Raw genomic sequence first — 115343 nt, forward strand, 5'->3', positions numbered from 1 at the left:
TCATCGACATGACAGAACAGGGATTCTAGACTAAGCATGGGGCGGTTAGATGAGTTAAAAATTAGGTACTTTCAACTCTATCTATTTCGCCCCTCCTTATCCCGAACTCACGTTACTGTAAGCATTGCTCCCTTTGCATTCCACCATCCCAATTCACAATCCTAAATAATAATTTTCTGTCTTACCCGTCTAAGTGAAGCTTGTCAGAGGGCTATAAATGTACTGTGAACTGTAGGTTCTCTCAGACCTTATCCTTAGACCATCCTATGTTAACCCTGTATCAACTCTGCTTTTTGATTGGTGGCAGCTTTACACTTCTTTCTGCACTGGCGGGGTTTGATGGTGCAGACATTGATTCAGACTGGGAACTCGATCGGGAGTATGAGGTTGACCCCCATGCCGGAAATCTTTCGCAACAACGGGAACGAGGTGAACTAGAAACCCTTATTAGTCCTCGTCACAGACGAATGGGTTTACCCATCTTCAAACTACGGTTTTGGACATTTGGAAGCTGTTTTTTTGGACTAACCGGACTGTTGTTGTCGAGAATACAGCCTGCCCTGCCGCAGTTACTGGTGTTGGCTTTGGCGATCGCCATCGGCATCATTTGCGGTACGGCGATTGTTTGGGCGCTGCACTCATTACGCCAGCGAGAAGCCGACAGCCTGGTGAGATCCGGAGATTTGGCTGGGCTTTCAGGAATTGTCGAAATTCCCTTTGATTCCTCTAATAGAGGGAAAGTGCGGGTTAATGCAAAAGGAATGATGATTGATTTCACAGCCTCGACTCAAGAAGCGGTTACCTTTGCCAAAGGTGAACGGGTGGTGATTGTGGGAGTAGAAGGAAGTCGAATTTGGGTAGTCTCCGAAAAAGCCTTTAAAGCTGCAACCTGACTGCACTATACCCATTACAAGGAATTTAAACCCATGAGCAATGATCGTGCTGAGTTTCAGTCAGTGTCTACCCCCATCACGACGGCACAAATAGCCCAAATTGATCCTGTTTTTCCTGCAGATGCTTCAAATAATGGCATCAGAAATGAACTCGTAGGAAGCTTGCCGCTAGCAATTTCAGTATTGGTGGCGATCGCCATCTTTATCTGGATCTACAAACTCGTTTTATGTATCTGTAACCCTAACGAGATCCTGATTCTATCAGGCTTGAAACGGCGTACCACAGAAGGTGAAACGGTGGGTTATCGAGTAATTTTTGGCGGACGCACCGTTCGTATTCCTATCCTGGAAACTATCAAACGGATGGATTTGACTACGATGCCCGTTCCGGTAGAGGTGAAGAATGCTTACTCCAAAGGGGGAATTCCTCTGCGGATTCAGGCGATCGCCAATATCAAAATTTCTAGCGATCCAGCTGTTGTCGGTAATGCAATTGAACGCTTCCTCGATCGTGACTCTTCCGAAATTTCCCGTGTGGCGAGAGAGACGTTAGAAGGGAATTTGCGTGGTGTAGTTGCCACTCTCACCCCAGAAGAATTAAACGAAGATCGACTGGTGTTTGCCGAGCGCATCACCGACGATGTCAGCCGCGATTTATCCAAAATGGGTCTACACATTGATACATTAAAAATTCAAAGTGTCGCTGATGATATTGATTACCTCAACTCGATTGGTCGCAGCCAGATTGCTATTGTGTTGCGTGATGCGGAAATTGCCGAATCCAATGCTTTAACCGAAGCAGAACAGATCGAGGCAGACTGCAAGCGTCAGTCAGAGGTGGCAAAAACTCAGGCGCGTTCGATCATTCAGCAAAAAGAAAACGAGTTACGTAAAATCAAGGCAGAATTAGAGCAACAAGCAAAATCTGAAGAAGAACGTACTACTGCCGCAGCCCAGGAAGCCAGAGCTAGAGCTGAACAGGAGCTTCAAACAATCCGGGCTGAGTTGGAACGATTGCGTCTGGAAGCCGATCAGGTTTTGCCAGCCGAAGCCGAACGTCAGGCAAAGGAACTGCAAGCCCGAGGTGAAGCCTCTGTTCTCTCTGAAAACGCTCAGGCGGCGGCACAAGTGAACGACCTGTTTGCCGAAGTTTGGCAGGAAGCGGGAACCAATGCCTCAGAAGTATTCTTAACCCAGCAGATTGAGATGGTGCTGCAGGAGGCAGCAAAGATTCCAGGTCGGGTTCATCTCAAAAATGTGAATGTGATTGACAACGGAGATGGCAAGGCGATCGCCAGCCTGGTCAACGCTTATCCCGAAACTGTGCGTCAGTTCCTCGAGCGGGTTGATCAAACCCTGGGAATTGATGTAGTCGGCACACTCAGCCAGCAAAACGGGCACTATTCGCAAAACGGTCGGAATGGTCAGAACGGTCAGAAACAGGTACAGCTAGAGGGAGAAAACTAATCATGGAAGCCATTCTTGCACTACTGATTGCCCTTGGTGCTGGAACCGGGGCCGGAACGCTGATACTCCGCAACCTTTATTACATCTGTCAGCCTAGCGAAATCCTCATCTTTGCCGGAAGCCGTCGCACTCTTTCTAATGGGCGTAAGGTTGGCTATCGTCTGGTTAAAGGCGGCAGCAGCGTCCGGGTGCCCTTGCTAGAACGCGCCTTTCGGATGGATTTAACCAACCTGATTATTGACTTGCGGGTGATCAGTGCTTACTCCAAAGGTGGCATTCCCCTTACAGTAGAAGGCGTAGCAAACATCAAGATTGCCGGAGAAGAACCCACTATTCACAATGCGATCGAGCGTCTCTTGGGCAAGAGCCAAAAAGAGATTATGCAAATGGCAAAGGAAACGCTGGAAGGTAATCTGCGTGGCGTGCTAGCCAGTCTTACTCCAGAGCAGATTAATGAAGATAAGTCTGCCTTTGCTAGAAGTTTGCTCGAAGAGGCGGAAGATGATTTGGAGAAACTAGGACTGGTGTTAGATAACCTCCAGATTCAAAACATCTCCGACGATGTGCAATATCTCAACTCAATTGGACGTAAACAGCGAGCAGACTTGTTGCGTGATGCCCGAATTGCCGAGGCTCAGGCACAAGCTGAGTCTGCCATTCGCACGGCTGCAAACCAGCAAACTACGTCGTTAAAGCAAATTGAAACGAAGATTGAAATCGCCAAAGCAGAAGCCGACCAGCGGATTCAGGATGCCCTCACGAAACGTACAGCCGTTATCGCTGAGGCTGAAGGTGAAATTGCTGCAATCGTTGCCCGCACCCAGGCAAACGTAGCCGTGCAAACGGAACGTATCAAGCAGGTCGAGCAACAGCTTCAAGCAGATGTAGTAGCTCCGGCTGAGGCAGAGTGTAAGCGGGCGATCGCCCAGGCAAAAGGTAACGCCTCTCGCATCATTGAAGATGGTAAAGCTCAAGCACTGGGCACCAAGCGCCTGACTGAATCCTGGAAAGCTGCTGGACCCAATGCCCGTGAAATCTTCCTGTTCCAAAAACTAGAAGTATTGCTAAAAACCCTCACCTCTACGGTGCCTGATATAGACGTGCAAAATGTCAGCGTCATCGACACCACAAACGGTGGCACCGCTACTCAGGTCGCCTCATTTCTAGAACAACTGCGCCAGTCCTCAGGCATTGATGTAGCGGGCATGACTCGTCGTTTTGCCAATGATGTCTCTCCTAGCACTGCTGCAATCAGTTCCTCCCCCACTGTCACCGTTCCATCGGATAAAGTGGCTGCGGTCGTACCGCTCAATTCACTCACCGAAGATGCCTCACTCACTGCCCTGCGTAGTGATATCCAAAAACTGCTCGAAAAACTGGCGCAGTCTAACCCTACTCCTCAACAAGCCGAACAATCGGTAGAGCAAGCAATTCAACAATATCCAACGCTGAAACGACGACTACAAAAAGCAATGGATGTGGGAGGACGTGAAGCACTTAAGGCAGTCTTCGCTCATCCTTTTATCCAGATTCCCGCGAGTATGCTCGAAGCTTGGGTAGAGGAAAAGTAGAAGTTGAATATAGGTTGAAATGAGTGGGCGATCGCCTCCAAAGAAGCGATCGCTTTTTTGTGATTTGAACTATCAGTTCCCGAGGTCAACATAGCTGTAGCCATACAGATTAGGAAAAAGAAGGGAGGCAGGGTTGAACCCTGCCTCCCTTCTTTTTCCTAACTAATGTGACTATAAAGGCATTGAAATCTACGCAACTATAGCGATGTCAGCAGCAGTAATGGCAGTTTTATTGGATAGCGTTGCAATCCGAACTTGGCTTGCACCACCTACACCATCCATATCGAAGAAGAGACCACCCGTTCTCTGGTCATACAAGAAGCGATCGCCCTGATCCTGCGCGCTACTGCCTAGAACGAATTGAGAAGCAGACAAACTCCCGACTTGGAGATTCTGGCTAAATCCCCTTCTAGAAACCAGGATCGTATCGTCAACACTCCTGAAGTCAGCAATCACATCGATGCTGCCAGTTCTAACATTGTCAAAGATAAAGCTGTCTCTGCCTGCTCCACCTATGAGCCTGTCTTTACCTGCTCCACTCGTGAGGCGATCGCTGCCAAGTCCACCATTTAGGGTGTCGTTTCCACCCCCACCTAGCAGAATATCATTACCCGCATCGCTGGATAGGATGTCGTTTCCATTGTCTCCAAAGAGGCGATCTCTCCCAGCACCACCGGAGAGCCGATCTCTCCCAACTCCACCTCGCAGCAAATCGTCACCACCGTTGCCAAGCAGGCGATCGTTACCACCGTTGCCAACCAACGTATTTCTGACATTGTTGCCAGTAATAACATTGTTCAAGCTATTTCCGGTTCCGGCCGTTGCCCTTCCGCTCAGTGTGAGGCTCTCTAACCCTGACTGCAAAATCCGGTTGATGGACGCAGTAACGGTGTCGATGCCAGCACTATCAATAATTCTGTCACCTGCACCATTCACAAAATAGCGATCGTTGCCAGCTCCACCATTCAATACATCATTGCCAGTGCCGCCATCCAACACATCGTTGCCACCATTGCCAGTCAAGATGTCATTCCCCGCGCCACCTGTAATAGAGTCATTGCCAGATCCACCGATTAATGTATTTGCCAGATCATTACCCGTTAGAGTGACACGCCCTACAAACCCTCTGAGAGCAAAGTTCTGGAAGTTCTTGATTACAGTGCCTGCAAGTCCTGTTCCTATGACTAGGTTATTAACATCACTAGCAGTTGCAGATCTGAGCGTAATTGAGTCGGTTGCAGTGCCGCCGGTCAGCACAAAAGTGTTAGAACCAGAGCCACCATCAATGCTGTCCTGTTGTTTGAGGGTATCAAATACAGCAAGGACAGTATCGTCTCCCCCAGCCATGTCAAATTCATCCTTGACAGGTGTTGCAGTAGCAGTGTCACTACCATTAGTTCCGGTAAAGACATTAGTGTTGTTGTTGACCGGGTTCACGGTGACAGCGACGGTTCCAACAGATGTTCCGCCTTTTCCATCGTTTGCTGTGTAGGTAAAAGAATCTGCGCCCGAGAAACCAGCAGCAGGGGTGTAGGTAAAGGTGCCGTTGTTGTTGTTGACAACCGTACCGTTCGTTGCCTGAGTAAAGCTCGAAACAGTTAGGACATCTCCGTTCAGATCCGTGTCGTTGGTTAAGACATTAACCGTTGTCACCGCACTACCTGAAGTTGTCGTTGCGGCATCTGGAACAGCGACTGGAGGAGTATTAACCGGAGGAGTGACAACTGGAGTCACGGTAACAGCCACGGTTCCAACAGAGGTGCCGCCTTTCCCATCGTTTGCTGTGTAGGTAAAAGAATCTGCACCTGAGAAACCAGCAGCAGGGGTGTAGGTAAAGGTGCCATTGTTGTTATTGACAACCGTACCGTTCGTTGCCTGAGTAAAGCTCGAAACAGTTAGGACATCTCCGTTCAGATCCGTGTCGTTGGTTAAGACATTAACCGTTGTCACCGCACTACCTGAAGTTGTCGTTGCGGCATCTGGAACAGCGACTGGAGGAGTATTAACCGGAGGAGTGACAACTGGAGTCACGGTAACAGCCACGGTTCCAACAGAGGTGCCGCCTTTTCCATCGTTTGCTGTGTAGGTGAAAGAATCTGCACCTGAGAAGCCAGCAGCAGGGGTGTAGGTAAAGGTGCCGTTGTTGTTGTTGACAACGGTGCCGTTCGTTGCCTGAGTAAAGCTCGAAACAGTTAGAGCATCTCCGTTCAGATCCGTGTCGTTGGTTAAGACATTAACCGTTGTAACCGCATTGCCTGAAGTTGTCGTTGCAGCATCTGGAACAGCGACTGGAGGAGTATTAACCGGAGGAGTGACAACTGGAGTCACGGTAACAGCCACAGTTCCAACAGATGTTCCCCCCTTCCCATCGTTTGCTGTGTAGGTGAAAGAATCTGCACCTGAGAAGCCAGCAGCAGGGGTGTAGGTAAAGGTGCCGTTGTTGTTGTTGACAACAGTACCATTCGCGGCTTGAGTAAAGCTCGAAACAGTTAGGGCATCTCCGTTCAGGTCCGTGTCATTAGTTAGAACGTTTCCGGTCGTAACTGCACTACCTGAAGTTGTCGTTGCAGCATCTGGAACAGCGACTGGAGGAGTATTAACCGGAGGAGTGACAACTGGAGTCACGGTAACAGCCACAGTTCCAACAGATGTTCCCCCCTTCCCATCGTTTGCTGTGTAGGTGAAAGAATCTGCACCTGAGAAGCCAGCAGCAGGGGTGTAGGTAAAGGTGCCGTTGTTGTTGTTGACAACAGTACCATTCGCGGCTTGAGTAAAGCTCGAAACAGTTAGGGCATCTCCGTTCAAGTCAGTATCATTGGTTAAGACATTAACCGTTGTAACCGCATTACCTGCTGTCGTGGTTGCGGCATCTGGAACAGCAACTGGAGGAGTATTAACAGGAAGAGGAGAAGGGTTATTGGTGACATTAAGAGTGACTGATGCTGTAGCTTCAGGTAGAACAGATAAAGCAGTCTCATAGCCTGCAACTGTAAAGCTACGTGCATTAATAGGAGTTACAAAGGGAACCAGAGGCTGAGTGTTGTACTGTAAAGACTCCAAAGTTTGCTTAAAAGCACTAACAGAAGCAGTCCCAGCGAGTCCTGTAGCAGTTAGAGTCAGTGTCCCTGACACCGAGTTATAGCTAGCAGAAATTCCAGAAGCCGCCGTAACATTCAGGTTTTCACTAAATAGAAGAGGACCCAGTAGGCTATTAATATTGACTGTAACTCTGTTCAGTCGGTCGCTGGTGGAGGTGATGTTAACAGTGTTAGGCGGAAAGACGTTAACAGGAGTCCCGATTGCAACACTGCCCTGAGCGTTAACACCTGATGCATTTCCATTCAGATCGATTGAAACTGTCATAAATTTGTTTCCTTAGAGATGGTCGGACAATAGGATTGGGTGAGAGTTGTCAAATCAAAAGGTTTGGGGCAAAGAACTAAAATTTTTGATTTGGACGATTGGGGCTTTTGTAGGCAAGCAAAAGTAGCCTGATTAAACGGGATGTTGTTTGAACACCACCGCATCAAGGCGATCGCTTCTTAATTGAGTAGCCCAACAGTTGAAGTGCTACTTATGGGTAGAAAATTTGAGTGCGATTAAACTGACGTTGATAAGCAAGAGCTTCGAGACAAGGTCAAGGAAAATGTGATACTTACGGGCACTCGTTGAATATATTTGGACGTTGATACATACAGACTGGTCTATTAAAGGGGCATTCACTTAAGAAACACATGTTTTGAGGGCTTTTAGACACAAATTTGTTTTGCAAACTAAGAACTTCATGTGCCTTTCATGTAACCGCGACTATTGTTCCCAGGGAACATATAACACTAACGGCATTTATAAAATAAAAACCTAAAATGCAGAAGCTCAAATGGTGAAAGTACCACCACCCATATCCTTCAGCCAAAACCCAACGAAATCTGTAGAAGCTGTTAATTTAGAAGCGGATCTTTCAACTTCACTAATGCTCATAGAAACAAGGTCCCAGTCTTTGCAACCAGGACCATATCTATTAGCTCTTAAGCTCATCGTTGCGCTAGTGAAGCTATCAGCTTGCTTCAGGTAACTAGGACAGTCAACCTATTTCAATCGGCTTTCTTCAATCGGCTTTCACCCACATTTTTTTCATACCAATTCATCATTGGGGTGGCGCTAACTCCATGTAGCACGACAGAAATAATTATAGTTATGTAAGTAATCCAGCCAATGATTTCACCAGCTTGGTTTTCCAAACCTTCTCCGTAAGCATAGGAGAGGTAATAGAGCGAACCGACTCCTCGAATACCAAACCAACCAAAGAGTAAACGGGTTGTGGGATGAAAGCGATTACCTACTGTACACACCCATGCTCCCAAAGGACGAATCACAAAAATTAGCAGCCCCGCAACCAACAGTGCTGGACCAGCAAAGCGGAGAACTGGCTCAACTCGTATCAACGTTCCTAACAGCAGAATTGTGCCAATCTCCATCAGTCTCTCGACTCGCTCGGTAAATTCTAATTGAGAGACTTTTTTTTCTTTGTCAGGGTAGTCTCGTCGCACCATTATCCCTGCTACAAATACCGCCAAAAAGCCATATCCGTTAACCACTTCAGTGAGCGAGTAAGTTAACAGAATCGTACCAAGCGCAATAAAATCTTCCATTGACTCATCGATCGCCCCTCGCTTCTGAGACCGTTTGCTTAGCCACACAACTGCTTTGGTGACGATGACGCCCATGATGATGCCAGCGGCGATCGCCCAAATCAAATCAACCGCCACCCACTGCTTAAACCAGTTGTCTAAATTTTCATCCTTAATCCAGTGCAATCCAAAGTAGACAAACGGAAACGCCAGCGCATCATTTAATCCTCCTTCTGAAGTCAAGCCAAAACGGAGTTCATCCTGATCTTCCGTGTGGGCAAGCTGCACCTCCGAAGCTAATACCGGATCGGTCGGAGCCAAAATTGCACCCATCAGCACCGCTGCTCCCCAACCCAGCCCCAGTAGCCAGTGCCCTATTGCTGCCACCGCAAAAATTGATAGCGGCATCAGCAACCCAATCAGCCGCACTGTAGAATTCCAGGAAAACGCGTTTAGCGGGCGATTCATCTTCAGCCCACAGCTAAACAGCGAAACGATCACTACAAATTCTGCTAGCCGCTCTAAAAATTCTGCCTCTGGGCGCAAGTCGATCAAGCTAAATCCATAGGGCCCCAGCAAGATCCCCACAACCAAATAAATTAACGCAAAGGAAAGCGGTAATCGGGAAATCCAGCCCGACCCTAAAGTCACTGCTAAGAGCAAAAGACCAATTACCAATAAATCCAGAATATAAGTACTCACACCAATGCTTTCCATTGCTTTCAATTCAGAACCCTGTTTGAGCTTAATTGGCAAAACGACGAGTTCAATCGGCTGAAAGAAGGAAAGGAGGGCGCATGAGGGATGAGAATCAAGGGTGGGGCTCAAGGGAGGTAGGGGTAAGAGGTATTTCCTACCCCCGTCCCCTCTGTTCCATCCAAAATTCCATAATGGGAACTGCTGCGATAAAGTTGTAATCAGGTTAAGAGTTTGAGTAGATTGAAGCCATTATGTTTGATGCCCTTTCCGAGCGTTTGGAAGTAGCCTGGAAAAAACTCCGGGGACAGGACAAGATCTCTGAATCGAATATTCAAGACGCGCTCCGGGAAGTTCGTCGGGCTTTACTGGAGGCAGACGTCAACCTTCAGGTCATTAAAGATTTTATTGCTGAAGTTCAAGAAAAGGCGCAGGGCGCAGAAGTCGTCGCGGGAGTACGCCCTGACCAGCAGTTCATCAAAATTGTCTACGACGAACTGCTGGTGCTAATGGGCGAAACCAACGTGCCCTTGGCTGAGGCAGATACAGCACCCACGATTGTGCTGATGGCGGGTCTCCAGGGAACGGGTAAAACCACTGCTTCGGCAAAGCTGGCATTGCACCTGCGGAAACAAAATCGCAGCACAATGCTCGTCGCAACGGACGTATATCGTCCTGCTGCGATCGATCAGCTCATCACGCTAGGCAAGCAAATCGATGTGCCTGTGTTTGAACTGGGCAGCGATGCCAACCCGGTTGAGATTGCCCGCCAGGGAGTCGAGAAGGCTAAAGCAGACGGCATTGACACCGTGATCATTGACACGGCAGGTCGCTTGCAGATTGACCAGTCGATGATGGCTGAGCTAGCCCAAATCAAAGACACCGTGAAGCCTAACGAGGTTTTGCTGGTAGTAGATGCGATGACGGGTCAAGAAGCGGCTAACCTGACCCGCACATTTCACGACCAGATTGGCATTACTGGAGCAATTCTGACGAAGCTGGATGGTGACACCAGAGGTGGTGCAGCTCTCTCTGTGAGACAGATTTCAGGACAGCCAATCAAGTTTGTCGGCGTGGGTGAAAAGGTAGAAGCGCTACAGCCTTTCTACCCCGATCGCATGGCTTCCCGAATTTTGGGAATGGGCGATGTCCTGACGCTAGTGGAAAAGGCGCAGGAAGAGGTTGACCTGGTAGAAGCCGAGAAAATGCAGGAGAAAATCCTCTCGGCTAAGTTTGACTTCACTGACTTTTTAAAGCAGACCCGCCTGCTGAAGAATATGGGTTCCCTTGGCGGGATCATGAAGATGCTGCCCGGTATGGGCAAGCTGTCGAGCGAACAGCTTGAGCAGGGCGAGGTGCAGCTCAAACGGGCAGAAGCGATGATCAACTCCATGACGCTGGAGGAACGCCGCAACCCAGATTTGCTCTCTAGTTCTCCCAGCCGCCGCCGCCGCATTGCTAAAGGATCGGGCTATGGGCTAGATGATGTGAGTAAGCTGGTGAGCGATTTCCAGAAGATGCGATCGCTGATGCAGCAAATGGGTAGAGGACAGTTTCCTGGCATGGGAATGCCCGGAATGGGCGGCGGCATGTTTGGCGAACCTGCAATGGGTGGCGGTGGACCCAAGCCTGGCTGGCGCGGCTATCCTGGTGGCGGCGCACCCCCCAAGAAAAAGAAGAAGGAGAAAAAGAAGAAGGGATTTGGAAGCTTGTAGGCAGTTATGATTCTAAGTAACAGTGCTAGAATTGTAGGCTGTTGCCCTGCACTTGCGGGGGATTTGGCAGCAGTTAAGATATTAGACTTGCAATTGGAGTAACATTTTCAGGCATGATCAAGTTGCGATTGAAGCGATACGGCAAAAAGCGCGAGGTGAGCTACCGGATTGTAGCAATGCACAGCAGCACCCGTCGGGATGGTCGCCCTCTGGAAGAACTAGGGTTTTACAACCCTAGAACCGATGAGATTCGGCTGGAAGTTCCAGCGATTGTCAAGCGCCTGCAAGAAGGAGCGCAGCCAACTGAGACCGTGCGCCGTATTTTAGAAAAAGCAAACGTATTTGAACAGGTCAAAGCCTGATTAGCCTGTGACTGATCCAGTCGTTGCTAACTCTGCTCAGAAAACCGCTAGCCCTGACTTTGCTGGGCTAGTTAAGTTTTTAGTGGAACCTTTCCTGGAATCTCCTCAATCTCTCAGTGTAGATTGTGAGGTTTCTCCACGCATAGGACGTGTTCTAGTTCGGCTGGCATTTGAGGGAGAAGATAAGGGGCGGGTGTTTGGTCGAGGCGGACGAAATATTCAGGCAATTCGAACCGTTTTACAGGCGGTGGCTCAGACGGTCGGCTATTCGGCTCATCTAGATGTTTACGGCAGCCATTCTAATAGCCGTGAAGGAGATACAGACGACAAGCCGTCACCGCCCAAATCTCAGCCTCGCCGCCCTCCCAGACCCCGTTCGTAACGCTCAATTTTGAATGGGAAAATCACTTGTTATTGAACTGCCTAGCTCTGAAAGCGCGATCGCCTTGGCTGGGGCTCACGAAGAGAATCTCAAGCAATTAGCCCGACAAACAGGGGCTACGGTTGTTTTGAGAGGTCAAGAGCTGCTGATTTCGGGCACTGATACTCAGGTTGAGTTGGGTGAGCGGTTAGTGCGATCGCTTGAACCCTATTGGAGCATCGGCAAAACGATCACTGGGGTAGACATTCTCACCGCCCGTCATGCTTTAGATACTCAACGGCAAGAAGACCTGCAAGATCTTCAGCGCGACGTGCTGGCTCGCACTCGACGCGGCGAAGAAATTCGGGCAAAAACCTTTCGGCAGCGGCAGTATGTTCAGGCAATTCGCAAGCACGACCTGACTTTTTGCATTGGTCCCGCTGGTACGGGAAAAACTTTTCTAGCTGCGATTATTGCAGTTCAAGCACTTCTATCGAACGAATATGAGCGGCTGATTTTGACTCGCCCTGCGGTTGAAGCCGGGGAAAAATTGGGCTTTTTGCCGGGAGACTTGCAGCAAAAGGTGAATCCTTACCTGCGGCCGCTTTACGATGCGCTGCATGAGATGCTTGATCCCGAAAAAATTCCTAATTTGATGGAGCGAGGTGTCATTGAGGTTGCTCCTCTGGCTTACATGCGTGGACGAACGCTGAACAACGCGTTTGTGATTTTGGATGAGGCGCAAAATACTACGCCTGCCCAGATGAAGATGGTGTTGACCCGCTTAGGGTTTCGCTCGCGCATGGTCGTGACAGGCGACGTTACGCAAACTGACCTGCCAAGCAATCAGCAGTCTGGACTAGCGATCGCCCAAAAGATTTTACAAAATGTCGACGGCATTGCTTTCTGCCAACTGTCAAAAGCAGATGTGGTACGCAACCCTCTGGTGCAGCGCATTGTTGCAGCCTACGAGCAGTACGAGACTTAAAATATTCTTATAGCACCCGATGGTGATGAGAAAGCAGCCATGAGAAGACAGCCATGAAAAAAGCTTCTGTACGGTGGCGAATGGTCTGGTTTGTCGGGTTATTTCTGCTGTGGCTACTGTGCAGCGGTTCTGTTTTGGCTGGCACATTATCTGATCGTCTGGCTCAATTTCCAGACTGGCAAACTAAGCCGTCGGTGCAGGCTGCGACGGGCGATCTGGTTTACCCAGACTGGTTAGCAGGTGAGTGGACGGTGACAACGACGCTGCTAGATATGACAGCCCCGCTCGCGCCAGAAATTACCACGCCTGGATTTGAGAGCAACGAGCAATATCTTAACCAGCCCTTTACCTTTCGGGTGCGATTTGTGGAGCAGCAGCCTCGACTGAATGGCATCTTTTCTTCGCTAAAACAGCTGGTAAGGGGACAAAAGCAGGTTGTGGCAGATCGAGCGTTCAACGGACAAAATTTAGCGGAGGCGTATCTGGGCGATCGCACCGTTCTCTCTGTCAGAGTCGATCCGAACAATCCTAATCGGCAGATTACCTTGTTGCAGGGCGATCGCCAACTGGTTTCTACCGTTACCGGACGCGCTACAGAGAATCCCGATCCCGACCAGTTCATCACCACAGAAATCTTTCAGCAGATGTTTCGGGGAGCACCCCAGCTTTACTTCAACGAAGTTGAGACTACCACTGCTTATCAGCGCCATGACACAGAACCCGCCATTTCTGCTGATCAGGTGACGGCTATCTACCTTTCGCCTCAAGACCCAGACTATTTTAAGGTTGGGGATATCCCCGTTGCGCTCTACCGCTATCGGCTTGAATTTTCCCCAGTTGTCTCGGCAGATTTAAACGCAGGGGAATTGAACAATGGAAACGCGCTTTTTCCAATTTGAAGCAGACTTTGTGAATTCGCTGCGCTGCATTCCGATGCAGGTTAGGCTTAAACTCGACACCTGTGGCATTAAGTTGAAGCTTCCCCAGTGGCATCGGTTTAGCGCTGAAGAACGACAGACCCTAGTTGATTTGCCCTGTGAAACTGAGACTGAAGTGCGAGCTTATCAGCAACTGCTGCAACGCTTGATCTCCGAAAGAACTGGTGAAAGAGCGACTGAATTGGCGATCGATCCCCACCCTGCCTGGAGGAATGCTGAAACTGTAGCTGATAGCGTTCAGGACAAAGCCACAGAAATTGGCGTAACCATTACTCCTGCTCAATGGGCAAACCTCTCCCCAGAACAGCGTTTTGCCCTGATTAAGCTGAGCCGTTCTAATCACGAAAACGCCAACTTTTTACCTGCACTTCACGAATTTCAGATCATCTAGGTTAAAGATCAGGTTCTAGAGGATCAGGGATGTATCCCTGATCCTCCAGTGGGAAAGGAGTAGGTTGAAAAATAGAGAAAAGCTGGAAAACTGCTAGTTTTGGGTTAAGTTTAACGAGGTTCCGTCCCTAAGATCTGTGTAGCTCCGTAAGTTTCGGCTATATCTCCTGCTAGAGATAGCTATTGGGGCGGCCGTTAGGAGACGATACTGAAGACTCGCGATTGGAAAAGACCGCACTAGCTTACTCATGAATATACACACCGTATCAACCCAACCTTTTACCGACCAAAAGCCCGGCACCTCTGGGCTACGCAAGCGCGTTCCAGTCTTTCAACAGCTTCATTACCTGGAAAATTTTGTCCAGTCAATTTTTGACAGTTTAGAAGGCTATCAGGGGCAAACCCTAGTTCTAGGGGGCGACGGTCGTTATTACAATCGTCAGTCAATTCAGATCATTTTGAAGATGGCAGCCGCGAATGGGTTTGGGCGCGTATTGGTAGGGCAAGGCGGGATTCTTTCAACTCCGGCCGCCTCCTGTGTGATTCGTAAGAATAAAGCCTTTGGCGGAATTATTCTCTCGGCTAGCCACAACCCTGGCGGTCCAGAAGGCGACTTTGGCATCAAATACAACACTGGCAACGGTGGACCGGCTCCTGAAAAAGTCACCGAAGCGATCTATGAGCGCAGCAAAACAATCGAGGGCTACAAAATCCTAGAAGCCCCTGACGTTGACCTGGATCAAATTGGGATATCGCAACTTGGAGAAATGACGGTCGAGGTAATCGATTCGGTATCTGACTACGCCGAACTGATGGAGTCGCTGTTTGACTTCGATCGCATTCGTCAATTGTTTGCTTCAGGACAGTTTCGCCTGTGTGTAGACTCAATGCACGCCGTCACAGGACCTTATGCTCACGCGATTTTGGAGCAGCGGTTGGGGGCACCCGCCGGAACGGTAATCAACGGCAAACCGCTAGAAGACTTTGGCAATGGACATCCTGACCCCAATCTGGTTTATGCCCACGAGTTGGTTGACATCATGTTTGGTGAGGATGCACCGGACTTTGGCGCGGCTTCGGATGGAGATGGCGATCGCAACATGATCTTAGGTTGCCAGTTTTTTGTCACGCCCAGCGACAGCCTTGCAATATTGGCAGCAAATGCAAAACTAGTTCCGGGCTACAGCAGCGGCTTAGCAGGCATAGCTCGTTCCATGCCTACCAGTCAGGCTGCTGACCGAGTTGCGGCTCAGCTTGGCATCGACTGCTATGAAACGCCGACGGGCTGGAAGTTTTTTGGCAATTTGCTAGATGCAGGTAAGGCGACGCTCTGCGGTGAGGAAAGCTTTGGCACTGGCTCTAACCACGTCCGTGAGAAGGATGGACTTTGGGCAGTGCTGTTTTGGCTGAATATCCTGGCAGTTCGGCAGCAGTCGGTTGAAGAGATTGTGCAGGAACACTGGCGCACTTACGGACGCAACTACTATTCTCGCCATGACTATGAGGGAGTAGACAGCGATCGCGCCACGACCTTGATGGGCAACCTCCGCACTGCTACCGCCACACTCAAAGGCAAGCAGTTCGGTGCTTACACCGTTGAGTATGCAGATGACTTCAGCTACACCGACCCCATAGACGGCAGTGTAAGCCAAAAACAGGGATTGCGAGTCGGCTTCACCGACGGATCGCGGATCGTCTTCCGACTCTCCGGCACGGGTACTCAAGGCGCAACGCTAAGAGTCTACCTGGAAAGCTACCAACCTGATCCGGGTAAGCAAGATCTGGATGCTCAAGATGCACTGGCAGAATTGATTGCGATTGCCGAAGAACTAGCCCAAATCCGCACCCACACGGGAATGGACAAGCCAACGGTAATTACCTAAGAACCAGAGAACAAAAAAGGGAGGTGGGCTTAGCCCACCTCCCTTTTTTGTTCTAAAGCTGTAGGATGGCGATCGCTTTCAGCCCTGCATTCTCTAAACTGGCGATCGCACTAACGGAAGGTTTCAATTGTGATGAAACGATGAAGTCAGTCAATCGAAAACTGAGTCGTTTAACTTGTAGAAATACTTAATTAAGAGCCACGTTTGCAGTAGCATTGGCTATTCTCGCTTACAGTGGTCATCTTTAATTCAGTCCAGACACTTTTCAATCTACAACACTGTTGGCTGACGCTAATGAGCAAGCGAGTTGATCCGGCTTTACTTCTGACCCTCTTGATTACAACTGGTTTGATTGTAGGTGGCATCAGTCTTCTAAGCAGGCTTTCACCGGGACTAATACCCGGTTCGGCAGGACAATCCAATTCAGCGGGTGATAGCCGTTGGGAATCGACCCGCGGTTCAACGCAACTGACTATTCTAGGGGACACCTTCAGCGGATACAGCACCTTTCGTCACAGCACTTTTCAAGATGCCTTGAAAGAAACCGGTTTAACGCTCAATTATGAGGATGAATTTGACCAGGCAGCACGGGCTGAGCGGTTAAATCAGGGTGAGGCAGATCTAATCGTGACCACCCTGGATCAATTTCTTCAGCAACAGCCTCAGGGTCAAATCGTAGGACTAATCGATCGCACCGTCGGCGCAGATGCAGTTGTCTTAAATACGAAACAATATCCCAACTTAAAGTCACTGCTAGATTTAAACCAGCTCGTGCAGCAAGCGCGATCGCAAGGTAAACGCTTAGGAATTGCCTTTGCAGGGGATACCCCAAGTGAATATTTGTCACTGGTACTAGATACCAAGTTTGAAGCGTTTAACCTGTCAGACTTTGAAGTGATCCGCGTTGCTGATGCCTCAGAAGCGTGGGAACTGATGCAAGCTCCAGCGGGTTCATCTGAGGTTGATGTGGCGATCGCTGTGATCTGGGAGCCTTACGTGACCCAGGCACGGCAGCAAGGCTACACTGTTGTTTTATCGAGTCAAGATGCACCAGGGGCGATCGTCGATGTTTTAGTTGCGTCGGATCGGTTGATTCAATCTCAACCAGGACTGCTCTCAGAATTGCTGGAAGCATACTACCGCCGTATTGATGCAAACGTGCGCGACTCAGCGCAACTTCAGGCTCAAATTGCTGAAGATGGCGGGTTATCGTCTACTGATGCGGTTTCTGTACTTCAGGGCATTGAATTCTTCACTGCTACCGAGTCCCAAGCCTGGTTCAACGATGGCACCTTGGAGCGTCGCATTGGTTCTACAGCAGCAGTGCTGGCATTGGCGGGGCGGTTGGACCAGGTGCCCGAAAACTCCACTGCCCTGTTCAGTTCAGAATTTATCACTAGAGCAGCTACCAATACCCAAACTTTGATTGAATTGGTGCGGGCAGATAATCCAGAACTGGCAGAGCGACTGGCAGGTCGAGAGAGCGCTGTGAGGGTGGCTACTGCTCTGGAAAACAGCCAGATTCAAACTGCTCCCGATATTGGCAATCTAGAAGTTAAGGGAGACGTTGGCTTTGGTGTTGGCTCGGCTCAGTTGACCGCCACAGGGCAGCAAACCCTAAACCAATTGGCGCAAGAAATTCAAGAGTTTAATACCCAAACGGTGGCAGTGCGGGTGATTGGACACACCTCCCAAACAGGAGCCGCCAGCCTTAATCAAACCCTGAGTCAGCGACGGGCGCAGGTGGTGGTCGATTATCTGCGGAATCGGGGCGTGCAGAACAACATTGTGGCAGAAGGCAAAGGGTTCAGCCAACCACTACCTGGTGTTGCTCCAACAGATGCACGTAACCAACGGACTGAGATTCGTCTCGTTCGCGTCAATTGAATTAAGGGACATTCCCATTCACCTATGCTTGCTCATCCCATAGCTGTATTCATACAGGGTAGAACTTGCTGCGCTACGATTCGCTGAGCTGATAGTGAGTACAGCGATCGCACGGACCACTCGGATTGACTGCACAGCGCAGCAGTTCCGATCGCGCATTGTAGGTACAGGTTGGATCACCGATCACCCAGTGGCCATCGACTAGACTTTTCTCGACGGGCGAATGTGTCTTTTGAACACAGAGGGTGATTTTGTGCAGCCGATAGCGGCCCGATTTCAGCAAATAGCGGTGTTTGCGCTCTAAAACCAGATAGGTTTGCCCTTCCACCTCCAGGTAGGCACCAGGTTGAGGGTTCCAGTCTAGATAGAGATGCCCCAGAGTAGAGCGGGTATCGCTCAGAATGACCTCTGTCGGCAGCAGCGAATTTGACTCCATAGCAATCGAGCGCAATCAACGAGTGACGAAACATCTTATCAAATTAAACAAAAGGGAAAGGAAAAGGGCATCTTTCTTGCCTTTTCCCTTCCCTTGAAGTCGTCCCAATTTTAGTTGGTTCTTGTTCAAATATTCTTTAAGAAGTCGTGCGGAATAAAGCTTCTCAAAGAATATTTAGAGCGTGATGAGGGGCGATCGCCCCTCATCACCTACTACGCCAGTGCAGCCTGACGCTCTTTAGCTTCCTTGATTACCTCTTCTGCCACATTGCTGGGGCAAGGCGCATAGTGGGAGAACTCCATTGAGAACTGTCCACGTCCAGAGGTCATCGTCCGCAGGTCGCCGATGTAGCCAAACATTTCGCTCAGCGGCACGTCTGCCTTAATCCGCGCTCCCATTGGGTTGGTGTCTTGGGACTTGATCATGCCTCGGCGGCGGTTGAGGTCACCAATCACGTCACCCATGTGGCTATCTGGTGTGAATACGTCCACCTTCATGATCGGCTCAAGCAGTTGAGGACCAGCTTTGGGCAAAGACTGACGATAAGCAGCCCGTGCCGCAATCTCAAACGCCATTGCCGACGAGTCAACGGGGTGATAGGCACCATCTGTCAGCGTGATCTTCAAGTCGACGCAGGGGAATCCAGCCAACGGACCCCGATCAATACTGGTTTCAAAGCCCTTTTGAATAGCGGGCAAGTATTCTCTGGGTACGTTTCCACCCGTCACCTTCGACTCAAACACAAAGCCAGTACCCGCCTCACCGGGCTCGATCACATAATCGATCTTGCCATACTGACCCGAACCGCCTGACTGCTTCTTGTGGGTGTAGCTGTCTTCTAGGCGCTTCGTAATGGATTCGCGATAAGCCACTTGAGGCTTACCGACTTCCACTTCTACACCGTGCGTCCGCTTGAGAATGTCAACCTTGATGTCGAGATGCAGTTCACCCATGCCTTTGAGGATGGTTTCGCCGCTCTCTTCATCGGTTTCGACGTGGAAAGAGGGGTCTTCTTGCACCATTTTGCTCAGTGCCATGCCCATCTTCTCGTCGCCTCCCTTCTTCTTCGGCTTCACCGCAACGGAGATTACCGGTTCGGGGAAAACCATCGGTTCCAGGGTGGCAGGTTTCTTAGGATCACAGAGCGTGTGTCCGGTCTGGACGTTCTTCATGCCCACGATCGCCACAATGTCACCCGCTTGAGCCGAGTCAATCTCCTCACGGGAGTTGGCGTGCATTTCTACCAGACGACCAATCCGCTCGGTTTTGCCTGTAGCGGTATTGAGTACCGTGTCGCCTTTAGACAAGGTACCGGAATAGAGGCGGGTGAAGGTCAGGGCACCAAAGCGATCGTCCATGATCTTGAAGGCTAACGCCCGTAGCGGACGGTTAGGATCAACGATCGCAAATTCGCCCGTTTCATGTCCTTCCAGGTCAACCTCTGGCTGAGGCTTAACTTCGGTGGGATCAGGCAGGTAGTCCACAACTGCATCTAAAACCAACTGCACCCCTTTGTTTTTGAAGGAGGAGCCGCAGTAGGTGGGGAAGAAGGCGAGGTCGCGGGTGCCCTTGCGGATACAGCGCTTGATCGTGTCAATATCCGGCTCGTTTCCTTCCAGATATTGCTCCATCACGTCATCGTCATGCTCAACCGCTAGCTCAATCAGCGCTTCACGGTAAGACTCAACCTGGTCAACCATGTCAGCGGGAACTTCTTTGATCTGGTAGTTAAGCGGATCGCTGGAGTCATCCCAGATCCAGGCTTTACGGGTGAGCAGATCAACCATGCCTGTGAATTGGTCTTCAACACCAATCGGCAGCACCATTACCAGCGGCTTGGCTGCAAGCACGCTTTCGACTTGCTTCACCACTCGGTAAAAGTCAGCGCCCGTACGGTCAAGCTTATTGATGTAGATGATTCGAGCGACTTTGGAATCGTTGGCATAGCGCCAGTTTGTTTCAGACTGGGGTTCAACGCCGCCAGAGCCGCAGAACACACCAACGCCACCGTCAAGAACCTTGAGCGAACGATAGACCTCAATGGTGAAATCGACGTGACCAGGGGTGTCGATAATGTTGAGCTGGTGGTCTTTCCAAAAGCAGCTTGTGGCAGCGGACTGAATCGTGATTCCGCGCTCTTGCTCTTGCTCCATGAAGTCCGTGGTCGCCGCACCTTCATGAACTTCACCAATTTTGTGAATTTTCCCAGTTAATTTGAGAATTCTTTCGGTGGTGGTCGTCTTGCCCGCATCTACGTGAGCGAAGATGCCAATATTGCGATAACGAGACAGGTCTTTCATAATTGCTCTACAGATAGGTTCTACAAACCAGTGACAATCACTCGCAAGTGGCACTCAAGGGGAACAGCGTTGCCTTCATAGCAGCACAGACAGATCCCACCACCTGGAGGTTGAGAATCTAGCGATTCTCGTGGCGACTATACTAATTGTTAATAATTTTAAAATACTTTTGCGACGTATAGGAAATTTGGTCGGTCGTAAGTGCCACACTCTCAAGGTGCGGTCGCTATGAGACGAGCGCTTCGCCAGCTTTGCCAAGCATTTCGCGCCCGTGTGGTTCAGAGAGGTTGGTCAGGTCAGGACCAGAAGGAATAATTCCACCTGGATTTAACGGAAACAAATTGCCATAATAGTCTCGCTTGATGCTTTTCTGGTCACAGGTGCTAGCTACGACAGGAAGTTGATAGAGATCGCGCAGGTACGCACCCAGATTCTTGTAGTCTTGAATCCTACGGCGGTTGCACTTGAACAATCCGTAGTATGCCACATCAAAGCGAAATAGGGTGGTAAACAGGCGAACGTCAGCCAGCGTAGGGCGATCGCCACACAAATAGCGATTCTTTTCCAGGATAGCGTCGATTTCGTCAAGTGTGGTGAAAAGCTGTTGGCAGGCAGCGTCATAGGCTTCCTGGGTTTGGGCGAAACCGCAGCGGTAAACACCATTGTTAACCGAGTGGTAGATTTTCTCGTTCCACTCGTCGATTTTTTCCTTTAAGTCTTCGGGGTAGAGGTCGAGGGTGGGGTGATGGGCGATCGCATTAAATTCTGAGTTCAGCATCACGATGATGTCAGCGCTCTCGTTGTTCACGATCGTTTGCGTCTGCGTGTCCCAGAGAACCGGAACGGTACTGCGACCGCTATAGCCTGGTTCCCCTAGCTGGTACAGATCAGCTAGGGTGCGAATTTCTGCTTCGGGTTGATCGAGTGCCCAGCCGCTATCGAGTGGCGAGACGATGGAAACGGCGATCGCATCCTCAAGCCCCTTCAAGGCACGAACGACCAGAGTCCGATGCGCCCAGGGACAGCTCATGCCTACATAGAGGCGATAGCGACCTGCCTCAGGCTGATACGGGTTATTTTCCTCAGTGCTGATGAAGTTGCGGAACTGGCTGCTGGGACGGATGTACTCCCCTGATTTGCTGCGCGGAGCGAGGTTTGACATCATTACCCGCCACATGGTCGTCCAGACAAATTTGCCCAGCCGAATGATTAGTGTTGGCGGCAAGGACTTACCTTTTCGCTTTGCTTTGGGTTTTTCAGGATTAGAGGGTGTTTGAGTCACATCTGTAGCCTTGTGTAGAGCAGTTGCGCTTTACTCGTTCCCAGGTTTCACCTGGAAATGCTTTTGGAGTGGCTCTGCCACTTAATTGCAGAAGGCAGAGCCTCTAACTCTGCATTTCAGGGCAGAGCGTCGAAACGAGTTTTGACATGCTAGGTTTTGGAATTGAAATATCTTTCCTTGATCTTAGCGATTATGCGCTGTGTGCGTAATTTTGTTAGTCGTAACGGAGTCAACGCTTGAATGTTAGATGAATATTGATCTTTGTAATCAAAGAAATAATTGATGTCACTCAGAATGCGCTGAAGTCGTTGAACGATATTTTCGGTGCGATATTCTGCAAAAAATTGTTCGGACAGATTAACGGGTGCTGAATTGTGAACCACTTTTAGAATGCGCTGAATATCAAATTCTTTAGAATATCCGGCGATTTTGTAACAGTTGAATCCCGGATCGAGGTAGTCTGATAAGCCGCTGTTAACACTGGAGAAGACTTGGCAGCCGCAGGCGATCGCCTCCATTGGCTGTAGCCCAAATCCTTCACTCACACCCTGCGTTGCCCAATATTCCGCCGAGTCATACAGGTAAACTTTGGCGCGATTGAATAAGCCTGCCAGATCTTCAACGTAAGAATTGACAACACAGACATTACACTGCTGCTGCAAAGCAGGGACTAATTCTTTGAGCAAATATTCTGACGATTTTCGCGCCTGGACTAATACGTCAATATCTCGCTCTAAACTCAGATTTTGGAACTCATCAGAGATTTGGTTGGGTAGGTAATAGATTAAAGCGTGGGGCGATCGCTGTCCCCAATAGCCCATCGTATTACGACTAACCGTAATAATGGGGACGCTGGACGGTAGCTTGAACCCATACTCAGCACTGTGAGCGTGATAGACCACGTTGTAGGGCTTTAATCTAGCGGCAAGTTTAGGAACATCAAACCCCCAGCTAATCACAAAAATTACATCTTCTCCCCGTTTTTGAAGGACATCATCCAGAAACAGTGTCTCTTTTTCTCGTTGACGGTACGTGACGACCTCAGCCGGACAAACCTGCTGTGCCAAACGCAACGTTTTTAACTCTGCCCACAGCCCGCCACAGGCAAACTTACCAGCCGTTCCAGGAACCAAGAAATAAAGTTTTCTCACAACACTACCAGCTTCACCATCCCTATTTTGCCTCTAAGGAGATGGCTGAGGAAGAAATTGCGTTGATGAAATTCAAGTAGGATGTGTTGGAGCCGCGTTACGCGTTGTGGGCTGTGGGTTGATGCGTTACCTCTACCGCTTAACGCATCCTACCTGGCTGACTGACAAATCTTTTGATGTAGGTTGGGTGAAACAACGTGCAACCCAACACTCACCCAGATTCCGTTGGGTTACGCATTCGCTTCACCCAACCTACGATATGTCCATAGTTATCGCCTAGTCCATCAAGCGAGAAGCGGTCAGGGAAATATCTGCATACCCCCAAGCCTGCTCAAGCCGTTCCTGGGTGATTTGGGCTTCTGCGGTTTTGCCTTGAGCCTGTAAGCTCTGAGCCAAGCCGTAAAGCGACCAGCCATTCTCAGGATAAATTGCTAGATCTTCTCGGTAGGTTTGTTCTGCCTCGGCTGAGCGATCTGCTTGCAGCAGTACAGCCCCTAGCGTTTGCCGAACTGGGGAATACCAGGGTGACGGTTCGTCATAGCTAAGTTGGTCTTCCAGGGTGATACCCGTTTGCAGGTGGGCGATCGCCTCCTCAAAATTTCCCTGTTTTGCTGCCAGTTCACCCGCTAACACCTCACTAGCAATTTGCAGCAGGTGAGAAGTGCTGTTGATATCCCAAATGGTAACTCCTTCCAAAGCGGGACTGGTGGCGATCGCTCTTACTGCTTCCAATTCCTCCGTTGCAGCTTTTAACTCACCTTTTGCGGTGTACGCCATGCCTCGCGCAAAATGCCACACCCCTGTCGGATACACCAGATCTTCTGCTGGAGAAGGCTGCGCTAAGATCTCATCCCACATGCCGAACTTAACGTAGGTGTAAAGCGGAATGGTGGAGTAATGCTGCAAGGTGCCAAAGCCTGCTTCCCGAATCAGTGATTGGTTAACCAGTGCAGCCGTTTGGTGAGCGGCTTGGAGTGCGTTCTGTTGTTGTCCTGACATGGTTGCCGCATACCAGCCAAAGTGTTCGTTGTGCGGCATGTAAGCAATTGGATAAGTCCCTTCAGGGTTATGCTGACGGGCGTATTCAGCATCGGCGGCTGCGGCTTGGCGGTTTGCTATCACTGCATCGTTATAGCGCCCTACCCTTAGATAAATGTGTCCAGGCATGTGAATTAAATGTCCAGTGTTGATGCGAAGCAAGCGCAGGCGATCGGCTGCATCTGCTGCTAAATCAGGACGTTTAGCCTCAACTGCATGAATATAAAGGTGAATCGCACCTACATGATAAGGATTGCGGCTTAAGACCGATTCTAAAGTCGTGATAATTTCAGCCCCCTCAGGTCTGGGTTCTCCGTTTTCTTGCCAATAGTCCCAAGGAACAGTGTCCATCAAGGCTTCGGCAAACAGGGTGGCAGCATCCAGATCATCGGGGTATTGTTGAGCAACTTGTCGCATCGCATTTGCATACGCAAGATCTAGTTCACTCCGATCTGCGACTGGTTCAGGGGCGTAGCGTGTTGCCAGTGCTGAAATGTATGCTCCTTCTTGATCAGTTGCGTGTTCGCTGAGGGCGATCGCCCTCTGAATTGCTTCCCAAGCTGTAGGAACTGCGCCATCTTCCATTGCGGCATTGATGTTCGGTCCTAAAACATACGCCATTCCCCAGTGACATATTGCACAAGTTGGATCAAGTTCAGCAGCCTGTTGAAAAGCTCGAAGAGCCTCAGCGTGGTTGAATCCGTAGGCCAAAATCAATCCTTGGTCAAAGTAGCGCTGCACCTGTGGGTTAGATGTAGAAATGGGATGACTATAGTTACCCAAATCGTCAAATAAAGGAACCGTTGCTTCTGTGGAAGTTGCAACCTGTTCAGTTGATTCTGCTTGATGCTGGTCAGGAGTGTGAGCCAATGCCAGTTTAGAATGACCAGCTAATTCCACCGCTGCCAATAAGGTTAGTGCAAGCAGGGTTGGATAAGGGTTAAAGCTGTAGCTCATTTGCATGTCCTCCAATTGAGTAAGAAGTTAGAACAAAGACCTTTAGTTAAGGGAAAAGCGGTTGAAACGATGCCGCGTTGCGTTGCTCTGCACGGTAGCGCAAGTATTGCGGCTCCGCCTCGTGAGAGGAGGTAGAGCCTCCAGAACGCATTCCGGAGCTTCGCTTTGGAACGAGAGTGTTGGAGTTATTTTGACTCGCTGCTTTTGAGTTTGGTAAAGAGAAATGTCCAGCGTGTTGTCTTTGAATTGGTATAACGTTTTGCCTTGCTGTTGAGGGACAGATTGAAGGCGATCGCTTGGATTATAGACAAACACATCGGTAAACTCATTTTCAGGTATCTTTAGCTCATCTAGTGTTGCATTGGTCAACAGGTCAAGGTCAATTAGCCGAAAGGAGATACCACATGTCAGCACAACGGTCAGCAGAATCTTTAGGCTCTGCATTAATGGGCGATCGTTTCTCACCATGAGAGTTACCTCAAAAAATTGCTAGAGTTCAAGCCGTGTAATTAGCCTGGCTTGCCGTCCAAAACTCACTTCATTAAGAACTGATTGCTAGTAGCGCTTTTCTATCCAAATTAAAGCGTCCTGCTCAGAGTCAAAGTAATGATGCTTAGTAGTTGTTGGATCGTAGATTTCAAGTACTGTAGGTTGGGTGAAGCAAAGCGTAACCCAACAGAACCCATGCGATTGCGCTTCTGGGTAATAAATTCAACCTCTCAAACGTTCTCATAGATACAATCTAGAGCAACATTGCAATTTGATTGGCATGAAAAAGTCAGAAAAGGTTAGAAAATGCAATCGTTGATACAGATTTTTTTGAAGGTAGGGCGATCGCACTTTATCTTCCGATCCGCTTATACCTCTGCACTGCAATACAATGCTTCTGTAGCGACAACATTAGCAATGTGATGGCTAACAATGCTTCTGCATCGACGACATTAGCAATGTAATAACTAACAATGCTTCTGTAGCGCATCACAATGCTTTTGTAATGACTAACAATGCTTCTGTAGCGACAACATTAACAATGTAACGGCTAACAATGCTTCTGCATCTCGATACAGTCCCGCTGTATCAGCTTTCAGTGACATGAGATTTGACTTGTTGTTCAGATTGTTTTTGAGTTTGCTGTGTGTGAGATTGCTGAGTTAAAGGATTGGCTGTAGCAGCTACGGCAAATTGACTGAGATCAAAGATGAGTGAATCCTGACGAGGACGGGAATACCGTGCTGCGATCGCACATAGTTTGCACATAAAAGTAGTCCTCCAAACTTATATCTGAACAGGAGCGGTCATTAACAAGATGTCGCCCGTGTGATGAATCAGGGGATGGGGAACAACTTTGGTGCGATCATCTCCTGAAAATAGTTTTCTCTGGTGTCACGCTAGTTTTCATATCATGCCTCACTTTCGAATAATGTAATAGTCATTCTGGAAATCGTGTGCTAGTCGTTTAATTTCGACCTGCTTAAACCCAGCATTGGCAAGCAGTTCTAGTGCTTTTTCTTGTCCCCACATTGCCCCTAACCCCATGCCACCATAGGCAAGGGAAACACTCATGCAGTGCATACAGGAAATGGTATAGAGCAGTGGTGCAACAGGATGCTCCAGGTTGCCGCCTACATCGGTTGTGGCATGAATGTCTTGCATCAGGTAAACACCATCAGAACGCAACGCACTGTGGATGTTCTTTAATACAACATCGGGTTTAGCCTGATCGTGAACGGCATCAAATGTAGTGATGAAATCGTAGCGATCGCTTTCTGCCAAAGTCGCTGCATCTTTTACCTTGAACTGGATGTTGTGAAGTTTCCGTAGTTGGGCTTCATGGTTGGCATTGGCGATCGCTTCTGCTGAGAAGTCATAACCTGTAAATCGGCTATTTGGAAAAGCTTCTGCTAACTTGGTGAGTGCCCGCCCGCTGCCGCAACCCACATCTAATACATCAATACCCTGTTGCAAAGCTTTTATGAGTCCAGGAATCAGGGGTAACACATGGTCAAACAGTGCAGATACAGTCGTTTGCCCGCTATCTTCTGCCATTACTGCATGGAAGCGCTTGAATTCTGAGTAGGGAACACCACCACCTTTGTAGAAACAATCAACAATCTGATCTTCTACCGTTCCTAAGAGTGAAATGTATTGAGCAAAGGGAGCAATGTTATCGGAAGCGGCTGCTCGGGTTAGAAAAGCGGCGTGTTCTGCGGGCAAAGTGTAGGTTTTGGCAATCGGGTCGTAGTCTACTAAACGACCTGTAACCATTGTGCCGAGCCATTCTCGCACGTAGCGTTCGTGAAGTCCGGCAGTATCAGCAATTTGTTGACTGGTGGAGGGCGGCAGTTCTGCCATTGTGTCGAATAGTTCGGTGCGGTGTCCGATTGAAGTCATCAGGGCAATCGCGCCGCTGTTGAGAATGCCTAACAGGCGATCGGCAAAAGCTTCAGCTTTGGTTGTGTCAAAGGTTTGAGTCGAAAAAGTTTGAGTCGTCATGGTCGATTCCTCGGCTAACAATTCTTGATGCGGCTTTGCATCTGAATTTAAGTTAGCGATCGCAGCGTTCCCAAACCGTTCTCAAAGCATTCCAGTTTAAGGTTGTAAGACTTCAGCTAACCAGATGCGATCGCCAGAAATTCCTAATTTGTCGGCTACTGCCTGGATTGAATCGATGTCAGATGCATTGAGTTCATAAATTACTCTGGTGCGATCGCGTGACAGATAAGATTGCAGCCATTCAATCCCATATTCTGCACAAAGATAAATTTGCTGGCGATCGCTAGAATAAGCCCCTCTTGCACCATTCATTCCCTCATCGTCCAACACTTGAATTTGAGGCAAGTCAAACTGACCTAATGATCCTCCAGCAATCAAGGTTTGTGCTGCTTCAGGATGGGTAATGTCAAACACATTCTGTAGCCGTTCAAAAGCAGTAGGTGAAGCAAAAAACTGCTGCAACTGATGTTGAACATCTTTTAGAGCAAAGGAAAGCAAATCTGAGGTCTCTAACCCATCTAAAGAAAATCCAGAAGCTAAGTTACGAGAAGAAAGGCTTAAGCTAGAGGCGATCGGAGTGTGCATCAGGGAAATCTCTCAGGTGAAGCAAATTGATTAGAAGGGAGGTTGTTTGGGCATTGCTGATCTGACATATGAATTTCGTAGGGGCATGGCTATGCCATGCCCCTACAGAGGGAATTGAGATCCGTGAATCATACCCGCATTCAACAACGCCTTTATTTGAAGCAAATGTCTGTAGCTGGATGTCTTAAAGAACGTTTGTTTTCAAGGTGTCTTGTTAAGCAGAATTGAAGACCCTATCTGCTAAAGCCATCACGTAGGGACACTCCAAAGCATTTCCAGGTGAAACCTGGAAACAGGTACAGAACTATTGAGGTTGAATAACACTTCTTACCTCAGTGCAGTGGAGGAAAAGGCTTGACGGGAGTGAGGAGTACTCGATGTAGAGATTCTACAGGTCAATACTCGATCGCTAAGAATTGCTCAGATTGCCTGCCTGACCAGGCTTCTGTTGAAAGCTCTTAAGTTAGAACAGATTGACTTTTAGGATAAGTAGCAGTTCGAAGATTGCTTGTATCCCTGCTAGCCGTAAGCATTTGTCACTCCTCAGTAGAATTTGCACTCCAGGTACCTCAATAAATGAGAGGTTCGCGAACTAGCGTTCAGCGTTATGCTTCAACCTTGAATCTTTGTTCTACTCCCTATTTCAGGTCTTATGTAAAAAATCACATCAAACAGCATCCCGAACTAGCCGAAACTCTTTGACATAAACAGTTCAGAGCCTCTAGTCAGGGATTAGGAATTATGTGATCGAGCAGAAAACAGCCAGTAGTTTGCTGTCGCAAGCTCACCTAGTATGTTTTTTCCGCTAGCGCTTAGTGTAGGAGATTAAGCGACTTTTGTCAGTATATTTATTTAGAATTTTCTGGAAGATATTCTTTTTGTTACGCAGGAAAGTTCGTGAGCGCTGCTTTAAGTTTCCATTTTCTCCAATTTGGGAGGGGCGATCGCCCTCCTCATAACTGTTTCAACTGGGTATTTCCCAAATTCAAAAAGCTACTTGAACTGATTCTCCTAAGAGGCTACATCACCGGGCTAGGTATCTCGTTCTCTAGCGATGTCGTCTCAAGCATTGTCGCCTCAACCTATCCCGCAACACAGTTGTGGATGAATGTGGGTAAAACTCTTATCTTTAGAATCCTGGTTCGGTGCTTTGGTGGTACTGAGATAAGAAACAATCCTGAAAATAGCTCAAGGACGTAGCAAGTTCAAAAAAGCCAAGGTGAACCAAGGCTTCAATTGCTACGTCCCTATTGAGGTCAGTTTCTGGTCTCTAGCCAGCTTCTAGTATCTACAACGCTTGCGTTAGTTGAAATTCTGCGTTGAATCTAGGCTTTACTGTGTGTAGCGGGGTCGGCAACGTATTTGAAGTTTTCATCAGAATTCCAGGGTCCACGCTCATCCTTCCCACCATTGGATGACAAATTGAAGTAAAGATCGACGGTTTCGTCGGGTTGGATATTGCCAAAGAATGGATCATCCAATTTACCCAACGAGTCTAGTGCTTTCATGAACATCTTTGTGTGAGAAATTTCCCGCGTCAGCAGATGGACTAGTGTTTGTTTGGTTCCCTCATCCGTTGCTAGTTTGATTAGTTCTTCGTAAGTCTGACGGGCTCCGGCTTCTGCAGCGATGTTTGCTCTCAGATCACGAACAACGTCGCCGCCTTCGTTCAAATAGCTTGCCGTCCACGCACTCCCCTGGCTGTCTAGAAAGTGAGGACCCACACCCCGCACAGCAAACAGCGTACTTTTAAAAGCATCTGTTTGGTCCACATTTTTGGTATGTCCTTCGATCAGTTTGCCCACCATTTCAAGGTGACTAAATTCTTCGATCGCAATATCTTGCAGCATGTCACGTATACCTGCATTCTCAACATGGAATGACTGCACCCAATATTGTAATGCTGCAGATAGTTCTCCCGTGGCACCCCCAAACTGCTCTAATAGAAGCTGAGCATATCGAGGATTTGCTTCCTTGATGTCAACGTTATGGATAAGTTCTTTTTTATGAAAAAACATGATTCTCCTCTGTGTACAAATTGAGAACTAAACTATCTTTAACGTGTTACAAAACGATTTTTACTCGCTTCCTCACGATAGAGGGATGTATTTGACAAATCATGCTCCTACAGGTTGAGATAGGGCATCTAAAGTAGGACGAATGAGTTTATCTCAAGCGATTGTGCAGAAAACCTTCTCAAGTTCTGCAATAGTCAACTCTCTTTTGGGCTATAGAGCAGCCCAAAAGCTTAATATTCTTTGCACGAATGACTCAATACAGCACAGCAGCTTTTCTGAAGCCGCAGGACTAATGCTTGCAAGGACTGCTGTAATGATTTCAGGCTTGATCATCGGGTAGATTGCCACCTTGCTTGGCGATGAGGCTGTTGAGTTCTTGTTGCATCTGGTGCTGAACCTGCTTATAACAGGCATCAACGTAGCTGCGATCGCGGGCAGCATCTTTCCCATATCGTTCAAAGTAGATCGGTGCGCCAACCCGGGTTGCGATGGGTCGAGGATAGGGAACGTTGGGCAGGGGACCGATAGCAAGTCCCCAAGGTAGACCCAGGTAGATAGGGAAGACCTCAGGATCAATACCCAATAGCCAGGGCATACCCCGTGCGTGAAGTTTCTGCATGAAGGGATAGATATCAGCTAATACCAGCAGAGTATCGTGGGCACCCCAGGAGACAGCAGGAATGATCGGCAGGTGGCGCTGAAGTGCAATTTTAATAAAGCCTTTGCGATTCGCAAGATGAATTTGATTTCGTTGGCTAAACGGGCGAAAGACATCTTGAGCACCACCGGGATAAACCAGAATACTGGCGTTGCGGTCAAGGGCAGCTAGCGCCATTTTAGGATGAGCAGCGATCGCCCCACCCCGTTCTGCCAGAAAAGCCAAGGGAGGATAGACTACCCACACTTTAGGATGCATCAGACCATAGACCAACCGATCGGTGCCGAAGCGCTTAAACCAGTCGTAGAGCATCATGAACATGTCAGGCGCAGCCATTCCGCCATTGTGGGAGCCAACAAACATCACCTGACCAGCGGGAACCTGTTCCCAACCTTCGGTCTGAACATGAAAGTAATGTTCGTAGAACCAACCCCATAGAGGCTGAAAGGCTTGGATAAATTGAGGATTGCGATGATCTAACGACCAGCCCGGACGATGTGCTGTTGTGTGACCGTAACACTTCATTTAATGGGTATTCTCAACCATACTTTAGACGAATGCATTGTATTACTAAAAGCTGCGTATAGCCTGTCACATCCGGAAAATTTTGTAATTTACTATACAAAAACCGTTGACTTCAACTATACCTTTGAGAAATACGAGATATAGAATAGTTCTAAGTGAGTTGAGTTTTAAAGTTGCTGTAACTTAAGTTTAAGTAGCAATTCATGAAACTTGTGATTGGTGATTATGGTTACTCCAAGTCAATCTTCAGAGACGCTTAAAGCAATTCGCGGTTCTTTTCTAGACTTCATTGATGACCCGTTCTATGTCCCTGAATCAGAAAGTGTCCGCTACATTGCTGATGGACTGCTCGTTCTAGAAAACGGCAGAGTCAAAGAATTTGGTGCGTATGATACCCTCAAACACAAGTATGCCAACCTAGATATCACATCCTACACCGGGCGACTGATCATGCCTGGGTTTATTGATACTCACATTCATTTTCCGCAAACGGAAATGATTGCTGCCTATGGGGAACAACTGCTGGAGTGGTTGCAACAATACACCTTCCCAACAGAGGGAAAGTTTAAAGATAGAGACTATGCTCAAAAGGTCGCGGCTTTTTTTCTAGATGAGCTGTTGAAGAATGGGACTACGACCGCACTGGTCTTCGCGGCAGTGTTTCCCCAGTCTGCGGATGCTTTTTTTGAAGAAGCGAGTCGGCACAACCTGCGAATGATTGCAGGCAAAGTGATGATGGATCGGAATGCTCCAGATTTTCTCATGGATACTGCTTCCTCTTCTTATCAAGATAGCAAAGCATTAATTCAAAAATGGCACAAAAAAGGGCGACTTCTTTATGCGGTCACCCCCCGATTCGCCGTCACTTCCACCGATGCACAGTTACAAATGGCGGGTAAACTGCTGCAAGAGTTTCCAGATGTTTATTTGCATACTCACTTATCAGAAAATGTAGATGAGGTAGAGCTTGTTGCTAAGCTGTTTCCTAATAGTAAAGGCTATCTGGATGTATATGATCAGGCAGGATTAGTGAGTGAACGGTCAATCTTTGCTCATGGGGTGCAATTAACGGATGCGGAATTTGAGCGTCTCTCAGAAACGGGAGCAGCGATCGCCTTTTGCCCCACTTCAAACCTATTTTTAGGCAGCGGGTTATTTAAGCTATCCAAAGCAAAATCAGATCAACATCCCGTACATCTCGGTTTAGGAACAGACATCGGAGCCGGAACCAGTTTTTCTCTATTGGTGACTGCTCATGTTGCTTATAAAGTGGCACAACTTCAGCGACAGCGGTTGTCTCCCTTCAGGGCGATGTTTTTAGCTACATTGGGAGGGGCAAGAGCCTTGCATTTAGATGATAAAATTGGCAACTTTGATTCAGGCAAAGAAGCAGACTTTGTGGTTTTGGATATGCAAGCAACTCCACTCATGGCGTTTCGCAATTCAGGCTCTATAGCAACATCACTCAAAGAGCTGACTGACCAGCTATTTAGCCTGATCATGCTGGGAGACGATCGCGCCATTCAAGCTACTTATGTGATGGGTGAATTGGCTTATGAAAGGGAGAGCGATCGCCCCCACTAACTCTCCTCATGCAGGAAGTCTAATGTTTCCACCGGGCCCGATAGCCACGCGCATCGATGTGACTCAGCTCCGGAAACTGTTGATAACGCCCCAACCCACCGGGCCACCAGGGATCTAGCGCCCAATAAAGCTGATTGCCACTCAGCCCATCACAGTAAAAGTCGATCGCATCTCCCACAATGTGCCTACTTTCTGAAGCCCCACCGACTCTACGATTCACTTCAGGTGAACGATACCAACTGGTGATGCGGAAAGGACGACCAATGCGATCGCGAGCCTGCTGTGCCAGTTGGGCAATTCTCACCATTGCATCAACCGTTGCCTGATTAGGCGGCATCCGCGTACCACCATGAGTCGCTTCTGCCCAGGTAAAGTTACCGTTGGGAATAATTGAGGTATACATGTGTCCGCGAATGTTGCTAGGAGTCCAGCGGCTAGGGCGAGATGGAGGAGGTGGCGGTTCAGGAATAGGCGGGGCATCTTGAGAATCGCGGCGAGCTTGCTCCATCCGCCGCAAATCTTCAAACAAAGATTGAATCGTTTTTTCCCGTGCATCCAGTCCGCGCCAAAGCTGCACTAGCCGTATTAGCGCCTCTCGCTGTTCCTCCGTTTCCTGGTACGAGGTGGGAACGAGTTTAACGAATTCCAACAGCTCTCGGTCAAGCTGACTGGCTGCATTAACCAATGTAGTGCGATCGGGGGTGCTAGAGGTTAGTACTTGTGGATTTAATCCTAGTGTAGTTAATACAGAAGCCCGTGAATCAAGTCTGCGCCACAGGCGAAACATTTCAGTCAGGGCGTTTCGCTGTTCGCCTTTACCCTGGTAAAACTTAGGAATTCGTTGTGCAAAGGCAATTAATGCCGGATCAACAATGTCTAGGTTTGTCTCACCAGTGGGATGGTTTTGAATGGTGGCGATCGCCTCTTCTCGCGAGTCTAACTGTCGCCAAAGCTGTGCCAGTCGCAGCAATGCCTCTCGCTGATGCGGATAGCCAGAATAATTGGGTGAAACCTGCTGGATAAATTGCAGCAGAGCACGATCGAGGTTTGCTTCACTAGAATTAGATAGGTTAAAAGAGGCGATCGCGGCCTCTCGATTGTCCAGCTTGCGCCATAGCCGCACTGCTTCGAGCAATGCCTCACGCTGATAGGGCAAACTGGTGTAATAGCGAGTTAGCCTCTCAGTAAAGGTGAGTAAATTCGGATCAAGATCAGCTAAATTGTGCGGCAGTTGGTCTGCTCTATAGTCTACGGTCAGGTCTTCAATGTAGGCTTTGAGCAGCTTTTTGCTATCGCTCGACTCCAGTCGGGTAGCGGCAGTATCGTTAGCAGGCGGGGCATAGCCTTTGGCGATCGTCTCAACAAAGCGATCGGTGTAGCGTCCCTCATCCCGATCCCAGATTTCATCTCCTCTCCAAGCTTGAGCTGTAAGCCGATTCGTGATGCTGCGAACGGTGTTAGCAGCATACTGCACCTGTTCAGGAAAGGTATTGACCTGGTCGAGCGGAATCCGGTTTGCTGGCGAGATTCCTAATCCGGTTTCACCATCCGTCAGTCTAGGGCTGTCATGAACCTCATAAAGTGCCGCCAAAATCGGTTTGTGAATGCCAGTGCGGGCTGCTTCTAGCAAGTAGTAGTAATTGCGCTGGTCGGCGGTCAAGTCTGCCATAAATAACCCTACCCCTGTGCAAAATCGGTCTTCTCAAATTTTGCACTGTTTTAGCCATTGATGCGATGTGTGATCTGCATCATGCAACCGCTTCCACAGCATTGAGGAACACCTTGTCGTTGGCTATTAGCTGCACAAAATCAGAGCCAAACTTCAGAGATTTTATTAACACGAGATTCTGGCACAGATGATTGGCGCAGAGCGACCCTCTGTTAGCTTAGCGACTGGAACTTTGCAATCAGCAGGATTAATTCGTGCCGACCGAGGCCGCATCACAATCCTTAATCGAGGAGGAATGGAAGATTCCGCCTGTGAGTGCTACCAAATCGGAAAGGAAACCTTGGATCGGTATCTTGCAAAGGAAATTAAGCCTTAATCTGAGGGAGAACGATTGAGCCGCCTGCCGAGAAGTTACATTTAGATATAGCACCTATAAAACATAAGACTTATTCGTCTCCTTCAAAACCTTTAGAAGATGACAAACCTATTAAAGAAACTGCGGGGCGGAGCGATTATGGGCATCGGATATATGCTGTCTCCGCTTTCCTGGTGGAATGATTTATTTTTCAATTTGCCGATCGCTTTAGTCTTTGGCTATGCAATCAGCTGGATTAAGCCAGACTGGTTTCTACCCGGCACCATTGTTGGCTACTGGATTTCAAATGTTCTGGGAATCGTGATGATGCAGTTTGGCGCAATAGATATGTTTGTGGATGGAGAGAAACAAGATCCTAAACGGGGTCTGCTGATTGGGTTAGGAGGTTCTACCCTCTATACATTGATCGTCTCGGTTCTGGTTTACTTTCACATTCTGCAAGTGCCTGATTTTTTGATGGACTTACATCCATAGTCAGCTGTAGTCCAAGACTACCAACTCGCAATCACCCTCAATCACCCCCGGTCAATTGATGACTGCTACATAGCTGCTATATATAAGAATTGCGACAGTTCAGCAAATCTAGACTTAGACGAAGCAATCATCCCGGTGAAACAATTCGTTGCACAATCAGTCCTAAATCGCCGCTGTCCCTTAGCCTAGAAATTAGAATCAGAGCCGAAAGGAGAAAGTTTTGGTTACCTCCACCAGTTTGAAAACCACCAAATCAGAAGAAATTTTTGCCGCTGCACAAAAGCTCATGCCCGGAGGGGTCAACTCTCCGGTGCGGGCATTTAAGTCTGTTGGCGGTCAGCCCATTGTGTTCGATCGCGTCAAAGGCGCGTATGCCTGGGATGTAGACGGCAACCAGTACATTGACTATATCGGTACGTGGGGCCCTGCAATTTGCGGTCATGCCCATCCCGAAGTTTTGCAAGCCCTCCACGAAGTGCTGGAAAAAGGCACTAGCTTCGGCGCACCCTGCTATCTGGAAAATGTCTTAGCCGAAATGGTGATCGATGCTGTTCCCAGTATTGAAATGGTACGGTTTGTTAACTCTGGCACCGAGGCTTGCATGGCTGTCCTGCGTCTGATGCGGGCTTACACCGGACGCGACAAGGTGATCAAGTTTGAAGGCTGCTACCACGGCCATGCCGACATGTTTTTGGTCAAAGCTGGGTCGGGTGTGGCAACGCTAGGATTGCCCGATTCCCCTGGTGTGCCTAAGTCCACCACAGCTAATACGCTAACGGCTCCGTTTAACGATTTGGAAGCCGTCAAAGCTCTATTTGCCGAAAATCCTGGTGAAATCTCAGGCGTGATTTTGGAACCCGTTGTCGGCAATGCAGGTTTTATTCCCCCGGATGCCGGATTTTTGGAAGGATTGCGAGAACTCACTCACGAAAATGGTGCACTGCTCGTATTTGACGAGGTGATGACTGGCTTCCGAATTGCCTACGGCGGTGCCCAACAGCGATTTGGCGTAACCCCAGACTTGACCACCTTGGGCAAAATCATTGGGGGTGGGCTACCTGTGGGTGCCTATGGCGGCAAGCAAGAAATTATGTCAATGGTGGCTCCGGCTGGCCCGATGTATCAGGCAGGGACACTGTCTGGCAATCCACTAGCAATGACGGCAGGAATCAAGACGCTGCAATTGTTACAGCAACCAGGTAACTACGAGCGGCTTGACCAAATCACCAAGCGGCTAACCGATGGAATGCTGCAAGTTGCCCAAGAAACAGGGCATGTTGCCTGTGGTGGACAAATCAGCGGTATGTTCGGTTTCTTCTTTGCCGAAGGACCAGTGCATAACTATGAGGATGCCAAGAAGTCTGATTTGAACAAATTTGCCCGTTTCCATCGCGGCATGTTAGAGCATGGTGTATATCTGGCTCCATCCCAATTTGAGGCAGGGTTTATGTCTCTGGCTCACACGGAGGCAGACATCGATCGCACTCTAGATGCTGCCCGTGCAGTGATGTCTAACCTCTAGATGTACTGTTAGTCACTAAGCTAGGAAAAGTTAGTCACTAAGTTAACGTGAGTTCGGGTTAAGCTAAACGCTGCAAGGTTTGGTATAAAAGGCTTTAGGCAAAGGGTATTGCTGTAGGCTCTTCTCAATAAGGTTGTTTATTGAGAAAAATTGCATCTGTGGACCTTGCTGACAATAGCTTGATTCACTGCAACGAAATGAGGTACGAAAAATCAGGGGTTCTGACGATTTCTTATCCCGAACTCACGTTAAGTTAGGAAAAAAGGGAGCAGAGCTAAACTCTACTCCCTTTTTAGGTATGGGAACCATACTCTATTGATGAAGTGTGCTTCTCATCATCCTTAGACAACGAAATCAGAAAAAGAGAGACTAGTAGTCGTTATGTTTTGCAGGGTGGCAAGATACCTGAATTGCCCGCCTGCACCAGTACTGTTATCCAGTTTGATCCTCAAAATCGTGTCAGAGCCACTTTGAGACAACGCTACATAGCTACGGTAGGCTGCTTCTCCCTCCAGGCTATAGCCTGGCTCTCGAAACACCCGACTCAGGTCAATCTTGTCGTCACCAATTGTGAAGTCAAGAATCGTATCGCCTCTGTCGTCGTAAGACGTGTAGAGGAATGAGTCTCTGCCTTCTTGTCCCAACAGTTCGTCAGCACCCGTGCCGCCAAATAGCACATCCCTACCTTCTGCGCCAATCAGCACATCGCGGCCGTCTCCACCGAGTATGACATCGTTACCTTCTGCACCTCTAAGGCGATCGTTACGGACTCCACCGTCAACACGGTCGTTGCCAGCGCCGCCGCTGATTCGGTCGTTTCCGGAGCGCCCCCTGATTACGTCATTACCTTCGCTTCCCCTCAAGCCATCATTGCCGTTACCCCCGTCAACGATGTCATCACCTGTACCGCCGCTAATTCGGTCGCTCCCCTCTGCGCCTCTGATCGAGTCATTCGCGCTGCCGCCTCTAATTACGTCGTTGCCATCGTTTCCCTCAATATTGTCATTGTCTCCGCCGCCATAGATGAGGTCGTTGCCGCTCTCGCCGCGCAGCACATCAACTCCAAGCGTGCCCCGCAAGAAGTCTTCTCCACTGCCACCAAAAAGCAGGTCGTTGCCGTCTCCGCCAACAAGCAGGTCGTTGCCGTTGTCACCTCGCAGGCGATCGCTTCCATCACCTCCATTAATCTGGTCGTCGCAGCCCAACCCCCGGAGCCTATCGTTGCCCCCTAAACCAGAAATCGTGTCGCTATCGTCACCGCCCTGCAATACATTGTTACCAATGTCTCCGGTAAGCGTGACTCCAGGTCCACAGCCAGGAGAGCCAGGAGGTATCCTATCGGTTGAGTTGAGCGTAACAGTAGCTGGGGTAATGCTACGCGCTCCGTCATCGTCGAGCGCAACATAGATGAAACTAGCACCTGTAAAGTCTTCGTTTGCCTGGAAGTAGAGTTGCCCCACCTGGTCAGGTCGAATTCCCTGCCCCGCCTCAATCGCTCTGCCACCCGCAGCCGGGTTGCCCAGGAACAGAACGCCTTGGTCTGCCTCCGGTAATCTTGAGATGCGGTAGAAGGTAATTTCGCCGTCATCGGTGCCAGCCAAACCCCTGACCAACCGTAGTGTACTTTCAGGCTCCACCTCAAACGTGCGGTTGGCAACAACGGGAGGACGGTTGGGACCCTCGCCGGGAGGTACAACTAAGCTGACGGTTCCAGGAGATTCACTTACTGCACCGTCATTATCGGTTGCGTCGTATGTAAAAGTAGCTCCTGAGAACTGATTGGTGGCTCGGAAGAAGAGTCGGCTAATTTGACGGGGAGCGATCCGTTGCCCAACCGTGACGGCTCGACCTCCAGCGCTTGGGTCGCCCAAAAACAAAGTGCCCTGAGCGCGCGGAGGAATTGTCCTAACGGTGTAGGAGGCAATCGTGCCGTCACGATCTCTCGCGATAACGCTGGTGATGGGAGTTACATCGCCAACTCCAACCTCAATCCTTCGATTGGCTGCAACGGGAGACAGATTATCACCCGTAACGGTTTCAATTAGGAATGTGCGAATTTCGTGAATGTTGGTAGAGTCACCCGTTGAGCTAGCAAAACCAAACTTGAAGTTTGCAGGCAAGGGAGAACCATTCGCCTCCACCACATTAAACGAATCAATGACCAGTTCACCTGCGTCACTGAAATCGTTGTCTCCATTGAAATCCATCCGAACATCGATTAATCCGCCCGGATCTAGCTCAATGTTGACCCTGCGTCGTGCATCATCCCGATTGGTTGCGTTAGGGGTATCAATTCGCCCAGGTAGATTAGAGTTGCCAGTGAGGTACTCATAGTCATTAGCTTCGCTACCCCGAATCGCGACTGTATTTCTGCGACGACCGGGTCCGCCAACGCGCCCTTCGGTACCCGACGAAAAATTACCAAATTCGTCAAATCCAATTCCGACATAGCCTCCCTCTAGCCCCGGTACATTGATGGGAGTGTTTCTTTGGGCATATCCGAGAGATCCGCCAAAACCACCCGCAACGGTCGGAGATTTTTGTCCGTCGATTAAGAAGAAGCTAATACCATCTGCACCTGTCCCTCCGTAAGAGAACAGATCAAAGGTGATAGAAAGCCCCGCATTCGAGGGAATTGCCTCATTGTAGATGGCAAAGGTTGCCTGATCGGTTCGAGCACCTGTCAACCGCAAAGCACCTTGACCTGGCGCATCAATGGGATTTGCAGTACCCGGAAGCCCACCCGTCGATGGGGCTACAGTGCCTCTGGCAGTCAGGAAAGGGTCAGCAGAGGTGGTCACTCCTCTTCCAAATAGCCATGGACGATTACTGACGTCGGTACCTGTAAAGTCTTCACGAAACAGAAGGGCCAGGGTTGAATCGTAGCTTTCTAAAATTGCCTGATCGAGCTTCAGGGAGGTTTCAATTTGACCGACGGCTGCTTCTAGATCCCAATCGCCACCCAAAGCCATGTTGCCAGTCAGGTCAGTAGAGGCAGCAATATCAGCATCGGTGAGCGTCGCAAATTGCTGAATAAACGAATTGCCTGTGTCGCTTCCTGCAACGTTACAACCGTAGAGTAAAACGTCAGCCGTTTCGGTTAGCGAGCTTGACCAGCTTTGAATTTGAGCGGTGTACTGATTCAGAGTTTCTAAACTGAGCTGAGTAGAACCGAGCTGCAACTGCCCAGAACTGCCATGCGAGAGAATTTGCACGCTTTCTACGCCGCTACGACCAGCCAAGGCTGAAGTGATTTGACTGATACCATCCTGAGTGGCATCAAGAACAACAACTTCAGTACCCGGAGAAGCGCTGCTGACTAAGCTCTGGTAATCATCAACGGTTGAATCAACGAAAACTACGGTGGATGCGGTTGGAGATGTCATGGTAAAAACCTTTGCAAAAAATCGAACCGGAACGAAAAGCAAGGGGCAGCAGACAGATGAATTCCGCTGGTGTCCTCCTGCAATGGAACGTTAAAAAATCCAGCCTGCAATACGACACGCCGAGCCCAGTGATTTTGGTATTATTTTATACGCGCAAATCGAGGTGAGGGGTCGCTTAAAGAAAACTTCATGACTTTCTTACAGTAGTTTCCGAGGGTAGGGGCACGGAACATGCTGAAGTTACCTTCTGTAATCTAAGTGAAATTACTTGAGCTTGAGTTTTCTTTAATCATAAAACGGGTATGGGAGCAGACCCACTGGCAACTTTCCTGTGTTGAAAGCCTGAGGTAGATTAAATCGAGAAGTTGCCCCTCATCAAAAAATTACTGGACTTTAGCGATCGCCCGACTGCAGACGAATCAGTTCGAGATGCACCCTAAAACTTGGATTTCAACAGTTTAGAACTCGATTCACAAACTCCTTTGTAAAGGATGCTATTCCAAGATTTGGAGGTTTTTAGGAAAACGAGTAACCACTATACTACGCGTGGACTTTAATCTGTAGAGCCGACAGTTATATTTTTTTGACGCTGATTCAGTAACCTCTAAGAATTGAAGCAACCTTGAGGCAAAGTTGCGATCGCTCTAACTTAACCTAGATTCAGCGTTTTCTTGAGTTTTTAGAATGAGGCAATGACAGAATTCTTGTTTAACACGAACCTCTACGGAAGTTGCCTTGGAAAAACTAATACAACCTCGCACTTTAAACGTTGCTTGAAAGTGATCAGGAACACAGTAAGGCGGTAATCCTAACAGAATCCGTAAAAATCAGGAGAATCCGCAAATACCCGGAAACTTGCTGGCGATCGCCCTTCATTTGCTGCGAGCGCTACAAAGCATATCTCGCTGCTGCTGCTAGGATTAGTGCTAGCCAAACCCTAGAACTGTAAATTCAGCCAGCGACTAGCCCGACGGACGCCCGATCGAGGCGTAAATCTAAGCAGTCGGCGGTTGAACTCCAGGTCAAATAAGGCTAGATTTGTTTTGACAGTTAGTTAATTTTTATAACCAAATTCTCATAACTGAGACATACTAGTTCTTATACCGTTTCCAAGGGGACCTGCTTTCTTTAGAGCGTGCCTCGCGCACTCTAACAGATGCTGCCTTGAGGGGAATGGGTATTAGAACTCAGATTATTAAAATTCAAATATGACAGGGACGAGGGGTTGAACTCCGCATCTACCTCTGAGTGCCCAATGTCTTTGCGGGTGTCTGTTAGCTGGGTCAAAGCGAGCTGCTAACAGACAGAGTCGCTAAGTTAGTGCTGGTTGTAGCGAGTTGTGGCTAATTCCGATGGCTGCACTGCTGCATTAGAGTCGATTGCTTGAGTTACGCCTATTTCCTGGTTCCTCCCCTATCAATGACTACTCTTATTCCTAAACCCAAACTACTTTTACCAGAACCTCCTAAATTTATTTCTTTGAGCGATCGCCTGACCCGCTTCTTGAACCGTCTTCAGCCTTCCCCAGAAGCTCTAGTGCTCATTTCTGCCGTCTTCATTGGCGGTGGCGCAGGGCTGGCGATCGTCCTTTTCCACTGCTTGATTGAATGGTCTGAAACGCTAACGTTTGAGTGGTTGTTTGGCACCCTCTCAAGCTGGGGCAACTGGACACTAGCCTGCATTCCAGTCCTGGGTGGATTGGTTGTGGGGCTGATGACCTGGCGATTTCGAGACTATCTGGGTCAAGGTTTTTCAGCGCTGCTTAACAGCACCGGAGCGCAAAAGATTTCGCCCCTGCGGCCTTTCATCAAAATGTTTGCCGCTGCCGTTTCCTTAGGTACGGGCGCTTCCCTTGGACCAGAAGGCCCCAGCGTTGAAATTGGGGCCAACATTGGGTTTTTGTTTGGTCAACTGTTTCAGGTGTCAAGAGAGCGATATCGCCTGTTGCTGGGGGCAGGCGCAGCAGCCGGATTGGCCGCTGGGTTTAACGCACCCATTGCGGGGGTCTTCTTTGCCCTAGAGGTTGTCCTGGGCGCAACGTTTACCACCCCTGCCGTTAGTCTGATTTTGCTCTCATCCATCGTGCCTGCCCTGATTGCCCGAATTGCCTTTGGGGTGCATCCTGCTTTTGATCTGCCTGCATACGAAGTTTTGAGCCATTGGGAGTGGATGCTCTACCTGGGGCTGGGATTGCTGGCAAGTCTAGTTTCGATCGCCTTTTCTCAGGCTATTAAGCTAGTACAAGCCTGTTTTCAGGGAGAAATGGCTGGCTTAACCTGGCTGAAATTGCCAAAACCCGTTCGACCCGTTCTGGGTGGACTTTGTTTGGGATTGATCGCGCTCCAGTTGCCCCAAATCCTTGGAATTGGGTATGGGACGCTTCAAGTGATCCTGGAAGGAAAAGAATTTCCTCTACAATTTCTATGCTTATTGCTATTCGTTAAACTCGGGGCGACCGCCATTAGTTTGGGCAGCGGCTTCGTCGGTGGAATTTTTGCCCCAGCCATGTTTTTAGGGGCTTGTTTAGGCTCAGTTTATGGGAATGTGCTGGCGATCGTTCTTCCCTCAAGTTGGTTAGAAATTGCGCCGCCACCTGCCTATGCAATGGTGGGCATGGCCGCAGTTTTGGCAGGCACCGTAAGAGCACCCTTAACGGCAATTTTGCTGCTGTTTGAGTTAACCCAAAACTATTTGATCATTGTGCCACTGATGGCGGCAGTGGGTGTTAGCGTTTGGGTCGTTGATCGGTTTAAGTCAATTCCCTCGATCCAGGGACTTAACCTTCAACAAATGGGAATGAATCTGGAAAAGCAGGATGAGTTTGAAGTGTTGCAGCAAGTGTCGATCGCTTCAATTCTCGAACGTTCCTATCTGGCGCTTCCCGATTCTCTAGGCTGGCTAGAAGCAGGACAGAGAATGGTTGAAGCAAAATCCAACACCGCTCTAGTATTAGACTCTAAGCAAGAATTAGTAGGTATTGTTTCACTCGTTGATATTAAGCAGCACATTGATCAAGTAACTCAACAAGCCAAAGATTCAGACAAGTTTCAACAGACGCTTAGAGAGATTCGTACAGCAGATGTTGTTTCTGCCTATGAAGATGAATCCGTTACTGAAGCGCTTTGTCGGATGGAGGCAAGAGGGTTGTTTTTGCTGCCCGTTGTGGCGCGTGAAAATCCGCGTCAGGTGCTAGGCGTACTAGAGCGCAGTCGAATTGGATTAGCCGCTAATTTGGCAATAACCCAAGCTGCTCTTTTGCCCTACTCTGACAAAGCATTGTTGCCAGAAATTACTGCCTTGAACTCAATTTCCCAAGAGTTTTCTCAAGAGTTTATAGACATATCTGAACAGGCAGCACTAGTCAATCCTTGCTTATCCTCTGAGTCTTTATCCTCGGAAAACGGAGCGCTTTCACTTCAGCAGCATTTGGCAGAAGAGCTAGTAGAAGATCTGGTGGAAGACACCGAACCCTCTTCTGAAGAGATGGTTTGTAAGGTAGGCTAGCGATCGCCCGCTCCAAAGGTTGCTCAGTTTAATCGTGTTATGGCTCAATTTCCTCTGGGTGTCGCAGTCGTTGGCACTGGCTTTGGTCAAAAAATTCACATTCCTGGATTTCAAGAACATCCCCGTACTCAGGTGATGGCGGTTTATCATCGCGACGCAGAGACGGCAAGGGCGATCGCCACCGCCCACAACATCCCCTATGCCTGCCAGCGACTAGAAGAAATTCTTGCCCTACCGGAAGTTAAAGCCGTTAGCATCACCACGCCACCCTTCTTGCATTACGAAATGGCAAAAGCCGTTCTGCAAGCTGAAAAGCATCTCCTGTTGGAAAAACCGACAACCTTGACAGCAAGGGAAGCTGCGGAACTTTACCAGTTGGCAACGCAGCAGGGCGTTGCAGCGCTAATGGATTTTGAGTTCCGCTATGTTCCTGCCTGGCAGCGCTTCGCTGAACTGCTGGCAGAAGGCTTTGTTGGGCAAAAGCGTCTGATCAAAGTGGACTGGCTAGTCTCGGGTCGGGCTGATCCAAGCCGTCCGTGGAACTGGTATTCCCGCAAAGATCAGGGTGGTGGCGCACTGGGAGCGTTGGGATCACATACCTTTGACTACATTTCCTGGCTGTTTGGTCCCGTTCAGCGGCTATGCGGCTATTTGAGTACTGGAATTGCAACTCGTCCTGCTCCGGAGGGTGGCACGAAGCCGGTTGACAGTGATGATACGTGCAGCCTGATGCTGGAGTTAGCAGACGGTACGCCGTGTCAAGTGGTGCTAAGTGCCGCGACCTATCAAGGCAGAGGGCATTGGGTGGAGGTGTATGGCGATCGCGGCACCCTCGTTCTCGGCAGCGACCACCAGAAGGATTATGTGCATGGCTTTCGACTCTGGGCGAGTCAAGCAGGAGAGCCATTAACTGAGGTGGAAATTCCTCAGCGTCTGGAGTTTCCCAAGACTTACGCCGATGGTCGTCTGGCTCCATTCATTCGGATTGTCGATCGCTTGGTCGAGGCGATCGAGCAAGGCGAATCGCTCACCCCTTCATTGCGTGAAGGACTCTATTCTCAGCTTTTGATGGATCTAACGCACCAATCTAACGAGACTGGCACCTGGGTCAACGTGCCCAGTCTAGAAACTTTTTTGCGGCAGGCGTAGATCGTCATTACCCACAAATTGGTATTAGCCTTGAGATGGTAGAGATCCGGGGCAGTTAGATTTGATTCGTCAAAAGTTTGTGCAAACGAGTCAGCCACCGCAATGGCAGCAGGGGCAACTGTTGGAGATGGCGATCGCCGACCTGAGCAACAGCGGCGATGGTGTAGGGCGATGGGAAGGGCGTGTGGTGTTTGTGCCGAATGCGGTACCAGGCGATCGCGCTCTGGTTCGGCTGGTACGCGTCAAACCCCAGTATGCTCACGGCAAACTTCACCAGCTTTTGGAAGCATCTCCTCATCGAGTGCAGCCCGATTGTAGCGTCTCCGATAAATGCGGTGGCTACGAATGGCAGTTCATTGACTACAACTACCAGCTTCAGGTCAAACGAGAGCAGATTGTTGACGCGCTAGAGCGAATTGGCAGCATTGAGAACCCGCCTGTAGATGATGTGCTTGCCTCAGTTCCCTGGGGCTATCGCAACAAGGCAACCTTTCCGCTAGGTGTGTCGGCTTCTGGGCAGGTGCAGGCAGGCTACTACCAAAAAGGTAGTCATCGTCTGGTGAATTTAGACCAGTGTCCAATTCAAGATGTGCGGCTAAATCCACTGTTGGCGGAAGTGAAGCAAGACCTTCAGCGGCGTGGCTGGCTGATCTACAACGAAACGACGCATCAGGGAAAACTACGCCATCTTGCCTTGAGAATTGGTCGCCGCACGGGAGAAATTTTGCTGACCCTGGTGACGACAGACTGGCAGCTACCGGGAATTTCAGAGCAGGCGGAGGAATGGCTCAGTCGCTATCCTCAACTGGTTGGTGTGGCATTAAATCGGAATGGCGATCGCACCAACGTCATTTTTGGTTCAGAAACTCGTTGTATAGCGGGTCGTCCCTACACCCGAGAAATCTTTGCCGAATTAGAATTTCAGATTCGCCCTACCACCTTCTTCCAAGTCAACACCGAACAAGCCGAAGCGCTGCTTCAGGTAATCATGCAGCAGTTAAATTTACAGGGAAATGAGGTGCTGCTAGATGCTTACTGCGGCATTGGCACTCTCACCCTGCCGCTAGCTAAACAAGTTCAGCAGGCGATCGGGCTAGAAGTGCAGTCAGAATCCGTTGAGCAAGCCAGCTTAAATGCGGCCCTCAACGGCATTGAGAATGTCAGCTTTAAAGCAGGCGCAGTAGAAGATCTTTTGCCGAAGATGGTGACTACCGCAGAGCGCAATGAAGGAACTGCCCCCGCTATCGTGTTGCTCGATCCACCCCGCAAAGGCTGCGACCCTGCTGTAATCAACGCCTTGTTGCAGAGCAAGCCCAACCGCATCGTCTATGTAAGCTGCAATCCTTCCACTCTGGCGCGTGACCTGAAGCTACTGTGTCAGGCGGGAAATTATCGTTTGACCCGCGTCCAACCTGCGGACTTCTTTCCCCAAACGCCCCATGTAGAATGCGCTGCGTTTTTGTCCGCTGCAAGCTCTAACTGAGGTGTAAGTTCTCTTAGCGCTCGAATTGCAACTCCCGCAGTTGCGGTGGCAATCGCCCAGAACGAGGGCGCGATCGCTTCCTCAAATCTTTTCTATCTTTTCTAGCAGAATCAAACCAGGCTGAAGGGAGGGCTTCGTTGGTACGATTGTTTACGCTGCCCGCCTTAAATTAGCGCCATGAAATTTAGCCAAATAGCCCAAAACATCACTGTTGCCGATCGCACCAGTTTGACCACTCGTCCTGACTGCGACCCAGAGGTTGTCGGAGTTGCAGCGATTGAGGAAGCTGTAACTGGCAGCATCAGCTATGTGGAGGGTGCCAAGTTTGCGGCGGAGGTGGGCAAAACTGGTGCCAGTGCCCTGATTTTGCCATTGGATGAAGCGTTACAGGCTCAGGCAACAAAACGTCAGATTGCCTGGATTGCCACTTCGCAGCCACGTTTGGCTTTTGCTCAGGCGATCGCTCTCTTCTATCAACCCTTTCGCCCTGCGCCTGAAATTCACCCGACGGCTGTAATCCACCCCTCTGCTCAGGTCGGGAAAGAGGTGGCGATCGGTGCCCATGTCGTGATTCAGGCAGGGGTAAAAATTGGTGATCAGGTTTGCATTCACCCTAACGTGGTGATTTATCCAGAGGCTCAAATTGGCGATCGCACCACCCTGCACGCCAACTGTGTCATTCACGAACGTGCCCAAATTGGTGCAGGTTGCGTGATTCACAGTGGTGCGGCGATCGGCTCTGAAGGCTTTGGCTTTGTGCCTACGCGAGAAGGCTGGTTCAAGATGGAGCAGTCGGGCTACACGGTTTTAGAAGATGGGGTTGAAGTAGGCTGCAATTCAGCGATCGATCGCCCTGCTGTAGGAGAAACCCGCGTTGCCCGCAACACCAAAATCGACAACATGGTTCACATTGCTCACGGCTGTCAAGTCGGAGAAGCCTGTGCAATGGCAGCACAGGTAGGCATGGCAGGCGGAGTCACCATCGGCAATCGAGTCATCTTGGCGGGACAAGTCGGCATCGCCAACAGCGCCAAAATGGGGGACGGTTCTGTTGCCTCTGCCAAAACCGGAATTCACACCAACGTGCCGCCTGGCGAAATCGTTTCGGGCACTCCAGCCGTTCCCCACAAGCTCTATCTCAAAGCCTCGGCGGTTTATAATCGTCTGCCCGAGATGTACCAAACGCTGAAACAACTCCAGCGCCAGTTGGGGAACAAGCCGTAAAGGTTAGGGCAAGAGGTGTGAGCGAAGCTCACACCTCTTGCCCTAGTTGGGATGACCAGTGCTATGAAACAGCCTTAGTCTTTGGTTGTCAAAACGCCATTCAGGAAAATATCTGCCAGACCTTCTGCCATTTCCTGCATTGCCTGAGGGGAAGATCCTTCTACCATCACTGTGTCCTGGCTAAACCCAGCAATGGTAAACATTCCTAGAAATACCTGAGCCACAATTCTAGGATTCATTGGGCGGTAGATGCCCCGATCCATCGCAGTTTGAAAGAAGGCTTCAGCTACATCAGTCATCTTGGCGATTACGTCAGATTGAATGCGATCGCGCAGATCCGGGTGAAATTGCGCTTCCATGAAGCAAACCCGGAGCATGTCAGCATTTTGATGTAGGTTGAGCATTCGTCGCCGCATTACTTGGGCGATCGCCTTGTAGCTGCCCATTTCGCTCAACTCGGTCAACAGATCGGTCAGAATTTCTATCCAGCCCTGCGTCGCGACCTCAATCAAAATCGCTTTTTTGTTCTCAAAATGGCGAAACAAAGTACCCTCTGCAACTCCGGCTGCCTGTGCCAAATCGCGGGTGGTCGTGCCATCGTAGCCCCGACGGGCAAATAACCGTTGCGCTGCCTGTAGAATTCGCGTTTGCGTTTCTACCTCAGTAGTGGGGGGACGATGGAAAATTTGCATAGCCGAGCACTCAACGCCAACAAATATATGTAGGAATATTGTCTACTACTTCATTAGTTAATCCGCAAATCGTTTACACAACATTACGTTGGAAACTTACACCATTTCTATGTCAAGGAATACGGAATAAGGGGCTTAAGCCAATCAAATGATTCTGAGTACGCTCAAATCAAACAGTGTGCATTACGGTTAATAGAATTTTTTAGGCGTGAGAACCGAACCAAGGCTTTTGAAGGTGTGGAAATTGCGATTTTGCTTGGGCATAGAAACCGAACTCATTCTATTGATTGCTTTAGATAAAGTAATAACAGATGAAGCCAAGAGATAAAAACTCTTGAACTTCTACAAGAAATTGAGATTGGAGACAACAACTATGGCACTGGTTCATTGGGCACCATTCAGAGAAATTGAAGGCTTGCAGCGGGAAATGAATCACTTGTTTGACACCCTTGCTCCTGCCGCAAATGGAGAGACTGGAAGAGTTTCATTCATTCCTGCCGCAGAAATTCAGGAAACACCTGAGGCAGTTCACCTAAAAGTTGAAATTCCAGGTCTAGAAGCAAAAGATTTGAATGTTCAAGTGACTGCCGAAGCAGTTTCTATTAGCGGCGAACGCAGATCTGAAACTCGCATTGAAGAGAAAGGTGTGACTCGTTCTGAGTTCCGTTACGGCAAGTTCCGTCGCGTTGTTCCCTTGCCTGCTAGAGTGCAAAACGACAAAGTAGAAGCCGAATACAAAGACGGTATTCTGACGTTGAATTTGCCTAAAGTTGAGGCGGAAAAGAACAAAGTTGTGAAGGTGAATGTTGCTTAAGCATCTCTGAGTTGACTCTAAATTATCGAAGCTAAGAAAAAGCGGGATCAATTGATCCCGCTTTTTTGCATATGGCTACAGCGATATGTAGGGGAAGTGAATCTATAAAACCCGGAGAACTTGAGTGGAGACACAACTTTGCGATGCTTTCACTCAGGAAATCCGGGTTTATTGAATTCACAATCTTGAAGAAATTAAGTCAGCCAGCAAAAGATGAGTTCTTTTGCCGCGACTGTCTTTTGCTATGACTGTGCTGAAGCTTGAACACTGAACCGTTACACTTTTCGCGATCGCCCTTAGAGAATTTTGGTCAGCGTTTCACAGAAGCTTGTGTAGGGTAGACCAACCTCATCAGGAACAATTGCGCCTAAGCAAACTAGCGACTAGCAGCAGCTAACGGTAGCATTTCAGCTTCGTCATCTTCTGGCACCCTTAAGCTAGGGAACAGAAAATGATTTTCTTCAACATACTGAGCGCCAAACAGCCCTTTCTCTGCCCAAAAGTACCGATCTGTGGTGTGTTCGTTTCGCTTCACGAGCAGCAAAGCTGGGGGCAAAATGCCTTCAGCTTGAATAAACTTTCGAGCTGCCGTGACGGGTTTCTCTTCGCCGCTTTCGATACTGTACTGAGGCACCAGCTCTAGGATTCTGCGCCCCTCTTGACGACGACGACTCTTACGCTTGCGTCTCCTTGCCAACCTCCTTACCTCCTCTCTTAACTGACAGGTGTAATCGTAGTTACAAAATACGAAAACCGTCGAAAGTATATCGGCTTGAGTTTAAGATTTCAACTCCCCTTAAATTTTCGATACAAAGTCTTAAGATGTCCACAAAAGTTTCTCGCGTTATGCTTATAGCCTTGTACTGTAATGATCCCCGCTGTTGATCTGAGCTAAGATTGGCGGGATCGGGTGGGAATTGAGAAGGGGAATTTATAATTTTTGTATTGAGTGATAAGAGCGATTACCCCCAGGGGGAACTGCTTCGCATCGCCCCTGTTTCCACTGTACGCTGTCAAGGTGCTGGGTTATCCGGGTGCTGCGTGGCTTTTCTGTATGGCTGTTGTGTGATTGCTCTATGATTGCCCTGTGACTACCTGTGTGACTGCATGTTGATGCCTGCCAGCTCTGAATTTGTTGCTTTGTGCCGCGCCCAGATTGCGCTGCTGACACAGGGATTAGGCGCATCATTCAGTGCAGTTTATCTGACAGAAGAGTTAACCGATGGTAATGCAAACGCTCAGCTGATTCCTATTGTGACCTACCCAGAGGCAGAAACTTGGCGAGAAGAGCAAATGTCTGCGTTCTGGTCAGCCCGGATTGGAACCAGTCCAAGCTTGCGGCTGCTATTGCCCGAAGCTTCAGCTACTCTAAAGCAAATTAACTCGTCCGATACGGGCAGATTTGAGCAAGATGCTCATTCTCATCGTCACACTTCTGGGGGGAGTCCATCCGAAAAACTGTCTTACCCGCAGCAGATTGTTTTGCCGCTGATCCATGAAGGGGTCGTGATGGGTTTGCTGGTGACTGCCCGACCTGAGGCAGATTGGACAGTGAGTGAGCAAGCTCAAATTGAAAAGGTCGCTCGAACTTTGGCGATCGCCTGTGTACTCGACCAGCGATCGCAGTGGCTCGACCAGGACTTGCGCCAGCAGCGCCTCTTGCAAGCCCAGCAGCATGATGTGTTTGATGATTTGCTGCACCAGTTCCGTAATCCGTTGACAGCGCTCCGAACCTTCGGCAAACTGCTGCTGCGTCGATTAGCCTCAAATGATGCAAACCGCAGTGTGGCAACTAGCATTGTGCGCGAGAGCGATCGCCTCCAGGAGTTGTTGCAGCAATTTGATTCTGCCATTGATATGGGTGAGGCAAACCTGCTGCCGCCTGTAGACTCTGCACCACCGGCAAGCTGGCAAGCTCAAATCGATGATTCTCAAGCAGCGGATGATATCGTGACTGACCCTAAGCTCGTTCCTTTGCTGCCCGGAACAAATTTCTTGACTGGAACTACGCTAACTCTAGAGCCGCATTTGCTGAGTGAGGTTTTGGAACCGCTGTTGGATGCGGCAGAGGCGATCGCCCAAGACCGCCAGCTAGAGTTACGTTCTGTCATTCCGCCCAACCTACCCCCCGTGCAAACTGACCCAAAAGCCCTGCGGGAGGTGTTGAATAACCTGATCGACAATGCGCTGAAATATACCCCTTCAGGGGGCAAGGTTTACGTTTGGGCCACCTCGCGTCAGGGCAGGCAATCTGTGATTGTCGCCGACACGGGGAGCGGCATTCCCCTCGCAGACCAGGCGCATATCTTTGAGCGACACTATCGCGGGGTGCAGGCAGAGACTGACATTCCTGGCAGTGGTTTGGGGCTGGCGATCGCCCGTGATTTAGTCAAGCGAATGCAGGGTGAAATTCAGGTTTTTAGTCCGGTAGAACGGCTGTTTGGGCAAGCAGGAGGAGACAATTACCCCAAAGGGGAAACGGCTTCGCATCGCCCTACTTCATCTCCCAGCCAGGGAGGAACAGCTTTTGTGGTCTGGCTACCCGAAGCCAGGGTCTAGAAGCGGATAATTAATCAATTCTGAAAGCGAATCATTTCTCCGGAACTTCTTTCGATCAAGACGTAAGGATCATTGGGCTGGTTATCGACGACCAATTCCTGATAACGTCGAATTTCTTATGCTAAAACCAATCGAATCGTTCCTGAAAAACTTCAAATTAGGCAAGAAGTTTACGGTCTTATTACTCTTAATATTTTTTGGAGGAATTGTCGCCAGCGGAGCTGCATTATCCAGCATTTTGAACTACAATGCTCAGCGTGAGGTGACTTCTAAAACACTCATGTTGATGGAGACTATGAACTCCGTCCGCAACTATACTAACACCCAGGTTAATCCAGAATTAGCCGATCGCCTGGACACTGAATTCTTACCTGAAAGTGTGCCTTCCTACTCAGCTCGCGAAGTATTTGAAAAGTTTCGAGCCAATCCTTTTTATAATGAATTCTTTTATAAAGAAGCGACACTCAATCCAACCAATTTAAGAGATAAAGCAGATAGTTTTGAAACAGAAATTGTAGAGCGTTTTCAACATTCCAGTAACCTTAAAGAAGTGAGCGGATTCCGTTCTACTCCGAGTGGCGATCTTTTCTACACGGCTCGACCGATAGTTGTTACGGATGCCACTTGTTTGCGCTGCCACAGCACGGTTGAAGCTGCGCCTAAGAGCATGATTGAACGCTACGGCACAACCAATGGATTTAACTGGGAACTGGACGTGCCCATCGGCGCACAGGTGATGTCTGTTCCCGCCAGTCAAGTATTCAAAAGTGCCCGACAGTCGTTTGTGCTGATTATGGGAACGGTTGCGGGTGTGTTTGCGATCGCCATTCTCATGGTCAACCTTTGGCTCAAACAATATGTCGTCCGCCCCTTACGGCAAATCTCAACAGCCGCTGAGGCCATCAGCATGGGTGACATGGATGCAGACTTTGAGTACCAGTCGAATGACGAAGTGGGCAGCCTTGCAGAAGCCTTTCGCCGGATGAAAATGAGCTTGGCGATCGCCATGAAACGACTCGACAAATATCGTCTGGGTCGCCGCAACCCAGAGTCGCAGTGATGGGTTAGCGAGTAGCATTCACATTGTAGGGGTGGGTTTGGCAGACAAACCTGAATAGAGTCGAGATTCAACGGCCAAACCCACCCCTACGAAGGTTGCTTTGCTAATGCCAAAATCTTTTGGGCGATCGCTTCCTCAACTGGCATGACCGATAAACGATTTCCCTGACGCACGACCCAAAGTTCGTCTGGGTCAAAGGTTTGCCGCAGCTTGTCAAGCGGAATCAAGGTGTTGAACGCTTCCACAAATTCTACAGTGACGGTTTGCCAGCGAGGGGCTTCCGGTTTGGATTTAGCATCGTAGTATTTGCTTTTGGGATCAAACTGCGTCGGGTCGTCAATTCCTGTGACCACTTTCATCAGCCCAGCAATTCCCAGTGGGTTGGTGTTGGAATGGTAGAAAAAAACTAGATCTTCGGGCTGCATTTCGCGCAAAAAGTTTCGCGCCTGATAGTTGCGAACGCCATCCCAAATTGTTTGGCGATCGCGCTCTAGGTCAGCAATACCGTAAGCATCCGGTTCGGATTTCATTAGCCAGTAACGCATGGGGAATGAATCAGAAGTAGAAGGTAAGTGAACGAATAAAATTAGCGTTGCTTGACGGGTCAGAACTATTTATCAGAACTGACTTCTGTATTGGAGTTAGATGAGTCGTAGCTGCCATTTTGGGAGGGGCGATCCGAAGCAGTTTCCCCTTTAGGGTAATCGCTCTCAGCAATAGTCTCTTCCCAATAATCAGTAATAACTTCATCGGTAGCCGAGGTGCCGCTGGCTGTGGCCCTATCCAAACGTTGAATTCGAATTTGGTGTAGCCGCGGACCCTCCGCCAGGGTTGCCGTCAGCTCATAGGTTCCATACCGAAGCTGATCACCAACCGCCGGAATTTTTTGCAGTTCATAAATCATGAATCCACCGACTGTTTGATAATCCTCAATTACTGGCAAATCTAGATTGAGCATCTCATTCACTTCCTGAATGTCTAGCTGTGCCTGCACCAAAAAAGTTTGCTCATTCAAAATTTGAATTGTCGGTTCTTCCTCATCTTCCGGTTCGTAGGTAGTACCAATAATTTCAGCTACCAAATCTTGAATCGTGATTAACCCTGCCGTGCCGCCAAACTCATCGACCACCATCACCATTTCCTGGGCTGACCGCTGCATCTGGTGCAACAACTCATTCAGCGGCACATATTCTGGCACAAACCGTGCTGGACGAGTCCAGGGCTGAATGGAACTATCGAGGGTCAAAATTCCTTGTGCTAACGGCTCTGCCAGTTCTTTAAAGTAAACAATGCCGCTAATGTCATCTAAAGAATCTCCCATCACGGGATAACGGGAATGCCCCGACTCAGCCACCTCATGCAGCAGCATTTGAAAGGTTGCATCTCCAGGAATGGCCACAATGCTGGTACGCGGCACCATAACTTCGCCCGCTGAGACTTCGGCAAATTCAAACACGTTGGTCAGCAGTTCTCGTTCTTCGGCTTCTAAACCGGGAGATTCGGTAGACGTGCTGATGATCAGCTGAAGTTCTTCGGGTGTAACGCGGTTATACCAGCCTTGCCCGGTATATTGAATGCCCACCAACCGCAGCAGCCAGCGGGTTGATTGATTCAAAATCCAGATGAAGGGGTTAAAGAAACGGGCGATCGCCAGACTGGGGGGGGCTAAAAATCGGGCTAGCTGCTCAGGATAAAGCAATGCCAGAGACTTGGGACAAAGCTCTCCCAATACAATTTGCAGGTAGGCAACCAGAAAAAAAGCGATCGGGATCGCGAGAGAATGGGATAGAAACTGGTTCGTTTCTGGCGACAGCGGCAACTGAGAAAGCAAAATGGCCAGGGGCAACGCCATTGTATTCTCGCTAATCCAGCCCAGTGCCAGACTGGACAAGGTAATGCCGAGCTGAGTAGTAGAGAGCAGGCGATCGATGCCACGCTGAAGATCTTGAACAGTCTTGGCCTGAATGTCTCCGGCCGAGGCGAGTTGGTTAATCCGCGATCGTCGGACTGAAACAATCGAAAACTCTGCGGTTACAAAAAAAGCATTGATGGCAATTAGCAAAAAAACTGACAGCAGCCTGAAAAACACCTCAGATTGTGCAAGGGTATTGGGTTCGGCTACCAAAAAAACTGAAGAAATTGAAACAAGGGGGATCATTCTTAAAAGCAGGAAAAAGCTACAGCAAAGCAGCAAAACTCGAATTAGTTAGAGGCAGTAAAATCTACTGTTCATGTTCACGTTGCCTTATTCAGCTGCTGCATCACCATTCATACGAGCTTCTACGTCTGTCAAAATGTCTGCTTCCTTCAACAGGACTAACTCATCGCGGTGAGGAGGATTGCCATCTGTCTCTCCTACACTGCTAGCAGGGCGGACATCGGGCTGGGTAATTCCCTGAAGCGCTTCGCGCCCCAGCGCATACCCCCAGGCGGCACTGACAACGCCTGCTGCAACCATCAAAGAAAGCAAAATCAGGGTGAGTGCTACGGTCGAGTTAAGTCTCATTGTTGGAATGGGGATTAGGGGTTAGGGGTTAGGAATTAGGAGTTGGGGTGGGGGCTAGGGTTAAGCCTTAAGAGATTTTTAGTAAGAAGTCGTTGACGTTAGTAAAGTTGTTTCCTAAAGAGATTCCTGGAGTTTTGTGAATCAGTTTCAGTACAAATCAGCAAGAATATGTTCAATGAAAGGGTAGCTGCGAATCAAGGACTCAGGATACAATGTGTCTCTAGTAGAATCTCTAACAGGTATCGCCAGGGTTGGCCGAGCGGTTTAGGCAGCGAACTCATAATTCGCCTCAGGCAGGTTCAACTCCTGCACCCTGGATTCTAAGAATTTAGCGCTTTCTGGCAATCGCACGTTCATCCTAGAAACGTTAAACTAATGCTGCCTCTAACCTGAGGTGAAATTTGGGAGTAGGGTATCTCCATGAAGAAACTTTGCTTTGCCTAATTTTACTCGAAACCTCCCACTCCATTGAGCCTGTCACCGATACGATTCATTTATGGTAAATCAGCCTTCCAATTCGGTTCAGTCCATTTCGCGGGTCAGCCAAGGCGACCTGGAAACTGTCAAGCAATATCTCCTCGACTTGTTTTGCGAAGCCGCTTACCGGGAAGGCGATTTTACGCTTTCTTCAGGGCAGCGTAGCAGCTATTACATCAATGGCAAGCAAGTGACGCTGCATCCTCAGGGTGGATTGGCGATGGGACGGGTGCTGCTTGATCTAGTTCCAGCCGAGGCGCAGGCAGTCGCAGGGCTGACGCTGGGGGCTGACCCAATGGTGACAGCAGTGAGCGTGGTCGCAGCCTATGAAGGGCGATCGCTGACTGCCCTGATCGTTCGTAAAGAAGCAAAAGGACATGGTACTCAGGCTTACATTGAAGGACCAACGCTCCCGCCGGATAGCCCTGTCGTCGTCTTAGAAGACGTAGTTACCACCGGACAATCTGCCCTCAAAGCCGTTGATCGACTCCGGCAAGCAGGCTACACCGTCAACCAAATCATCGCTCTGGTAGACCGACAACAGGGTGGAGCAGAGCTATATCAGCAGCAAGGTTTACAGTTTCAGTCTGTCTTCTCGATTCAGGACATTCAAACCCGCTACGCACAGTTACAAGGTTAGAACTTTCAAGTTAGAAAACTAAGTACTTTTAGTTGTGAATTGAGTGGAGTAGGGCGATCGCTTCTTTGTGAAGAGTGGAGTGGCGATCGCTTTTCCTTATTTTTTAGAGAAGCAGTAGATTTATAGTGTCGCTTAATGGAGTAATTCAGTTTTACTCAAAGTTAAATATTTGAGGTCTCCGCTTTCTTCCAAGAAGTTTCGAGAGTTATTAATCACTCCCTATCATCAAGTTGCCGGTAAGCAAAGCTTATCCTCAAAATCCAATACTTTTTTCTAGGTTGAGCTATATTGATCAAAAATAGTTGTCGTTGCTCAAAATCGCGATAAACTCTTACTACTTACTGGAAAAACTAGAGAAATTTAGAAATTTAATAGATGCTAAAGGTTCTGTATTTGCAATTATCAAAGAAATTGCGGATCAAAGTAATTTAGTTGCTGAACTGATTGACACGCTTCAAATAGTCACGTTGCCAGCCAATAATTATCTGGACGGGAAGTATGATGATATAGACTGGACTGAAATACAAGATAAAACACTGTTATTGCGAGATAAGTCCATCTCGGTGTGTCGGGTGATAGAAGCAGTTCCAACAAGGAAATTTTTTGCTGGCATTGCAAACCTCGAAGAAGCAATTAATGAACTTATTCACGAATTAGGTGGAGATCACAACCTCTTTGCTGGTCTTCTTAATCATTTAGAGAACTTTAGTGAGAGTTATGAGCGTTTCCTTCGGAAGGACTCCTACAGATATGTTATTGATATTGTTTACTCTGCCAAGAATTCAATCGAGAGTTTTGAAACCATAGTTGGCTTTATTGACTCTTTAAGAAGAAATTTGCTGGAGCAGGTTGAATATGGAGAATCTTTTCAGGAGATGACCATTTTTTTGACCTCTAGCTATTTATGTAAAGAGTTTATTGAAAAATTAAACGCGATTCAAGAAATATACTCGGAATTATGTTTACTCATAAACGTTTTTGAGCTTGAGTTTCCTCTTAAAATCATCAAAATAGAATCAGGTAGTTTGTTTGCAAAAAACTTTGGGGAAGCCAAAGTCATAAACATACTTGGAGAACTTGTTAAAGATACAATTTCATTCTTTTACAGGAAATATACTAATGAAGGTAAGATTCAGGCGATTTCCAGGCAAACTGAAGTTATAGAAAGTGTTCTTGAGCTAAACAAAAAACTTGAGCAGGCAGGAATTGACACTAGTGAATCGAAAGAGGGGATTCGTAAATCGGCTGTGATTATAGCTGACAAGCTAAATCACCTTTTGCTAGGTGAACCAGAAATCGAGTTGAATAGAGAATTTATATCACTTGATAGTAAGTTTAAGCAAAAATATATGGAAGGTAGTCGAGTATTTCTGCTTAAAGGTAGTGATCCTGAATTAGAAGATAAAGGTTAGTTAGTTGATGACTAACATAGATTAAGTAAGCATGGTTGTAGACGATTCAATTAAAATTAAAGTGTCAGCTTCTGTTGGAGCATTGTTGTATGTCTTTGCAAGAGCTTAAGGAAAAAGCATTTTAGCTTTCTGTAGATGATCGCTTCCCCTTCATAGAAAGGCGATCGCCTTCATTGAGTAATATTTGCTGCGGCTAGTTCTGACCGTTGAGTTTCTGTCTCTAATGTAGAGTTAAGTCATACACATAACTCAGCGAGAAATGTGAGGAAATGATATGACAGAGCAACTACCAAACTGTGTTACTGCTCCTCCTTTATGGCAACTAATCACTTGGATTGCCGATCCGCTCGGTTCTCAAGATCGATACAGCCAGAAGTATGGAGATATTTTTACTGTACGGCTGAATAGCACTAGACCTTATGTGGTGATTGGCAATCCGCAAGTCATTCAAGAGATTTTTAATCAAGATTCTAAGTTTGATATCGGTTGCGGAAATGCTCTTGCAGAACCGTTGGTAGGGCGAAACTCCCTGATGTTGTTGGATGGCGATCGCCATCGACGAGAACGCAAATTGTTAATGCCACCCTTTCATGGGGAAAGGCTACAAACTTACGCTAAACAAATTTGCCTGATTACTGAACAAGTTGCTAGCCAGTGGCAGGTTGGTCAGCCTTTTGTGGCGCGAACTGCCATGCAACAAATTAGCCTGGAAGTAATTTTGCAAGTTGTCTTTGGATTGAGTGAAGGAGAGCGTTATCAGCAGCTTAAACCCCTCCTGACGGATTGGATAAACATGACTGATTCTCCCCTTCGATCCAGCATGTTATTTTTCGAGTTTCTACAACAAGATTGGGGCACATGGACTCCTTGGGGGCGAATGAGACAGCGTCAGCGTCAGGTTCACAGCTTACTCCAGGCAGAGATTGAAGAGAGAAGAGTGAGTGAAACCGAGGGACGTACTGATGTGCTGAGCTTGATGCTATCGGCACGAGATGAAAATGGGCAAGCGATGACTGATGATGAATTAAGAGATGAGTTGTTGACAATTTTGTTTGCAGGACATGAAACTACAGCAACGACTCTTGCCTGGGCTTTTTATCAAATTCATCAACAGTCAAATGTTCGTGAGAAGCTGCTTAAGGAATTAGACAGTATAGGGGAAGCATCCCCTATGAAAATTGCTCAACTTTCCTATCTGACGGCAGTTTGTCAAGAAACGCTGCGAATGTATCCAGTCCTTCCTATCATTTTTCCGCGCATTGCTAAGTCACCTGTGAAGATCGGAGGATATTTGTTTGAGGCTGGGACAACTTTAATGCCGACGATTTATCTAGTGCATTACCGCGAGGACTTGTATCCCAATGCTCAACAGTTTAAGCCAGAACGTTTTTTGGAGCGGCAGTACTCTCCTTCTGAATACTTCCCTTTTGGAGGTGGAAGTCGGCGGTGTTTGGGATACGCCTTGGCTCAGTTAGAGATGAAACTGGTTCTCGCGACAATCCTATCCAAGTATGAACTTGCTTTGGCGGAGGATAAACCCGTTAAGATGCAACGTCGTGGGTTTACGCTTGCTCCGACAGGTGGGGTTCAGATGGTGATAACTGGGAAGCGGTAAAAGTGGTGTTGGGTTACGCTTTGCTTCACCCAACCTACGGGTCAGCATTCATATAAAATCAGGGCGATCGCTAAACCTTCATCAGCAAATGTGGCTAAACATTGCTCAGAGTAAACTTTGGTTTCACAGGCTTGATTCCTAGAGTGGCGGATCTATAGTGATAGATGAAGCTACAAAGCTTCCCTGGCAGATTTAACAGCCAAGTTCGAGAAACGTTCACACTACCACAGAGGTAAAAAGCGCTGTTTAATTCAAATCTGTCTCGTCCAACCCAACAGCACCCGCGCAGAACGTTGATATTTCCTACTTCTGGTTGACAAGGGAGCGCTGCAACTAATTGATTTGACCGATAGCTTGACCGTTTGACCGAAAGCTCAATTAGTGCAACTCTAGATAAAATCACGAAAGAGAGGAAGTCACTCAGCTAGTAACGGTTTGGGTGCTGTTGTTGTTTTAAACAAGGGGCAGGTAGAAGCGCGTTATGGCGATTATTGCCGTTAAAGCCTGGTATCTTCCAGAGTATGAACCGATTCAGGAATTAGAGAAGCGTTCCTACGATCTGCGCCTCAGCAAAAAGAGCTTGCTTAAGTCAGCATTGCGGGCTGACTTTTTAGATGAAATTGACGAAGTTAAGCAGTCTGATTGGTTTCGGCGCTACCTAGAAGGTGACTCGGTTGAGTTCTACATCGAGGGCAGCGGTACGTATGCGATCGCCAATATCGATTTAACCAGCCATGAAGTTTACTTCACCAAGCTAGATGTGATGGCGAATCTCGATCCGACGATTTTCCTTTGCTATCAGACAGAGTATTCTCAGTCGAGCGATTTGCTACGGGAGGAACTACAAGATTTGATTGAGCGGTTTAATAAGCGATCGCGCCTGCCGCTCAAGTTAGAAGAATCCCATCGGCTGAGTGAAGGCCCGGTCAGGTTGAGCAGTACTTTAATGCGAAAAATTCGACGGACGTTACTGTTTATTGCAGACAGTACGCCGATTTTGCAGGTCGATGGAGATCCGCCGCAGTTGATCCCCAGCCCCAAGGTTTGTGTCGAGGTTGGTTATGCGCTACAGGCAAAACGAGCAGAACAGATTTTGCTAACGCAAATGGAGCGATCGGATGTAGCGGGGCAGTTTCCGTTTGATGTGCCCAGTCGTAATCATCTCTTGTTTCGAAATAAAACAGAATTGAGGAAAACCTTGCCTCAAGCGATCGAATCTCATCTGCAACAGTTCAATCTGCTGCAATCGTAGTGCGATGTGCAACGAATCGCGTCTCCACAATTATTTTGGTTTAATTGTAGGGTTGTAGGAACAAGATTAAAGTTTATGGTAGATAATCCAGGTTCAGAAGATGCGGTGATGGGAGGGCGTGAAAAGTCCAAAAGCCGTTACGCCAGAACGCCAACAGAGTATGCAGTTCACCTGATGATTGAGGGCGGACATCGCGAGGAAGTGCGCTTTGCCACGATTCAAGAATTTCAGAAATGGTACAGCGGCGAACTCGTGCCCAAGTCGAGTTCTGATGACTTTATCAGCGTCCCAATTAAAAACATTCAGGGCGAGTACATGGTGATCCGTCCCTCCCGCGTGATTGCCATTCGAGTAGAACCGATATTTAGCTCTAGCGTTGATCGGTTTTAGCGAAAGGATGGGAGCCAGTCCTCGTTCCCAGGTTTTACCTGGGAATGCCCCTCAAGTAGCTCTGCCACTACTTAGCTTTAGGAGGCACTTCCAATTGTGGATTCCAAGGCAGAGCCTTGGAACGAGTTTTTTCACTTACTGCCTACCGCCCTGTAATGAAAGCGATCGCCCTTTTCTGTCTGAGCCTGAGTCTAGTACTGGGTGTAGCTCTGGTAGCTGTTGGGTCTGAGGACACTCCTTTAAGGCGAGTTGATCCGATGTCACTAGAGCAGCAAAGTTCTGAGTCAGGGCTGTTGCCTGATGAGTCTTTGGCAAGCTTGAGTCAGCGTCAAACCCTATTAGCGGCGATCGCCCATAGCCTTCACTATTTGCAGACCCCGGCAGCAGCAGAGGACTACAGGCAGCATCCCGTGCCGGGAATTACACGCGATCGCGTCCAGCGCAGTTTAGAGCGGTTTCGGCAGCTTGTGCTGGCACATCCTGCTCCGGCTCAGCTACAGATTGCGGTGCTGCGAGAGTTTGACTTTTATCAGGCGATCGGCACTGACGGCGCAGGCACGGTTGAGTTTACCGGTTACTTTGAGCCGACCTATCATGCCAGTCGGGTTCGCACTGCTGAGTACCCATATCCGCTCTATCGTGTGCCGCCTAACCTGGCGCAATGGGCACAGCCCCATCCAACACGGCTGCAGCTTGAAGGTACAGACGGGTTGCAGGGTTCAGCGGGGTTGTTGAGAGGGCTGGAGATGGTGTGGCTGAGCGATCGCCTTGAAGCTTTCTTGGTGCAGGTGCAGGGATCAGCCCGTCTCCAGCTTACAGACGGCAGCACGATGACCGTTGGCTACGCTGGACGTACCGAATATCCCTACGCCAGCCTGGGACGAGAACTGGTGAATGACGGCAAATTTACTTTAGAAGAGTTGTCGCTTCCCGTTCTAATTCAATATTTTGAGCAAAATCCGGCTGATTTAGACCTGTACATTCCGCGCAACAACCGCTTTGTATTTTTCCAGGAAACCAGAGGATCAGCGGCGATCGGTAGCCTTGGCGTACCCGTCACCGCAGAGCGGTCGATTGCTACTGACAAATCCCTCATGCCACCGGGAGCTTTAGCACTGATTCAAACTCAGATTCCCTACACGAATTTTGCTGGAGAATTAGAACCCCGATCCGTCAGCCGTTTTGTGTTGGATCAGGATACAGGTGGGGCAATTCGAGGAGCAGGACGAGTCGATATTTTTATGGGAACGGGAGAGCAGGCGGGCGATCGCGCCGGACTAATCAACGGTACCGGACAACTCTATTACCTGTTGCTCAAAGATTAGCCATACTATAAATCAACAAAGACTATTTAAAAATAGACTGATTGATGAGTAATTCACCCACTCAGCCAAAGCCAGATACGTGGATCTCGTCAACCTGGAATGAGTACATTCAGGCGATTGAAAATCCTGCTTATGCGTCAGCTAAAAGTTATTACTGGAATGGCAAATTAAGGCTGGAAATGACACCTTTGGGGCACGATCACGCCAGTGACAACACAATTATTACTTTTGCGGTTAATCTTTTTTGCAGCATCAAAGAAATCCTAGTCAACGGGTTAACAAACTGCACCTATCGCAAGACTGGAGTGCAAGAAGCTCAACCGGATGTGTCCTACTACGTTGGGGAGAATGCGGATGCTATGCCTTGGGGAACCTCAGTTATTAATCTAGGAACCTATCCTGCACCTGATTTAGTGATTGAAGTTGCTAATAGTTCTCTGGCAGATGATAAGGATGAGAAGCGATTGCTTTATGAAGATATTGGTGTTTCTGAATACTGGATTGTAGACGTACAGAATGTGCAAATTATTGCCTTTGCGATCGCCGATCGTGGCAGCAGGCGAATTGAGCAATCTAATATTTCACCAAGTTTAGAGATTTCTCTTTTAGAAGAAGCTTTGCACCGTACTCGTCAGGTTAATCAATCTCAAGTTTGTGCCTGGTTGCTTCAGCAATTTCAGGCAAATTTGTAAGTTCAAAATAAATCCCAAATTATGATCAAAGAGATTAAACAACTCTGATCTGAATCTATTCCATCGCTTATGCACCATCTAAAGCTATGCTTGACAGGTTGCTATCGTAGGTTGAATCCAAGCAAGAGCAAACAGACCCAGCCGTCAAAACTGGGTTAACCTGCCCCAGCGAAATCTATGGATACTCCGTTTGAGATTACGCTACAGATGGTAATGACCGTCATAGCCGGGATTAGCGCTCAGGTTGTGGCAGATTACCTGAAAGTACCTAGCATCGTATTCCTGCTGCTGTTTGGAATTTTGCTGGGTTCTGATGGCATCGGCATACTTCACCCCAACGTTCTGGGAACGGGGCTGGAGGTGATTGTTGCTCTCTCGGTGGCACTGATTCTATTTGAAGGCGGCTTAAACCTGGAACTGCGGGAAATTGGCAGAGTTTCGGGAAGCTTACGCAATCTTGTTACCTTCGGCACTCTGATTACTTTGCTGGGCGGCGGCATGGCAGCCCACTGGCTGGGTGAGTTTCCCTGGGCGATCGCCTTTCTCTACGCAGCACTAGTCGTTGTCACTGGCCCAACTGTCATCAGTCCGCTGCTGAAGCAGGTAAAAGTCGATCGCCAGGTTTCTGCTTTGTTAGAGGGCGAAGGGGTTCTAATTGACCCTGTTGGCGCAATTTTGGCGGTCGTTGTCCTGGACATTATTCTCAACGGAGATACCGATCCCCTCTACGTCGTCAGCGGTCTAGTGATTCGCTTGGGGATCGGTGCAGGCATTGGGGCAGCCGGTGGCTGGCTGTTGGGGTTAATCCTCAAACGCGCAGACTTTCTCTCTGATGAGTTGAAGAATTTGGTCGTCCTGGCAGGCTTGTGGGGACTGTTTGGTCTAGCTCAAACGATTCGCAGTGAAGCTGGACTGATGACCACCGTCGTTGCTGGAATCGTGCTGCGTGCCTCCTCCGTTCCTGAAGAACGGCTGCTGAGACGATTTAAGGGACAGTTAACCATCCTGGCAGTTTCAGTATTGTTTATTCTGCTAGCTGCTGATTTGTCTTTGGCTAGCGTCTTCGCCCTGGGTCGCGGCGCAATCTTAACGGTAGCAGTGCTGATGTTTGTGATCCGCCCAATCACGGTTTGGCTTTGCACCTGGAATAGCGGACTGAATTGGCGGCAAAAGCTATTTGTCTGCTGGGTTGCCCCCAAAGGAATTGTTTCTGCCTCGGTTGCCTCTTTGTTTGCAATTCTGCTCACGGAGCGGGGGATCAACGGGGGTGACTCGATCAAGGCGCTGGTCTTCCTCACGATCCTTTCGACTGTATTTTTGCAAGGGCTGACCGCAGGATGGGTTGCCCGTTTGCTTCGGATTACCTCAACTCAGGCAACCGGAGCTGTGATTGTGGGCTGTAATCCGGTGAGCCGCTTAATTGCACGGATATTTAAAGATCGGGGAGAATTAGCCGTTTTAATCGATACCGACCAGGAAGCCTGTCGAGAAGCTGAGCTAGAAAATATCACCGTATTTGCCAGCAGCGCTTTAGATACTGAGGTGCTAGAAAAGGCAGGTCTAGCAACGGCAGGAACGTTTTTGGCGATGACCAACAACGGCGAAGTGAATTTGGTGTTGGCACAACGAGCCGCCGAGGAATTTAGCCCACCTAGAGTTTTGGCAGTGCTACCGCCAAGCGAGTCGCAGAACGCAAACCCAGCCGCTAAAACCAAAGCTCAACCCGCTTTTATGGCGCAAATGCCGCTCAAAACCTGGAATCGCTATCTCAGCGACGGGTCCGTGAAACTGGGTGAAACGACATTGCGGGAGTCGGGTCTATTGTTTCAGCAGGCGCATCTCAGAGCCCTGATTCGGGCAGAGGAACTGGTGCCGCTGCTGGTTGAGCGAGAAGGTCGGTTGCTGGTGGTGACTGCGGCAGAAGACTGGCAGGTAGGCGATCGCATCATTTACTTGCTCCACGACCCACGCCCCAAACTGCTCAAACGTTTGTCAGGTGGGATACCTCAAACCCGTCTTGCGATTGAGAAGCTGTCTGAGGTAGAAGAAATTCCGATTCCTGCTTCGCCTCTATCAGAATCGTTGTCCCAAGAATTGTTAAAAGAACCGACAGAGGCAGAAGCGGCTCAATCGTCAACTTCGAGCTAAGGACTTGTCAAAATCTCCATAACCGACTACTGGTTAGACTTGAGGAAGTAGCGATCGCAAAATTTGACCGATCGATTGTGACCCCTGAACCCTGACCGACTGACAAGGAAAACCCTGATGAAGCGCAAGAATCATAAAGTCGTTGCATTGGTAGCCCAGAGCGGTATCGCCCTTTCCTTTTTGCTAGGGTCGATTGGGTTTGTGGCTCTGCCTGCGCGATCGGCAGAATCGCTGACAGAGTTAGATTCTTCTAAGTTGATCCTGGCGCAACGGCTGACAGCAGAAGAGCGCGAAGAACTGGAGCGACTGCGCGAAGCACAGCAAACCCAGGAACAGGTACAGGCTGAAGCCAATCAAGTTTTTAGCCGCACAACGACATTGTTTAACGTTTTGCTGGCAGTACTGGCGCTGTTGCTGGTGGGGGCGATCGCAGGCCTCTGGCTATTGAGAAGAGCTGTAATTCGAGAAGTAACGGCGATCGCCAAAAACCACGTTAAGGAGTTGGGCGACCTGGAAGGCGAAATCGTCAAAACTAAGGCGGAAGTCGATTCGATTCTGCAAGAAGCTGAAGATATCGCTGACGAGCTAAGCCAGTATGCCGACAAGTTTCAGGCTGAAGTGGGCAGCAAGCGTGATGTTTTGTCGAAACTGATCGCTGAAATCACTCAGCTTAAAGACAAGACTGCTGCTGAGTTTGAGACACATCTGAAAGCAATTCAACAAAAGCTGGATGATTCAGAATCCACCTTGGCGGCTCAGTTGTCTGAGGTTCAGGTGAATGTGGTGAACCGGAAAGACCAGACGCTACAACACCTGGTGACTTCAGAGCAAGATTTTACTAGCCAGCTAGACGAATTGCGATCGCACACGATTTCCCAGAAAGATCAGGTCTTGCAAAACCTGAGTGAAGCAGAACAAAACTTTGGGGTACAGTTGAACGAATTGGGAGCAGGGGCGATCGCCCGCAAAGACCAATCTCTGCAACACCTGGAGCAATCCGAACAAGAATTTGTCGCTCGTCTAGCTGCCCTGCAATCCGAAGTTACGACGCAAAAAGATCATGTGTTTGAACGCCTGGGTGGACTGGAAGCAGAACTAGCTCCCAAGTTTAACGAGCTTCAGCAGAGCGCAGCGTCTCAAATTCAGCAGCAGCGCGACTCTATTTTGCTGTACCTGAAGACGCTAGAGTCGGAAGTTGCGTCACAGATGAATGCGCTTCAATCAGACGCACAAGGACATAAAGACGGCACGCTACAAAACCTGAAAAAACTGGAGTCTGATCTGGCAGCTCAGTCTGCATCCCTGCGGGCTAGCGCTCAAAATCGTCAGGCAGAAACCCTGCAAAACTTGGAAAAACTAGAATCTGACGCAGAAACGCGGCTTGCTGAAGTGCAGCAAGGCGTTCAAGGGCTCAGAGATGAGACGTTGCAAAACCTGGAGCGCTTGCAGGCACAGGCAGAAACCCAACTGGCTGAGCTACTTCAGGGCATTCAGGGACGCAGAGAAGAAGTGCTGCAGAATCTGGATGGCTTGCAGTCAGGATTTTCTGACCAGCTCTCTCAGCTTCAGCAGGGCGCACAGGGAATGAGAGATGTGGCGCTGGAAAATCTAGACAGGCTCCGGTCTGAAATTGAGGCGCAGCTTACCGAACTGCAAACTGCCTCTGATGAGCGCAAGCAGCGCATCTTTGAGAACCTGGAGAAGATGGAGGCTGAGCTAGCGAACCAATTGTCTGAGGTGAAATCAGATGCGCGATCGCAAAAAGACATTATTCGCCAAAATGTAGAGAAACTGGAAACCCGATTTGCAGCAAAGGTATCTGAGCTAGAGTCTACTTTGCAAACTGACGTGCAAAAGGAAAAAGACGGGATTCTGCAAAACTTGCAAAAGCTGGAAGCAGAAATTGCTAACCAGCTATCCGCCGTTCAATCCGATGCTCAGAGCCGTAAAGAGCAAATCCTCCAGCAGCTTGCCGAAGTGTCGCCGCAGTTCATTGCCGAATCGTTTGAGTCTGACCTTCAGCAACGCCTTCAGGAGATTGCCCAACAGCTAGAAACGCTGCGGTCAAACCGTCCTCAGCTATTCATGACGGCAGACGACTACATTACTCAGGGCAACACGCTATTTGAGGAAGGGCGCTACGAAGGGGCAATCGCTCAATACGATCAGGCGCTTGAGGTGCAGCCCAACAATCCTCAAGTTTGGTATCAGCGGGGTCGAAGCCTCCAGGAAATGCAGCAGCACGAGTCGGCGATCGCCAACTTTGACAAAGCTCTGGACTTTAACGCTGACATTCCTGCCATCTGGTATCACCGGGGCGTCAGCCTGAGAGAACTGAAGCGCTACGAAGATGCCTTTGCTGACTTAGACAAAGCCGTTCAAGTACAGCCACAGGACGCGAAAGCATGGCTCAACCGAGGATTAACCCTGAGTCGCTTGAAGCGCCAGGAAGATGCGATCGCCTCCTTCGATAAAGCCATTGACCTTAAATCCGACTACCACGAAGCCTGGGTCAATCGCGGCGTAGCACTAGGCACTCTGCAACGCCACGAAGAAGCCTTCAAAGCCTTTGACCGGGCTACCCAATGCCAACCCGATGACTCCGTCGCATGGCTCAATCGCGGCTTAGCGCTAGAAGAACTGGGTCGATTTGAAGATGCGCTTGCCTCTTTTGATCGCGTTCTCCGACTCAAGCCCGATTCTTTCAAAGCGCTAGACAAAAAAGGCTATGCCCTGGTGAAACTGGGACGCGACCGGGAAGCGATCGCCCAATTTGACAAAGCCCTCGACCTCAAACCCGACTACGCCAACGCCTACTACAACAAAGCTGTCTGCTATGTGCTGCAAGGAGAAGTCGATCCGGGGCTAGAGAATCTTCAACGGGCGATCGGACTCAACCGCAGATATCGCGACGATGCTAAAGCCGATCCCAGCTTTGATTCACTTTGGGAAGATGAGTGGTTCCGGCAGTTAGTGGAGGATTAGGGGCTAGGAAGTAGGGGCTAGGGGTTGAAAACTCCCTTATCCAGGAGGGTTTGGAACCTGAAACAGTCTTACAGCACACCCTAGCCCCTAGCCCCTAAAACAACGGTTCGTTAGCGATCGCCCCTAACCCTACAGAACCCAACAGCTCATCCAGGTTAGCGTTCACGGTCGGATCGTTAGGGTTGGCGCGGCTCAATTCGACTAGCGTCGAGAGCGCTTCATGCCAGATGCCTGCCTCAGCGTAGATGATTGGAATTTCCTGAGGCTGAGCAGTTTGAACCTGGTTGAGCAAGCTAGAGTCAGGTGCAACTCGCTGCACCCCACCCTGCACGCTCATATCGGCAGACCGCTCGTCGGCATTGCAGATAATCGTGAAATACCAGTAATAGCTTTCGCCCACTTCAAGGGGTCTTTGCCCCGCCTGTTCAGGCAGTTGAATGCTAGCGATTCCAGGATTTCCAGTGATTTCAAATGAGGTGCTGTAGACTAACTCGTCAGTGCCTTCGTGATAGAGGACAAACTCCGCTGTGGTCGCAGTGGTCGGGGGCAGATAGGCAAAGAAGGTTGGATAGGCTTGGGTGGTTAAGCCTAAGTTGGTTTCAGGCAGCAAGGCAACCAGTCCGCGATCGCTGGCTGCACAGGGCGCACTCCGCGACGCGCCAGCTTCACGGTTTCCGGGCGCTCCAATCGAAGGAGAATTAAATCGAATACTCGCCTGGGCACTGGTCACATTAGAAAAACTGGCGATCGCCGCCAAACTCAGCAGCAAGGTGACGGTTGATTTCACGAAACGGGGGGATAGCCTGACCATGACGATTATTCCTAGATTCTGTTCTGTGCTTCAGGTACTTTGAGCTAAATTACGGTTGCTGCAATGTGAAAATCTGGCAAAGTAATTCGCTCAAGGGGGCTTAGTGACGTTGATTGTGGTGTTGTTGCCAGTCTCACTTCTAGCAGCCGTTTAAACAACCGCAGTTTAGGATCTTAAGTCCGAACTTAAGCGCATCACAGAATTTCATTCACAAGGGGTCAGTCGCGACAGTTGCAGCACGACCTGATCGATCGCCTGTAGCATCGTGTCACCTGACACATTGGGCTGATTCGCCAGAATACTGAAGACAATCTCCCCATATTGTGGGTTATCCAAATAGCCAGATAAAGCTCTGACTCCGTTCAAGGTGCCGGTTTTGGCATGAACTCTACCTTGGGCAGACGTGTTGCGAAAACGGTTTCTTAGCGTTCCGCTAACTCCCCCCGTGGGCAGCGAAGAGTAGAAGAAATTGCCCCCGTCGGCGGACTCCATCGCTCTCAAAATTGCGACAAATGTAGCCGGACTGGCAACATTAGAACGAGACAATCCTGAACCATCGACTTGTCGGTAGCCGCTTGGGTCAACCCCTAACGGAGTTAACAGATTCCTGACCATTTGAGGTCCACCCAGCCGTTGCAAAAGATTGTCCGCATAGCCATTGTCACTGTTTAAGTTTGTGACTCGAATGATTTCTCGCATTGAAGCTGAATCATTCAAATTTTGCGGATCAAAAGTTTGCAAAGCAGCAGCAGTCGTTAACAGCTTCACATTAGAAGCAGGAATCAGAAGTTGATTAGAATTGCGGCTATAAAGTACATTTGATGAGTCTAGAGACTCAACTAAAACGCCCCATCTTCCACCTGCAAAACTAGGGCTATCAATGATGTTATTGATCACAGGTTCTAGGACATCTGGACAGATGCCATTGTTTCTTTGTTCTGGAGGTGGAACATAGATATCAACAGCATTCGATTGAACCAAAACTGCTGGATTTTCAACGGTTGCACCAGCTTTAGAATGAATAGGACTGCCAGCAACCAGCAGCACAGCAGTCAACGAGAGAGACTTCAGCCAATGGCTAATTCGATTCATGGAATTCGTAATCTTAGCGTGTGAGGAGGAAGGGTAGAGAATGCAGATCAATACCCTGCGGGCAAATTTACCATACAACGCTAAGTGAAGGATATCAGGATGGCGATCGCCCCCTCATCTCTTATCCTTCCCCTTCATACCCCTCGCCTCCTGTCACCTTTCCACGAAACACAACGTACTGGTAAAGGTTGTAAAACAGCATTACTGGAATCAAAAATCCGATAAAAATGATCATGATCACCAGTGAACTGGCATCGGCAGCTGCTTCATAGATCGTGATCTCAGTTGGAATGATGTAAGGAAAAACAACGAGCGCCAGTCCGATAAACGTCAGCACAAACAGCAAAATTGTCCAGATAAAGGGAGCGCGTTCTGCTTTGCGGTTGAGGCTTAACAGCAGTTGAGAAATCAGCAGAATTCCAATAACTGGAATCACGGCAAAAATATAAATCAATGGCTCTTGAAACAATCGGGCTCGGGCACTTTCATAAAAGATTGGAGTTGAAACCGTGATAAAAACTGCGCCAATGAGTGTCGTCCAGGCGGCAATTTTAGCCGTTCTGTAGTGGGTTTCCTGTAACTCTCCCTCAGTCTTCCATACGAGATAGGTTGAGCCGATTAGCACGTAGCCCTGGATTAGTGTGAGAGCCACCAGCACCGTTTGCCAGCTTAGCCAGTCCCAGGTGCCGCCGATGAAATGCCCGGCATCGTCGACCGCAATTCCCTTAAGCACCGCCCCCAGCGCAAACCCCTGCCCCAGTGCCGCCGTAAAGCTGCCGCCGCCGAAAGCGATGTTCCAGAAAAACTTGCGAGTGGCTTGTTCGCGAAATTCAAAGGCGACGGCACGGAAGATGAACCCAAAAACCATCAGAAAAATTGGGATGTAGAGCGCACTCAAAATCGTGCTGTAAGCCAGCGGAAATGCACCAAACAATCCCCCGCCCATCAACACCAGCCAGGTTTCGTTGGCATCCCAAATATTGCTGAGGCTGGTCATTAAAAGACCGCGTCGCTCGTCATCGTCGGAGGTAAGGGAAAGAATGCCTACGCCTAAGTCAAATCCGTCTAGCATCACGTAGAGGAAGAGAAATAGGGCCAAAATTCCAAACCAAACCTGTGGCAGGAAATACTCTAACGTTTCCATAAAACCTCTTTATTGCTGTGTTTCAACAGTCCGCTATTAGGGCGGCAAGGTTGGCTAACGTTAGCGTAACGTAGACGTTTATTCAACCGAGATAGTAAACACCCAATCTTTGTAATCTGGATCGCGGTTTTCAGTAATGGCAGAGAGCTTTTCGCGCAGCTTGTCGGTAACGGGGCGATGGGTGGGCAGTTTGAAGTTTTCGATGCGGCTAACAGGGGTGATTTTGGCCGCAGTGCCGCTGAGGAAGACTTCGTCAGCGATGAACAGTTCTGACTTATCGATGGGGCGCTCGGTGGCTTTGATACCCAGATCTCTGGCGATCGTTAAGACGCTGTCCCGCGTAATGCCTTCCAGAATGTCTTGCTCATATCCGGGGGTGAAGATCTCGCCATTTCTGACGATGAAGATGTTCATCCCGGAGGCTTCGCTGACCTTGCCCTGGGAATTCATCAGGATTGATTCGTCGAAGCCAGATTCAACGGCTTCCGTTTTGGCGAGGGAGGAGGTGATGTAGGCTCCGCTGATTTTGCCGCGCAGGGGTAAGCTGCGATCTTCTTGCCGATACCAGGAGCTAATGCGGCAGCTTACGCCTTCAGGTGAGAGGTAGTCGCCCAGCTCTAAACCGTAGATGAAAAAGTCTTTTTTTACATTGTGCAAGCGGGGAGCAATGCCCAAGTCTGAGGTGTAGACAAAGGGGCGAATGTAGAACGAGGTGGCGGGTTTGTTCTTTTGAACAAAGTCTGTGATGATCTGCTGAATTTTGTCGGCGGGTAGGTCGTAGTGCAGCAGTCGGGCGCTGTTGCTCAGCCGTTGACAGTGGCGATCGAGCCGAAACAGCAAAATTTGCTTAGGGTTTTGCGGATCAGGAATACCGCGCAGTCCACCAAAGGCTCCAGTCCCATAGTGCAGAGCGTGGGTTGCAATAGAAATTTTTGCCTGGTTAAACGGAACGAACTGATTTTCAAAGTAAGCGACGGGCAAAAAGTCATGCATAGTAAAGGTAAACCTCTGGAAGTTGGATGGACTACCCCAGTACATCAAATTAGCATTACTTACTATAAGTGATCTGTATGACTGGGGTGTCAGGATGTGAGACAGAAATTTACTGGGGCAGAATCCTATTCACGCAGGAAGAACGTTGCATGGCGAAGTTGATTTTGGTGCGACACGGGCAAAGTACCTGGAATGCGGCAAACCGCTTTACCGGATGGGTCGATGTGCCGCTGAACCATGTGGGAAGACGGGAGGCGATCGCCGCTGCCCAAAAAATCAGCCCCTACCAAATCAACGTCGCCTTTACCAGTCTGCTGATGCGGGCAATGGAAACGGCTGCAATTTGTCTAACAGAATGTGTCGGCGTTTGCGGTGGCAAAAGTCCTGTGTTTAAGCATGAGGCAGACGACCCCGACTGGCACGGCTGGGACAGATATAGCGGCGACCACAGCCATGAAGTTCCTATTTTCATGTCTTCGTCACTGGATGAGCGCTACTATGGCGACCTTCAAGGATTTAACAAGGCGGAAATGGCGCAGCAGTTTGGGGAAGAGGTGGTTCACCAATGGCGGCGATCTTTTTCGATTCGTCCACCTGGGGGAGAAAGCCTGGAAGACACAGTGGCTCGAACGGTACCCTTTTTTCTCGATCGCATTCTCAAGCATCTGACGACGGGCGATAACGTCCTAGTTGCTGCTCACGGAAATTCTTTGCGTGCCCTGATTATGCAGCTTGACCAGCTAGAACCCGATGAAGTGCCTGCTCTGGAACTGGCAACCGGAATTCCAATTGTCTATGAGATCACATCAAAGGGCGAAATAACACACAAGACTGTGTTGGTATAAACAGGTTTACCAAGTTCTAGATTTCAGCACTATTTGTAGCGTGGTTGCTCATGAGCAAGGTATTGGATACATCACTTGTCAGCCGACGATAAACACCTTGCGACAGCCAGCGAGGATAGAACAATTAAGCTGTGACAGATACAGGCAGTTGCCAAGCCAAATTAACCAGTGTATCCAAACCTATCAGCAGGTTTAGCTGCTTGATTGAACTGGACTGCTTAAAGTCCCCTTTCACAGCACATTTCTACTTCCATGAACCACAAACTCCTGTAGGAGCAGTTCGCGAACTGCCCCTACGTCATTGCTTATGTATCTGAACATGGCTGTAAGCGTGGATGCCGGAATGATAGAAGTTACCGGAATGATAGAAGTTAAAGGTGTTGTTACTACTAGGCAGCGAGAAGATTAAGCAGGAGTTATATCACATAAATGATATTTATATTTTTCCTGTATTTGAATTTGCCTGAGTTATAACTAAACTACAAATATATCGAACTAAATACCTTCCGATGACTCATTTGAGGGGTATTTCTCCCCAGTAACACACTTAACACCATTTTGAGACTAGCTATGTTGAACCAAACCAAACCTACTCATTCATCAACTTGTGTTTTCATGGACTCTCAACTGTTTTCATTTGATGCACTGTATCCCATTCGCCAATGGTTAAACGGATTGGATATTCGCAATACCACAATGGCTCATTTCATCTGTCGCACCGTTCCCGTGCAGTGTCCGTTTGAGCGCGACATCTGTTTGTTTGGTCGCAAAATTGCCCATATTCCGCCACTGTGCAAACTGAATCCACTGTATGAGGAAGTGGTTGGTTTACGGTTTCGAGCGCTTTGTTATTTAGCTGATGAGTGTGGTGAGGATGTGCGGTGCTATTGCTGATTTGCAGCTTTGCATAATTACCCGACTGCGAAAGTGGTGATTATATAGTTGCTTGATGCGATCGCACTCTTCCAGGGTCAGCAGCGAATCCGGTTTGACAAAGCCGCAAGTATTCAACGTTGCTAAACTTTGGTTTTAAGCTGCCAGGCTCTTTCCCCAATGAGAGTGAGACTTGAACGATATTTTTCCTGGAATTGGTTTAAATAATCATTCGGAAGGTCAAGAAAAAAGATGTTGCTGAACTGTTCGGGAATGTCAGGCGGGGTAGGTGACCTGCTAATTTCTGGAAGCAACAGTAATCTGACATTTTCATTCAATAGGTAACTCAGAGAAACGACATTGCCAGGATTAGTAGCGAAGGCATCACTTACAACAATCGGATTCTCTGAAGCGTTAATGATTTTAGCAATCTTGGGGTTGTCGTAGCTGACAACTTTGTTCCACCAGGTTTCAGCTTGGCTACTCATAGCGCAAGAAAGAATGCCAGAGACGATTAGCAGACTGGCGATCGCCAGCCCCATTTGTCGCCAAAAAGCATGAATGGAACTGAGCCAAGCTGCAATCAGATAAGCAGTTGACAATTGCAGTCCTAAAAAGCAGGGAATTAGGTAACGAGTTACTGTAAAACGCTGACCGCCAATAATTAGATCAGGTATTCCTAAAATTAGTGCGGTGGAGCCAATTAGCGTTAGTACAAAGAGCCAGACCCTCAGAGGAGTGTGGCTACAAAGGAAATAAAGCGAATAGAGCTGAAGCAATAGAAAGGGAACGATTAGCCAATAAACGCCAGGGCTATCAATTCTGTGACCAAAATCAACAAAGCTGCGGCTGAAATTTAAGGCAGAAAGCTGCAAAGAAATTAACGGAGGTAAAGAAATGCTTGACCAAGCAGAAGTTGCCCTGACAATTTCGATGTAAGTGAAGATGAAGTAAAACCAGGGAAGTAAAACAATGAGCGCAATGGTTGAGGTAATGACATAGGAAATAATCGATTTGTTAACTCGAAAATCTGTAAGAGACAGACTATAAGATGGGTTGATTGCTAATACATAAAGGCTGTGCCCGATCGCCACTAACCCTGTAAACAAGAAGGTGTAGAGGGAAACAATCAGCGACACCCCATAGACCGTCCAAGCAAATTTTGTCTGCCGTCGAATTGCATAAAGTAATGCTGCGCTACAGAGCAAAATGGTTGTAGCCCAGAGGCTATATTCTCGTGCCTCCTGAGCAAACAAAACTTGAAAGGGAGAGACTGCCATCAGGGCGAGCGCCACCCCTGCGACCAGACGTGACTCAAACAGTTCTAGGCAAAGCCAGTAGAGGCAGGGAAATATAAGCAAGCTGGAAATTGCCGAAAGGCTACGAATAGTTGAAATAGAAGTGCCAAATACCTGCGCCCACCAGTAGGCGATCGCATAATAAAGCGGCGGATGCTGAGCGTCCTCAATGCCTGAGAGGTACATTGCTAGCCAAAAGCCGCGATTGGGATCAATCTGCTGATACTCCTGTAGATCGGCTGGTGTGATGATGTTTCCATTGAACGCTCGCTCGACCAACTCACTACGAGTGTGAGCCGTAATTCGCAAAGAGGTATAAACTTCATCGTGCCAGTAAACTTTTTTATCAAGATTGATAAATCGAAAGATGATGCCAACGATTAACAGTCCAACGAGTGCGTACTTAAACCAGGCAGGCTGTAGCCTCCGAATCCCAGTTGATCGTCTCATGGCTTAATCCTTCGATTTTTGATTCAACGCGGTTTAAGGAAGTTCAACGGACTGGCAAAGGTATAAGGTATCACTCGGCGACCTTTTCTTACGAAAAGAATCAAATGCAAGAGGTAGACGAAGCAGACTATGTAGAATGATTCCATATTCTACATTCCAGAATATTCTCCATTGCAGACCGCCACACCCGACCCTAATCGGAAACCGACCATGCAAGAACTGACCCATCCCAGTGCGATCGCCACAACCAATCTCGAAGCTTTCTGGATGCCTTTCACTGCCAATCGACAGTTCAAGTCGAAGCCGCGTATCATGGTGTCCGCCAAAGATATGCACTTTACCACAGAAGACGGTCGGCAAGTCCTGGATGGAACGGCAGGGCTGTGGTGCGTCAACGCAGGGCACTGTCGTCCCAAAATTATTGAAGCAATCCACAAGCAAGTCTCAACCCTAGACTATGCGCCTGCCTTTCAAATGGGTCATCCAGGTGCATTTCAGCTAGCAGAACGGCTGGTGACGATGCTACCAGGGGATTTAGACCATGTGTTTTTTGCTAACTCTGGTTCTGAGGCGGTTGATTCAGCTTTAAAGATTGCGATCGCCTACCATCGCGCCAAAGGACAGGGCACCCGTCAGCGACTCATCGGGCGAGAACGCGGCTATCACGGCGTTGGCTTTGGCGGCATTTCCGTCGGCGGCATTGGCCCCAACCGGAAGTTCTTCGGCAGCCTGCTCAACGGGGTCGATCATCTGCCTCACACCCATAGCCTCGAACACAACGCCTTCAGCCGAAAACAGCCTGCCTGGGGCGCACACCTGGCAGACGAGTTAGAGCGAATCGTTGCTCTGCATGATGCCTCTAACATCGCAGCGGTGATTGTGGAACCTGTGGCTGGCTCAACGGGTGTTTTAATTCCCCCCCAGGGCTATTTAGAGCGGCTGCGAGCGATTTGCGACAAACATGGCATTCTGCTGATTTTCGACGAGGTCATTACCGGATTTGGGCGATTGGGCAGTTCCTTTGCCGCCGAGCATTTCGGCGTAGTTCCTGACATGATCACCGTCGCCAAAGGCATCACCAACGGCACCGTTCCAATGGGAGCGGTCTTCGTTCGCAAAGAGATTTATGACACGTTCATGCATGGACCGGAGCAGGCGATCGAGCTAGCGCATGGCTACACCTACTCCGGACATCCACTTGCCTGTGCCGCAGCTCTGGCAACCCTGGATGTTTACGAAGAAGAAGGACTATTTCAACACGCTCGTGATCTGTCTGATTATTGGGAAGATGCGGTTCACTCCCTGCGCGATTTGCCCCATGTGATTGACGTTCGCAATATGGGACTCGTGGCTGGTATTGAACTAGAATCTATTTCCGGAAAACCTACTGCACGAGCGTTTGACTGTTTCCTAAGAGCTTACGAGAAAGGGTTGCTAATCCGCACTACAGGCGACATCATCGCACTCTCGCCCCCCCTGATCATCCAAAAACATCACATCGATCAAATTGTAGAAATGCTTTCAGACATTCTGCGCGAAACTGCTTAACGCCACTTCAACAAAATTGTTTTACAGGGAGAGGGATGCAGGCTAGACCTGTATCCCTCTCCCTGTTTTGGAAGAAGCACTGGTGCGATCGCCCAGCAACTCTCATTCCTCGTCTTTCATCCCTTCTCATATAGAATCTGTTTTGTGAAGAAGCACTATTGGGTGTACGGGCGAAGCATTCGGCAAAAGAATTGTGCCTCAGTTACAAGGATTGTAACCGAATGCTTCGCCCCTACCGCTACCGCTACTCTACAGACGGATTTGGTATCACGCTCCCATCCCTGAATACTGTCTCAATCCCTTATGCCACAGCCAGCGATTCAACCCAAAGAAAATTAGACTCCAGCCCAGCATCATTAGCAAACCTCGCACCACATCTGTAGGTAACCCAACCAAAATCGTTGCGGGAAAGTAAATCATGTAAGGGAAAGGAGTCCATTCAACGACCGCCCTCACCACAGGGGGAAAAATCTCCAGGGGCGCAATCATGCCTGACAAAAACAGGTAAAACAGAAACCAAAACTGCTCAATTGCACTGGCGCGTTCTGTCCAAAAGGCAAGCATGGAGAAAGTGTATTGCATCAGGAAACGCAAGCAAAACGCCATGAACGTGACCAGTAGAAACAGCAGAAGGTTGGACAAACTGGGTATCCAAATCGCCTGTGGATAAAGGGTAAAAAACAGAACAACCAGGATCACAGCAAAGGGCAACCGAGCAAACCGTTCTGCAAAGTGAGAGGCAAAATGGTGCCAACCGGGGTCAAGCGGCAGCAAGAGCCGAAAGGAAAGCTTGCCTTCAACAATCTCTCGTTCAAACTCCCAAACCACCCAAACAACAGTGAATTGTCTAATCAGAAAAACTGCTAGAAAGTAACGAATAAAATCCAGCGGTGCCAGTCCAAACTGCCCTTCTCGCGATGCCTCAACCCAAACGCCCATAAGAATGAGTGGCAGCGTCCCAGATAGCATCCACAACAACAGTTCTGCCCGATATTCCACCATGTAGGCGTAGTAGACGGATAGTAGAGTACTGGCTTTACGAAAAAAACTTTGCATGGGAAACAAGGTAGAAAATTCAGATACTGTCAACTTAACCAAAAATTTAAGAATTTTTCTCTTCAGTGTCTTTGCAGTTAGCTAAATCAGGTTTCGGTTATGGTTCGGTGCGTGCCCTTCCTTCTCGATCGCGCTCATATCGGCGTGCGACGTTGAACGGGGCAGCCAATTCTCCCGACGACAAACCCAGAGCTCATAGGTGGAGGTCACCTGGTTCGGCATATCAAAGGTACCGGCAGGGATTTCGATTTCGTCAGCCGAGCGACTGAAGAGCGAGGAGCCGCAAACTGGGCAGAAATAGCGTCCGCGATAGTCGCTCGTCGTGTCGGCGATCGCTTTTCCCATACTCACCCAATTAATTGAACCATCGATCGCAACCACCACATCTGTAAAGAAGTACTCATTGCCAAACGTCTCCCGATAAAAGGCATCGCGCCCCAAATTAATCAGGTTCTGCATGTAGCTTGAACCTCAATTTCCCTGTTTGGTATTGATACAAACTCTGATGCATTAGGCTTTAAACAGCTCAGCAAACACTTGAATATTGAATTCACAACTGTTTAGCGTAAGCTGTATCTTACGCTAGGATCTTAAATCTTAAGAGCGATCGCTACTGAATCAGTAAATCTGGCACTGCGCTTGTGCATCCAGATATAAAGCTTTCCATTGATGAATATGGGCGATCGCTCTTTGCCCATCCTATGCTTCTGCCAAAGTTTGAGGGTTGTTTAGCCGTAGGCGGAGACTGTCAATCTGTTGCTCTGAGCAAGAAACTGGTTGTTGACAATGTCTTGATAGGTGTCTACGTCGTCTTCCCAATTCTCGATGATTTGAGATAATGTTTGTACTCTTTCCGCTTCAAGAATTTTAGACAGATCGCGATGAAAATTAGCGGCAAACAGAAGTACCGGAATGTGTTCGGTTTTCGAAAGCTCTAACTCTGTGTTTCGCACGGTTAGAGTGAATACTCCTTCATCGAGTTTGTAGATGAAATTTGAGATCATCTGCACAAGGTTTTGGTCAGATGTGTGAGGGCGATCGCCATTAAGAAGCGTTCCTTGAAGATAACTTCTTGCTGTGTCCTGGTCATCAAATAAAGTGTGTCCTTCCAGGTTAAGCCCTACTGCCTGATAATTTTCTTGCGGCAATCTCTCAACATACCTGTAAACTACATCAGGAACTTCTAACTCATCGAGGTTCTTTTCTCTAACGTCCTCAAAGAAGGCGATCGCGTTGCCTCGGTGAGCAATATATACTCCATTTTGGAAGATCGTTAAAGCAACACCTTCGTCATAGGTTGGTGGCTGAGTCAACTCCCAATGAAAAGGAATGATTCCTTTGGTTTTTAGGAATTCAGGATTCAGCAATATCGGATTGTGTTTCTCTACCACTAGAACAAGCTCAAGTTGGCGCATATCAATGGTTCTGTTCATGAGTTTTCTACCTATTACTCAATGTTCAAGTTTAAAAGCTGCTCATCGCCTATGAGGCGGTTTTGAGTATCTCCCTATAAAAGCTCACCTAGAGATTCACCTAGCAAACCCCCACCAATTCCTCCAATAATGCCTCCAACAACCGTGCCAACAACCGGAACTGGAATGAGCACAGTACCAAGTGCGGCTCCGGCAGCAGCACCACCCCAGCCTCCTGCAATTCCACCTACGGTTGCCTTAGTGTTTTCTCCAAACGTGCCACCGTCTTCCGCGATCGCATCACCAAGATAATGGAGATCCACGGCGGCACCCAGCGGACCTAAAGCCCTACTTCCTCCTCGAAGAACACTTCGAAGAACACTTTTTCCGGACTGGGGTTCCATGTGAACATGCGTTGGTCTTTCTCCAGCCCCTGGCAGAGCAGTGTTGCCTCCTGGTTCTAAAAGGGGAAGCCCATTCGTATAAACAACATTATCAACGTGACTAAGAAATCCCTCACTTTTCTTACCAATTGGTAGGCTATGTTCCATGGCATATTTATCCTTTGCTCGCTGAGCCTCTGCTCCTGGAGATGTAGCTGTAAAGGACGATTTTTTAAGTTCTATTACATCAACCGTACCATTTGGGTGAACATACACGGCATCGACGCGACGCGACTTACCACCTGGAAACAGAAAATTTCTTCCTGTAACAGGATCTTTCCAGTAAGGTTCAGTAACAACTCTACCGCCTTCACGTCTTGCTCTATGTTCAAGGTGTTCTCTCCAAGCTGTCTCATTTATCCTGCCAGGCGCAAAACTGGCTCTAGAAGATGACCTTCCACCACGCAGTCTCTCTTCCAAAGGTGGTAAAGGAGGTAAAGGAGGTAAAGGAGGGGGTTTAAATAGACCACCTATTTGTTCTCTTGCCATATAAATTCCTTTGAGAGCGCCAGTGGTTGCAAGTGCCTCCTCTCTAGCTTCTCGGAGTCCATCTCTCGCTGCATCAATACGAGCCATCAAATCATCTGCACTCATGATTTCAGTCTCCTTAAGGCTGTGTCGCAAAAATGATAGGGTAGAAAGTTGATTTTCTCTGACTTCAACTTAAAGGGCTTCTTTATCTCTGTTCACATGGCTCAAGGCAAAGCATACTCAATCTCCACTGGTGATCACGGTGGACAAAAATGTTGCTTACCCGGTGGCAATTGAGGCAATGAGAGCGGATGACCTGATCTCAGTGGAGACCGAATTACGGCAGAGCAAATACTTGAATAACGGGATCGAGCAGGACTATACAGATATCAAGCCAAGTTATCGAAGCAATCTTTGGAATTATCGCTCTTTTTGAAACTAGGGAACGGTGTTGCTGTTGGGGGTTTAAATCGCTTCCAAAGCATCCCTGGATTCCGTTAGCACTTCTACCGCCTTTTGGCAGCTCTGATTGCTGAGGTCGATGCCCTCTACCAGAGCTTCTGTGGCATCTACAACACTGGTTTTTGCTGTTTCAACTGCCCCTTCCAACTGGGTCATCATCTCGTCAAGTTTGGTAGCAGTGCCTTCAAGCTCAGTAAACAACTCGCCTTGTGAGGTGTTAACCTCTTCCATTAACCCTTGAATAGACTCTTCCATACTGTCTGAAACGGTTTGAATAGAAGTGCTGAAGTGTTCGACCACAATGTCAAAGTGTTCGGAGAGGGATTGTGCTCCGCCTTCGATGGTAGGTATAGCCTGATCGGTAATAGTGGATTCCAGTCCATCTACCTGAGCTTCTAATCCCGATTCAAAGGCAGCGAGTTCACCACTGAAACCATTGAGTTCTTCGATCGCCAGTCCGATCGCCTCTCCAACTTCAGCGCCGATTTCCTTCTCACCAAGGCTGTTTAAGGCTGTTTCAGCTTCAGTGATATCACTTTCCAGATCTAGTTCAGCTAGCTTGTCGTCGATTGCAGCGATCGCTCCCTTAGTCGCCTCTAATTCCTGGGTTAACTCACTTTGAGTGGTATCAATGGTTTGCTTTAATTGAGTAATTACCTGGGTGACAGTCTCTACTTCGGCAGCAAGTTCTGTCTTACCTTCATTTACCTGTTCGATGAGAGATTGGGCGCGATCGCTCAGAGTTTCCCAAGCCTCATCAACCGCCTGACGAATTCGAGTGAGTTCAGTTTTAACATCGGTGAGTTTGGTCTGGGTCGTTTCTGTCGCATCGGATAGGGTCGAGAGTTTGCTAACGGTTTCACCAGCAAGGGTTTGTAAGTCACTCATGAGTTTTCTCCTTGGTTAGATTAATTGACGCAGTGCTATTGGTTTAAGCAATAAATTGTGTAGAGACAGTTTGTATGTCCTTTATCCCCAGGGGATGCCCAGCTTATCTGCCGCATCTTGAGCGCTGGTGACACCTTGGCGCAGGGGTTCAATCAACTCTCGTAGCTGATCGACTAAACCGCTCAGCTCTTCTCGTTCGGTGGAGATATTGCCTTCAGTGCCAGATAATTCTGAACCCGTTTCTTGAACGGCGCTGACTACTTTCTCCAGGGCATCTTCAATGTTGGTTCCTAAAGTATCGACCGATTCTTTGGCTGTCTCCAGCAGGGAATCAATTTCGGTTTGGACGGTGCTATCTTGCAGGGTGGTCAACTCGGTGCTTAACTCATCCAAATTGGAGAACTCATCTACTACTTCCTGCACTTCGGTATCAATTTCACCGTTGGCTTCCTCTAGTGCATCGGTGGCTTGAGAGATATCTTCAGCGATCGCAGTGGTTGCTGTCTCAACTGCCTGCTGAGCCGTGTCTACACTTTCCTCAACGGCATCTACTACCTGATCAAGCTGTTGCTGTCCACTCTGAATGATGCCCTGACCCTCATTTAAGGTGTTGAGAGCAGTTTCACCCACAGTTGAGAGGGATGATAATCCTTCCTCCAGACTAGTATTCAGTTCGGTGAGTTTGGTCTGGGCTTCTTGCAGTTCAGTTTCGAGTTCAGTGCGATCGCTTGTCACTTCACTTTGCAAATTCTCAAACTCACTGCCTAAATCAGAGATACTTTCTGTTAGTTCTGTCTGATGCTCTGCTACTTCTGTTTGCAGTTCATCCAAACTGGTTTCGATCTGATCAATCAGTCCGCTAAGCTCCTCCTGCATCCCACTCAAACTTTCCTCAAATGTATTGATTTCTTCCTGAACCGCACTTGCCTCCTCCGTGAGAAGCCGCAGTTTTTCAGGCAAATCTGTCGCCAATTGTTCTAAAGAACTGGTTGCTCCACTCATGATGATTACCTCTAATAAATTGTGAGAAATGCTGGACTTGAAATTCTAAAGGTTCAAGCTTGAAACCTGAACATTGCTACTTTGAACTCGATGGTTGATGTTTTGGGGAGAAAACTTTGAAGATGGGTAGGATGGGCAAAGCATTGCGTGCCCATCAATAAGATGCAGTTTTTCGGTGATGGGCACAGGTTAACACCCTTTGCCCATCCTACAAATCTGAACTAAATCATGCGATAGCCCAAACTTCATCAAGCGTTGGATGCATTCTCATCCTTGATAGATAACCCAAATCCATTTGCGACAGATTCAGTGAGATTTCCCTCCGGCAAGAGTGCATCACTTAAACCTCCATTAGTGATTCCCATAACTGTCCGCAACGGGTCTTCTGTCTTAACGTCTAGCGAAAGAAAGGGAACATCTGTACCCAAGCCAACTTCTCTGAATCCATCGTTGTCGGCATCATCCCAATGCATACGGGCTCCTCTCCCTACGCCGAGACTTGTGCCTACTCGTATTGTTTCGTCCGTATCTATTTCTGCACTCCTAGTCCCCTCAGTAATCGCCACTTCTGCAAGGTTTGCCGTGCCTACAAGCGAGAGGCCATCATTCCCAATATTTTCTTCTAGAGTAACGACCCCGATGCCCATCTCAAGGTCTAAAACATTTTCTTCTGGCAGATCAAATTGGTTAGCCAAGTCCCATTTAGTTCTAATAACGCGGACATTCCCTGAAAATCCTTCACGAGTATTGCCGTTGGCATCTTCCCAGATCCCATCTTTAACGTCGAAGGTGAGAGCGTCAGTCTCTGGAAATAAGCTTCCGCCTCGGAGAGAAGCTATGCCAAACGAAAACCTGAAGCCTCTTTCATCTATCTCTAAAGGATTGAAATAATAAGCTTTGGCATCTACTCTTAAGCCTGAGAGAGAATTTTGGCTCTCCTGGATACGGGCTTTTGAATCTTCAATTCGGGCAACTAAGCTGTCAATTGATTCAACCATTTCACAATTCCGCTAGTAATTTTTATTGGGATTTCTAAGCCAGCATTTCTTCGACCATTGTGTTTGCAGCCACCATTACATTTCCAGCGGTGACAACTTCTTGAGTTAGTGGGTCAAGTTCACTCATTACGGATAGGGCATCTTCCATCTCGCCTTTGGTTTCTTCTGTTTCACCTTCGATTTCTTCGACGGCTCCACCTGTCACTTCTTCAACTGCTTCACCAACTGCTGCTTTGTGAGTATTTTCGCACTCATCTGTAAGTCCTGAAATTGTCTCAGTGACATCTTGCTCATACTGCTCAACCATCTCACTCACATCGGTACTGAAGGTTTGAAACATCTCTTGGAGGCTAGTTTCGCAATCGTTGCTAGCGGTGGTAATTGCTTCAGAGTGAGTACTTCGCAGCTCTTCGCTGAGTTCGTCAAAGTTAGTTTCAATTGCTTCCCGGTGAGTGTTTTGCAGTTCTCCAACTAACTCATCAATGTCAGTTTCAATCTCTGAGAATTTATCTACCTGGCTTCCTGCCTCGGTGATGGTTTGCCTCAAGGTTTCAAAGGCTTCTTGAGTGGTTTGAATTGCCTCTGTCAATCCATCTTCAAGCTGGGTCACTGCCCCTTCAAAGGTGCCTAGTGCCTGTTGAGCTTCGGTCATTTCTGTCTCAAATTCGGTGATAGCAGTGGTGAGTTGTTCAAACTCTCCTTGCATTTCGGTGATGGTGCCGTTTGCCTCTTCGAGTTCGGTGGAGATGTCGGCGATCGCCCCTTCCAGCTCATCTATAGCAGTCGTGATTTCTGTCTCTGCTGTTTCCAGTTGTGTATTTGCATCGGATAGGCTTTGCTCCAACGCTTCTAGCTGTGTGTCTAGTTCATCCCCCTGGCGCAGTTCTTCTGTTTCAGTTTCCAGTTCTGTGGCAAGCTCTCGAAAGTCTCCGCAGGCTTGCTCTAGGGTTGTGAGCAGTCGTTCCAGTGCATCTGAAGTTTCTTCAACATTAGTATTGAGTTCAGCCGCTTCAGCCATGATGAGTTCTCCTGATTAACAACGAGTGGACAAATTTTTGCAGAAATCTTAGCCGAGTGTCTCTTGCACATTTTCGAGGGTAGGCATCATCTCCTGGATGATTGCCACTACATCACCACATTTGTCGATGATGTCGCCAAAGCGATCGTTCATTTCCTCGCAGTTGGTTACGGCTTCTTCCCCAACGGCTGCAACTGCTTCGACGAGTTCTTGGGCTGATGTAGTGATTCCTTCACCGATTTCATTGAACTTCTCTTGAATAGTTGTGAAAGCATCACTGGCAGCCGTTTCTAACGCCACATCTAATTCGCCCAGTTCGGTGTTACTGGTTTCAATCAGATGCTCAAAATCTGCTTGCAGTGCTTCCAGTTTTTCTCCAATTAATTCCATCAGGGATGTGAACTCGTCGTTGAGTTGAGTTTGACTCTGGGTAAACTCACTGCGAGCCGATACAACAGATTCTTTCATGCCGTCAATCTCTCCTACGGCTTCATCTTCCAGCGTGTCCACTTCAGAGCTAAATTCCTCTGCTTGACTGGTTAGGGTATCCAGATTCTGCTGAATTTCGGTCGCTTTGGTTTCGATTTCTCCCATCATCTCCTCGGCGCTGCTTTGCAGATCGCCAAGCTGTCCACGAATCATTTCGGCAAATTCGGTGAGTTGGGTTTCAATTCCCTGAGCAGTCTCCTGAATCGGACTGAGGCTATCCTTTGCCGTTTGAATCTCGGTGCCCAACTGTTGTTCTAGCGTTTCCAGGCGTTGGCTGAGGGTTTCAAAGCTAGAGAGTGTTTCCTGTTCTTTGGACGCTAAATTTTCGCTCAAAGTATTGATTAACTCTTCCAGTTCGTTCACTTCCTCAAGGGCGCGATCGCCTTCTCCAGAAAGTTCTCGCATCTTCTCAATATTCTGATCAATTAAATCGGTGATATCTGACATCGTTGCCTCCTTTTGTGTTTCTGCAAATGGTTACTGTGTTCAATTGAGCTGTTGCAGGAACAGCCACATTCCCATCACGACTCCCACGGGACCGATTGTGGTGTAACAAAGCGCATCAACAAATCGCGGTTTATTCCAATGATTGGTTTGAACTTGAGCAATTTCTTGAGAACGCAGCCAAATGTCTACCTCTGTGCGGGCAAAGTCGGGGTTGGATATCATCTGCCAGCTATACCAGAGTCCCCAAACTCCTGCCAGCAACGGAGCTAGCCAAAAGAATTGGAAGAATAGTACTGTTACGACGGTCAAAACCAGAGAAGACTTCATCACTCATCTCCTACAAAACCTTCAACTCGGTAGCTTGACTTCTCCTGGAGCAGTTCTTTGCAAGGCGATCGCTTAACCTTCTATTTGTTTCTCTGTTGCCGAGATGCCAGGATTCTGCAACTTGTTACAAAAGTACATATTTGATTTATGACTCAGTGAGCAAGCTTTAAATTTCTGTTCTTGACTGAAAATATTGGATGGTTTGCATAAAACGCAATTTTTCCAAACGAGAACTAAATAGAGAACTGCGTCTGGAATATGTTTTATGCCTACCCATGTTGACATTTCCGAAAACCTGTCTATTTCAATCCAACCTGTTGTCCTGGATCAACTGTTAGATGGACGATATCAAGTGATTGGTAAACTTGGCAGAGGCGGCTTTGGAGAAACTTACATTGCTCAAGACACTCGCCGTCCTGGACATCCCAAATGTGTGGTCAAACATCTCAAACCGCTGTCAACAGCCGAACTTGATAGCTTAGATGATATCAGGCGCTTATTTAGCAAAGAGGCAGAAACTCTTGAAAAGCTGGGACATCATGACCAGATTCCTCGCCTGTTGGCACATTTTGAGAAAGACCGAGAGTTTTACCTGGTACAAGAGTTCATTAAAGGACACCCGCTTAGTCAGGAACTGTTGATTGAACATGGATCTAGCCCTGAAGCAGCTACACCACTGCACAAGGAACCTCAGGAAAGGGGCGATCGCTGGTCTGAGTCTCAAGTTATTCAGCTTTTAGAAGAAGTCTTAAATATTCTGGCATTCGTTCACGAGCATGGCATCATTCACCGAGACATTAAGCCAGAGAATATTATTCGTCGCCAACAGGACCAACGGCTAGTTCTAATTGACTTTGGTGCCGTCAAACACCTACAGAATACATCTGCGAAATCTTCTGAAAATATAGCTCGACAAAGTGATGTAACTGTTGCAATCAACAGTGCAGGGTACACTCCAATAGAGCAAATTCGAGGCAGACCTTGCCTGAACAGCGACATTTACGCTCTTGGCATGATTTGCATTCAAGCGTTGACAGGGCTTCATCCCCGCAGTTTTGAGGAAAGTCTGCATGTTGCAGAGGTGCTTTGGACACAGCAAGCTCAAGTGGATCCTGAACTGGTGGCTATATTAACTACCATGACCCGGTACAACTGGAAAGATCGCTATCAAACCGCAACGGAAGTCTTACAAGATCTGCAACAACTCGCTCCTTCTGTACCAGAAGTTGCTCCCACTGCTCCAGCATTGCCACCAGCAGCAAATCCCATCTACACACCTACTAAAGTAAGACCTGCTCCAACTCAACCTGAGGCTTCCTCTCAACCTCTACCAGATCTGTTTCCTGCTAGTGAGTCGCTGAGAACAAATCGACGGACGCGGGAGACGGAGCGATCGCTCACACCAACTCAGAACTCGGAATCTGGGCAGGCTGAGCAAACTAGCCTTAATCAAAGATTGCGTCAGCTCAAAGTTTTGCTCAAGCCTAAAATGATATCCCGGTTGACGGGTATAGGACTAATGCTGATCGGGGCAACCATTTTTGGGGGCTATCTGTCTGGAGCAGGCTCCTCTCGAAATATACAGACAGCCGAGTTGATTGAGCGACAGGATGAGCAGTTAATCACGACGCTTACAGGGCACTCCTCAATGGTCACGGCAATCGCTTTCAACGCAGATGGAAACATCGCAAGCGCCAGTACAGATAAAACTATCAAGGTTTGGGATATCACATTGGGACATGCGATTCAAACTCTAACAGAGGGCTCAGGGGAAAGTCCGGCGATCGCCACTAGTACGGATGGGAAACTCCTGGCTAGCAGCAGCATGGGCAACACCATCAAAGTGTGGAATCTGGATAGTGGAGAACTGTTGCATACCTTGAGAGGACACACTTGGACGATTTCAGCGATCGCCATGAGTCCAGATGGTCAAACATTGGTGAGTAGCAGCGAAGACAACACCATCAAAATTTGGGACTTGGAGACGGGTGAACTCGTGAAAGATCTCAAAGGGCATACCGCCCCTACTACCTCAATGGATATCAGTGCAGATGGCTGGTTACTGGTTGGAGGTAGCGCAGACAATACTGTGAAGGTGTGGAGCTTACCTACAGGAGAACTTCTGAATCAGTTTAGGGGGCACTCAGCAGAAGTTCATGCCGTTGCTATCAGCCCCAATGGCGCAACGTTGGTTAGCGGCAGTGCAGATAACACAATTAAAGTTTGGAATTTACACAGTGGAGCGTTAATTAACACTCTATCTGGACACTTAGATGAAGTCTACACGGTTGCGGTTAGTCCCGATAGCCAAACGCTGGTCAGCGGCGGGGCAGACAATAGGGTGAAGCTTTGGAATTTATACACAGGTGAACCGCTCTACACCTTTAGAGGGCACACCAGTGAAGTTCACTCGGTGTCGATTAGCCCAGACGGGCAAACGATCGCCAGTGGAAGCTGGGATAGAACCATTAAACTTTGGCGGATGCCTCAGACCCACTCACTTCCGTAGCGAATTTAGTAATCGATGGAATAGAAGTTATGTCAGTTAAATCTGAGAAACTAGTTAAGAGCATTCAGGAAATCCAGCAGTTTGTCGCTGCCAGAAGCCAACAGCCTGGAATCCAGCAGCACAGTAACTTTGAAGCGATCGCTCAAACATTAGAGAAGAGTGTTGCTTCCCTCAGAGAGGGAAAATTAACCCTGCAAATTGTGAGCCACAATCCAAACTCAGCAAAAGCACTATATGACCTCTTGAGGGCCCGTGAACTATCAGCAGCTTATCAGTTTAAGGTTACACCGCTAACCGATGACTTGCAGCTGACTCAATCCGAACCCACAGCGGCTCTGATTCTACAAACGGATACCTCGCCACAGCGCTATCAACTTTCTGCAACAGACAAATTGGCAATTGGACGACATCCTGAATGCCAGATTCTAATTCCTGACCCCTACGTGTCGGTTTCTGGATACCACGCTAACATCCAGCCCTGTGTAGAGGTTAACTCTAATTCAGCTTACGTCAGTTGGCAAATCTGTGACTTGAGCAGAAACGGCACCTACATTAACGAACAGCAGGTGCAGGGCTATCAGATTTTGATAGAGGGCGATCGCATCACCTTAGGCGCTCCAACCTCTACCGAAACTAGTCCAGAGTTGCTCTTTGAATATCAATCCATCACGGATTCTAGCAGCCAGCAATTCGATACTTTAGTTACAGAGTGCGATGTGTTGTGTTGGGTGATAAATCCCCAGTCACCTCTAACTGCTATTGAGCAACAATTGCTTGAAAAGATTCGCGCCGCTCGATTTACTAATCTTTTGGTCATAGCGGAATTATCAGATTCGCTTAATCAGCCCGAAGCTGCTAAATTACACCAGTCCAGAATGAATGCTTGGCTCCAAACATCTCCTCTAGATGTCTTTTGCTTTCCACTGTGCAATTCTTACATTGGAGCATCAGCGGCTCAACTCAGTGTTAATTCTCAACATGAATCAGACAAATTCTTCAAACTATTGGAGTCACTGGTCAAACGTAAGCCCGAAGATATTTTGACCAAACGTCTAACTGCTCAAGTATTGGCTCAATTGCATCTGGTTGAACAGTTGATTGACCTGGACGAAAGGAAACTGGCAAGGGAAACCCAGCAAGATGAAGCAAAATTAAAAGAACCAGGACAAAACCAAATCAAAGAAAAAGTTGACACAATTCTAAAGCAAATTCAGGATGACAAAGCAATATTCTTTAAACAGACAAAGGATAAGCTGAAACAGTCAAAGGTTGATTTGCTGGATGATTATCTCGAAAACAGCATCTCCTGCAAAATCCGCCGATTTCTCGATCAGCTAAAACCAAATGTTGTAAAGTATCGAGGTCGCAAATACATTCAGCTGCGGTTTTCTACGATTGAAGTGGTTGAATCTAAGAGAGCTAAACGTAAACCATTAAAACCAGAAACCGTCGAAGAAAAAACAATTGATGCAAATACGGCTCTTATGAATTTTTGTCGCTCTGAACTGAGCTGGTGGGCCGATGAACAGTGGGAAATACTTTGTTTATGTCCTCAAAGTAGTTTGAGGGAACTTCTGCAGAGAGCTTATGAAATGCTCCACTCAATTCCTTCCGTCAACTTAAACCGCTCTCTCTTTCAACCGGAGCAGAGCATTGACAACCGAGCTGTTTTCGAGGAAGCATTCGCAATGCCTTTAAGCGAGAGCCGCTATCAGGAAGCCTCTCCAATAGTTTATATGCTCAAAAAAATTAGAGGACAATGGATGCAGTTCATATTCATGTTTAGCTTCTTTAGTGTGCTGGGCATTGCAGGCAGAAGGCAGATTATGCAACATATCTCAGCGCCCATCGTCAATGCATTCAAAGCTTCTCCTTACATCTCAACTCTTGTGTTACTTGTGATTCTCTATTTTCTGTTCAGGTCTCTCATTCGTCTCTATCGAGAAGACCGAGACTTAGAGCGAGAAAAGGAGGCTGAAAAGATTAGAAATAATCTGCGTAGCTATTATCAAGCACTTGCAAAAAATCGTCTAGTCGAAAGACTCGTGCAAAATCTAACTACAGCGCTGGAAGTTGAAGAACAGCGCGTAGAAAAAATTCTTCAAGCTGCCAAGCACCAAACTACTCGGATCACGACAGAAACAGAGAGCAATCAAGCTCCAATTAGAAAACGCATCTTAAAGCACGAGGTTTTGCAGAAGGAGCTAAGAAGCGATCGCGATAAGTTACAAAAGCTGAGGAGGGTTCTAGAGGTAAAATCTTAGCGAACAGGAATTAAATTAAACTGATTTTTAGTGTCCGGACTGACCCTCAACCGAGTGAGCCAACTGTAAAACGCGCCAAACTATTTGATGTAGAGTTTCAATTGGGGAGACAACCCGCAGTCTTACTAATGGCGATTACACCAGAAACTGAGCAGAAAGTAGGCGTTTTAGTCCAATTGCACCCTGCGAACGGAGAAACTTACCTGCCAACTAACTTTCAACTATCTTTGCTTACAGAAACAGGAGAGATTTTACAAACGGTGCAATCCCGCAGTCAAGATAACTACATTCAACTAAAGCGATTTCGCGGTTTGGTTGGAGAACGGTTTAATCTTCAATTAAGGTTAGGGAGCACCAGCATCAAAGAGTCTTTTACAATTTGACTAAAAGCAGTCAAGATCGTAATGAGTCAGCTAGTAGTTTTAAGTTTAGGAACAGGCGATCTACACAGCGGCTTTCCGGTTGTGACGGCTCACCTTTGGGAGTGCCCCGAACTCCCTCCAGTAAAGTTTATTGGTCGCCTACCTGCCGCACCGCAAATTTCAGTAACTTATCGCTCCTGGCAGTTGCTGTATCATGCGCTCTGCCATCGCTTAGACTTGTCTGCTCGCATCGAAGTTGAAGCATCTGATATCACCAATGTATCTGCGGTTGAGTTTAGTGAACTGTGTGAGCAGTTGGTTGACCAAATCAATGTTTGGCTAAACTCGGAGCCATTTCGTAACATCGATCAGCAACTACGGACGAACTTGAATGCCTCAGACGAAATTCGAGTGTTGATCGAAACCAATGACCCTCTACTACGAAGACTTCCATGGCATGTTTGGAGTTTTTTTGAACACTACCCTAAGGCAGAGATTGCTCTCAGCGCTTCAGAATATCAGCGATCGCAGAGTTCATCCCTTAGAAATAACCAGGATAAAGTTAGGATCCTAGCAATCTTGGGCAACAGCCAGGGCATCAATCTAAACCAGGATCGAGCATTTCTAGAACAGTTGTCAGACCAAGCAGAAATTGAGTTTTTAGTAGAGCCGCAGCGAAAACAATTAAATGAGCGATTGTGGCAGGGGTGGGATGTATTATTTTTTGCAGGACATAGTTCTAGTCAGGAAAAAGGACTAATTCAGATCAATCCGACTGATAGTCTGACGCTTGACCAGTTAAAGTATGCCCTCAAGCAAGCGATCGCTCAAGGATTGAAGCTGGCAGTTTTTAACTCCTGTGATGGCTTGGGTTTGGTGCAGCAATTAGCAGACTTGCACATTCCTCAAATGATTGCAATGCGAGAGCCTGTCCCAGATCTGGTTGCTCAGGAATTTCTCAAGCACTTTCTGAAAGCTTTTGTGCAGGGTGAACCGCTTTACCTAGCAGTGCGCCAAGCGCGAGAACAGCTACAGGGTTTAGAAGATCACTTTCCCTGCGCAACCTGGTTGCCTGTGATTTACCAAAATCCAGCCGAGCAACCTTTGAGATGGAAAAACCTGAGTCATCAAAACCACAAGGTTGCTCAAGATAAATTAACTCACTTCCAGCGTCAAGCTCCCTGGCTATTGGTTGGTTCAGGAGTGGCGATTGTGTTAGCGCTAATGAGTGGAATAAATGGATTCAGTTCCTTGTTTCCAACGGTCTCCTCTATAGAGCAACAAGCAGCGCGATCGCCCAAACTGCCCGAGCTGTCAATAGCACACACCTTCCCTGGACACAAAGAAGCTGTTTGGTCAGTTGCAATCAGTCCAGGTGGACAAACGTTTGCCAGTGGAAGTGAAGACTCAACCATCAAACTATGGCACTTAAAAACAGGTGAATTGATTCGGACTCTGGCAGGGGATTCAGGTGCAGTTCGCTCAGTTGCAATTAGTCCAGATGGACAAACCTTAGTGAGTGGACAGAGTGACAACACCGTTCATATTTGGAATATCAAAACCGGTAAACTCAAGCAAACTTTGAGAGGACACCTAGCACCTGTTTGGGCTGTGGCTATTAGCTCAGATGGACAAACTCTAGCAACAGGTAGCTATGACGGCACGATTAAACTGTGGAATCTAAATACAGGTGAACTTAATCAAACTCTAGCAGGACATAGCGGCCCAGTGTGGTCGATCTCGATGAGTCCGGATGGCAACAGTTTTGCCAGTGCCAGCAGTGACAAAACTGTCAAAATCTGGAACTTACAGACGGGTGAACTGCTTCGTCCACCGCTTATCGGTCACTCCGATGCAGTCAGGACGGTTGTGATTGGTTCTGACAATCAAACGCTCGTGAGCGGCAGTTGGGACAGGACAATCAAAATTTGGAATCTGCATACAGGAGAACTGGGTCGAACTTTGTCTGGGCATGAAAACCGGATAACAGCTCTTGCTCTCAGCCCCAACAACCAAACTATTGCCAGTGGTAGCGTTGATCAAACCATCATGCTTTGGAACTTAGGCACTGGAGAATCTCTAACCACGCTCTCTCCTCATTCAGATTGGATTCTCTCCCTCGCGATTAGCCCTGATGGTCAAGCTCTACTCAGTGGTAGTAGAGACAGAAACATTTTTCGGTTTGATGGACTACAGTCCCAAAATTGGTCTGCGTTCCTGACTCGCCATAATCGTTTTTAGCCCTACTTGAGGTTTAAGTAATGCAACGTAAATCTCTAGATATAAAACCTTTGTGGCTGATCGCAATGGGCTTTAGTGTAAGTCTAGTGTTGTTTGGATTGTTGTATGGATTGAGGCGATCGCAAGCCCTGCAATTACGACAAGAGCTTAAGCAATTAGCAGCACAGAGAAACTATGAGGAATGTATTTCTACTGCACAAACTGCTTTTGATCATGCAAACCGCGCAAATTTTGATGCAGAACTTGAAAGCCTCTTGCAGCAGTGTGAGGCGGGTGCAAACTGGCAAAATGTTCAAATTCGAACGCTTTTAGGACGGGCTGGCTGGCTATGGTCTGTTGCCATCAGTCCAGATCAGCAAACTCTAGTAAACGGCAGCGAAAACGGATTAATTCAACTCTGGAACTTAGCTTCTGGCGAGTTGAATCAAACTATTTCGGGTCACTCAGGTCGAGTTTTGGCAGTTGCAATAAGTCCTGATGGACAAACGATCGCTAGCGGTAGTAGCGATCAAACCATTAAACTTTGGAGTCTAGATGGAAAACAGTTAAATAAGTTGACTGGGCACACAGAAGCTGTGAGAACCCTTGCTATCAGTACTGATGGGCAAACGCTCGTGAGTGGCAGTTGGGATAATACTGTGAAAGTTTGGAATCTGACTACGGGACAGCTTATTCACACACTTTCTGGACATGAAAAGGGGGTTTATTCCGTTGCCATAAGCCCTGATGGACAAACGATCGCCAGTAGCAGTCACGATACAACTATTAAACTGTGGAACCTCAATACTGGAGAGCTGCTTCATACTCTCACTGGCAATCTGCGGCAGGTAAGAGCACTGACGATCAGCCCCGATGGGCAAACGCTTGCTAGTGGTGGAGGTGATATTAAGCTGTGGAATATCAAAACAGGAGAGCTAATTCGCACTTTCTCTGGACATACAAATCTAGTGTTGGCGCTCGCCTTTAGCCCCGATGGGCAGATGCTTGCCAGCAGTAGTAGAGACATTAAGCTTTGGAATCTGCAAACTGGAAAGCTGATCAATACTTTCTCTGAACATTCAGGAGACGTAAGCTCGATCGCATTTAGCCCGGATGGAAGAACTTTAGTGAGTGGTAGTAAGGATGAGACCATTCACATCTTGCAGCGATGACTCAACCCAACTTTGGAGAATTTTGGAGCTAAGAAGCGATCGCGACAAGCCCCAAAAACTTAAAAGCGCCTTGATCCAAGATCTGTCTTAAGTCGCAATTTACAGGATGAAAAGATTAAGAACATTTGTTCATCTCAGGTAGGATGAGCGGTAGGAGGAAGCAGTACCAAAATCTCTTCAACAACCCGGCAAAATTTGCATAAAACTGGGAGTTATTATGCCGAGAGATAAGTAGAGGTTTACATCGGTTCTTGCAACAGTTCTTGCAACAGTTCTTGCAACTGTAGGGTTCCCCATGAATCAAACGGAGTTAGATGAATTTAATCAGCAGCTCGGGCAACTCGCGCTCTCAGCCCAACAGCATCCCCCACTGTCTCCGGAGCGGCAGTCGGCGTTGCGATCGCTTGTGCAGGCAATTCTCCGATCGGGTCGGCTTTGCCGTCCCCAGCAAGGTAAATTTTCTGGTTTTTATCAGGACATTTACGATGAGGCGCTTCAGGAACTCATGCTGTTTATTTGTCAACACGTTGAGCGATATAACCCAGAGCGAGGAACTGTGATGGCGTGGGTGAACATGCTGCTAGACCGGCGTTTTTTTAGAGAAGCGATTCCAAAGGTTTTAGGTCGCCAAGACGTGCAGCGAGTAACGCTGTCTGATCTGGATAACCTTACTGCGCCTGAGCCACAGGAGACGCTAACGGAGAAGCTCAAAGCCTGTGTTGATCAAGACCCAGAAGATATCTTGAAGGCAGAATACATTAAAGATCATCCGGCAGCCACTTTTCAGGTCTTGTTGCAGCGGCGAATTTTGGGAAAGTCTTGGAAGGAAATTTCAGCCGAGTTTGATTTGAAGATTCCAACGGTGAGCAGCTTTTACTACCGATGCTTAACCAAGTTCTCTACCCGGTTGAAAGAATATTGTACTCATGATGCGATTTAAGCTAGGCATATTATGGTGATATCAGAACTCTCAACTTTTACTGTACCTCTCCGCCCGTCAGACCATAGTTTGGCTGAACAGTTTCGCAGGCAGCACCGCGATTCGGCTAAAGCCAAACAAGTTTATCTGAATACTTTGGCAGTATCTGCGGTTAATTTCTACTTACGCTGTATGGGCGTTAAGACCAATTGGGAAGCGAGCCAGAGCCGTGATCCAGTTATACAGGCGGCAATGGATGTCGCTGATTTGGAGGTTTGCGATCGCGGCAAACTAGAGTGTCGTCCAGTACTGCCCGATGTGCAGGTGGTTTACATTCCACCAGAAGTTTGGTCAGATCGAATTGGCTGCGTCGCAGTTCAGCTTGATCCATCGCTGCAAACAGCAACGCTGTTAGGCTTTACAGAGATTTCTAATGTAGAAGAGGTGCCCGTGAGCCAGTTGCGATCGCTCGACTCACTTCTAGAGCATTTGAGCCAATCTGCACCTGCTGTCTTCTCAAATCCATCGGCAAACTCTCAGGTGAATGAACGGGTGAATCTAAGCCAGTGGCTTGAAAACCTATTTGAAACAAGTTGGCGATCGCTTGACTCACTCTTACTCCCTGGGCAACCTCATTTTGCCGTCAGTCTTAGAAATGATCGCCTGAGTGAGGCAACGGTGAAGCGAGCTAAGCTGATTGACCTGGGGTTGAGCCTGAAGGAGCGATCGGTTGCGCTAATGGTCGCAATCATGCCGAGCGCAGGACAGATCAACGCATCTGAAGCAAAGCTGCAAATGGAGATTTTAGTCCAGATGCATCCAATGGGAGGAGAAACTTATCTGCCCGCAGACCTGAGAATGAGTTTGCTCTCACCATCCGGGGAAATGCTGCAAGAGGTGCGATCGCGCAGCCACGATAATTACATTCAACTCAAAAGGTTTCGAGGAATGCCTGGAGAGTGTTTTGACATTCAGGTTGCATTCCATGAAACTTGTTTGACGGAGATGTTCACAATTTGATGATTAAAGTTTGAGGGTTAAAGTCCGATCGCGAACTGTTTAGGTTGTGATGGTTAAGTTAATTGTCCTGAGTCTCGGAGAAGGAAATTTAAGTAAGGGCTTTGCGTCCGTTACGGCTCAGTTGTGGGACGAAAGTGACATCTACCCAATGAAGTTTATAGGGCGTTTAGCCGCAGCTCCTCAGTTGGCAGAACTCTACAGACGGTGGCGATTGCTTTATTTGGCGCTCTATCAACGGTTGGACTTTGAGCTGCGTCTAGAAATTGAGACAGCAGATGTTACCAACGTGTCTGAAATTGAACTCAGTGACTTATGTCAGCAGCTATTCGATCAATTGAATCACTGGTTAAATTCAGAGCCGTTTCACAGCATTGATCAGTCGCTCCGAACGCAGCTAGCGCCGTCTGATCAGGTGCGATTCATCATTGAAACTAACGATCCCCTATTGCGACATTTGCCCTGGCATCTCTGGCAGCTTTTTGAGGATTATCCTAAAGCAGAAATGGCCCTGAGTACATCAAGCTATCAGCGTCCAAATCGACTACCGATAAATCGGAATTCTTCTCAAGTTAAAATCCTAGCCATTCTGGGTAACAGTCAGGCAATTGATGTTGAGAAGGATCGGGTTGCCTTAGAGCAACTTGCAAGCGATGCCGAAATTGAGTTTTTAGTAGAGCCAACGCTGGAAGAGTTAAATGAATACCTCTGGCAAGGCTGGGATATTCTCTTTTACGCAGGTCACAGCTCTAGTGATGATTTCGGTAGTGAGAAAGGACTGCTGCAACTTAATCAAACCGATCGCCTCACCCTTGAACAGTTGAGATACGCGCTCAAACGGGCGATCGCCCAGGGTTTGAAACTTGCTATTTTCAACTCTTGTGATGGTTTAGGATTAGCCCAATCCCTAGCGGATTTGCACATTCCCCAGGTGATTGTCATGCGGGAACCTGTACCTGATGAAGTCGCTCAAACTTTCTTGCGGCATTTTCTAGCTGCCTTTGCCGGAGGACAACCACTTTATGTCTCAGTGCGAGAGGCACGAGAGCGGCTGCAAGGGCTAGAAGACAACTATCCTTGCGCGACGTGGCTACCCATGATTTGCCAGAACCCGGCTGAGTCTCCTCCGAGTTGGCAGAGCTTACGAGGGCAGGTAGACGAAGCTGGATCATCTCACTTACAGCCTCAACCTCAACCGCCTCAAATTCTCCCCACAACTGCAACCCCTTCCCAGCCCAAAAAACAGCGCCGACAGAGAATCTTTTCAAGAATCAGGATGGTTTGCCTGGTTAGCGTATTGGCGACCAGTCTGGTAGTGGGTGTGCGATCGATTGGAGTACTTCAACCCTTTGAGTTGCGGGCATTTGATCAACTCATGCAGCTACGTCCCGCTGAGTCGCCCGATAACCGCCTGCTTGTTATCACCATTGATGATGCAGATGTGCAATATCAGGAGCAGAGAGGTATGCAGCGAAAAGGATCCCTTTCTGACCAGGCATTTGCTCAACTGCTGCAAAAACTAGAGCCGCATCAGCCCCGCATCATTGCTTCAGACATTTATCATGAGTTTGAGTTTGAACCGAGTTTGGCAGCCTATTTAGAGCAACGCGAAAACATCATTAGTGTTTGTCGAATGGGTCAAGCAGATGATGAGCAAATTCTGCCGCCACCGGATATGCCAGCCGAGCGTTTAGGGTTCACCAATTCAGTGCTTGACCCCGATAACGTAATTCGTCGCCATCTATTGGGAATGGCATCGGACTCATACTGTCCGACCAACCAGTCCCTTAGTTTGCAAGCGGCAACAGCCTATTTAGAACAGTTAAAGGTGCTGCCGCTACAGTTTACAGAAGCTGGCGTGCTACAGGTTGGAGGGTTTTCCTTTCCAAAACTAGAATTCAATACAGGCGGATATCAACTCTCGACTGCTGAGGCAAACGGATATCAGACGCTGCTCAATTACCGCTCGGCTGCTTTCACCCAGATTCCGCTTCGACAAATCTTGGATGGTTCACTTGGCGACTCACAGCTTGCAGAACTGGTTAAAGATCGCATTATTTTAATTGGAGTCACAATAAGCAATGTTGATTCACATCTAACGCCCTATCGAGGAAAGTTTGTTCAAGCCGAAATGCCGGGGGTTGTGATTCAGGCGCACATGATTAGTCAGATCATTAGTGCTGTTCTCGATCAGCGATCGCTCTTGTGGTGGCTGCCGCAATGGCTTGAATTCGTCTGGATCGGCTGCTGGGCTGGGTTTGGAGGAGTGCTGGTGTGGAGATGGCGATCGCCCTTCCAAAAATATTCACTCTCAAGAACAACAAACATGGCTACCTTTAAATTAGGACTCTCAGTTTGTTTGAGTCTTGTCATCTTACATGGAGTGTGTTTTATGTTTCTGCTGTGGGGTGGCTGGTTGCCCCTAGTTCCTGCTGCTCTTGCGCTAATCATTTCAAGCGGAGGTGTAGCGACTCAAATAAGACGATTAAGATAACAAAATCTTTAGACCTCGTTCCTAAGTAAAGCCTTGTACGGAATCCATCTCGTAAAGAAGCACTATTTGGTGTAGGGGCGAAGCATTCAGCAAAAGAATTGTGCTTCAGGGACAGGGATTGTGACCGAATGCTTCGCCCCTACCGATACCGCTACTCTACAGACGGATTTGGTATTAGAACGAGGCTAATAAGATTAAACAACTCACTTATATTACGAACTTAAAATTGAGTAATTCCCCTAAAATCATGAGTAAGATCCTATTACTTCACCGTACATTCTGGATTTCTGCATTAGCTGTCGCGCTAACAGGAGTACCGCTACAGCCCGTGTTGGTTTGGGCGCAGCCAGGTGATTCCTCCAGCCCTGTAAATTCTGAATCATTGTCTGAACCATTGATTTTTAACTTCTCAAATCAAATGGATGGCTTTGAGAACACAGGCAGACCTGCCCGTCAAACCTCAACGGGTTCTCGCTCTCCTGGCTCTTGTTTAAGTCGATTGATTGCGTTAGTACCCGGTAGCGAACCTCTCATCACTCAAACGCAGAGCTGTTCTGAGCCAAACTCACTATTAGCGCTGACCGTCGATGACACCCCTACTTTCTGGTTTTATTTGCCGCCTGAATTGAGCAATTCTGCTGTCTCCGCAAAATTTGTGCTGCTAGATCAAAACCATCGCCCCATTTATACGGAGCAGGTTTCCCTCAATGGTGAATCTGGAATTATTGGCGTTCAATTAACTCACTCTCTGGAGGTGAATCAGGTTCATCGCTGGGTTTTTCAAGTTGAGTTGACTGGGGAACGGGGACAAGGTCCCGCCGTAGAAGGATTTGTTGAACGGATTCAGCCCGATTCAGCGCTAAACCGTCAGCTTGCAGCAGCAACATCTCCTCAAGAGCGAATTAGAGCTTACGCCGAGCATGGAGTCTGGCATGATGCGCTGACTGAGGCAACAGCATTGCGTCCCACTCACTCAAGTTCTGCAACGCAGACTGGCTTAAATTCTGCAACACCGACTGATTGGACGAGTTTGCTCGACTCCGTTGGGCTGGGGGCGATCGCCCATTTTCCTTTGCTAGACTGCTGCACCTCACAGCCAGTTTCCGACTAAGACGTAAGGCGACCAAAAGAGGGGTTCTGGATAGCCAGATTGAATCAGCGCAACTTGGGCGCGGCGGAGTGCTTCGGCTCGGGTGATGGGCGTACCTGAACTGGATAACTCCTGGTAAAAGCGACTGATTAGCTCAGCCGTAGCTCGATCATCAATGTTCCACAATGTGGCGAGTGTACTGCGTGCGCCCGATTGCACAGCGATTCCAGCTAATCCTAATGTGGCACGATTATCACCATCGGCAGTTTGACAGGCACTTAAGATGAGTAATTCGATCGCCTCTGTGCTGCTTTGGTCCCGACGCTGCAAGATGCTGCTGAGTGTGTTGACATCAATTTGACCATCCCAGGCTAAGACAAAAGTTTGCTGTGGGTCAGAACTAAACTGCCCGTGTGTTGCGAGGTGAACCACAGAAAACGGCTCAGTGCTAACCTGTTCTTCCAGCGCTGCTTGAGTAAACTCCTGATTTAGAAAGACTTCACTCGGAATCTGAGCCTGAATGACTTGCAGTTCTGTCTCTACGTTTTGAAGAGGAGTAAAGTTTTGGTGAGGCGGAAAGTTACTTCTAACCTCAGAAAGCCCAAAAGTCAAAGCATTGAGCCGAATTTTGGTGAGTGGTTCAGGAGCAAATAATTGCAAGCTAGGAGTGAGGGCGATCGCATACTGTTCAACCAAATACTGCTGCCCATCATGCAGTGCTGCCATTGGCACATTACGTAATGCAGCATCTAAAACAAACACCAGTGTTTCTACATTGCTTGCTGCGAGTGCTGAACCAAACGGACGGATCAGCCAGTCATAAACCTGTTGCGATAAAGCCTCTCCTTCTGGAGACACATACTGTCGTCCCAGTTCTTGTCGTAATTGGTCTAAGGTTTGCTCAACCTCAGTTTGGGCGATCGCATTGATGTGAATCTGTAGCTGCCCCGTTTCTGGCAACCTCAAGATTACTGCTAGCTGATTGGGCAAAATGATTGGGTAAAAAATTGCTGCCGTTGGATCAACCTGAGGAATGTCTGTGGCGATCGCCAAATTACAGCGCAGAAAGTTCTCCAATTCACTCACCTGAAGGGCATTCACCTGTCGAATCGCTTGTTCAAGATAATCTTGCCTCACCTCATCGTTGCCACTTGTGATCAACAGTTCCACCAGTTCTCGGTAGACAGGTTCCACATCATCTCGAAAGGAGAACTGCACCTCTGAATCGACAGAGAGTAAATCATTGCGAACCAGGTTAAGATTCTCAACCGCAGTTTGATAAGCGGCGATCGCCCTCTCCTCTTCCCCCCGCTGCTTTAGCAACCGTCCCAACTGCCACTGCCACCGATAAGCAAGGTCAGGGACATTAATCTGTTGAGCAATGAACAATGCTTCCTGGGTCAAATTCTCCGCTTCACCCCACCGTTGATGACGTTCATTGACCTGCCCCAACACGCCTAGCGCATACGCCTCCGCCCTTGAATCCTCTAACTCCCTAGCCTGCTGCACCGCTGTATTCAGCAGTTCAACCACCTGATCAAACCCCTCCCCAATCCCTACTTCCCAATCTCTACCTCTCATCATGCTCTCAGCCACATCAATCCGAGCATAAACCGCTCTACGACTGGGCGGCAGATCTGCGAGCTGCTGTAGAATTTGAGGAAACAAGTCCTCAGCCGTGTTGCCCCCTTCACCTGCCAGCTGTTCATCTTCTAGCTGTTCATTTTCTCGCAAGAGGCTAAACTGACGCAGTTGAGCCGAGATTCGCGGTAGGGGTGCAGGTGCCGTCTCAGCAGCCTGCTGGTAAAACGTTAAAGCAGCCGGATAGTCTTGTTGCGTCCGAGCAACATCACCGAGGCTAAGTAATGTGTCACTCACGGCTTGAGAGTCTGAAATTGATTCTGCGATCGCAAAACTTTGCTGCAACACCTGTTGCGCTTCTTCCGGATCGCCCATGACTCGCAAAACATTACCTAAACTCCGTAGCCCAGTCACTTTCAGCGCAGAATCGGGCTGACTTTGCAGCGTTTGCTCGACTTCACGCAACTGATCCTGTGCCTGACGATAAAACCCTAAACTTTGCAGCGCTTGAGCCTGGTTGATCTGGTTGCGAGTGAGTAGAGTTTCGTCACCTAACTGAGTGTAAATATCAGCCGCCTGCTGCCAGGTTTCAACTGCAGATTCAGCCTGTCCGCGTGATAAATACAAACGACCCTGCACATCTAGAGCCTGAGCCAGAATGGGCGATCGCTCCCCTTGATAGGAATTAAAAGTGAGAACGATCGCCTGCCGAATTGCTTCCTCCGCTTCATCCCACTGTCCAAGCTGCTGATAAGCGAGAGAAAGGTTACTCAACACCATTGCCTGATCCAACACATCTCCCGTAGATTGGAAGGCGATCGCTGCCCGTTGCCAAACTGAAACTGATTCGGCAAACTGTTCTGTCTGATAGAATTGCCGCCCCTGCTGGTCTAGCATTTCTGCATCAGGCAAACTTTGAACCACTAAATTCTCAGTGACGACATGGGCGAAAGTTGGTAGAATCGCTGCTCCTAAAAACAGAACTACCAGAAACAGCGATGTTGCTAAACACCGCACTCTCACCTGCATGTACCTCGGCAAGCGTCGCAGTAAGCGGTTTTTTGAGGCTTGACTGTTTCTCACCTTTTTCCCTCCTCTACTTAGCGGAATTCTTACACTTAGCGGAATTCTCACTGAGAGGCATGACAACCAACAGGATGCCAGGGGTTTTGAGATGTAGTGAGGGGTACAGCCGCAGTGAGAACGACTTCACCATTAGCATCCAGCATCCAGCCTTGAGCTTCTACAACTGGAGCATGGGTTTGAAGCATGATTTGATTTCTATCCTGCTCTGTATTCTCTTCAGAGTTGTTAGAGCGATCGCCCTCAGCGGAATTTACCTCCTCAACCGCACGAGTAACCAGGTCAACTTGAACGGCATCCGGGGCGATCGCCTCATCTGAACTAGACGGTAGCCCACCGCGCCCTGTAACAATAAACTCACTCTGGGTTTGGCTGCCCCTCGCTGTACAGCCTTGAGCAATTTCAGCCGTGACTGGAGTGCCTTCTAGCTCTTCAAATTCGCGTTCCTCTGTATCGATGTCTAGAGTTCCATCAATTCCCAGAACTGAGCTTGCCGTGAAATCACTTTCACGGGTTCGTTGTTCCCGGAACTGGCGAAAGCCAAATACTCCAGCCGCTCTAGCGCGGGCGGCTCCACCATTTCCAGTATCAGCACTCGCTACAATGTCACTGTCTTCAGACAGAACAGCAAGCACAAACCCATTAGGAGTTTCAATCGTGACATTGCCACCATTCGCAAACCCACTTGCAGAAGCAGAAATCAGGCTGCGATTTCGCAGTAGCGTTAACTCCTCCACATTGAGGTCAATGTTGCCACCGCTGCCTGAGCGCGTTTCAGTCCTAAGAGAACCTTGATCTTGCAGTGTAATAGTTCTTGCAAACACGGTTAAATTTCCCGGATTACCTGTGCCGTTTTGCCCATTACTCACTGTAACGATGCCTTGATTTTGCACCCGCAAATTCTCTGTTTCTAGCCTGATTCCTCGTGCATCACCGCTCCCTAAGGTATCAAATGAGAGACGGCTACCGCGTCCGTCTACCACAATCGACTCACTTGCATCTACCTCTAAAATGCCGCCTCGTCCTGCTCCAGAAGTTAGGGCAGAAACGTTTGCTCCGTCTAATACCATCAACCGAGGGGTGTTGATTTCTAGCTCCCCTGCGTCCCCGGCAGTTGAGGTGTTAAAGTTTAACTGGCTTTGACTTCCGTCTGCATTTACTCCGCTCACCCGGATAAATCTGTCAGCAGTGACAAATAACTTACCAGCATCTCCCTCACTTAGCGTTGCAGCCGTAATAGTGGCACCCTCTAGAATAGACAGCGACCCTGTTTGAATGCGAATCACACCACCGCCGCCGCCCCCCTCTGCATTTGTCTCAGCCCGACTATAGATGCCGCTGAAGCGAAACTGAGAGTCAGCGCCAACCCCCTGCAAAACAATGTCGTCCGCAATCACAGTAACACTGCCAGCATCTCCTTCACCTAAAGTACTGGTGTTTACGCCGCCGCCGTTAGTAAAGCGGATCGATCGCGCTTCTAGCTGAACCTGACCGCCATCGCCCTGTCCCCGAACAGCACTAAAAACAGCGCTTTCAGAGCGAAAGCGTTCCTCAGGCACTTCTGGGTCAAAAACAAAGTTTTCAGTCTGTCCGTCAAAATGAATGCGATCGCCTCTCACTTGAATGTCGCCTGCATCTCCAATGCCATCGGTAGTAGTGCTAATAGCAGCACCATTGGTGAGTAAAACGCGATCGCTCACAGAAACAAGGATATCGCCGCCTCGTCCTTCCGCCGCAGGATTAGCAGAGCTGCCAGGTCTGAGTCGGCTGACAATTCTAGTCAATCCTCCATTTGGAGCGCTGCCGTCTAGATGTAGGTTATTTGCAGTGACAATGATATCGCCCGCCCACCCCGTAGAGCCTTGCAGTATAGAGTTGCCGATCGCACTTCCCTGATTCAGAAAAACGCGACCCGATGCATTCACAACAATATCTCCAGCTCGACCTCTGACGACACCAGCATTTTGAGCAATGCCTCCCTGCAAGAAACTGGTGTTGAGCAGGTTGAAGTCACCTGCATAGATGGCAATAGCGCCTCCAGGTGCCTCTCTCACGTCGATCTCACTTCCATTGATGAGAGTGATGGGCGATCGCGCTAAACTATCTGGAAATCGCAGAAACAAGAGACCACTTTGAATGTCAAGTCCAACTCGACCTGGCTCTGCAACGGCGGCGACATCTACTCGTCCTGCTGGCGCTTTCAGTAGCCCATCGTTGAACAGTACTCTACCGCTTGCAGTATCGCTTGGAAACGGATTGCCACCTACAAGCAGAATGCTTTGATTCGTAGGCACAGTTAACTCACCATTTACCGTAATAGAGTTCAACGGCTGATTCGCGATTTGGTTGAATAAAAACGCAGTAGGTGTGACGTTGAGTAGTGATGAGGTCTCCGGCTGAGAAGCGCTAAATAGCCCTCGTCTGCCCAGCTCCATCGCATTAGCCGTTGTAGCGACGAATGAGCCATTGACGTCTAACCGAGCGTTTGGGCCAAAAATAATTCCATTAGGATTAATTAAGTACAAGTTAGCGTTACCTAAGTTGCCGGGTTCTCCTACGCCCAAGGTCCCCTCAATATCAGATGGATCAGATCCAGTCACTCGACTCAGGATGTTTCTAACTCCACTTAAGTTTTCAAAGTACAAAGAACGATTTTCGGGAATATTGAACTCCTCAAAGCTATGAAAAACATTTTGACCCTGTCGAGTTCCTCCACGAACCTGATCGACTGTTGGCGTTAGTCTCTCAATGCGAGTTTCCAGGTCACGATCAGGAGCCGTGTCAGGCGTGAGATTAAGCTGGGCAAGGGCAGGAGTTTGGATGCTGGCGATCGCCCCACTGATGCACCAACCTGCTAGCCTTGTCCAGTTCCAATGCTTTGTCTCAGTTATCACAACCGTTGCCTCGCTAAGAACGTCAATTGATGACTCGACTGACTGCGTCGCGGTGACGTAAACCTGAACTTAAGTTTGATATGACCTCAATACCCTGGACTAACCCGGTGAGCAATCTTTCTGTTACTGCAAATAAGAACTTTGAGTTGACGACAGATTTAAGTTAATCCCTTAACTTAGGATTATACAAACGGTTCTAGGTTTAGAGGAAAGAGATTTCACATTGCTTTTTGTACGATAAAAGCTCTTTTCTTCGCAGGTTTAGAATGAGTCAAGACACCTCAATTGAACCATCCGACGACCACAACCCGTTAGCTATACCGCCTTCTGAGCGAGACTATCGGCAAGGACCGCTCAGCGCCAGGGTTGTGCTCGTCGAATATGGGGATTATCAATGCCCTACCTGTGGAGAACTTCACGCCTTGATCAAGGCAGTTCAAACACAGCTTGATACGACCTTGGCTGAGGAGAACTATCTATGTTTTGTGTTCCGGCAGTTTCCTCAACCTCAGATCCATCCTCACGCCCAAAAGGCTGCAATGGCAGCGGCAGCAGCGGGAGCACAGGGAAAGTTTTGGCAGATGCATGACATGTTGTTCAATCATCAGCAAGCATTAGAAGATTGCTATCTAGTAGAGTATGCCAACCATCTCGAACTCGATATTCCTCAATTTTTGAGAGATATATCGAGACGAGTACACGCCGATCGCATCAGTCAAGATCTCGAAAGTGGATTACTCAGTGGAGTAACGGATGCTCCAGCACTATTTATCAATGGAACTCGATACACCAGCGGCTGGGACATGGAGCAGTTAATGGCAGCTATTCTCACCTAGCGTTGTCAAGACAAGCGCCTAGCATAGAACGCAACTCTAAAAAAATTGCGGTTAACCGTGAATATGCCGCGCAATAACAAAAATGAACCCTTGCAGACAACTCAGGAGGCTGTCATGACTCACTATGACTACATTGTGATTGGTGCTGGTTCGGCAGGCTGCGTAGTCGCCAACCGTCTGACCGAAGACAGCAACACAACGGTGTTACTCCTCGAAGCAGGTAACCCAGATACGAAACCAGAGCTTTTTATCCCGGCCGAATGCGTCAACCTACTTGGCACTGAGGTGGACTGGGGCTATTTTACTGAACCCGAACCCTACCTGAACAACCGCAAAGTCTTTTCTTCCCGTGGCAAAGTTTTGGGTGGCAGCAGCTCGATTAATTTTATGTTTTACGTTCGGGGCAATCATCACGATTATGACCACTGGCAGTCATTAGGAAATCCCGGTTGGAGTTACCAGGATGTCTTGCCCTATTTCAAGAAATCGGAGCACCAGCAGCGCGGGGCTTCTAAATTTCACGGGGTTGATGGAGAGTTGAGCGTCACCGATCCGATTTCCCCAAACGTCGTATCCCAACGCTTTATCGACGCAGCGGTGGCACTCGGCTATGACTACAATTCTGATTTCAACGGTACACAACAGGAAGGGGTGGGACCCTATCAATACACTATAAAGGATGGCAAGCGACACAGTACTGCGGCTGCTTTCCTTGTGCCCATTCTTCAGCGTCCCAATTTGACTGTAACCACTGGCGCACTGGTGACTCGATTGTTGTTTGAGGGAACTCGCGCCGTTGGGGTGGAATATCTGCACGAGGGAATGCTGCACTAGGTCAGGGTCAACAGGGAGGTGATTTTAAGTGCGGGTACGTTCGATTCGCCCAAGCTGCTGATGCTTTCCGGGATTGGGGATACCGCACAGTTGCAAGCATTGGGAATTTCTGTTGTCGCTGATTTGCCAGGGGTTGGTCAAAACCTCCAAGACCATCTTCTTGTTCCTGTGTCATACCAGGCAACTCAGGATTTACATCCGGCAAGCACCAGTAGTATCGCGGAAGCTGGATTCTTTTTGCATAGTGAGGAGAATTCGGAGGCTAGACCAGATCTTCAGTTTTTCTTCGGTCCCAATCTGTTCGTACCACCTGGATATCCCCAGCCTGATTGGGCATTCACTGGTGCAGTTTCTTTGACCCGTCTTCAAAACATTGGCAGTGTCGGCTTACGATCATCTGATCCCAAAGACGCACCGATGTTTCAGATGAACTATCTGCAATGTGAAACCGATGCACAAAAGCTCGTTTTCGCAATTAAATTAATGCGTTGATTGCTTCATACCAGCTTCTTTGATGAGTTTCGCGGTGTAGAAATTGCTCCGGGTGCTGAAGTCCAAAGTGATGAAGCCCTCGAAGCTTACATCCGCAACAATGGCAGCACGGTGTGGCATCCTGTTGGCACTTGCAAAATGGGCATTGACCCGATGGCAGTCGTAGATCCTGAACTACGGGTATATGGAGTTGAGGGGTTGCGAGTTGTCGATGCCTCCATCATGCCGACAATCACCTCAGGAAATACGAACGCACCGACCATCATGATCGGCGAGAAGGCAGCGGATTTCATTAAAGCGAGCCGCACAGCGCAAACTAGCCCCCGTGGGTTGAATGTTCAAAGTCCAGAACGCTTGTCTATCTAACAATCGATCACAGTTGAATGAGACTAGGATAGTTCAAAAAATTGCATTGCAGCTTCAACCGTCTTGTATAGCTCCAAACTTCATCCTCTTTGCTGTTGGTGCTACCGATCGTTATGCTTGCTCACTTAACCTGATTTTGAACAGGAGAATCATGGCACAACCTCTCTGGTTTTTTGGTACTCATCTTACTATCGTTGCTGATCACACTACGACTGGAGGTAAATACGATCTGATTGAGGGCTACTTCCCACCTGGCACACAGCCTCCTCCTCATCGTCATACCCGCTACTCTGAACAGCTCTATGTGCTGGAAGGAGAGTTTACGGTTTGGGCTGGTGAAGACAAGATTGTACTGGGTCCTGGTGAAAATTACCTGATTTCTCCAGGCGTACCGCATGTGGTTGCTGTAGTCGGTGATAAACCAGCGCGTGGGTTGGTCGTTGCTGCGCCCAGTGCCTTTGCTCGGCTGATCGCGGCAGTGGGGACAGTGGATGAGACAGAACCACCAGACATGGCACTGTTTGGACGTATCTCTGCTGAGATTGGAGACGAGTTGCTTGGTGCGCCTGCAGATTTACCCTCTACATGAGACGGTTGTGTTGCAAAAACTAGTTAGTGGTAAGGTAGGTATTTCAAACACGGCTGCTCCCTTTGCGATGTCTACTCCTTCTGCGTTCAAATGGCGACACTATTTACCGGATATCATTCTGCTCAACATTCTTTTCGTTAAGCGTCAAACGAGATGGTAAAGTCGCGTTCCTGTTGGCGCTTGTATTAAATCCAGTTGATCAACCAGATTTGGTGTAAGTTAGTGTAGCGCATGAACCAGATTCGGTCGATAAAAGAACTTAGGGTTTGATGCCAACCTGAACTTAAGTTTGATCTAAACCAGTACCCTGGATTAACCAACCATTGACCAATATGTTGCTTAAACTGTGGACCTTAAATGGACTACAAATTTGATTGAGTTCTTTAAATTAGGTCATATAAGGATTGCAGAGCTGAAGTACAGAAGATGTACTGCTGTAGAAGACTGCCACTTCTTCAGAACCGAAAACTACGGAGCCAAAGATGAAACTCATCTCTGTCAATGTCGGGCTTCCACGTGAAGTAACCTGGAAAGGAAAAACCGTAACAACTGGAATTTTCAAAGAGCCAGTCAGCGATCGCGTGATGGTGCGATCGCTCAATTTGGACGGTGATGGGCAGGCAGATCTCACCGTTCATGGTGGAGCAGACAAGGCAATTTATGTCTATCCGTTCGAGCATTACGACTATTGGCAAAGTGAATTACCTAACACAGAGCTACCGTTAGGCATCTTTGGTGAAAATTTTACGACCACTGGGCTAAAGGAAGAGGAACTGAACATTGGCGATCGCTTTCAGATTGGCAGTGTTCACCTAATGGTGACCCAACCGCGCCTACCTTGCTACAAACTGGGAATTCGGTTTGGGCGACCCGATATGGTGAAGCGATTCCTCGCGAGTCGGCGCACTGGATTTTACTTCCGAGTTTTGCAAGAGGGCGAAGTTGGAGCCGGAGACACTCTAGAGTTGGTAAACCGAGACGACAACAACATCACAGTTGCTGATATCACTCAACTTTATGTACGCGAGCAGGATAATCCAGAGTTACTTCACCGTGTTGCTCAATTAGAAGCTTTACCCGAAAGTTGGCGCAACTACTTCCAAGAGCAAGTCCGCCGCCAGGATAAATCCTGACATAGCCAAACCTTTGCAGGAGGTCTAATGTTTATTGATTACATTTCACTCATGCTCATTAACCTGACGGCTGGGCTCGCTCTGTTGGCGGCCTATCTGTATTTTGGTCTAGGCAGCTCAAACCAAAGACGTTGGATTCCAGGCTTCGGCATCGTCGGGGCAATCGCGTTACTCACTGGTTTTCACATGACGTTGACCTGGCCCGTTCCTGGTAGCTTTAATATTGCCTTTGGTGAAACAACCGTTCTATTTGGCATTCTATTTGTCGGAACTGCCCTCACTCTTGCAATGGGCTGGGAATTGCTAACCCTGGGTATTTACGGTTTCTTTGCCGGGCTTGTATCACTTCTCATTGGCGTTCGCATTATCAACTTGGGATTAACACAAATTTCTCTGCTGGCAGGAACCGGTTTTATTTTAGTCGGCTTAGGCGGAGTTTTTGCTGCACCAACTCTCTACATCAAAGAAAGCCGGCTCTTGCGAACGATTGGAGGAATTGTGCTGATTGCAGCAGCTTTCGTCTTTGCTTACATTGGGTTAACTGCCTACTGGGTACATCTTGCCAACTTCTCAACATGGCAACCTCTACCGGGTAAGTGACCGTAGAACGACCACCCGTTGTGGCGAAAATGAAAAGGAGTTCAATCATGCAGAACATTACTCTTGATACTATTACTCAAGCTGTCATTGATCATGGCGATCGCGGTAAATCTCACCCACGACTGTATGAAATTTACACAAGCCTAGTTCGACATTTGCATGAGTTTGTGCGTGAGGTAAATCTGACTGAGGCAGAATTGCAGCAAGGACGTGATTTTCTCAACCAGGCAAGTCATCACACCCAGGAGATTCCCATTGGAGAAATCCATCTGTTAACGGATCTACTCGGGATCTCAGAGTTAGTAGAATTGCTGCACGATACCCATCGCGGTACAGAAGGCAACTTAGAAGGACCCCTGTATGTGCCGAATGCACCAGAACGGCAGATGGGCGATCGCCTGGGTATTGATGCAGAAGGAGACACACTTTTTCTATCAGGCAGGGTTTTAGACTTAGATGGTCAGCCGATCGCTAATGCTGTGATGGATGTTTGGCAACCCAATTCCAAGGGAGCGTATGACATTCAAGGTCCATCTCAGCCACAGGGAAACTTTCGGGGACGTTTCACCACAGATGCCAGCGGCAAGTATACGTTTGAAACGGTGGTGCCACTCGGTTATAAGGTGCCAGATAGTGGTCCATCTGGTGAGTTGCTACGATTGCTAGGACGACATCCCTGGCGGGCGGCTCACATTCATTTCAAAGTCAGCGCTCCGAAGTATACTCCGCTAACATCCCAAATTTTTATTACTGGCGATCCTCACCTGGATTCAGATACAACCTTTTCAGTGCGATCGGCGATCATTCAATTGCAAAAGCACGAAGCATCAGACGAAAAGGCGCACAATCAGAGTAAACCATTTTACACGAGTGAGTTTGATTTTGTGTTGAGACCCATTACTCCAGCGGAAGACCATCAAGCAATGGCTAAACAGTATGACTACACCACCAAGTGAGAATAACCCGCTCATTGGTATGTGGAAGTTAATCTCTGCAACGGCTATTCATGCTAATGGAACGGCGACTCCAGATGTATATGGTACTTACCCCGTTGGTTACATCACGTATACATCAGATGGTCACATGATGGTGATGTTTGCCAGGAGCGATCGCTCACCACTGAGTCAAGAGGTTCTATCACCGCTAAGTCCTCAGATGCAATCTCTACCCGTTGAGGAGCTGGCTCAAGCATTCACAACCTTCAATGCTTACGCTGGAACTTATACCTTGAGTGGAAACACAGTGACTCACCAGCTCGAAATTGCATCGATTCCTAATCGCGTAGGTACAGCATTAGTTCGCATGTTTACTTTGAATGAGAGCCAAGTGACGCTAAGAACGTCGCCAGTCCTAACTGGTGGTGTTGAAACAGTTTTTGAGTTGGTGTGGGAACGCATTTAATTTTTCAATGCTCATTCACGCAAGCACTTCAACTTCACTATAAACAAGGAGTAATTTCATGACTACATATCGCACCGTTTCGATCGATGGTTTAGATATCTTCTACCGGGAAGCTGGCTCTCGTGATAATCCGACCATTCTGCTGCTGCACGGCTTTCCAACGTCCTCTCACATGTTCCGCAATCTGATCCCTGCGCTTGCGGATAAATTCCATCTCGTTGCACCCGACTATCCAGGCTACGGCAACAGTTCAATGTCAACTGTAGATGAATTTGACTATACATTTGATCACCTGGCTGAGATCGTGGAGAAGTTTATTACTACGATCGACCTTAAAAAATACAGTCTTTACGTGATGGATTATGGTGCTCCCATTGGTTATCGGATTGCTGCCAAATATCCAGAGCGGGTGCAATCCCTGATTGTGCAGAACGGGAATGCTTACGAGGAAGGTCTGCGGGAGTTTTGGGACCCAATTAAGGCATATTGGCAAGATCGTTCTCCTGAGAATGCGGACAAGCTCAAATACCTTGTGACCCTGGATGCAACGAAATGGCAATATACCAACGGCGTTCGCAATCCTGAGGTGATTAGCCCGGATACTTGGACGATGGATCAACATTTCCTCGATCGCCCCGGAAACGCTGACATTCAATTAACACTGCTGTATAGCTATGGCACCAATCCACCACTTTATCCCCAATGGCAAGAGTACTTCCGCAAATATCAGCCACCCACTCTGATTGTCTGGGGCAAGAATGACTACATCTTCCCTGCCGAAGGTGCTTATCCCTACCAGCGCGATCTGAAAGACGTTGAGCTCCATTTACTCGATACCGGACATTTTGCCCTGGAAGAAGATGGGGATGCGATCGCAAACCATATTACCCAATTCCTTGCATCACGACTCCAACCCGTTCCTGCCTGATAAGAGCAAAAAACGCTACTTTGATTTCTCTTCTCGTGTCTTTGTGACTGCATACGTCGTTCTTGACTTCACAAGTATTCCTAAACCCAAGGAAAGCAGAATGCAATTTTTAGTATTAGCGCGAGTTGCTGAAGGTGTGGCAATGGAACAAGTGCTGCCCTACGTCAAAGCTGAGGCAGAAATGGTGTGGCAACAATACTCTGCTGAAATTGTGCGTTCGGTCTACTACATTGCGGACATGAGTGGTGCTGTTCTCATGTGTGAAGCTCCAACGTTAGAGGCGATGCAAGAGATTGCTGCACAATTTCCAATGGCACAGGCAGGAGTTTTAAAGTTTGAGGTTCTTCCGTTAAAACCATACCTTGGGCTGGGATCGTTGTTCGCTAAATCCTAGCCATGAAAATGCAGTTCAAGGAAATTTGCAAACTCTCACGTTGCTATCGCTTAAGCGTTGTCTACAATCATTGCTCATCAACAAATACTGTTAAGTCATTCAGTTGACTGTGCCACTTCAACAAATTGTTCACTATTTATCAACAAAAGGAGAACGTCATGGTTGCTCAAGTAAATTCACAAGCGGTGAAAATTTTGGAAGTTGCAGATGATCCACGTCTTTCCCAAGGAACGAAGGAATTTTTGAAGGGGCTGAACTCAGCAGGTGTGGCGTTAGAGAAATTAACTCCACTCGAAGCGCGTCAAGTCCTCGTGGATGCACAGGCTTCTGTTAACGTAGACCTTTCAGGCATTGAAGAGTCTGAGAAGACGATTACCGCTGACGGTTATTCGATTACACTCAATATCGTGCGACCTGAAGGGGTCAAAGGTATACTGCCGGTTTTCATGTTTATTCACGGTGGCGGTTGGGTGCTGGGTGATTATCCAACACACAAGCGCATGGTTCGCGATCTTGTTGTGCTTTCAGGGTTTTCGGGTGTCTTTGTCAACTACACTCGCACGCCAGATGCTCAGTATCCACAAGCGATCAATGAGATCTATGCTGCAACCAAATGGGTTGCTGAGCACGGTGAGGAAATTGGAGTTGATGGCAAAAATCTGGCAATCGTGGGGAACAGTGTCGGCGGCAACATGTCAACAGTAACGACGTTGATGGCGAAAGAAAAGGGAGGTCCGCACATTAAGCTGCAAATTTTGATGTGGCCGATTGTGGACGCTAATTTTGAAACGGATTCGTATCACCAATTTGGTGACAAACGGTTCCTGTCCACACCTTTGATGAAGTGGATGTATGACATGTACATCGCTGACCCAGAAAAGCGTAAAGACATCTATGCTTCTCCCTTACAAGCTACGGTTGAGCAGCTCAAAGGTTTGCCTCCAGCATTAATTCAAATTGCCGAAAGCGATATTTTGCACGATGAAGGCGAAGCGTATGGACGCAAGCTAGATGAAGCTGGAGTACCTGTGACAACTGTGCGCTACAACGGTATGATTCATGACTTCGGATTGCTTAACGGTTTAGCAGAGCTTCCATCAGTCCGTTCTCTTTTTGTCCAAGCCGCTGCTGAACTGAAGAAATATCTGCAATAGGAAGCGGTGAGGCGGTGAGGCGGTGAACCAGAACAATGATTGGAGTCTCCGCGTCCCCCCCTCTCCGCGTCATCTTCGTTGTTTCTACCTCTAAGCAAGATCTCACCCTATTTCATACCCAAGGACTCACTCTGCATCTGGTTTATCGGCTCATTCCCATACTCTATGGAGTGGGGCGATCGCGGCAGGGAGAGATTCTGACCCAAGTGGCTCAACTGGTGGATGCAGGACAGGTACACTCCTTGTTGGATACCAAAGTATTCAATTTTTCTGAAGTGGCTCAGGCACACCAACGGGCTGAATCCGGTCAGGCGTTGGGCAAAGTTGTACTCCAACGAGAAGCTTAGACTCATGACAGCAATCCAGATTGATCCTAATGAGTTATCTCACAAGAGAGTGCTGGTGACAGGCGGAACCAAAGGTATGGGAGAAGCGATCGTCACTCGTCTGAGGCAAGCGGGTGCAAAAGTCATGACAACCGCTCGCTCAAAGCCTGACGAATTGCAATCACCGGACTTGTTCATTCAGGCTGACATCAGCACATCTGACGGTGTGGAAAAAGTGACCAAAGAAGTGTTCGCTCATCTCGGCAGTGTAGACATCTTGATCAACAATGTGGGTGGTTCTTCAGCACCCACGGGTGGCGCACTTGCCCTCAGTGATGAAGATTGGCAGCAGACATTCAGCGCCAATTTGTTTGCTGCTGTTCGATTAGATCGGGCGTTTCTGCCCCAAATGCTAGAACAAGGTTCAGGCGTCATCATTCATATCTCCTCTATCCAAC

General features: G+C 48.3%; 91 protein-coding genes, 1 tRNA gene and 2 pseudogenes (1 of these 94 running past the window's edge). 57 read left to right on the forward strand and 37 right to left on the reverse strand.

Annotated elements, in window-relative coordinates; genetic code table 11:
- Positions 1–266: 266 nt before the first annotated feature.
- The 3 genes from H6F88_RS25735 to H6F88_RS25745 are packed head-to-tail and all read left to right on the forward strand — an operon-like array spanning position 267 to position 3931.
- Positions 267–893 carry an NfeD family protein gene (locus tag H6F88_RS25735; RefSeq protein ID WP_190645673.1) on the forward strand — a complete coding sequence of 209 codons (627 nt, stop codon included), beginning with the start codon at positions 267–269 and terminating at the stop codon, positions 891–893.
- Positions 894–926: 33 nt separating this feature from the next.
- Positions 927–2360 (forward strand): SPFH domain-containing protein, encoded by a 1434-nt coding sequence (locus tag H6F88_RS25740; protein ID WP_190645674.1) that lies wholly within the window; start codon positions 927–929, stop codon positions 2358–2360.
- 2 nt (positions 2361–2362) lie between these two features.
- Positions 2363–3931 carry an SPFH domain-containing protein gene (locus H6F88_RS25745; protein ID WP_190645675.1) on the forward strand — a complete coding sequence of 523 codons (1569 nt, stop codon included), beginning with the start codon at positions 2363–2365 and terminating at the stop codon, positions 3929–3931.
- A gap of 189 nt (positions 3932–4120) precedes the next feature.
- Here the strand turns inward: H6F88_RS25745 and H6F88_RS25750 are convergent, their stop codons facing one another.
- The gene (locus H6F88_RS25750) at positions 4121–7294 is read right to left on the reverse strand and encodes an Ig-like domain-containing protein (RefSeq protein WP_190645676.1); all 3174 of its coding nucleotides are present in this window, start codon (positions 7292–7294) and stop codon (positions 4121–4123) included.
- A 728-nt stretch (positions 7295–8022) separates the two neighbouring features.
- Positions 8023–9276: a sodium:proton antiporter gene (locus H6F88_RS25755; protein ID WP_190645861.1), complete on the reverse strand. Its 1254-nt coding sequence runs from the start codon at positions 9274–9276 to the stop codon at positions 8023–8025.
- 233 nt (positions 9277–9509) lie between these two features.
- Between H6F88_RS25755 and ffh the strand changes: the two genes are divergently transcribed.
- The 8 genes from ffh (at position 9510) to H6F88_RS25795 (ending at position 17779) form a co-directional block, all read left to right on the forward strand.
- Positions 9510–10970, forward strand: coding sequence for a signal recognition particle protein (gene ffh, locus H6F88_RS25760; protein ID WP_190645677.1), 1461 nt, complete (start codon positions 9510–9512; stop codon positions 10968–10970).
- Positions 10971–11083: 113 nt separating this feature from the next.
- Positions 11084–11332, forward strand: coding sequence for a 30S ribosomal protein S16 (gene rpsP / locus H6F88_RS25765; RefSeq protein WP_190645678.1), 249 nt, complete (start codon positions 11084–11086; stop codon positions 11330–11332).
- A gap of 7 nt (positions 11333–11339) precedes the next feature.
- Positions 11340–11714, forward strand: a complete 375-nt coding sequence (locus tag H6F88_RS25770; protein WP_190645679.1) for a KH domain-containing protein — start codon at positions 11340–11342, stop codon at positions 11712–11714.
- A 13-nt stretch (positions 11715–11727) separates the two neighbouring features.
- Entirely contained in the window at positions 11728–12681 is a 954-nt protein-coding gene (locus H6F88_RS25775) for a PhoH family protein (RefSeq protein WP_190645680.1), read from the forward strand.
- A gap of 53 nt (positions 12682–12734) precedes the next feature.
- The gene (locus H6F88_RS25780; protein WP_199313640.1) at positions 12735–13580 is read left to right on the forward strand and encodes a DUF6816 family protein; all 846 of its coding nucleotides are present in this window, start codon (positions 12735–12737) and stop codon (positions 13578–13580) included.
- Entirely contained in the window at positions 13555–14010 is a 456-nt protein-coding gene (locus tag H6F88_RS25785) for a nitrate reductase associated protein (RefSeq protein ID WP_190645681.1), read from the forward strand. Before H6F88_RS25780 ends, H6F88_RS25785 begins: the two co-directional genes overlap by 26 nt.
- A gap of 247 nt (positions 14011–14257) precedes the next feature.
- A complete protein-coding gene (locus H6F88_RS25790; protein ID WP_190645682.1) occupies positions 14258–15892 on the forward strand; it encodes an alpha-D-glucose phosphate-specific phosphoglucomutase in 1635 nt (544 codons plus the stop codon).
- A 294-nt stretch (positions 15893–16186) separates the two neighbouring features.
- On the forward strand, positions 16187–17779 hold the full coding sequence (locus H6F88_RS25795) for a phosphate ABC transporter substrate-binding/OmpA family protein (RefSeq protein WP_190645683.1): 1593 nt from the start codon (positions 16187–16189) through the stop codon (positions 17777–17779).
- Positions 17780–17852: 73 nt separating this feature from the next.
- Here the strand turns inward: H6F88_RS25795 and H6F88_RS25800 are convergent, their stop codons facing one another.
- From H6F88_RS25800 to H6F88_RS25850, 11 genes are all read right to left on the reverse strand, one after another.
- Entirely contained in the window at positions 17853–18215 is a 363-nt protein-coding gene (locus H6F88_RS25800; protein ID WP_190645684.1) for a DUF6464 family protein, read from the reverse strand.
- A gap of 212 nt (positions 18216–18427) precedes the next feature.
- Positions 18428–20515 (reverse strand): elongation factor G, encoded by a 2088-nt coding sequence (gene fusA, locus H6F88_RS25805; protein ID WP_190645685.1) that lies wholly within the window; start codon positions 20513–20515, stop codon positions 18428–18430.
- A 226-nt stretch (positions 20516–20741) separates the two neighbouring features.
- Positions 20742–21797, reverse strand: coding sequence for a glutathione S-transferase family protein (locus tag H6F88_RS25810; RefSeq protein WP_347277744.1), 1056 nt, complete (start codon positions 21795–21797; stop codon positions 20742–20744).
- A gap of 149 nt (positions 21798–21946) precedes the next feature.
- The gene (locus H6F88_RS25815) at positions 21947–22948 is read right to left on the reverse strand and encodes a glycosyltransferase (RefSeq protein ID WP_190645686.1); all 1002 of its coding nucleotides are present in this window, start codon (positions 22946–22948) and stop codon (positions 21947–21949) included.
- Positions 22949–23224: 276 nt separating this feature from the next.
- Positions 23225–24943, reverse strand: coding sequence for a tetratricopeptide repeat protein (locus tag H6F88_RS25820; RefSeq protein WP_190645687.1), 1719 nt, complete (start codon positions 24941–24943; stop codon positions 23225–23227).
- A gap of 42 nt (positions 24944–24985) precedes the next feature.
- Entirely contained in the window at positions 24986–25411 is a 426-nt protein-coding gene (locus tag H6F88_RS25825) for a hypothetical protein (RefSeq protein WP_190645688.1), read from the reverse strand.
- Between the two features lie 609 nt (positions 25412–26020).
- On the reverse strand, positions 26021–26200 hold the full coding sequence (locus tag H6F88_RS25830) for a hypothetical protein (protein WP_190645689.1): 180 nt from the start codon (positions 26198–26200) through the stop codon (positions 26021–26023).
- Positions 26201–26350: 150 nt separating this feature from the next.
- The gene (locus H6F88_RS25835; RefSeq protein WP_190645690.1) at positions 26351–27436 is read right to left on the reverse strand and encodes a class I SAM-dependent methyltransferase; all 1086 of its coding nucleotides are present in this window, start codon (positions 27434–27436) and stop codon (positions 26351–26353) included.
- Between the two features lie 96 nt (positions 27437–27532).
- Complete coding sequence (locus H6F88_RS25840; RefSeq protein WP_190645691.1) at positions 27533–28021, reverse strand: hypothetical protein; 489 nt, start codon at positions 28019–28021, stop codon at positions 27533–27535.
- A 1325-nt stretch (positions 28022–29346) separates the two neighbouring features.
- A complete protein-coding gene (locus H6F88_RS25845) occupies positions 29347–30039 on the reverse strand; it encodes a manganese catalase family protein (protein WP_190645692.1) in 693 nt (230 codons plus the stop codon).
- A gap of 319 nt (positions 30040–30358) precedes the next feature.
- Entirely contained in the window at positions 30359–31222 is an 864-nt protein-coding gene (locus H6F88_RS25850; RefSeq protein WP_190645693.1) for a lysophospholipid acyltransferase family protein, read from the reverse strand.
- Positions 31223–31447: 225 nt separating this feature from the next.
- Between H6F88_RS25850 and guaD the strand changes: the two genes are divergently transcribed.
- The gene (guaD, locus tag H6F88_RS25855; protein ID WP_190645694.1) at positions 31448–32806 is read left to right on the forward strand and encodes a guanine deaminase; all 1359 of its coding nucleotides are present in this window, start codon (positions 31448–31450) and stop codon (positions 32804–32806) included.
- Positions 32807–32825: 19 nt separating this feature from the next.
- On the opposite strand, the gene H6F88_RS25860 is transcribed toward guaD, so the two are convergent.
- The gene (locus H6F88_RS25860) at positions 32826–34475 is read right to left on the reverse strand and encodes a D-Ala-D-Ala carboxypeptidase family metallohydrolase (protein WP_190645695.1); all 1650 of its coding nucleotides are present in this window, start codon (positions 34473–34475) and stop codon (positions 32826–32828) included.
- Between the two features lie 178 nt (positions 34476–34653).
- Between H6F88_RS25860 and H6F88_RS34660 the strand changes: the two genes are divergently transcribed.
- The 3 genes from H6F88_RS34660 (at position 34654) to hemL (ending at position 36847) form a co-directional block, all read left to right on the forward strand.
- The gene (locus H6F88_RS34660) at positions 34654–34851 is read left to right on the forward strand and encodes a helix-turn-helix domain-containing protein (protein WP_347277747.1); all 198 of its coding nucleotides are present in this window, start codon (positions 34654–34656) and stop codon (positions 34849–34851) included.
- A gap of 99 nt (positions 34852–34950) precedes the next feature.
- Complete coding sequence (locus tag H6F88_RS25870; protein WP_190645696.1) at positions 34951–35325, forward strand: hypothetical protein; 375 nt, start codon at positions 34951–34953, stop codon at positions 35323–35325.
- Between the two features lie 220 nt (positions 35326–35545).
- Entirely contained in the window at positions 35546–36847 is a 1302-nt protein-coding gene (gene hemL / locus H6F88_RS25875) for a glutamate-1-semialdehyde 2,1-aminomutase (RefSeq protein WP_190645697.1), read from the forward strand.
- Positions 36848–37188: 341 nt separating this feature from the next.
- Here hemL and H6F88_RS25880 read toward each other — a convergent pair whose 3' ends face one another.
- Positions 37189–40233 (reverse strand): DUF4347 domain-containing protein, encoded by a 3045-nt coding sequence (locus tag H6F88_RS25880; protein WP_190645698.1) that lies wholly within the window; start codon positions 40231–40233, stop codon positions 37189–37191.
- A gap of 1419 nt (positions 40234–41652) precedes the next feature.
- On the opposite strand from H6F88_RS25880, the gene H6F88_RS25885 reads away from it, so the two are divergent.
- The 4 genes from H6F88_RS25885 (at position 41653) to lpxD (ending at position 47593) form a co-directional block, all read left to right on the forward strand.
- Positions 41653–43737 carry a chloride channel protein gene (locus H6F88_RS25885; protein ID WP_190645699.1) on the forward strand — a complete coding sequence of 695 codons (2085 nt, stop codon included), beginning with the start codon at positions 41653–41655 and terminating at the stop codon, positions 43735–43737.
- 39 nt (positions 43738–43776) lie between these two features.
- Entirely contained in the window at positions 43777–44886 is a 1110-nt protein-coding gene (locus H6F88_RS25890; protein WP_190645700.1) for a Gfo/Idh/MocA family oxidoreductase, read from the forward strand.
- Between the two features lie 64 nt (positions 44887–44950).
- Positions 44951–46369, forward strand: coding sequence for a 23S rRNA (uracil(1939)-C(5))-methyltransferase RlmD (gene rlmD, locus H6F88_RS25895; protein WP_347277748.1), 1419 nt, complete (start codon positions 44951–44953; stop codon positions 46367–46369).
- Positions 46370–46546: 177 nt separating this feature from the next.
- Complete coding sequence (gene lpxD / locus H6F88_RS25900) at positions 46547–47593, forward strand: UDP-3-O-(3-hydroxymyristoyl)glucosamine N-acyltransferase (RefSeq protein ID WP_190645701.1); 1047 nt, start codon at positions 46547–46549, stop codon at positions 47591–47593.
- Positions 47594–47667: 74 nt separating this feature from the next.
- Here the strand turns inward: lpxD and H6F88_RS25905 are convergent, their stop codons facing one another.
- Positions 47668–48285 carry a TetR/AcrR family transcriptional regulator gene (locus H6F88_RS25905; protein WP_190645702.1) on the reverse strand — a complete coding sequence of 206 codons (618 nt, stop codon included), beginning with the start codon at positions 48283–48285 and terminating at the stop codon, positions 47668–47670.
- Between the two features lie 373 nt (positions 48286–48658).
- On the opposite strand from H6F88_RS25905, the gene H6F88_RS25910 reads away from it, so the two are divergent.
- Positions 48659–49099, forward strand: a complete 441-nt coding sequence (locus H6F88_RS25910; protein ID WP_190645703.1) for an Hsp20/alpha crystallin family protein — start codon at positions 48659–48661, stop codon at positions 49097–49099.
- Positions 49100–49475: 376 nt separating this feature from the next.
- On the opposite strand, the gene H6F88_RS25915 is transcribed toward H6F88_RS25910, so the two are convergent.
- Positions 49476–49796, reverse strand: coding sequence for a DUF3155 domain-containing protein (locus tag H6F88_RS25915; protein WP_190645704.1), 321 nt, complete (start codon positions 49794–49796; stop codon positions 49476–49478).
- A gap of 416 nt (positions 49797–50212) precedes the next feature.
- Here H6F88_RS25915 and H6F88_RS25920 point away from each other — a divergent pair, with 416 nt between their 5' ends.
- Both H6F88_RS25920 and H6F88_RS25925 read left to right on the forward strand, forming a co-directional pair.
- Positions 50213–51658, forward strand: a complete 1446-nt coding sequence (locus tag H6F88_RS25920; RefSeq protein ID WP_199318721.1) for a GAF domain-containing sensor histidine kinase — start codon at positions 50213–50215, stop codon at positions 51656–51658.
- Positions 51659–51776: 118 nt separating this feature from the next.
- Complete coding sequence (locus H6F88_RS25925; RefSeq protein WP_190645706.1) at positions 51777–52718, forward strand: DUF3365 domain-containing protein; 942 nt, start codon at positions 51777–51779, stop codon at positions 52716–52718.
- Between the two features lie 86 nt (positions 52719–52804).
- On the opposite strand, the gene H6F88_RS25930 is transcribed toward H6F88_RS25925, so the two are convergent.
- From H6F88_RS25930 to H6F88_RS25940, 3 genes are all read right to left on the reverse strand, one after another.
- A complete protein-coding gene (locus H6F88_RS25930) occupies positions 52805–53263 on the reverse strand; it encodes an EVE domain-containing protein (RefSeq protein ID WP_190645707.1) in 459 nt (152 codons plus the stop codon).
- A gap of 65 nt (positions 53264–53328) precedes the next feature.
- Positions 53329–54876: a hemolysin family protein gene (locus H6F88_RS25935; protein WP_190645708.1), complete on the reverse strand. Its 1548-nt coding sequence runs from the start codon at positions 54874–54876 to the stop codon at positions 53329–53331.
- Between the two features lie 87 nt (positions 54877–54963).
- A complete protein-coding gene (locus H6F88_RS25940) occupies positions 54964–55224 on the reverse strand; it encodes a hypothetical protein (protein ID WP_190645709.1) in 261 nt (86 codons plus the stop codon).
- A gap of 245 nt (positions 55225–55469) precedes the next feature.
- On the opposite strand from H6F88_RS25940, the gene H6F88_RS25945 reads away from it, so the two are divergent.
- From H6F88_RS25945 to H6F88_RS25990, 10 genes are all read left to right on the forward strand, one after another.
- Positions 55470–55542, forward strand: a tRNA-Ile gene (locus H6F88_RS25945).
- A 178-nt stretch (positions 55543–55720) separates the two neighbouring features.
- The gene (pyrE, locus tag H6F88_RS25950; protein ID WP_190645710.1) at positions 55721–56341 is read left to right on the forward strand and encodes an orotate phosphoribosyltransferase; all 621 of its coding nucleotides are present in this window, start codon (positions 55721–55723) and stop codon (positions 56339–56341) included.
- A 308-nt stretch (positions 56342–56649) separates the two neighbouring features.
- Positions 56650–57753 (forward strand): hypothetical protein, encoded by a 1104-nt coding sequence (locus H6F88_RS25955; protein ID WP_190645711.1) that lies wholly within the window; start codon positions 56650–56652, stop codon positions 57751–57753.
- A gap of 274 nt (positions 57754–58027) precedes the next feature.
- On the forward strand, positions 58028–59368 hold the full coding sequence (locus H6F88_RS25960; RefSeq protein WP_190645712.1) for a cytochrome P450: 1341 nt from the start codon (positions 58028–58030) through the stop codon (positions 59366–59368).
- A gap of 481 nt (positions 59369–59849) precedes the next feature.
- Positions 59850–60620 (forward strand): hypothetical protein, encoded by a 771-nt coding sequence (locus H6F88_RS25965; protein ID WP_190645713.1) that lies wholly within the window; start codon positions 59850–59852, stop codon positions 60618–60620.
- A gap of 108 nt (positions 60621–60728) precedes the next feature.
- Positions 60729–61010 carry a hypothetical protein gene (locus H6F88_RS25970; RefSeq protein ID WP_190645865.1) on the forward strand — a complete coding sequence of 94 codons (282 nt, stop codon included), beginning with the start codon at positions 60729–60731 and terminating at the stop codon, positions 61008–61010.
- 116 nt (positions 61011–61126) lie between these two features.
- A complete protein-coding gene (locus tag H6F88_RS25975; RefSeq protein ID WP_242050714.1) occupies positions 61127–62335 on the forward strand; it encodes a murein transglycosylase A in 1209 nt (402 codons plus the stop codon).
- A gap of 44 nt (positions 62336–62379) precedes the next feature.
- Positions 62380–63027 carry a Uma2 family endonuclease gene (locus H6F88_RS25980; RefSeq protein ID WP_190645714.1) on the forward strand — a complete coding sequence of 216 codons (648 nt, stop codon included), beginning with the start codon at positions 62380–62382 and terminating at the stop codon, positions 63025–63027.
- A 177-nt stretch (positions 63028–63204) separates the two neighbouring features.
- The gene (locus tag H6F88_RS25985) at positions 63205–65175 is read left to right on the forward strand and encodes a cation:proton antiporter (RefSeq protein ID WP_190645715.1); all 1971 of its coding nucleotides are present in this window, start codon (positions 63205–63207) and stop codon (positions 65173–65175) included.
- Between the two features lie 117 nt (positions 65176–65292).
- The gene (locus tag H6F88_RS25990; RefSeq protein ID WP_190645716.1) at positions 65293–68160 is read left to right on the forward strand and encodes a tetratricopeptide repeat protein; all 2868 of its coding nucleotides are present in this window, start codon (positions 65293–65295) and stop codon (positions 68158–68160) included.
- A gap of 94 nt (positions 68161–68254) precedes the next feature.
- Here the strand turns inward: H6F88_RS25990 and H6F88_RS25995 are convergent, their stop codons facing one another.
- The 4 genes from H6F88_RS25995 to H6F88_RS26010 form a co-directional block, all read right to left on the reverse strand.
- Positions 68255–68971 (reverse strand): DUF928 domain-containing protein, encoded by a 717-nt coding sequence (locus H6F88_RS25995; RefSeq protein WP_190645717.1) that lies wholly within the window; start codon positions 68969–68971, stop codon positions 68255–68257.
- A 204-nt stretch (positions 68972–69175) separates the two neighbouring features.
- Positions 69176–70063: a D-alanyl-D-alanine carboxypeptidase gene (locus H6F88_RS26000; RefSeq protein WP_190645718.1), complete on the reverse strand. Its 888-nt coding sequence runs from the start codon at positions 70061–70063 to the stop codon at positions 69176–69178.
- Between the two features lie 121 nt (positions 70064–70184).
- On the reverse strand, positions 70185–71207 hold the full coding sequence (locus tag H6F88_RS26005) for a cytochrome d ubiquinol oxidase subunit II (RefSeq protein ID WP_190645719.1): 1023 nt from the start codon (positions 71205–71207) through the stop codon (positions 70185–70187).
- A gap of 78 nt (positions 71208–71285) precedes the next feature.
- Positions 71286–72200 carry a branched-chain amino acid transaminase gene (locus H6F88_RS26010; protein WP_190645720.1) on the reverse strand — a complete coding sequence of 305 codons (915 nt, stop codon included), beginning with the start codon at positions 72198–72200 and terminating at the stop codon, positions 71286–71288.
- A gap of 149 nt (positions 72201–72349) precedes the next feature.
- On the opposite strand from H6F88_RS26010, the gene H6F88_RS26015 reads away from it, so the two are divergent.
- Positions 72350–73045: a 2,3-bisphosphoglycerate-dependent phosphoglycerate mutase gene (locus tag H6F88_RS26015; protein ID WP_190645721.1), complete on the forward strand. Its 696-nt coding sequence runs from the start codon at positions 72350–72352 to the stop codon at positions 73043–73045.
- A gap of 615 nt (positions 73046–73660) precedes the next feature.
- Positions 73661–73939, forward strand: coding sequence for a Mo-dependent nitrogenase C-terminal domain-containing protein (locus H6F88_RS26020; RefSeq protein ID WP_242050715.1), 279 nt, complete (start codon positions 73661–73663; stop codon positions 73937–73939).
- Positions 73940–74061: 122 nt separating this feature from the next.
- Here H6F88_RS26020 and H6F88_RS26025 read toward each other — a convergent pair whose 3' ends face one another.
- Positions 74062–75666: a glycosyltransferase family 39 protein gene (locus H6F88_RS26025; RefSeq protein WP_190645723.1), complete on the reverse strand. Its 1605-nt coding sequence runs from the start codon at positions 75664–75666 to the stop codon at positions 74062–74064.
- Positions 75667–75876: 210 nt separating this feature from the next.
- Between H6F88_RS26025 and H6F88_RS26030 the strand changes: the two genes are divergently transcribed.
- The gene (locus H6F88_RS26030; protein WP_190645724.1) at positions 75877–77214 is read left to right on the forward strand and encodes an aspartate aminotransferase family protein; all 1338 of its coding nucleotides are present in this window, start codon (positions 75877–75879) and stop codon (positions 77212–77214) included.
- A 267-nt stretch (positions 77215–77481) separates the two neighbouring features.
- On the opposite strand, the gene H6F88_RS26035 is transcribed toward H6F88_RS26030, so the two are convergent.
- The 4 genes and pseudogenes from H6F88_RS26035 to H6F88_RS26050 form a co-directional block, all read right to left on the reverse strand.
- A complete protein-coding gene (locus tag H6F88_RS26035) occupies positions 77482–78270 on the reverse strand; it encodes an ABC-2 family transporter protein (protein WP_190645725.1) in 789 nt (262 codons plus the stop codon).
- Between the two features lie 97 nt (positions 78271–78367).
- Positions 78368–78591: pseudogene (locus tag H6F88_RS34665) on the reverse strand (GFA family protein); the annotation flags it as partial.
- Between the two features lie 407 nt (positions 78592–78998).
- The gene (locus tag H6F88_RS26045) at positions 78999–79703 is read right to left on the reverse strand and encodes a hypothetical protein (RefSeq protein WP_190645726.1); all 705 of its coding nucleotides are present in this window, start codon (positions 79701–79703) and stop codon (positions 78999–79001) included.
- 74 nt (positions 79704–79777) lie between these two features.
- On the reverse strand, positions 79778–80719 hold the full coding sequence (locus H6F88_RS26050) for a hypothetical protein (RefSeq protein WP_190645727.1): 942 nt from the start codon (positions 80717–80719) through the stop codon (positions 79778–79780).
- A gap of 88 nt (positions 80720–80807) precedes the next feature.
- Here H6F88_RS26050 and H6F88_RS26055 point away from each other — a divergent pair, with 88 nt between their 5' ends.
- Positions 80808–81032, forward strand: a complete 225-nt coding sequence (locus tag H6F88_RS26055) for a DDE-type integrase/transposase/recombinase (protein ID WP_277882238.1) — start codon at positions 80808–80810, stop codon at positions 81030–81032.
- Positions 81033–81061: 29 nt separating this feature from the next.
- Here the strand turns inward: H6F88_RS26055 and H6F88_RS26060 are convergent, their stop codons facing one another.
- The 6 genes from H6F88_RS26060 to H6F88_RS26085 all read right to left on the reverse strand — a co-directional run bounded on the left by H6F88_RS26060 (position 81062) and on the right by H6F88_RS26085 (position 86227).
- A complete protein-coding gene (locus H6F88_RS26060) occupies positions 81062–81946 on the reverse strand; it encodes a hypothetical protein (RefSeq protein WP_190645729.1) in 885 nt (294 codons plus the stop codon).
- Between the two features lie 81 nt (positions 81947–82027).
- Positions 82028–82948, reverse strand: a complete 921-nt coding sequence (locus H6F88_RS26065; RefSeq protein WP_190645730.1) for a hypothetical protein — start codon at positions 82946–82948, stop codon at positions 82028–82030.
- Between the two features lie 248 nt (positions 82949–83196).
- Complete coding sequence (locus tag H6F88_RS26070) at positions 83197–83946, reverse strand: hypothetical protein (protein ID WP_190645731.1); 750 nt, start codon at positions 83944–83946, stop codon at positions 83197–83199.
- Between the two features lie 34 nt (positions 83947–83980).
- The gene (locus H6F88_RS26075) at positions 83981–84964 is read right to left on the reverse strand and encodes a hypothetical protein (protein ID WP_190645732.1); all 984 of its coding nucleotides are present in this window, start codon (positions 84962–84964) and stop codon (positions 83981–83983) included.
- A gap of 48 nt (positions 84965–85012) precedes the next feature.
- Entirely contained in the window at positions 85013–85900 is an 888-nt protein-coding gene (locus H6F88_RS26080; RefSeq protein WP_190645733.1) for a hypothetical protein, read from the reverse strand.
- Positions 85901–85939: 39 nt separating this feature from the next.
- Positions 85940–86227: a hypothetical protein gene (locus H6F88_RS26085; RefSeq protein ID WP_190645734.1), complete on the reverse strand. Its 288-nt coding sequence runs from the start codon at positions 86225–86227 to the stop codon at positions 85940–85942.
- A gap of 265 nt (positions 86228–86492) precedes the next feature.
- Here H6F88_RS26085 and H6F88_RS26090 point away from each other — a divergent pair, with 265 nt between their 5' ends.
- The 9 genes from H6F88_RS26090 to H6F88_RS26130 all read left to right on the forward strand — a co-directional run bounded on the left by H6F88_RS26090 (position 86493) and on the right by H6F88_RS26130 (position 100295).
- Positions 86493–88736, forward strand: a complete 2244-nt coding sequence (locus H6F88_RS26090) for a serine/threonine-protein kinase (protein WP_190645735.1) — start codon at positions 86493–86495, stop codon at positions 88734–88736.
- A 29-nt stretch (positions 88737–88765) separates the two neighbouring features.
- Complete coding sequence (locus tag H6F88_RS26095) at positions 88766–91000, forward strand: FHA domain-containing protein (protein ID WP_190645736.1); 2235 nt, start codon at positions 88766–88768, stop codon at positions 90998–91000.
- A 23-nt stretch (positions 91001–91023) separates the two neighbouring features.
- Positions 91024–91383 carry a DUF1822 family protein gene (locus H6F88_RS26100; RefSeq protein ID WP_347277749.1) on the forward strand — a complete coding sequence of 120 codons (360 nt, stop codon included), beginning with the start codon at positions 91024–91026 and terminating at the stop codon, positions 91381–91383.
- Between the two features lie 21 nt (positions 91384–91404).
- On the forward strand, positions 91405–93603 hold the full coding sequence (locus H6F88_RS26105) for a CHAT domain-containing protein (protein ID WP_190645737.1): 2199 nt from the start codon (positions 91405–91407) through the stop codon (positions 93601–93603).
- A 20-nt stretch (positions 93604–93623) separates the two neighbouring features.
- The gene (locus H6F88_RS26110) at positions 93624–94754 is read left to right on the forward strand and encodes a WD40 repeat domain-containing protein (RefSeq protein WP_190645738.1); all 1131 of its coding nucleotides are present in this window, start codon (positions 93624–93626) and stop codon (positions 94752–94754) included.
- 295 nt (positions 94755–95049) lie between these two features.
- Entirely contained in the window at positions 95050–95694 is a 645-nt protein-coding gene (locus H6F88_RS26115) for a sigma-70 family RNA polymerase sigma factor (RefSeq protein ID WP_190645739.1), read from the forward strand.
- Positions 95695–95706: 12 nt separating this feature from the next.
- Complete coding sequence (locus H6F88_RS26120; RefSeq protein WP_190645740.1) at positions 95707–96693, forward strand: DUF1822 family protein; 987 nt, start codon at positions 95707–95709, stop codon at positions 96691–96693.
- A 49-nt stretch (positions 96694–96742) separates the two neighbouring features.
- Positions 96743–99184, forward strand: a complete 2442-nt coding sequence (locus tag H6F88_RS26125) for a CHASE2 domain-containing protein (protein ID WP_190645741.1) — start codon at positions 96743–96745, stop codon at positions 99182–99184.
- A 247-nt stretch (positions 99185–99431) separates the two neighbouring features.
- Positions 99432–100295, forward strand: coding sequence for a DUF928 domain-containing protein (locus H6F88_RS26130; RefSeq protein WP_190645742.1), 864 nt, complete (start codon positions 99432–99434; stop codon positions 100293–100295).
- Here H6F88_RS26130 and H6F88_RS26135 read toward each other — a convergent pair.
- Together H6F88_RS26135 and H6F88_RS26140 are read right to left on the reverse strand one after the other, a co-directional pair.
- Entirely contained in the window at positions 100275–102938 is a 2664-nt protein-coding gene (locus tag H6F88_RS26135) for a CHAT domain-containing protein (RefSeq protein WP_199333799.1), read from the reverse strand. The genes H6F88_RS26130 and H6F88_RS26135 overlap by 21 nt on opposite strands.
- A gap of 47 nt (positions 102939–102985) precedes the next feature.
- A complete protein-coding gene (locus tag H6F88_RS26140; protein WP_190645743.1) occupies positions 102986–105832 on the reverse strand; it encodes a filamentous hemagglutinin N-terminal domain-containing protein in 2847 nt (948 codons plus the stop codon).
- Between the two features lie 266 nt (positions 105833–106098).
- Here H6F88_RS26140 and H6F88_RS26145 point away from each other — a divergent pair, with 266 nt between their 5' ends.
- From H6F88_RS26145 to H6F88_RS26200, 12 genes and pseudogenes are all read left to right on the forward strand, one after another.
- Positions 106099–106668 (forward strand): DsbA family protein, encoded by a 570-nt coding sequence (locus tag H6F88_RS26145; protein ID WP_190645744.1) that lies wholly within the window; start codon positions 106099–106101, stop codon positions 106666–106668.
- 114 nt (positions 106669–106782) lie between these two features.
- A pseudogene (locus H6F88_RS26150) lies at positions 106783–108360 on the forward strand (GMC family oxidoreductase N-terminal domain-containing protein).
- A gap of 151 nt (positions 108361–108511) precedes the next feature.
- Complete coding sequence (locus tag H6F88_RS26155; protein WP_190645745.1) at positions 108512–108949, forward strand: cupin domain-containing protein; 438 nt, start codon at positions 108512–108514, stop codon at positions 108947–108949.
- A 482-nt stretch (positions 108950–109431) separates the two neighbouring features.
- On the forward strand, positions 109432–110082 hold the full coding sequence (locus H6F88_RS26160; RefSeq protein ID WP_190645746.1) for an MOSC domain-containing protein: 651 nt from the start codon (positions 109432–109434) through the stop codon (positions 110080–110082).
- 27 nt (positions 110083–110109) lie between these two features.
- Positions 110110–110682: a DUF981 domain-containing protein gene (locus tag H6F88_RS26165; protein WP_190645747.1), complete on the forward strand. Its 573-nt coding sequence runs from the start codon at positions 110110–110112 to the stop codon at positions 110680–110682.
- Positions 110683–110729: 47 nt separating this feature from the next.
- Complete coding sequence (locus H6F88_RS26170; protein WP_190645748.1) at positions 110730–111638, forward strand: dioxygenase; 909 nt, start codon at positions 110730–110732, stop codon at positions 111636–111638.
- The gene (locus H6F88_RS26175; protein ID WP_190645749.1) at positions 111619–112083 is read left to right on the forward strand and encodes a lipocalin-like domain-containing protein; all 465 of its coding nucleotides are present in this window, start codon (positions 111619–111621) and stop codon (positions 112081–112083) included. The genes H6F88_RS26170 and H6F88_RS26175 overlap by 20 nt, the downstream gene beginning before the upstream one ends.
- Positions 112084–112141: 58 nt before the next feature.
- Positions 112142–113011 carry an alpha/beta hydrolase gene (locus H6F88_RS26180; RefSeq protein WP_190645750.1) on the forward strand — a complete coding sequence of 290 codons (870 nt, stop codon included), beginning with the start codon at positions 112142–112144 and terminating at the stop codon, positions 113009–113011.
- 100 nt (positions 113012–113111) lie between these two features.
- Positions 113112–113405 (forward strand): YciI family protein, encoded by a 294-nt coding sequence (locus H6F88_RS26185; protein ID WP_190645751.1) that lies wholly within the window; start codon positions 113112–113114, stop codon positions 113403–113405.
- A gap of 158 nt (positions 113406–113563) precedes the next feature.
- Positions 113564–114559: an alpha/beta hydrolase gene (locus H6F88_RS26190; protein ID WP_190645752.1), complete on the forward strand. Its 996-nt coding sequence runs from the start codon at positions 113564–113566 to the stop codon at positions 114557–114559.
- A 35-nt stretch (positions 114560–114594) separates the two neighbouring features.
- Complete coding sequence (locus H6F88_RS26195) at positions 114595–114906, forward strand: zinc-binding dehydrogenase (protein ID WP_190645753.1); 312 nt, start codon at positions 114595–114597, stop codon at positions 114904–114906.
- 4 nt (positions 114907–114910) lie between these two features.
- Positions 114911–115343 carry the 5' portion of an SDR family oxidoreductase gene (locus tag H6F88_RS26200; protein WP_190645754.1) on the forward strand. 359 nt of this gene lie beyond the right edge of the window, so 433 of the gene's 792 nt are visible here — the first part of the coding sequence; the start codon lies at positions 114911–114913; its stop codon lies off the right edge, out of view.

The sequence above is a fragment of the Oculatella sp. FACHB-28 genome, from assembly GCF_014696015.1.
Classification (GTDB): Bacteria; Cyanobacteriota; Cyanobacteriia; order Elainellales; family Elainellaceae; genus JAAUTN01.

What these genes read in the sequence shown, in the direction of transcription:
- H6F88_RS25920 (WP_199318721.1), top strand. Translation starts at nt 50,213, where the DNA reads ATGCCTGCCAGCTCTGAATTTGTTGCTTTGTGCCGCGCCCAGATTGCG.
- H6F88_RS26075 (WP_190645732.1), bottom strand. Translation starts at nt 84,964, where the DNA reads ATGGCTGAAGCGGCTGAACTCAATACTAATGTTGAAGAAACTTCAGAT.
- H6F88_RS25925 (WP_190645706.1), top strand. Translation starts at nt 51,777, where the DNA reads ATGCTAAAACCAATCGAATCGTTCCTGAAAAACTTCAAATTAGGCAAG.
- H6F88_RS26170 (WP_190645748.1), top strand. Translation starts at nt 110,730, where the DNA reads ATGCAGAACATTACTCTTGATACTATTACTCAAGCTGTCATTGATCAT.
- H6F88_RS25830 (WP_190645689.1), bottom strand. Translation starts at nt 26,200, where the DNA reads ATGTGCAAACTATGTGCGATCGCAGCACGGTATTCCCGTCCTCGTCAG.
- H6F88_RS25850 (WP_190645693.1), bottom strand. Translation starts at nt 31,222, where the DNA reads ATGAAGTGTTACGGTCACACAACAGCACATCGTCCGGGCTGGTCGTTA.
- rpsP (WP_190645678.1), top strand. Translation starts at nt 11,084, where the DNA reads ATGATCAAGTTGCGATTGAAGCGATACGGCAAAAAGCGCGAGGTGAGC.
- H6F88_RS26025 (WP_190645723.1), bottom strand. Translation starts at nt 75,666, where the DNA reads ATGAGACGATCAACTGGGATTCGGAGGCTACAGCCTGCCTGGTTTAAG.
- H6F88_RS25965 (WP_190645713.1), top strand. Translation starts at nt 59,850, where the DNA reads ATGGCGATTATTGCCGTTAAAGCCTGGTATCTTCCAGAGTATGAACCG.
- H6F88_RS25995 (WP_190645717.1), bottom strand. Translation starts at nt 68,971, where the DNA reads ATGGTCAGGCTATCCCCCCGTTTCGTGAAATCAACCGTCACCTTGCTG.
- H6F88_RS26120 (WP_190645740.1), top strand. Translation starts at nt 95,707, where the DNA reads ATGGTGATATCAGAACTCTCAACTTTTACTGTACCTCTCCGCCCGTCA.
- H6F88_RS26090 (WP_190645735.1), top strand. Translation starts at nt 86,493, where the DNA reads ATGCCTACCCATGTTGACATTTCCGAAAACCTGTCTATTTCAATCCAA.
- H6F88_RS26180 (WP_190645750.1), top strand. Translation starts at nt 112,142, where the DNA reads ATGACTACATATCGCACCGTTTCGATCGATGGTTTAGATATCTTCTAC.
- H6F88_RS25800 (WP_190645684.1), bottom strand. Translation starts at nt 18,215, where the DNA reads ATGGAGTCAAATTCGCTGCTGCCGACAGAGGTCATTCTGAGCGATACC.
- H6F88_RS26070 (WP_190645731.1), bottom strand. Translation starts at nt 83,946, where the DNA reads ATGGTTGAATCAATTGACAGCTTAGTTGCCCGAATTGAAGATTCAAAA.
- H6F88_RS25930 (WP_190645707.1), bottom strand. Translation starts at nt 53,263, where the DNA reads ATGCGTTACTGGCTAATGAAATCCGAACCGGATGCTTACGGTATTGCT.
- H6F88_RS25905 (WP_190645702.1), bottom strand. Translation starts at nt 48,285, where the DNA reads ATGCAAATTTTCCATCGTCCCCCCACTACTGAGGTAGAAACGCAAACG.
- H6F88_RS26160 (WP_190645746.1), top strand. Translation starts at nt 109,432, where the DNA reads ATGAAACTCATCTCTGTCAATGTCGGGCTTCCACGTGAAGTAACCTGG.
- H6F88_RS25745 (WP_190645675.1), top strand. Translation starts at nt 2,363, where the DNA reads ATGGAAGCCATTCTTGCACTACTGATTGCCCTTGGTGCTGGAACCGGG.
- H6F88_RS25880 (WP_190645698.1), bottom strand. Translation starts at nt 40,233, where the DNA reads ATGACATCTCCAACCGCATCCACCGTAGTTTTCGTTGATTCAACCGTT.
- H6F88_RS25780 (WP_199313640.1), top strand. Translation starts at nt 12,735, where the DNA reads ATGAAAAAAGCTTCTGTACGGTGGCGAATGGTCTGGTTTGTCGGGTTA.
- H6F88_RS26015 (WP_190645721.1), top strand. Translation starts at nt 72,350, where the DNA reads ATGGCGAAGTTGATTTTGGTGCGACACGGGCAAAGTACCTGGAATGCG.
- H6F88_RS25840 (WP_190645691.1), bottom strand. Translation starts at nt 28,021, where the DNA reads ATGCACACTCCGATCGCCTCTAGCTTAAGCCTTTCTTCTCGTAACTTA.
- H6F88_RS25735 (WP_190645673.1), top strand. Translation starts at nt 267, where the DNA reads ATGTTAACCCTGTATCAACTCTGCTTTTTGATTGGTGGCAGCTTTACA.
- H6F88_RS26060 (WP_190645729.1), bottom strand. Translation starts at nt 81,946, where the DNA reads ATGAGTGACTTACAAACCCTTGCTGGTGAAACCGTTAGCAAACTCTCG.
- H6F88_RS26110 (WP_190645738.1), top strand. Translation starts at nt 93,624, where the DNA reads ATGCAACGTAAATCTCTAGATATAAAACCTTTGTGGCTGATCGCAATG.
- H6F88_RS25940 (WP_190645709.1), bottom strand. Translation starts at nt 55,224, where the DNA reads ATGAGACTTAACTCGACCGTAGCACTCACCCTGATTTTGCTTTCTTTG.
- H6F88_RS26175 (WP_190645749.1), top strand. Translation starts at nt 111,619, where the DNA reads ATGACTACACCACCAAGTGAGAATAACCCGCTCATTGGTATGTGGAAG.
- H6F88_RS25740 (WP_190645674.1), top strand. Translation starts at nt 927, where the DNA reads ATGAGCAATGATCGTGCTGAGTTTCAGTCAGTGTCTACCCCCATCACG.
- H6F88_RS25790 (WP_190645682.1), top strand. Translation starts at nt 14,258, where the DNA reads ATGAATATACACACCGTATCAACCCAACCTTTTACCGACCAAAAGCCC.
- H6F88_RS26165 (WP_190645747.1), top strand. Translation starts at nt 110,110, where the DNA reads ATGTTTATTGATTACATTTCACTCATGCTCATTAACCTGACGGCTGGG.
- H6F88_RS26020 (WP_242050715.1), top strand. Translation starts at nt 73,661, where the DNA reads ATGGACTCTCAACTGTTTTCATTTGATGCACTGTATCCCATTCGCCAA.
- pyrE (WP_190645710.1), top strand. Translation starts at nt 55,721, where the DNA reads ATGGTAAATCAGCCTTCCAATTCGGTTCAGTCCATTTCGCGGGTCAGC.
- H6F88_RS25755 (WP_190645861.1), bottom strand. Translation starts at nt 9,276, where the DNA reads ATGGAAAGCATTGGTGTGAGTACTTATATTCTGGATTTATTGGTAATT.
- H6F88_RS25885 (WP_190645699.1), top strand. Translation starts at nt 41,653, where the DNA reads ATGACTACTCTTATTCCTAAACCCAAACTACTTTTACCAGAACCTCCT.
- H6F88_RS25985 (WP_190645715.1), top strand. Translation starts at nt 63,205, where the DNA reads ATGGATACTCCGTTTGAGATTACGCTACAGATGGTAATGACCGTCATA.
- H6F88_RS25820 (WP_190645687.1), bottom strand. Translation starts at nt 24,943, where the DNA reads ATGAGCTACAGCTTTAACCCTTATCCAACCCTGCTTGCACTAACCTTA.
- H6F88_RS25835 (WP_190645690.1), bottom strand. Translation starts at nt 27,436, where the DNA reads ATGACGACTCAAACTTTTTCGACTCAAACCTTTGACACAACCAAAGCT.
- H6F88_RS26035 (WP_190645725.1), bottom strand. Translation starts at nt 78,270, where the DNA reads ATGCAAAGTTTTTTTCGTAAAGCCAGTACTCTACTATCCGTCTACTAC.
- H6F88_RS25890 (WP_190645700.1), top strand. Translation starts at nt 43,777, where the DNA reads ATGGCTCAATTTCCTCTGGGTGTCGCAGTCGTTGGCACTGGCTTTGGT.
- H6F88_RS25910 (WP_190645703.1), top strand. Translation starts at nt 48,659, where the DNA reads ATGGCACTGGTTCATTGGGCACCATTCAGAGAAATTGAAGGCTTGCAG.
- H6F88_RS25980 (WP_190645714.1), top strand. Translation starts at nt 62,380, where the DNA reads ATGAGTAATTCACCCACTCAGCCAAAGCCAGATACGTGGATCTCGTCA.
- H6F88_RS26130 (WP_190645742.1), top strand. Translation starts at nt 99,432, where the DNA reads ATGAGTAAGATCCTATTACTTCACCGTACATTCTGGATTTCTGCATTA.
- H6F88_RS26095 (WP_190645736.1), top strand. Translation starts at nt 88,766, where the DNA reads ATGTCAGTTAAATCTGAGAAACTAGTTAAGAGCATTCAGGAAATCCAG.
- H6F88_RS26145 (WP_190645744.1), top strand. Translation starts at nt 106,099, where the DNA reads ATGAGTCAAGACACCTCAATTGAACCATCCGACGACCACAACCCGTTA.
- H6F88_RS25785 (WP_190645681.1), top strand. Translation starts at nt 13,555, where the DNA reads ATGGAAACGCGCTTTTTCCAATTTGAAGCAGACTTTGTGAATTCGCTG.
- ffh (WP_190645677.1), top strand. Translation starts at nt 9,510, where the DNA reads ATGTTTGATGCCCTTTCCGAGCGTTTGGAAGTAGCCTGGAAAAAACTC.
- fusA (WP_190645685.1), bottom strand. Translation starts at nt 20,515, where the DNA reads ATGAAAGACCTGTCTCGTTATCGCAATATTGGCATCTTCGCTCACGTA.
- H6F88_RS26080 (WP_190645733.1), bottom strand. Translation starts at nt 85,900, where the DNA reads ATGTCAGATATCACCGATTTAATTGATCAGAATATTGAGAAGATGCGA.
- H6F88_RS26000 (WP_190645718.1), bottom strand. Translation starts at nt 70,063, where the DNA reads ATGAATCGAATTAGCCATTGGCTGAAGTCTCTCTCGTTGACTGCTGTG.
- H6F88_RS25845 (WP_190645692.1), bottom strand. Translation starts at nt 30,039, where the DNA reads ATGTTTTTTCATAAAAAAGAACTTATCCATAACGTTGACATCAAGGAA.
- H6F88_RS26065 (WP_190645730.1), bottom strand. Translation starts at nt 82,948, where the DNA reads ATGAGTGGAGCAACCAGTTCTTTAGAACAATTGGCGACAGATTTGCCT.
- H6F88_RS25935 (WP_190645708.1), bottom strand. Translation starts at nt 54,876, where the DNA reads ATGATCCCCCTTGTTTCAATTTCTTCAGTTTTTTTGGTAGCCGAACCC.
- H6F88_RS25795 (WP_190645683.1), top strand. Translation starts at nt 16,187, where the DNA reads ATGAGCAAGCGAGTTGATCCGGCTTTACTTCTGACCCTCTTGATTACA.
- H6F88_RS26195 (WP_190645753.1), top strand. Translation starts at nt 114,595, where the DNA reads ATGATTGGAGTCTCCGCGTCCCCCCCTCTCCGCGTCATCTTCGTTGTT.
- H6F88_RS25970 (WP_190645865.1), top strand. Translation starts at nt 60,729, where the DNA reads ATGGGAGGGCGTGAAAAGTCCAAAAGCCGTTACGCCAGAACGCCAACA.
- guaD (WP_190645694.1), top strand. Translation starts at nt 31,448, where the DNA reads ATGGTTACTCCAAGTCAATCTTCAGAGACGCTTAAAGCAATTCGCGGT.
- H6F88_RS26190 (WP_190645752.1), top strand. Translation starts at nt 113,564, where the DNA reads ATGGTTGCTCAAGTAAATTCACAAGCGGTGAAAATTTTGGAAGTTGCA.
- H6F88_RS25825 (WP_190645688.1), bottom strand. Translation starts at nt 25,411, where the DNA reads ATGGTGAGAAACGATCGCCCATTAATGCAGAGCCTAAAGATTCTGCTG.
- H6F88_RS25750 (WP_190645676.1), bottom strand. Translation starts at nt 7,294, where the DNA reads ATGACAGTTTCAATCGATCTGAATGGAAATGCATCAGGTGTTAACGCT.
- H6F88_RS26050 (WP_190645727.1), bottom strand. Translation starts at nt 80,719, where the DNA reads ATGAGTGCAGATGATTTGATGGCTCGTATTGATGCAGCGAGAGATGGA.
- H6F88_RS26005 (WP_190645719.1), bottom strand. Translation starts at nt 71,207, where the DNA reads ATGGAAACGTTAGAGTATTTCCTGCCACAGGTTTGGTTTGGAATTTTG.
- H6F88_RS26185 (WP_190645751.1), top strand. Translation starts at nt 113,112, where the DNA reads ATGCAATTTTTAGTATTAGCGCGAGTTGCTGAAGGTGTGGCAATGGAA.
- lpxD (WP_190645701.1), top strand. Translation starts at nt 46,547, where the DNA reads ATGAAATTTAGCCAAATAGCCCAAAACATCACTGTTGCCGATCGCACC.
- H6F88_RS26030 (WP_190645724.1), top strand. Translation starts at nt 75,877, where the DNA reads ATGCAAGAACTGACCCATCCCAGTGCGATCGCCACAACCAATCTCGAA.
- H6F88_RS26010 (WP_190645720.1), bottom strand. Translation starts at nt 72,200, where the DNA reads ATGCATGACTTTTTGCCCGTCGCTTACTTTGAAAATCAGTTCGTTCCG.
- H6F88_RS25990 (WP_190645716.1), top strand. Translation starts at nt 65,293, where the DNA reads ATGAAGCGCAAGAATCATAAAGTCGTTGCATTGGTAGCCCAGAGCGGT.
- H6F88_RS26105 (WP_190645737.1), top strand. Translation starts at nt 91,405, where the DNA reads ATGAGTCAGCTAGTAGTTTTAAGTTTAGGAACAGGCGATCTACACAGC.
- H6F88_RS25960 (WP_190645712.1), top strand. Translation starts at nt 58,028, where the DNA reads ATGACAGAGCAACTACCAAACTGTGTTACTGCTCCTCCTTTATGGCAA.
- H6F88_RS25860 (WP_190645695.1), bottom strand. Translation starts at nt 34,475, where the DNA reads ATGGCAGACTTGACCGCCGACCAGCGCAATTACTACTACTTGCTAGAA.
- H6F88_RS26125 (WP_190645741.1), top strand. Translation starts at nt 96,743, where the DNA reads ATGGTTAAGTTAATTGTCCTGAGTCTCGGAGAAGGAAATTTAAGTAAG.
- H6F88_RS26115 (WP_190645739.1), top strand. Translation starts at nt 95,050, where the DNA reads ATGAATCAAACGGAGTTAGATGAATTTAATCAGCAGCTCGGGCAACTC.
- H6F88_RS26155 (WP_190645745.1), top strand. Translation starts at nt 108,512, where the DNA reads ATGGCACAACCTCTCTGGTTTTTTGGTACTCATCTTACTATCGTTGCT.
- H6F88_RS25870 (WP_190645696.1), top strand. Translation starts at nt 34,951, where the DNA reads ATGACAAACCTATTAAAGAAACTGCGGGGCGGAGCGATTATGGGCATC.
- H6F88_RS25775 (WP_190645680.1), top strand. Translation starts at nt 11,728, where the DNA reads ATGGGAAAATCACTTGTTATTGAACTGCCTAGCTCTGAAAGCGCGATC.
- H6F88_RS26045 (WP_190645726.1), bottom strand. Translation starts at nt 79,703, where the DNA reads ATGAACAGAACCATTGATATGCGCCAACTTGAGCTTGTTCTAGTGGTA.
- H6F88_RS26085 (WP_190645734.1), bottom strand. Translation starts at nt 86,227, where the DNA reads ATGAAGTCTTCTCTGGTTTTGACCGTCGTAACAGTACTATTCTTCCAA.